Source organism: Mesorhizobium sp. M0800 (assembly GCF_040320095.1).
Lineage (GTDB): Bacteria > Pseudomonadota > Alphaproteobacteria > Rhizobiales > Rhizobiaceae > Mesorhizobium.
On the sequence record NZ_JAMYOZ010000029.1, the window covers coordinates 1 to 91,845 of the forward strand.

Annotated in this window: 91 protein-coding genes, 1 tRNA gene and 5 pseudogenes; 45 read left to right on the top strand and 52 right to left on the bottom strand. The window is 63.0% G+C overall.

Going from position 1 to position 91,845, the window contains the following annotated elements; all coding sequences use genetic code 11:
* Positions 1 to 125: 125 nt before the first annotated feature.
* The 6 genes from NKI18_RS26045 to lepA form a co-directional block, all read right to left on the bottom strand.
* Positions 126 to 2,153 (bottom strand): hydantoinase/oxoprolinase N-terminal domain-containing protein, encoded by a 2,028-nt coding sequence (locus tag NKI18_RS26045; RefSeq protein WP_352622700.1) that lies wholly within the window; start codon positions 2,151 to 2,153, stop codon positions 126 to 128.
* A gap of 192 nt (positions 2,154 to 2,345) precedes the next feature.
* Positions 2,346 to 2,720, bottom strand: a complete 375-nt coding sequence (locus tag NKI18_RS26050) for an endonuclease domain-containing protein (protein ID WP_352622702.1) — start codon at positions 2,718 to 2,720, stop codon at positions 2,346 to 2,348.
* Positions 2,721 to 2,808: 88 nt separating this feature from the next.
* Entirely contained in the window at positions 2,809 to 3,432 is a 624-nt protein-coding gene (locus tag NKI18_RS26055; RefSeq protein WP_352622704.1) for a CDGSH iron-sulfur domain-containing protein, read from the bottom strand.
* Positions 3,433 to 3,988: 556 nt separating this feature from the next.
* Positions 3,989 to 4,363, bottom strand: coding sequence for a hypothetical protein (locus NKI18_RS26060; protein WP_352622706.1), 375 nt, complete (start codon positions 4,361 to 4,363; stop codon positions 3,989 to 3,991).
* Positions 4,364 to 4,646: 283 nt separating this feature from the next.
* A complete protein-coding gene (locus tag NKI18_RS26065) occupies positions 4,647 to 5,159 on the bottom strand; it encodes a hypothetical protein (RefSeq protein ID WP_352619976.1) in 513 nt (170 codons plus the stop codon).
* A 258-nt stretch (positions 5,160 to 5,417) separates the two neighbouring features.
* A complete protein-coding gene (lepA, locus tag NKI18_RS26070) occupies positions 5,418 to 7,223 on the bottom strand; it encodes a translation elongation factor 4 (protein WP_352614219.1) in 1,806 nt (601 codons plus the stop codon).
* Positions 7,224 to 7,380: 157 nt separating this feature from the next.
* Between lepA and NKI18_RS26075 the strand changes: the two genes are divergently transcribed.
* The 4 genes from NKI18_RS26075 (at position 7,381) to msrA (ending at position 10,602) form a co-directional block, all read left to right on the top strand.
* Entirely contained in the window at positions 7,381 to 8,442 is a 1,062-nt protein-coding gene (locus NKI18_RS26075; RefSeq protein ID WP_352619975.1) for a TadE/TadG family type IV pilus assembly protein, read from the top strand.
* A 222-nt stretch (positions 8,443 to 8,664) separates the two neighbouring features.
* The gene (locus tag NKI18_RS26080; RefSeq protein ID WP_502900755.1) at positions 8,665 to 9,381 is read left to right on the top strand and encodes a DUF1223 domain-containing protein; all 717 of its coding nucleotides are present in this window, start codon (positions 8,665 to 8,667) and stop codon (positions 9,379 to 9,381) included.
* A 79-nt stretch (positions 9,382 to 9,460) separates the two neighbouring features.
* Entirely contained in the window at positions 9,461 to 9,796 is a 336-nt protein-coding gene (locus NKI18_RS26085; RefSeq protein WP_352619974.1) for a hypothetical protein, read from the top strand.
* 77 nt (positions 9,797 to 9,873) lie between these two features.
* Entirely contained in the window at positions 9,874 to 10,602 is a 729-nt protein-coding gene (gene msrA, locus NKI18_RS26090) for a peptide-methionine (S)-S-oxide reductase MsrA (RefSeq protein ID WP_352619973.1), read from the top strand.
* 199 nt (positions 10,603 to 10,801) lie between these two features.
* Here the strand turns inward: msrA and NKI18_RS26095 are convergent, their stop codons facing one another.
* The 4 genes from NKI18_RS26095 to NKI18_RS26110 all read right to left on the bottom strand — a co-directional run bounded on the left by NKI18_RS26095 (position 10,802) and on the right by NKI18_RS26110 (position 15,808).
* Positions 10,802 to 11,122: a hypothetical protein gene (locus NKI18_RS26095; protein WP_353021042.1), complete on the bottom strand. Its 321-nt coding sequence runs from the start codon at positions 11,120 to 11,122 to the stop codon at positions 10,802 to 10,804.
* Positions 11,097 to 13,331: a mechanosensitive ion channel family protein gene (locus tag NKI18_RS26100; protein WP_353021045.1), complete on the bottom strand. Its 2,235-nt coding sequence runs from the start codon at positions 13,329 to 13,331 to the stop codon at positions 11,097 to 11,099. The genes NKI18_RS26095 and NKI18_RS26100 overlap by 26 nt, the downstream gene beginning before the upstream one ends.
* Before the next feature lie 102 nt (positions 13,332 to 13,433).
* Positions 13,434 to 14,438 (bottom strand): cytochrome d ubiquinol oxidase subunit II, encoded by a 1,005-nt coding sequence (locus NKI18_RS26105; RefSeq protein ID WP_352619971.1) that lies wholly within the window; start codon positions 14,436 to 14,438, stop codon positions 13,434 to 13,436.
* On the bottom strand, positions 14,435 to 15,808 hold the full coding sequence (locus tag NKI18_RS26110) for a cytochrome ubiquinol oxidase subunit I (RefSeq protein ID WP_352619970.1): 1,374 nt from the start codon (positions 15,806 to 15,808) through the stop codon (positions 14,435 to 14,437). Before NKI18_RS26110 ends, NKI18_RS26105 begins: the two co-directional genes overlap by 4 nt.
* A gap of 262 nt (positions 15,809 to 16,070) precedes the next feature.
* Between NKI18_RS26110 and NKI18_RS26115 the strand changes: the two genes are divergently transcribed.
* The 4 genes from NKI18_RS26115 (at position 16,071) to NKI18_RS26130 (ending at position 19,103) form a co-directional block, all read left to right on the top strand.
* Positions 16,071 to 16,997: an ABC transporter ATP-binding protein gene (locus NKI18_RS26115; protein ID WP_352539812.1), complete on the top strand. Its 927-nt coding sequence runs from the start codon at positions 16,071 to 16,073 to the stop codon at positions 16,995 to 16,997.
* A gap of 14 nt (positions 16,998 to 17,011) precedes the next feature.
* Positions 17,012 to 17,773, top strand: coding sequence for an ABC transporter permease (locus tag NKI18_RS26120; protein WP_352619982.1), 762 nt, complete (start codon positions 17,012 to 17,014; stop codon positions 17,771 to 17,773).
* A gap of 161 nt (positions 17,774 to 17,934) precedes the next feature.
* Entirely contained in the window at positions 17,935 to 18,426 is a 492-nt protein-coding gene (locus tag NKI18_RS26125; RefSeq protein WP_023679020.1) for a MarR family winged helix-turn-helix transcriptional regulator, read from the top strand.
* A complete protein-coding gene (locus tag NKI18_RS26130; RefSeq protein ID WP_352619969.1) occupies positions 18,423 to 19,103 on the top strand; it encodes a GNAT family N-acetyltransferase in 681 nt (226 codons plus the stop codon). The genes NKI18_RS26125 and NKI18_RS26130 overlap by 4 nt, the downstream gene beginning before the upstream one ends.
* Positions 19,104 to 19,203: 100 nt before the next feature.
* Here the strand turns inward: NKI18_RS26130 and NKI18_RS26135 are convergent, their stop codons facing one another.
* Positions 19,204 to 21,195: a PhoX family protein gene (locus NKI18_RS26135; protein ID WP_352619968.1), complete on the bottom strand. Its 1,992-nt coding sequence runs from the start codon at positions 21,193 to 21,195 to the stop codon at positions 19,204 to 19,206.
* Between the two features lie 201 nt (positions 21,196 to 21,396).
* Here NKI18_RS26135 and NKI18_RS26140 point away from each other — a divergent pair, with 201 nt between their 5' ends.
* From NKI18_RS26140 to NKI18_RS26150, 3 genes and pseudogenes are all read left to right on the top strand, one after another.
* Entirely contained in the window at positions 21,397 to 21,735 is a 339-nt protein-coding gene (locus NKI18_RS26140) for a hypothetical protein (protein ID WP_023679017.1), read from the top strand.
* Positions 21,736 to 21,749: 14 nt separating this feature from the next.
* A complete protein-coding gene (locus NKI18_RS26145; RefSeq protein WP_352619967.1) occupies positions 21,750 to 22,451 on the top strand; it encodes a phosphatase PAP2 family protein in 702 nt (233 codons plus the stop codon).
* Positions 22,452 to 22,710: 259 nt separating this feature from the next.
* A pseudogene (locus NKI18_RS26150) lies at positions 22,711 to 22,935 on the top strand (sodium-independent anion transporter); the annotation flags it as partial.
* A gap of 36 nt (positions 22,936 to 22,971) precedes the next feature.
* Here NKI18_RS26150 and NKI18_RS26155 read toward each other — a convergent pair.
* Positions 22,972 to 23,832, bottom strand: a complete 861-nt coding sequence (locus NKI18_RS26155; RefSeq protein WP_352619966.1) for an SMP-30/gluconolactonase/LRE family protein — start codon at positions 23,830 to 23,832, stop codon at positions 22,972 to 22,974.
* A 115-nt stretch (positions 23,833 to 23,947) separates the two neighbouring features.
* On the opposite strand from NKI18_RS26155, the gene NKI18_RS26160 reads away from it, so the two are divergent.
* Positions 23,948 to 24,751, top strand: a complete 804-nt coding sequence (locus tag NKI18_RS26160) for a helix-turn-helix domain-containing protein (RefSeq protein WP_352619965.1) — start codon at positions 23,948 to 23,950, stop codon at positions 24,749 to 24,751.
* A gap of 145 nt (positions 24,752 to 24,896) precedes the next feature.
* Here the strand turns inward: NKI18_RS26160 and NKI18_RS26165 are convergent.
* The 3 genes and pseudogenes from NKI18_RS26165 to NKI18_RS26175 form a co-directional block, all read right to left on the bottom strand.
* Positions 24,897 to 25,558 (bottom strand): annotated as a pseudogene (locus tag NKI18_RS26165) (C40 family peptidase); the annotation flags it as partial.
* Between the two features lie 41 nt (positions 25,559 to 25,599).
* On the bottom strand, positions 25,600 to 26,547 hold the full coding sequence (locus NKI18_RS26170; protein WP_352619964.1) for a CHAD domain-containing protein: 948 nt from the start codon (positions 26,545 to 26,547) through the stop codon (positions 25,600 to 25,602).
* Positions 26,544 to 27,017, bottom strand: coding sequence for a CYTH domain-containing protein (locus tag NKI18_RS26175; protein ID WP_352619963.1), 474 nt, complete (start codon positions 27,015 to 27,017; stop codon positions 26,544 to 26,546). The genes NKI18_RS26170 and NKI18_RS26175 overlap by 4 nt, the downstream gene beginning before the upstream one ends.
* A gap of 88 nt (positions 27,018 to 27,105) precedes the next feature.
* Between NKI18_RS26175 and NKI18_RS26180 the strand changes: the two genes are divergently transcribed.
* Genes NKI18_RS26180 through NKI18_RS26195 form a run of 4 tightly spaced genes read left to right on the top strand, consistent with a single transcriptional unit; the run spans position 27,106 to position 30,834 of the window.
* Complete coding sequence (locus NKI18_RS26180) at positions 27,106 to 27,822, top strand: CerR family C-terminal domain-containing protein (RefSeq protein WP_352619981.1); 717 nt, start codon at positions 27,106 to 27,108, stop codon at positions 27,820 to 27,822.
* Positions 27,819 to 28,772 carry an HlyD family secretion protein gene (locus tag NKI18_RS26185; protein WP_352619962.1) on the top strand — a complete coding sequence of 318 codons (954 nt, stop codon included), beginning with the start codon at positions 27,819 to 27,821 and terminating at the stop codon, positions 28,770 to 28,772. The genes NKI18_RS26180 and NKI18_RS26185 overlap by 4 nt, the downstream gene beginning before the upstream one ends.
* Positions 28,769 to 29,689, top strand: coding sequence for an ABC transporter ATP-binding protein (locus NKI18_RS26190; protein ID WP_352619961.1), 921 nt, complete (start codon positions 28,769 to 28,771; stop codon positions 29,687 to 29,689). The genes NKI18_RS26185 and NKI18_RS26190 overlap by 4 nt, the downstream gene beginning before the upstream one ends.
* 8 nt (positions 29,690 to 29,697) lie before the next feature.
* Positions 29,698 to 30,834, top strand: a complete 1,137-nt coding sequence (locus NKI18_RS26195) for an ABC transporter permease (RefSeq protein ID WP_352619980.1) — start codon at positions 29,698 to 29,700, stop codon at positions 30,832 to 30,834.
* A gap of 17 nt (positions 30,835 to 30,851) precedes the next feature.
* Here NKI18_RS26195 and NKI18_RS26200 read toward each other — a convergent pair whose 3' ends face one another.
* From NKI18_RS26200 to NKI18_RS26210, 3 genes are all read right to left on the bottom strand, one after another.
* Complete coding sequence (locus NKI18_RS26200; RefSeq protein WP_352619960.1) at positions 30,852 to 31,505, bottom strand: glutathione S-transferase family protein; 654 nt, start codon at positions 31,503 to 31,505, stop codon at positions 30,852 to 30,854.
* A gap of 92 nt (positions 31,506 to 31,597) precedes the next feature.
* Positions 31,598 to 32,575 (bottom strand): threonine/serine dehydratase family protein, encoded by a 978-nt coding sequence (locus NKI18_RS26205; RefSeq protein ID WP_352619959.1) that lies wholly within the window; start codon positions 32,573 to 32,575, stop codon positions 31,598 to 31,600.
* 205 nt (positions 32,576 to 32,780) lie between these two features.
* Positions 32,781 to 33,098 (bottom strand): hypothetical protein, encoded by a 318-nt coding sequence (locus tag NKI18_RS26210; protein ID WP_023679003.1) that lies wholly within the window; start codon positions 33,096 to 33,098, stop codon positions 32,781 to 32,783.
* Between the two features lie 181 nt (positions 33,099 to 33,279).
* Between NKI18_RS26210 and mbfA the strand changes: the two genes are divergently transcribed.
* A complete protein-coding gene (mbfA, locus tag NKI18_RS26215) occupies positions 33,280 to 34,263 on the top strand; it encodes an iron exporter MbfA (protein ID WP_352619958.1) in 984 nt (327 codons plus the stop codon).
* Positions 34,264 to 34,269: 6 nt separating this feature from the next.
* Here the strand turns inward: mbfA and NKI18_RS26220 are convergent, their stop codons facing one another.
* From NKI18_RS26220 to NKI18_RS26230, 3 genes are all read right to left on the bottom strand, one after another.
* The gene (locus NKI18_RS26220; RefSeq protein ID WP_352619957.1) at positions 34,270 to 34,614 is read right to left on the bottom strand and encodes an antibiotic biosynthesis monooxygenase family protein; all 345 of its coding nucleotides are present in this window, start codon (positions 34,612 to 34,614) and stop codon (positions 34,270 to 34,272) included.
* Positions 34,611 to 34,943, bottom strand: coding sequence for an NIPSNAP family protein (locus NKI18_RS26225; protein ID WP_023679000.1), 333 nt, complete (start codon positions 34,941 to 34,943; stop codon positions 34,611 to 34,613). The genes NKI18_RS26220 and NKI18_RS26225 overlap by 4 nt, the downstream gene beginning before the upstream one ends.
* Before the next feature lie 96 nt (positions 34,944 to 35,039).
* Positions 35,040 to 35,255: a DUF1127 domain-containing protein gene (locus NKI18_RS26230; protein ID WP_352451859.1), complete on the bottom strand. Its 216-nt coding sequence runs from the start codon at positions 35,253 to 35,255 to the stop codon at positions 35,040 to 35,042.
* A 69-nt stretch (positions 35,256 to 35,324) separates the two neighbouring features.
* On the opposite strand from NKI18_RS26230, the gene NKI18_RS26235 reads away from it, so the two are divergent.
* Complete coding sequence (locus tag NKI18_RS26235; protein ID WP_352619956.1) at positions 35,325 to 35,999, top strand: ArsR/SmtB family transcription factor; 675 nt, start codon at positions 35,325 to 35,327, stop codon at positions 35,997 to 35,999.
* Positions 36,000 to 36,118: 119 nt separating this feature from the next.
* Here the strand turns inward: NKI18_RS26235 and ligD are convergent, their stop codons facing one another.
* From ligD to NKI18_RS26250, 3 genes are all read right to left on the bottom strand, one after another.
* Positions 36,119 to 38,620: a DNA ligase D gene (gene ligD / locus NKI18_RS26240; protein ID WP_352619955.1), complete on the bottom strand. Its 2,502-nt coding sequence runs from the start codon at positions 38,618 to 38,620 to the stop codon at positions 36,119 to 36,121.
* Between the two features lie 9 nt (positions 38,621 to 38,629).
* Entirely contained in the window at positions 38,630 to 39,481 is an 852-nt protein-coding gene (ku, locus tag NKI18_RS26245; RefSeq protein ID WP_352619954.1) for a non-homologous end joining protein Ku, read from the bottom strand.
* Positions 39,482 to 39,599: 118 nt separating this feature from the next.
* Positions 39,600 to 40,106, bottom strand: coding sequence for a YciE/YciF ferroxidase family protein (locus NKI18_RS26250; protein WP_352473615.1), 507 nt, complete (start codon positions 40,104 to 40,106; stop codon positions 39,600 to 39,602).
* Positions 40,107 to 40,513: 407 nt separating this feature from the next.
* On the opposite strand from NKI18_RS26250, the gene NKI18_RS26255 reads away from it, so the two are divergent.
* The 3 genes from NKI18_RS26255 to NKI18_RS26265 all read left to right on the top strand — a co-directional run bounded on the left by NKI18_RS26255 (position 40,514) and on the right by NKI18_RS26265 (position 43,075).
* Positions 40,514 to 40,660: a hypothetical protein gene (locus NKI18_RS26255; RefSeq protein WP_023678994.1), complete on the top strand. Its 147-nt coding sequence runs from the start codon at positions 40,514 to 40,516 to the stop codon at positions 40,658 to 40,660.
* Positions 40,661 to 40,917: 257 nt separating this feature from the next.
* Positions 40,918 to 41,298 (top strand): thiol-disulfide oxidoreductase DCC family protein, encoded by a 381-nt coding sequence (locus NKI18_RS26260; protein WP_352619979.1) that lies wholly within the window; start codon positions 40,918 to 40,920, stop codon positions 41,296 to 41,298.
* 49 nt (positions 41,299 to 41,347) lie between these two features.
* The gene (locus tag NKI18_RS26265) at positions 41,348 to 43,075 is read left to right on the top strand and encodes a saccharopine dehydrogenase family protein (protein WP_352619953.1); all 1,728 of its coding nucleotides are present in this window, start codon (positions 41,348 to 41,350) and stop codon (positions 43,073 to 43,075) included.
* Here NKI18_RS26265 and NKI18_RS26270 read toward each other — a convergent pair.
* From NKI18_RS26270 to NKI18_RS26280, 3 genes are all read right to left on the bottom strand, one after another.
* Positions 42,988 to 43,371, bottom strand: a complete 384-nt coding sequence (locus NKI18_RS26270; protein ID WP_352619952.1) for a DUF1850 domain-containing protein — start codon at positions 43,369 to 43,371, stop codon at positions 42,988 to 42,990. The two genes, NKI18_RS26265 and NKI18_RS26270, sit on opposite strands and share 88 nt — an antisense overlap.
* Positions 43,368 to 45,464, bottom strand: a complete 2,097-nt coding sequence (locus NKI18_RS26275) for a TRAP transporter permease (RefSeq protein ID WP_352619951.1) — start codon at positions 45,462 to 45,464, stop codon at positions 43,368 to 43,370. Before NKI18_RS26275 ends, NKI18_RS26270 begins: the two co-directional genes overlap by 4 nt.
* 161 nt (positions 45,465 to 45,625) lie before the next feature.
* Positions 45,626 to 46,585, bottom strand: coding sequence for a TAXI family TRAP transporter solute-binding subunit (locus NKI18_RS26280; protein WP_352575333.1), 960 nt, complete (start codon positions 46,583 to 46,585; stop codon positions 45,626 to 45,628).
* Positions 46,586 to 46,844: 259 nt separating this feature from the next.
* On the opposite strand from NKI18_RS26280, the gene NKI18_RS26285 reads away from it, so the two are divergent.
* Both NKI18_RS26285 and NKI18_RS26290 read left to right on the top strand, forming a co-directional pair.
* Positions 46,845 to 47,198: a YciI family protein gene (locus NKI18_RS26285; RefSeq protein ID WP_023718846.1), complete on the top strand. Its 354-nt coding sequence runs from the start codon at positions 46,845 to 46,847 to the stop codon at positions 47,196 to 47,198.
* Positions 47,198 to 48,454 (top strand): RNA polymerase sigma factor, encoded by a 1,257-nt coding sequence (locus NKI18_RS26290; RefSeq protein ID WP_352619950.1) that lies wholly within the window; start codon positions 47,198 to 47,200, stop codon positions 48,452 to 48,454. Before NKI18_RS26285 ends, NKI18_RS26290 begins: the two co-directional genes overlap by 1 nt.
* Before the next feature lie 15 nt (positions 48,455 to 48,469).
* Here the strand turns inward: NKI18_RS26290 and NKI18_RS26295 are convergent, their stop codons facing one another.
* The 6 genes from NKI18_RS26295 to hrcA form a co-directional block, all read right to left on the bottom strand.
* Positions 48,470 to 49,093, bottom strand: a complete 624-nt coding sequence (locus NKI18_RS26295; protein WP_352619978.1) for a glutathione S-transferase family protein — start codon at positions 49,091 to 49,093, stop codon at positions 48,470 to 48,472.
* 175 nt (positions 49,094 to 49,268) lie between these two features.
* Positions 49,269 to 50,249, bottom strand: a complete 981-nt coding sequence (gene cysK / locus NKI18_RS26300; RefSeq protein ID WP_023678986.1) for a cysteine synthase A — start codon at positions 50,247 to 50,249, stop codon at positions 49,269 to 49,271.
* 166 nt (positions 50,250 to 50,415) lie between these two features.
* Positions 50,416 to 51,033 (bottom strand): LysE family translocator, encoded by a 618-nt coding sequence (locus NKI18_RS26305; RefSeq protein WP_352619949.1) that lies wholly within the window; start codon positions 51,031 to 51,033, stop codon positions 50,416 to 50,418.
* Between the two features lie 87 nt (positions 51,034 to 51,120).
* Positions 51,121 to 52,476 carry a PQQ-dependent sugar dehydrogenase gene (locus NKI18_RS26310; RefSeq protein WP_352619948.1) on the bottom strand — a complete coding sequence of 452 codons (1,356 nt, stop codon included), beginning with the start codon at positions 52,474 to 52,476 and terminating at the stop codon, positions 51,121 to 51,123.
* 99 nt (positions 52,477 to 52,575) lie between these two features.
* On the bottom strand, positions 52,576 to 52,773 hold the full coding sequence (locus NKI18_RS26315; protein WP_023678983.1) for a hypothetical protein: 198 nt from the start codon (positions 52,771 to 52,773) through the stop codon (positions 52,576 to 52,578).
* Positions 52,774 to 52,809: 36 nt separating this feature from the next.
* On the bottom strand, positions 52,810 to 53,922 hold the full coding sequence (hrcA, locus tag NKI18_RS26320) for a heat-inducible transcriptional repressor HrcA (RefSeq protein ID WP_502900756.1): 1,113 nt from the start codon (positions 53,920 to 53,922) through the stop codon (positions 52,810 to 52,812).
* 146 nt (positions 53,923 to 54,068) lie between these two features.
* Between hrcA and rph the strand changes: the two genes are divergently transcribed.
* The 5 genes from rph to NKI18_RS26345 are packed head-to-tail and all read left to right on the top strand — an operon-like array spanning position 54,069 to position 57,378.
* Complete coding sequence (gene rph / locus NKI18_RS26325) at positions 54,069 to 54,785, top strand: ribonuclease PH (RefSeq protein WP_254818003.1); 717 nt, start codon at positions 54,069 to 54,071, stop codon at positions 54,783 to 54,785.
* Between the two features lie 32 nt (positions 54,786 to 54,817).
* Complete coding sequence (locus tag NKI18_RS26330; protein WP_023678980.1) at positions 54,818 to 55,228, top strand: VOC family protein; 411 nt, start codon at positions 54,818 to 54,820, stop codon at positions 55,226 to 55,228.
* Positions 55,228 to 55,890: an RdgB/HAM1 family non-canonical purine NTP pyrophosphatase gene (rdgB, locus tag NKI18_RS26335; protein ID WP_352619947.1), complete on the top strand. Its 663-nt coding sequence runs from the start codon at positions 55,228 to 55,230 to the stop codon at positions 55,888 to 55,890. Before NKI18_RS26330 ends, rdgB begins: the two co-directional genes overlap by 1 nt.
* Positions 55,887 to 57,050, top strand: coding sequence for a radical SAM family heme chaperone HemW (gene hemW, locus NKI18_RS26340; protein WP_352619946.1), 1,164 nt, complete (start codon positions 55,887 to 55,889; stop codon positions 57,048 to 57,050). The genes rdgB and hemW overlap by 4 nt, the downstream gene beginning before the upstream one ends.
* A 4-nt stretch (positions 57,051 to 57,054) precedes the next feature.
* Positions 57,055 to 57,378 (top strand): low molecular weight protein tyrosine phosphatase family protein, encoded by a 324-nt coding sequence (locus tag NKI18_RS26345; RefSeq protein WP_352619945.1) that lies wholly within the window; start codon positions 57,055 to 57,057, stop codon positions 57,376 to 57,378.
* 70 nt (positions 57,379 to 57,448) lie between these two features.
* Here NKI18_RS26345 and NKI18_RS26350 read toward each other — a convergent pair whose 3' ends face one another.
* Together NKI18_RS26350 and NKI18_RS26355 are read right to left on the bottom strand one after the other, a co-directional pair.
* Positions 57,449 to 57,634, bottom strand: coding sequence for a hypothetical protein (locus NKI18_RS26350; protein ID WP_352619944.1), 186 nt, complete (start codon positions 57,632 to 57,634; stop codon positions 57,449 to 57,451).
* Positions 57,635 to 57,641: 7 nt separating this feature from the next.
* A complete protein-coding gene (locus tag NKI18_RS26355) occupies positions 57,642 to 57,827 on the bottom strand; it encodes a hypothetical protein (RefSeq protein ID WP_023678975.1) in 186 nt (61 codons plus the stop codon).
* A gap of 161 nt (positions 57,828 to 57,988) precedes the next feature.
* Here NKI18_RS26355 and rsmI point away from each other — a divergent pair, with 161 nt between their 5' ends.
* From rsmI to NKI18_RS33440, 5 genes and pseudogenes are all read left to right on the top strand, one after another.
* A complete protein-coding gene (gene rsmI / locus NKI18_RS26360; protein WP_353021065.1) occupies positions 57,989 to 58,915 on the top strand; it encodes a 16S rRNA (cytidine(1402)-2'-O)-methyltransferase in 927 nt (308 codons plus the stop codon).
* Positions 58,908 to 59,285 carry a YraN family protein gene (locus NKI18_RS26365; protein ID WP_023678973.1) on the top strand — a complete coding sequence of 126 codons (378 nt, stop codon included), beginning with the start codon at positions 58,908 to 58,910 and terminating at the stop codon, positions 59,283 to 59,285. Before rsmI ends, NKI18_RS26365 begins: the two co-directional genes overlap by 8 nt.
* 192 nt (positions 59,286 to 59,477) lie before the next feature.
* Positions 59,478 to 60,446 carry a complex I NDUFA9 subunit family protein gene (locus tag NKI18_RS26370; protein WP_352619942.1) on the top strand — a complete coding sequence of 323 codons (969 nt, stop codon included), beginning with the start codon at positions 59,478 to 59,480 and terminating at the stop codon, positions 60,444 to 60,446.
* A gap of 83 nt (positions 60,447 to 60,529) precedes the next feature.
* Entirely contained in the window at positions 60,530 to 60,766 is a 237-nt protein-coding gene (locus tag NKI18_RS26375; RefSeq protein ID WP_352619941.1) for a metallothionein, read from the top strand.
* A gap of 99 nt (positions 60,767 to 60,865) precedes the next feature.
* Positions 60,866 to 60,993, top strand: a pseudogene (locus NKI18_RS33440) (YraN family protein); the annotation flags it as partial.
* Positions 60,994 to 61,073: 80 nt separating this feature from the next.
* Here the strand turns inward: NKI18_RS33440 and NKI18_RS26380 are convergent.
* Together NKI18_RS26380 and NKI18_RS26385 are read right to left on the bottom strand one after the other, a co-directional pair.
* On the bottom strand, positions 61,074 to 62,324 hold the full coding sequence (locus NKI18_RS26380; protein WP_353021069.1) for a flavin-containing monooxygenase: 1,251 nt from the start codon (positions 62,322 to 62,324) through the stop codon (positions 61,074 to 61,076).
* Between the two features lie 94 nt (positions 62,325 to 62,418).
* Positions 62,419 to 63,225: an undecaprenyl-diphosphate phosphatase gene (locus tag NKI18_RS26385; protein ID WP_352619939.1), complete on the bottom strand. Its 807-nt coding sequence runs from the start codon at positions 63,223 to 63,225 to the stop codon at positions 62,419 to 62,421.
* Positions 63,226 to 63,387: 162 nt separating this feature from the next.
* Here NKI18_RS26385 and NKI18_RS26390 point away from each other — a divergent pair, with 162 nt between their 5' ends.
* From NKI18_RS26390 to NKI18_RS26430, 9 genes are all read left to right on the top strand, one after another.
* Positions 63,388 to 64,080 (top strand): glutathione S-transferase family protein, encoded by a 693-nt coding sequence (locus NKI18_RS26390; RefSeq protein WP_023678968.1) that lies wholly within the window; start codon positions 63,388 to 63,390, stop codon positions 64,078 to 64,080.
* Positions 64,061 to 65,221: a tRNA epoxyqueuosine(34) reductase QueG gene (gene queG / locus NKI18_RS26395; RefSeq protein ID WP_353021071.1), complete on the top strand. Its 1,161-nt coding sequence runs from the start codon at positions 64,061 to 64,063 to the stop codon at positions 65,219 to 65,221. Before NKI18_RS26390 ends, queG begins: the two co-directional genes overlap by 20 nt.
* A complete protein-coding gene (locus NKI18_RS26400) occupies positions 65,218 to 66,126 on the top strand; it encodes an SDR family oxidoreductase (protein ID WP_352619937.1) in 909 nt (302 codons plus the stop codon). Before queG ends, NKI18_RS26400 begins: the two co-directional genes overlap by 4 nt.
* A 56-nt stretch (positions 66,127 to 66,182) precedes the next feature.
* The gene (gene mepA / locus NKI18_RS26405) at positions 66,183 to 67,259 is read left to right on the top strand and encodes a penicillin-insensitive murein endopeptidase (RefSeq protein WP_502900757.1); all 1,077 of its coding nucleotides are present in this window, start codon (positions 66,183 to 66,185) and stop codon (positions 67,257 to 67,259) included.
* Between the two features lie 122 nt (positions 67,260 to 67,381).
* Entirely contained in the window at positions 67,382 to 68,407 is a 1,026-nt protein-coding gene (locus NKI18_RS26410; protein ID WP_352619935.1) for a glucokinase, read from the top strand.
* A 119-nt stretch (positions 68,408 to 68,526) separates the two neighbouring features.
* Positions 68,527 to 70,386: an ABC transporter ATP-binding protein gene (locus tag NKI18_RS26415; RefSeq protein ID WP_352619934.1), complete on the top strand. Its 1,860-nt coding sequence runs from the start codon at positions 68,527 to 68,529 to the stop codon at positions 70,384 to 70,386.
* Positions 70,383 to 71,216, top strand: a complete 834-nt coding sequence (gene dapB / locus NKI18_RS26420) for a 4-hydroxy-tetrahydrodipicolinate reductase (RefSeq protein ID WP_353021076.1) — start codon at positions 70,383 to 70,385, stop codon at positions 71,214 to 71,216. Before NKI18_RS26415 ends, dapB begins: the two co-directional genes overlap by 4 nt.
* Before the next feature lie 76 nt (positions 71,217 to 71,292).
* Entirely contained in the window at positions 71,293 to 71,913 is a 621-nt protein-coding gene (locus NKI18_RS26425; RefSeq protein ID WP_352451888.1) for a 2,3-bisphosphoglycerate-dependent phosphoglycerate mutase, read from the top strand.
* A gap of 73 nt (positions 71,914 to 71,986) precedes the next feature.
* A tRNA-Leu gene (locus NKI18_RS26430) sits at positions 71,987 to 72,071 on the top strand.
* A 130-nt stretch (positions 72,072 to 72,201) separates the two neighbouring features.
* Here NKI18_RS26430 and NKI18_RS26435 read toward each other — a convergent pair.
* The 9 genes and pseudogenes from NKI18_RS26435 to NKI18_RS26475 form a co-directional block, all read right to left on the bottom strand.
* Positions 72,202 to 72,573: a DUF4087 domain-containing protein gene (locus NKI18_RS26435; protein WP_352619932.1), complete on the bottom strand. Its 372-nt coding sequence runs from the start codon at positions 72,571 to 72,573 to the stop codon at positions 72,202 to 72,204.
* 89 nt (positions 72,574 to 72,662) lie between these two features.
* Complete coding sequence (locus NKI18_RS26440) at positions 72,663 to 73,160, bottom strand: hypothetical protein (RefSeq protein WP_352619931.1); 498 nt, start codon at positions 73,158 to 73,160, stop codon at positions 72,663 to 72,665.
* Positions 73,161 to 73,277: 117 nt separating this feature from the next.
* Complete coding sequence (locus NKI18_RS26445; RefSeq protein WP_352619930.1) at positions 73,278 to 73,685, bottom strand: lysozyme inhibitor LprI family protein; 408 nt, start codon at positions 73,683 to 73,685, stop codon at positions 73,278 to 73,280.
* A gap of 105 nt (positions 73,686 to 73,790) precedes the next feature.
* Positions 73,791 to 75,782, bottom strand: coding sequence for an autotransporter-associated beta strand repeat-containing protein (locus NKI18_RS26450; RefSeq protein WP_502900758.1), 1,992 nt, complete (start codon positions 75,780 to 75,782; stop codon positions 73,791 to 73,793).
* A pseudogene (locus tag NKI18_RS33445) lies at positions 75,762 to 75,977 on the bottom strand (lysozyme inhibitor LprI family protein); the annotation flags it as partial. The gene NKI18_RS26450 and the pseudogene NKI18_RS33445, both read right to left, overlap by 21 nt.
* A 12-nt stretch (positions 75,978 to 75,989) precedes the next feature.
* The gene (locus tag NKI18_RS26455) at positions 75,990 to 76,184 is read right to left on the bottom strand and encodes a hypothetical protein (RefSeq protein ID WP_353021080.1); all 195 of its coding nucleotides are present in this window, start codon (positions 76,182 to 76,184) and stop codon (positions 75,990 to 75,992) included.
* A gap of 113 nt (positions 76,185 to 76,297) precedes the next feature.
* The gene (locus tag NKI18_RS26460; protein ID WP_031212356.1) at positions 76,298 to 76,738 is read right to left on the bottom strand and encodes a hypothetical protein; all 441 of its coding nucleotides are present in this window, start codon (positions 76,736 to 76,738) and stop codon (positions 76,298 to 76,300) included.
* Between the two features lie 37 nt (positions 76,739 to 76,775).
* Positions 76,776 to 77,165 carry a hypothetical protein gene (locus tag NKI18_RS26465; RefSeq protein ID WP_352619928.1) on the bottom strand — a complete coding sequence of 130 codons (390 nt, stop codon included), beginning with the start codon at positions 77,163 to 77,165 and terminating at the stop codon, positions 76,776 to 76,778.
* Positions 77,166 to 77,967: 802 nt separating this feature from the next.
* On the bottom strand, positions 77,968 to 80,277 hold the full coding sequence (locus NKI18_RS26475; RefSeq protein ID WP_502900759.1) for a transcriptional regulator: 2,310 nt from the start codon (positions 80,275 to 80,277) through the stop codon (positions 77,968 to 77,970).
* A 221-nt stretch (positions 80,278 to 80,498) separates the two neighbouring features.
* Here NKI18_RS26475 and cysK (NKI18_RS26480) point away from each other — a divergent pair, with 221 nt between their 5' ends.
* Positions 80,499 to 81,584 (top strand): cysteine synthase A, encoded by a 1,086-nt coding sequence (gene cysK / locus NKI18_RS26480; protein ID WP_352619926.1) that lies wholly within the window; start codon positions 80,499 to 80,501, stop codon positions 81,582 to 81,584.
* 25 nt (positions 81,585 to 81,609) lie between these two features.
* Positions 81,610 to 83,139, top strand: coding sequence for a pyridoxal phosphate-dependent decarboxylase family protein (locus NKI18_RS26485; protein ID WP_353021084.1), 1,530 nt, complete (start codon positions 81,610 to 81,612; stop codon positions 83,137 to 83,139).
* Between the two features lie 139 nt (positions 83,140 to 83,278).
* On the opposite strand, the gene NKI18_RS26490 is transcribed toward NKI18_RS26485, so the two are convergent.
* From NKI18_RS26490 to NKI18_RS26510, 5 genes are all read right to left on the bottom strand, one after another.
* The gene (locus tag NKI18_RS26490) at positions 83,279 to 84,919 is read right to left on the bottom strand and encodes an ABC transporter substrate-binding protein (protein WP_352619924.1); all 1,641 of its coding nucleotides are present in this window, start codon (positions 84,917 to 84,919) and stop codon (positions 83,279 to 83,281) included.
* Between the two features lie 319 nt (positions 84,920 to 85,238).
* Complete coding sequence (locus NKI18_RS26495) at positions 85,239 to 86,231, bottom strand: alpha/beta hydrolase (protein WP_352619923.1); 993 nt, start codon at positions 86,229 to 86,231, stop codon at positions 85,239 to 85,241.
* Positions 86,232 to 86,247: 16 nt separating this feature from the next.
* Positions 86,248 to 86,925 (bottom strand): isochorismatase family protein, encoded by a 678-nt coding sequence (locus NKI18_RS26500; protein WP_352619922.1) that lies wholly within the window; start codon positions 86,923 to 86,925, stop codon positions 86,248 to 86,250.
* Positions 86,926 to 86,945: 20 nt separating this feature from the next.
* Positions 86,946 to 88,250 carry a M24 family metallopeptidase gene (locus tag NKI18_RS26505; RefSeq protein WP_352619921.1) on the bottom strand — a complete coding sequence of 435 codons (1,305 nt, stop codon included), beginning with the start codon at positions 88,248 to 88,250 and terminating at the stop codon, positions 86,946 to 86,948.
* Positions 88,251 to 88,542: 292 nt separating this feature from the next.
* Positions 88,543 to 89,520, bottom strand: coding sequence for a GlxA family transcriptional regulator (locus NKI18_RS26510; protein WP_352619920.1), 978 nt, complete (start codon positions 89,518 to 89,520; stop codon positions 88,543 to 88,545).
* A gap of 887 nt (positions 89,521 to 90,407) precedes the next feature.
* On the opposite strand from NKI18_RS26510, the gene NKI18_RS26515 reads away from it, so the two are divergent.
* Complete coding sequence (locus tag NKI18_RS26515; protein WP_353021090.1) at positions 90,408 to 91,364, top strand: hypothetical protein; 957 nt, start codon at positions 90,408 to 90,410, stop codon at positions 91,362 to 91,364.
* Between the two features lie 379 nt (positions 91,365 to 91,743).
* Here the strand turns inward: NKI18_RS26515 and NKI18_RS26520 are convergent.
* Positions 91,744 to 91,845: pseudogene (locus NKI18_RS26520) on the bottom strand (IS5/IS1182 family transposase); the annotation flags it as partial.

The following is a 91,845-nucleotide window of genomic DNA, read 5'->3' on the forward strand; positions in this document are numbered from 1 at the left end:
GCTTCCTCCAGACCACCGGGACCAATCACCTTCTACAACGGCCTGGCCTACTTCCGTGCCTGTGCCGATGGATGGGCTCTGCGAGATGTGTATATGCCCTAGCTCGAGGGGGGGAGATTATGCGCTCACACCGCAATCCTTGGCCGTCCCGACGCCACCGCCACGACATGCGCCTCGATGAACATGCGCTGGCCCTCTACGGTGGAGACGCGGAACTCGCTGGCGATTTCGATCTCGGCGCTGTCGGTGCCGGCGTCCTTAGCCCGCCCGGCGGCAATCGCCCGCACATCTTTCTCCGCTGCGGCCATCGCCGCTGCTTCGTCGTTGAAATCGCGCACGCTTTCACCGGAGGCAACGCGGAACAGCCCTTCCTTGGGCTGGCTGACCCGCGCCTCGGCCGATACCCGGACCTGGCCGACGACGGCGCCGAGCGCGTTGGCGACGTCGGTATCCTCAGGCACCATGCAGTCATTGCCGACCAGCTCGGCCAGGCCGGCATAGTGCAGCGGCGCCGAGGCGCCGAGGCCGATGACCGGACGGTCGAGCGCGACGCTGAGGCGGGCGATGCCGGGATGCGCGTCGACGGCGCGCTGGACCAGGGCATGGGCGACGGTCGCCGCGCCATCCAGCCCGTCCTCGGCAAAGGCGGTCTCGAGGATGACTTCCGCCGACAGGCGGGTCAGCGCGGTCAGCACCCGTTCCGAGATCGCCTCCGGCGAGGCGGCGATGAACTGGCCGCGGCCGTCGCGCCTGCGCGCGAACAGCTCGGCACCCAGACGCGCCGCGGCCGCATCCCAATTGGCCTGCCTGCCCAGCACATGCGCGGCGTCCGACGGCGTGAAGCCGGCGACATGCACCAGCCCGCGCGACACCAGCCGGTTCAAGGTGGCGTTCTGGGCGTTCGAGGTCAGCAATCTGTCGAGAGCCTGCGGCACGGCACCAATCAGCTCGTAAAGCTTGGCTTCGGCACCGGTCAGTCCGGCCGCCAGCCGCTCCGGCACGCCGGTGCGCACCGCCAGCCGGCCATCCATGCGGCCGGGATTGGGCGCGCGCAGCTGGCGCTCGAGCTCTGATGTGACGGCATCGCCATGGATCATGCCGGCCAGCGCCAGCGGCACCAGGCGGCGCGGCCCGAGCAGGATTCTCGGATTGAGCGCGCCGTCCTCCAGCGCCACCTCGGAATCGCCGCCGAGCCCAAAAGTGCGCATGGCGACGGCCTCGACCATGGTGCGGAAACCGCCGACGGTGGCGCCTTCCGGATCAAGCCGCGGCCGGCCCTTGTCGAGCACGGCGACGTCGGTGGTGGTGCCGCCGATATCGGAGACCACGGCATCGTCGAGGCCGGTCATGTGGCGGGCGCCGACGAGGCTGGCGGCGGGGCCGGACAGGATGGTCTCGATCGGCCGCTGGCGGGCAAAGGCGGCCGAGACCAAAGCGCCGTCGCCGCGCACCACCATCAGCGGGGCGGCGATGTTGCGCGCGGCCAAAAAACCTTCGGTTGCCGCGACCAGCCGGTCGATCATCGAGATCAGCCTGGCGTTGAGCAATGTCGTCAGCGCCCGGCGCGGGCCGCCGAGCTTGGCCGACAGTTCGTGGCTGGCGGTGACCGGCAGGCCGGTCCTGTCGCGGATCAGGTCGCGAGCGGTAAGCTCATGCGCCGGATTGCGGGTGGCGAAATAGGCGCAGACGGCAAAGCCGGACACCGACTTTTCCAGTTCCGGCAAAGCTGCCTCCAGCCCGGAAAGATCGAGCTTTGCCGCATTGCCGTGGACATCGTGGCCGCCGGGGCAGAACACCACCGGGTCGGTGCCGAGCGCCGCCTTCAGCCCGTCGCGGGCAAGGTCGCCCTCGGCAAAGCCGATCATCACCAGCGCCACGCGGCCGCCCTGGCCCTCGACCAGCGCATTGGTGGCTAGCGTCGTCGACATCGACACCAGTTTGATCGCTGCCGGGTCGGTGCCGGCCATTTCGAGCACCGCATCGACCGCGCCGGAGATGCCGACCGCCAGATCATGGCGCGTGGTCAGCGCCTTGGCCTTGGCCAGCACTTTTCCGCCGGGGCCGCCGGCTTCCGACCACAGCACGGCATCGGTGTAAGTGCCGCCGGTGTCAATGCCGAGGAACAGGGGTGAGGGTTTGGGCTTGGCGGTCATATTTGGGTCCGGAGAATTCTCTTGCCCCGCCCCTTACCGGATATGAACGGGCCGATAAAGCCGTGATGGCTGGGCCAACAGGCGATGATCGTGGTGACGGCCAATCTCCCCCCTCGTGGGGGAGATGGCCGGTAGGCCAGAGGGGGGCGCTGTCCCGCCGGCCTTTGCCATGGTTACAGCCGCTCCGGCCGTTCATTCAGACGCACGCCCCAGGCCAGCCGCAATCACAACATGCTGGCAGACATTGTCGATGTCGCGAATGATATCGTCGTTCCAGAAGCGCAGAACGGTCCAGCCGTCCTGTTCCAGGCGCACTGTCCTTGCTTCGTCTCTGGCAACAGCATCGGCTTCGGTATGCTGGGAGCCGTCGACTTCGACGATCAGTTTCTTGTCCGGGCAAGCGAAGTCGACGATGTAACCTGCGATTGGGAATTGACGCCGGAAGCCGAGTCCCATCAGCCGGTGCGCACGAAGCTCGTTCCAGAGCTTCAATTCAGCTGGTGTCATGACCTTACGCATCGAGCGCGCATTTGCGCGGTGTTTTGGAGGCAATGGCGTATGAGGCATTGTACTGCTGACATTGGCGCTCTACGGCGCCCCCCTCTGTCCTGCCGGACATCTCCCCCACGAGGGGGGAGATTGGCAGCTTTGCCGCCTACTCCACAAACCCCACCTTCTTATGCGAGCCATCGCAGAACGGCTTGTTGGCGGAGTGGCCGCAGCGGCAGAGGAAGGTGCGTTGCGTACGGTCGACCGTGTGGCCGGTGCCGGTGACGATTTCGACATTGCCTTCGAGCTTGAGCGGGCCGTTGGTCGTCGGCGTCACGGTCAGCGGGCCATTCCGCACTTCCAGCGCCGGCGCGTCTTTCAGCGCCGGCTCGCCGGTGGCGGTGAAGCCGGCCCTGGTGTGGCTGCCGTCGCAGAACGGCTTGTTCTCCGAGGCGCCGCAGCGGCACAGCGTGGCGCGGTAAAACGTTTCGCCGCCCAACACGATCTCGGCATGGACGGCAAGCGGACCGTTTTCCCTTATGCGCACAATGTTGACCACCGGCGGCCTTTCCTGCGGCCCGCCATCCTTGCGGACATAGGTGATGGCGCCGGACGGGCAGGCTTCGGCGAGCGCCACGATCTTCTCGACGCTGGCCGCCTCGGGGTGGATCCACTGGCCGGGCGCATTGGGCACGAAGACACGAGGATCGCCCAGCACGCAGTTGCGCGAATGGATGCAACGTTTTCCCGAAAAGCCGATGTCGATGTTCTCGCCTTCGACCACTGCCATGGGTGGGTCTCCTGTCGGACTACGCTATGGCGACAGTCAGGACGACGTCAAGGCAGCATTCTCCCCTCGTGAGGGCCGACGTCGGGCGCGGCGGTAAGGGAATTCGCATTTTTTGCTCGCAGCACCACATTTTGTTCTTGCTTTGTGCCGGCAGCTATGCTAGTAATTTAGATATGGTGCCAATTGGCTCCAACGACCCGCCCGCCGAGGCGGGTTTTTTGTTTCAGCTTTGAAATTCCGGCGTTGCCGGCCTGACGTTGGCGGGACAGCGCGCGCCCCTGCCCGCTTTGCGCTGGCTTCTCCCCCACAAGGATGGAGCAATCGCCTATGAAGTCCCCCGGCCGCGGAGCCTGCCGTCGGGCTTGCGGAGGCAAGACTCGTGGGCGGCCACCTTCTTCCCGCCGGGGAGAAGAGCCTGGCGCAACGCAGGCGACCTCCTCTCCCCTCGGGGAGAGGTCGGATCGCCCCGAATTGCCCTTCGCAATTCGGTTGGCAATCCGGGTGAGGGGCACTTGCCCATACGCGATTGTCCGCCAACAAGAGGGAGACGGGCAACTCACGGAACCAGATCGATTTCCTCGGTCTCGCCGCCACTGCAGGTGTAGCAGCAATCGTCGCATTTTTCCGTGTTGCCGGGGCCGACGCCCCAATAGGTATTTTCGTCGCCATCGACCCAGGCGCCGTAGCAGATCGATTCGCCGTCACTGCAGGACAGCGGGATCGCCTTGGTCTCGCCGTCGTTGAGATAGTAATCCTGATTGTTGCCCGGCCAGACATGGTCGCGGTCCTGGCTGTAGAGCTCGACGCGCATGGCGTTGGGATGGCTGTTCCTGATCTCGAAAGTGACATCGCCGGCATACGCGACGGACGCAAACAGTGTGGCAAGGCAAAGCGCCGCGGCAGCGCGGCGCGCGAAAGCGTAGGACGACATGATGATTTCCCCCCGGAATGAAGCGGCCTGCCCGGCCGCGAGGGGGAACATGGCATGGCGGCGGGATGGGTGGAAGAGGTGATCGCGGCATTTGCGCTCTGCGTGACGCGCGAGGTTGCCAAGGAAGACCCCTCTCCGGTTTGCTTCGCAAACCACCTCTCCCCACTTCGTGGGGCGAGGAAATGCCAATCACCGAAGCCTCAAAAGACCTGGGTTCCTCGCCCCCACAAAGTGGGGGAGAGGTGGCCGCGAAGCGGCCGGAGAGGGGGCGGTCCGACTGGCCTCACCGGCTGGGCTTCAGCAGCGTCCAGATCCAGCCGATGAATGTGAGCACCAGGAAGGGATATCCGGCAGCGGGCAGCGGCGTCGAGGTCGGCAGCAAAGGCGCACCCCACAGGATCAGGCCCACTGAGACGACAAACAGCACAGCCGCCACGACAGCGGTAAGCCGCATCCATAGTGCGAAGGTTTTCGGCGCGCTGACCATGACCAGCGCCGCCGCCCAAAGCGAGATACCGCCGACATAGGAGGCTACGCTGGCCTCAAGCCCGGCCGCATTGCCGGCGAGCAGCAGGCTCTCGCCGGCGAGAAAGGTCAAAAATCCGGCGGCCACGCAGTCATTGCCCAGCCGCTGATACTTCATCGTCAGCAGCGCCGTCGCCACCACGAGCGCCACGCCGTCGATCGTCCAGAGCGTTTCGCGAAGGGGCGCGCTCTCGACGAAGGTGCCGGCGAGTCCGAAAGCGCCGCCGATGGCGAGGCCGATCGCGGCAACGAGGTCCAGAGTAGAGCGCATGTGATGTCTCCCCCGAAGCCGCAAGGATACTTCAAGGCGGGACATTCTCCAATGATGGTCCGCTGTCCTGAAGGGTCGCAATGGCCGGCGCGTATCCAGCTTGCTGACCTGTCGCACGCTTCTGCCCAATCTTCACCATGCAGCTTCAGCGCCGCGCTGGCGGGGGGCCCGCTGCCTCCGGCAGCTCCCCCGCTTTCGAAGCCTGCCATCGATTCACTGGATCGATGGCTTGGCGCGCTGTGCGCGCCAACCGGCTTCTCAATCCCCCATCTTCAGCGCCTGGATAAACGCCTCCTGCGGTATATCCACCTTGCCGAACTGCCGCATCCGCTTCTTGCCCTCTTTCTGCTTGTCGAGCAGCTTGCGTTTGCGCGAGACGTCGCCGCCGTAGCATTTGGCGGTGACGTCCTTGCGCAGCGCCGAGATGGTCTCGCGGGCGATGACCTTGCCGCCGATCGCCGCCTGGATCGGGATCTTGAACAGATGATGCGGGATCAGCTCCTTCAGCTTCTCGCACATCTGGCGGCCGCGCTTTTCCGCCGCCGTACGGTGGACCAGCATCGACAGCGCGTCGACCGGCTCCTCATTGACCAGGATCGACATCTTGACCAGGTCGCCTTCCTTGTAGTCGGTCAAATGATAGTCGAACGAGGCGTAGCCCTTGGAGATCGACTTCAGCCGGTCGTAGAAGTCGAAGACCACCTCGTTGAGCGGCAGATCGTAGATCAGCATGGCGCGCTTGCCGACATAGGACAGGTCCGCCTGGATGCCGCGCCTATCCTGGCAGAGCTTCAGGATGCCGCCGAGATAGTCGTCGGGGGTGAGGATGGTGGCGCGGATCCATGGCTCCTCGATGGCCTCGATCTTGACCACGTCGGGCATGTCGGCCGGGTTGTGCAGTTCCTTGACCGAGCCGTCGTTCAACAGCAGGCGGTAGACGACGCTGGGCGCGGTGGCGATGAGGTCGAGATTGAACTCGCGCTCCAGCCGCTCCTGGATGATTTCAAGATGCAGCAGGCCGAGGAAGCCGCAGCGATAGCCGAAGCCAAGTGCGGCACTGGTTTCCATTTCAAAGGAGAAGGAGGCGTCGTTGAGGCGCAGCTTGCCGACGGCGGCGCGCAGATCCTCGAAGTCGGCGGCGTCGACCGGGAACAGGCCGCAGAACACCACCGGCTGCGCCGGCTTGAAGCCGGGCAGGGCTTGTGCCGTCGGGCGCTTGTCCTCGGTGATGGTGTCGCCGACGCGGGTGTCGGCGACTTCCTTGATCGAGCCGGTGAAGAAACCGAACTCGCCGGGGCCGAGCTCGTCGACATTGATGCGGGCGGGCGTGAAGACGCCGGTGCGCTCGACCAGGTACCTGGCGCCAGTGCCCATCATGCGGATGGTCTGGCCCTTCTTCAGCACGCCGTCGATGATGCGGACCAGCACGATGACGCCGAGATAGGCGTCGTACCAGCTGTCGACCAGCATCGCCTTCAGCGGGGCCGTGATGTCGCCCTCGCGCGGCGGCGGCAGATCGTTGACGATCGCTTCCAGCACGTCGGGGATGCCTAGCCCGGTCTTGGCCGAGATCAGCACGGCGTTGGAGGCGTCGATGCCGATCACCTCCTCGACCTGTTCGCGGATGCGCTCGGGCTCGGCGGCGGGCAGGTCGACCTTGTTCAGCACCACGACGATCTCGTGGTTGTTGTCGATCGCCTGGTAGACATTGGCCAGCGTCTGCGCCTCGACGCCCTGCGAGGCGTCGACGACCAGCAGCGAACCTTCGCAGGCGGCGAGCGAGCGCGACACTTCATAGGCGAAGTCGACATGGCCGGGCGTGTCGATCAGGTTGAGGACATAATCCTGTCCATTGTTGGCGCGGTATTTCAGCCGCACCGTCTGCGCCTTGATGGTGATGCCGCGCTCGCGCTCGATGTCCATCGAGTCCAGCACCTGCTCCTTCATGTCGCGCAGCTCCAGCCCGCCGGTCGACTGGATCAGCCGGTCGGCAAGCGTGGATTTGCCATGGTCGATATGGGCAACGATGGAGAAGTTGCGGATGTTTTTGATCGGCGTGGTCATGCGGCGCGCTTTAGCAGGGGCACGCTACATCGGCAAGCGGCGGGGCGCGGGTGCGGCGGCGGGGCGGCAAAGTCGTTAAACTTTGATCCATGAGATTAGAGCATAGTTCGCGCCCGGCGTGATAGCCCACCGGTCTATCGCCGTTCGGGGGATCGGAATGCCGTTGTCAGCACGCAAATTTCTCAAATCGGTGAGCGGCTCGTTCGCGCCATTGCTCGCCATCTTGCTTATCCCGATGGTTGCCGCATTGGGTTTTTCCATCGACTATACCTCTGCGGTTTCAACCAGGGCATCGATGCAGAACGCCCTCGATGCAGCGTCGCTGTCGATCACGACGCTTGCGACGGACACCTCACTGGCGGACCGCCAGGTAAAACTGCAGGAGGCATACCTGGCCAATGGCGGGCAAGGCACGGCCAAGCTCGACAGCTTCGTCGTCGCCACCGACGGCGCCGCCAGCATCAAGGCTTCGGCCGGCTTTGCCATGCCGACGAATTTCATGCAGATCGCCAGGATCAACACGGTGCAGGTCGGCGTTGCGTCGGCAGTGACAAAGCGGCCGGCATTGGTGCAAGCCACGTTCAAGGTGACCAAGATCTCGGGCTGGTGGGGCAAGACAATGACGCTCTACGGCACCAAATTCGGGGACACGGTGGCCAACAAGCTGATGAAGATCACCTACACATACAACGGTTATGGCGATCCGAAAGGCTATGGCACGGCGACCGTCTCCACCATCAACGGAGCGACGATCACTATGGTCCAGCAGCAAGTGTGTACGACCACCACGGTGACCAGCTTCTATGGGTTGCCCACCACCACGATCACCCAGACGAGCGGTACCAGGAAATACGCTACGACCTGCGTCAACACCATGTATCCCGCGACCGGTGCCGGCGCGGTGATCGACGTCAGCCAGATGGACCAACTCTATCTGCAGATGGATGTCCCGTCAGGCAATCCAACCGTGCTCAAATCGAACGATCCGGCGACATCGAACCGCCTCTACGCGGACGGCGTCGAGATCGCCAGTGGCCAAACGGTCGATATCTTTACCCTCGTGCCTTGCGGCCAGACCAGCACACAAGCTTGGGAAGACGGGGGATCGGCGGTGCCGACATCTGCCGCCATCACCGATTCCAACGCGGACTTTTTCTACACAGTAACCGGCAAGTGCGCCTTCAATCAGCGGGCATCGGAAACGCTGTTGACACAATAGGGCGCCGCAGCTGAGTGCGAGGGCATATCGGCCCGCTTAGGCTGCCCGTCCATCACATCGCCGCCCCGGTCACACCGGGTGGCGTGTTGGTTGCGAGCGACCGTCTTCCCTTCGCCCCCTGTGGGAGAAGGCAGAGCTGCGAACGATCACGAAGCGGTGATGCTGTAACGAACCGTGTGTCGGCCGCGAAGTGTGGACATGGAACCGCACAGGAGAACAGCGATGCCCGGATCGACAGCGAAACGCAGCACAGCCCTGATGGGGCTCGCCGCGGCACTGTTTTCCGCGACTGTGCTGTCGGCAACCAGCGCGGCCGCCGGTCAGACGCTGACCGTCGTAGAGCTGTTCACCAGCCAGGGCTGCTCGTCCTGTCCGCCGGCCAACGCCAATCTGATCAAGGTCAAGGACCGGCCCGGCGTGCTGGCGCTGTCCTTCAACGTCACCTACTGGGACTATCTCGGCTGGAAGGACACATTCGGCAAAGAAGAATTCACGCAGCGCCAGGTCAGTTACGAGCCGTCGCTCGGCCGTTCCGGCCCGTTCACGCCGCAAGTGGTGGTCAACGGCAGGGCCGATGCGGTCGGCGCCAGGCCGGGCGAGATCGAGCAGCTGATTTCGAGCGGCGGCCACGGTGACGGACCTTCGCTGTCGCTCGCCGGCGGGACGGTCAGCATCGGCGCCGGTCCGGTGCCCGGCGGCAGGGCCGACGTCTGGCTGGTGCGTTACGGCAAGGGCGTCGTCGAGGTGCCGGTGGCGCGCGGCGAAAACACCGGCCGCACGCTGCCGCACGCCAATGTCGTGCATTCGCTGACCAGGCTGGGCAGTTGGACCGGCGACGCCACCGCGCTGCCGCTGCCGGCGGCGGCGGGCGGCCTCAGCACAGCGGTGCTGGTGCAGGTGCCGGGCGGCGGGCCGATCCTTGCTGCCGCCACGAATTAGAACCCGTTCCGAAATTTGCGCAACGCCGCAGCGGCGCCGCTGCATGCCGTCAACCCCTGCCAAACCCTAGGAGATCATCATGACCAATCGTTTGACCAATCGCCCGACCCTGGCGGCACTCGCCTTCGCACTTTGCTCGACGGCGCCGTTCGCAGGAGGCGCGGCGCGGGCCGAAGATGCGATGAAGCCGGCGATGGCGACAAATGCCATGAAGCCGGCAACGGGCGCCATGAAGCCGGCAACGGACGCCATGAAGCCGGCCGGCGCCATGGCGGCTGACGCGATGGCCCCGACCGCGATGAAGGCGGGCGATCCGATGAAGGCCGACTGCATGGCCAAGGCCGCCGCCGAGACGGACGCCATGAAGAAAGCCGAAGCGACCAAGGCCTGCGATGCCATGGCTCCGGCCAAATAGGCGATGCGCACAGCAATGTGAGAGCCCGGCGGACCTATCCGTCGTATAATCCACACCAGCATCATGGGAGATCAGACATGACCGGAGCCCTGAAACGATCGTCGATTTTCGCAAAAGCAGCGCTTGCCGCGCTCATCCTCACGGCCGCGGCGGCCGTGTTCTGGCAGACGCCGGCAGTTTCGGCCGAAGACGCGGTGGTGATCCCGCCGCCGGCAATGGACGAGAAGGCCACCGCCGGCACCGAAAAGGCGGTCTTCGCCGGCGGCTGCTTCTGGGGTGTGCAAGGCGTGTTCCAGCACGTCAACGGCGTCACCAGCGCCGTTTCCGGCTATGCCGGCGGCGACCAGGACACGGCCGTCTATGAAATGGTCGGCACCAGCCGGACGGGCCATGCCGAATCCGTCGAGATCACCTACGAGCCGTCCAAGGTGACCTACGGCCAGTTGCTGCAGGTGTATTTCTCGGTGGCGCACAACCCGACGCAACTGAACTACCAGGGCCCGGACAGCGGCACCCAGTACCGTTCGACGATCTTTGCCGAAAACGACGCACAGAAAAAGATCGCCGAAAGCTACATCGCCCAGCTCGACAAGGCCAAGGTGTTTCCCAAGCCGATCGTGACGACGCTGGAGACCGGCAAGACCTTCTATCCGGCCGAGGACTATCACCAGGACTTTCTGACGCTCAACCCGACCTATCCCTATATCGTCTACAACGATTTGCCCAAGGTCGAGAACCTGAAGCGGCTGTTCCCCAATCTTTACAGCGAAAAGCCGGTGCTGGTGCTGGCCGCCAGCAAGAGCTGAGCTTTTGGGGCGGGGCCTGCTGATCTCCCCCTTGAGGGGGAGATGGCCGGCAGGCCAGAGGGGGTCGGTTCGGTTGGCGCGACGCGGTCCGGCATATCGAGGAAGACGAAGTTGGCACTCCACGCGCGGCGACCCCCTCTGTCGCTTTCAGCGACATCTCCCCCTCAAGGGGGGAGATCAGCAGTTTCCGCGCTTTGCACTACTCCCCCTTTTTCCAGGGCAGGCTCCAGCGCACTTTCTCCAGCGTCGCCTTTGCCTCGGCCGAGTCCGGGTCGGGTTCTGTCTCACGATAATGCGCCGAGCCCTCAGGCGGGTAGGCAAGTGTGTTGTTGAGGGCGAATTTGTCGATCTGGCTGAAGTCGGGGAAAGGCAGGTTTTGCGCCTCGCGCCAATCGCTGACCCTTTTCTCCGCGGCGATGCGTTTTTCGTCGTCGACCGGAAGGTCGGTGGCTCTGTATTCCAGTGACGAAGGGAAGGCGAACTGCGCGCCGGCATCATCCATGATGTTGATCATGGACAACAGGATGTCCTCGCGGATGGCTTGAAAATCGGCCACGTCGGCGGTTATAAGTGAACACGTCGATATCGAGCGAATAGGCGCCGAAGCCGGCAAAGCGCACGCGGCACGGCTCATCGATGACGCGCGGATGGGCAATCAGCAGCTTGCGCAGCTCGGCCAGGACGTAACGTAGCTGATCGGGCGTCGTTTCGTAGCGCAGCTGCAGCGTCGTCGCGAACCGGGTGCGGTCGCGATGCGCGTAGTTCTCGATCTGCATGCCGGCGAAATCCGAGTTTGGCACCGAGATGATCGTGCGGTCGAGCGACCGGATGCGGGTGGAGCGCATGCCGATATGCTCGATCGTGCCGGACTGGTCGCCGAACTTGCAGAAGTCGCCGACGCTGACCGGCCGGTCGGCATAGAGCGTCAGGCCGGAGAGGAAGTTCTGCAGCGTCGGCTGCGCCGCCAGCGCCACCGCCAGACCGCCGATGCCGAGACCGGCAATGACGCCTTCGTAGGGGATGGCGAGCACTTCGGCCAGCAGCAGGAAGGCGACGACCAGCACGGCGACGCGCGCCACGCCGGTGGACAGCGAAATCAGCGTGTCGTGATAGCCGGGCACCTGCCACAGTCCACGGTAATGGTCGGCGACCTTGCCGATCAGGTGCCAGACCACCGGCACGGCGCCGATCACGACCAGGCTCCAGGCGATTGCCTTGACCGGGGCGGCGACCACTTGCGGCAGACCGAGCGGGCGCAGCGTCAACAGCAGGAAGAAGCCAAGCACGATCGAGCGCACCGCCCATTCGACAATGCGGAAGAAGGCCGGGCTGTCCGTCCTTCGCACAAACAAGGAAATCAGCGCATTGGCGATGAAGCCGAAGACGATGCCGGCCAGTGCGGCAAGGCCGAGCATCGACCATTGCCAGCGCTCCATCGGGCCGGCGCGGGTGAGCAGGCCGGGGCTGATCTCGCGGGCGAGGCCGCGGGCGATGAAGAACGGGTCGGTGCTGGCGAAGGCGGCGAATTCCGGCGCCACCGGCACGTCTTCGACATCGGCGTAGAGCGCGCGGATGTGGGCGAGCGTCTCGGGCGTGAACTGCCAGATCTTGCCCTTCTCAGTCTCGACCGGGCCGATGACGATGTTGCCGGCGGGATGCTCGAAATAGACGAAGGGGGTGTTGCTCTTCGGATCGTCGGGGATCTCCTGCCAATAGACGTAGCCGATGCGGTCGATGACCTTTTTGAGATAGCGCTCCAGCAGGAACGCCTCGTCGCCACGCACCGCCTGACTGTAGTTGCGCAGGTCGAGCGCCGCCTGGGCCGGGTCGCCGGCTTCGGTGAGGCCGCTCAACAGCACCTTGAACGTGTCGCGCGGCGAGGCGAGCCTGCTCGGATCATCGACCATGTCGACGGCTTCGCCGCGCGCTTCCTGGAATTCGGCGAGCTTGGCCTGGAGCTGGGCAAGTGGCGGCCCGACGATGAACCAGTCGCCATTCTTGCGACGAAAAGTGACGTCGAAGGAGATCCTGGTGCCGTATTGCGGCAGCGTCGCCGTCACCTCGTCTCCGGAAATCGCATCATGCGGCAGGCTCCACAGACGGAACGTCGCGTTGTCGATGACGGTGAACAGAAGCTTGGTGTAATCGGGCATGTTGAGGCCGCCGCGGTCGGCCTCGGTGACGTCGACGAGACCCGCTGCCAGACCGGCAAGACCCATGCCGCCACCGGTGGCGCGCGGCACATTGTCGGCGCCGCTCTCGTTCATCGTCTGCAGGAACGAGCGCATGGTGCTCATCGGGCTCGACTGGTCGACACGGACGTCCTCGACGGCGCTGACGCGCACACCTGTCCACCATTCGGCGGTGGCGGCATCGAAGCGGCCCATGAAGCTGCCGCCGTCAGGCGATTGGACGAAGGTGAAGGCGCCCTGGCGGTCGCCTTCGAACCAGTGGCCGACAAGCTTGTCGCCTTCGGCCTTGGCCTCGATACGGCCGTTATAAAGCGGGTACACGCCCTTTACGTCAGTGCCCGTCTGCTCGAACTTGATCTGGGCGCCGCCGCCGCGCCACTTCGTGTCCCACACGCCCGTCCAGTTGGCCGCGTCCTGGGCATGCGCCTGCGGCATGGCCGGCAGCAGGCCGGCAAGCGCGAGTGCGCCGATCAGCGCGACCGTCCGGATCAGCAAAAGCAGCAGCCGATCCTGTCCTGCCGCAGAAAAGGGGTTCATTCTGTTGCCCTTCTTCTTGCCGGCGATTCTGCTGGGCCGGCCAGAGAAGGTTATTCCGCTTGAAGATGAATATTCTGTTTCAGGCTGCGACGGCGATGCCGGTCAGTCATAGGTCAGGTCTGTCGCCTTGCCGGCGAACACCCGGTAGGCAAAGAACGAATAGAAGATGATGATCGGCAGCACGACGACCGTCCCGACCAGGATGACGGCCAGGCTTTCGGGTGCCGAAGCAGCCTGCCAGATGGTCAGCCGGTCGGGCACCACGAAGGGGTAGAACGACCAGGCGAGGCCGGCAAAGCCGAGCGTGAAGATCGCGGCCAATGTCAGGAACGGGAGCAGCGCGTGGCGGTCGCCGGGTTTCGGCAGATGGAAGGTCTGGCGCCACAGCCACAGGAACAGCACTGCCGACAGGATCGGGAGCGGCGACAAATAGAGCATGGCCGGCCAGACGAACCATTTGTCGAAGATGCGCGCGCTGGCAAAGGGCGTGGCCAGCGATACCGCGACCATGCCGAGCGCGGTCAGCACCAACGCCGTGCGCAGCCACCGCACCGCCTTCTTCTGCAGATCGCCTTCCGTCTTGTAGATGACCCAGGCCGCTCCCATCGCCGCGTAGGCCGCGGCAAGGCAGAGCGCCACAAGCGCGCCGAAAGCGACGCCGCCAGGGCCGACGTCGAGGCCGAGCACATAAACGCCGAGCATATAACCTTGCGCCAGCGACGCGATGACCGAGCCGAGGAAAAAGATGCGGTTCCAGCGGTGCTTCCTGCCGGCAGGCACCTTGGCGCGGAAATCAAATGCGACGCCGCGCAGGATCAAGCCGACCAGCAGCACGAAGACCGGAATGTAGAGCGCCGTCAGAATGGTGCCGTGCGCCAATGGGAAGGCGACCAGCAGCAAGCCGACCGCCAGCACCAGCCAGGTCTCGTTAGCGTCCCAGAACGGGCCGATGGCGGCGATCATCGTATCCTGCTCGGTGTCTTCGGCTGCGGCGAACAGGATGCCGATGCCGAGATCGAAGCCGTCGAGGATGACGTAGATCAGGATAGCGAGGCCCATCAGGCCGGCGAAGATCAGAGGCAGCAGGGTCGGCCAGTCGATGCTCATGATGTTTCTCCTGGTTGCGCAACCGGCTGCGACAGCGGCCTGTTCATGACGCCCGGCAGCGGCGAGGTGTCACCATCCTTCGCCGCCTTCAATGCCAGATGCACCAACACGCCGAGATAGGCGATCAAGAGCAGCACATAGAGGATGAGATAGACCGCGAGCGACAGCGCGACATGGCTGCCGGCGACCGGCCCGACAGCATCGGCGGTACGCAGCACGCCGGTGACCAGCCAGGGCTGGCGGCCGATCTCGGTGGTGTACCAGCCGGCCAGCGTCGCCAGCCAGCCGGACAGCGCCATCGGCACCATGACGAGCGCCAGCGGCTTGGGCAGGCCGTGGCGGCGCTTGAGGAAGAAGGCCGCCGACCAGGAGACGGCGAGCATCAGGAGGCCGGTGCCGACCATGATGCGAAAGCCCCAGAACACCGGAAATACCGGGGGATGGTTGCCGGCATAATCGTTCAGCCCCGGTACGATGCCGCCGGCGCTGTGCCTGAGGATGAGGCTGGCGCCATCGGGAATGGTGAGCTCGAACCTGTTCTCCTTGGCCGCTTCATCGGGAAGCGCAAACAGCACCAGCGGCACGTTGGGACCGGTGTTCCAGTTGGCCTCCATCGCGGCGATCTTCTGCGGCTGGTGTTCCAGCGTGTTGAGGCCGTGCTGGTCGCCGGCAAAGATCTGGATGGGGATCAGGATCGCGGCGGTGAAGACGCCGGTGCGCAGCGCCTTCCACATCGATTCCGAGCGATCGCCGTAGAGATAGCGCAGCGCCGACAGGCCGGCGACCAGGAACGAGACGGTCAGGCCCGAAGCAAGCAGCATATGGACGAGCCGGTAGGGCATGGACGGATTGAAGACAACGGCCCACCAGTCGGTGGCGTGCGCAACACCATCGCGCATTTCGAAGCCGGCCGGCGTCTGCATCCACGAATTGAGCGCGATGATCCAGAAGGCGGACAAGGTGGTGCCGCCGGCCACCAGCACCGTCGCCAGTGTATGGACGCGGTTCGAGACACGGCGGAAGCCGAACAGCATGATGCCGAGGAACGCCGCCTCGAGGAAGAAGGCGGTCAAGATTTCGTAGGCCAGCAGCGGGCCGGCAATGTTGCCGACCGTCTCCATATAGCCCGGCCAGTTGGTGCCGAACTGAAAACTCATGGTGACGCCGGAAACCACGCCCATGGCGAAGGAGAGCGCGAATACCTTAACCCAGGTGAAATAAGCGCGCATCCAGGCGGAATCGTTTGTCGCGTTGTAGCGGAGCTTGAAGAACAGCAGCACCCAGCCGAGCGCGATGGTGATCGCCGGGAACAGGATGTGGAACGAGATGTTCGCGCCGAACTGTATGCGCGACAGAATGAGCGGGTCCATGGCGGCTCCGGCTGCTGCTTGTTTGTTGAAGGATAGGCTTGATGCACCGGAGGGTCAAAGCGGCGTCCCGCCGCGAGGCGGAACGCCGCAGTGCGGTTAATCTGCTGTTGCGTGGAATTTGGCTGGACGACCGGGTAGGTGTTGCCTATTCCGGCGAACCTCGATGTCCAGAACTGTCAGAAGCGCCATTGACATCCGGATTTGCGAACCGACATTCAGCGGATTAAACCAACAACTCTGTTTCAAGCAGTCGTTTTCAGCCATGCAGCCGATCATCTCGATTTCCGGGGTCTCCAAGACCTACGCCACCGGCTTCAAGGCGCTGAAGGAGATCAATCTCGACATCGTGCGCGGCGAGATTTTTGCGCTGCTCGGGCCGAATGGCGCCGGCAAGACAACGCTGATCTCGATCGTCTGCGGCATCGTCAACCGCTCGTCGGGTTCCGTCACCGTCGACGGCCATGACATCAACCGCGACTACCGCGCCGCGCGCAGTCTGATCGGGCTGGTGCCGCAGGAACTGACCATCGACGCCTTCGAGAGCGTGTGGGCGACGGTTAACTACAGCCGCGGCCTGTTCGGCAAGCCGGCGGACAAGGCGTTCGTCGAAAAGGTGCTGCGCGACCTGTCGCTCTGGGACAAGAAGGACGCCAAGGCGATCACGCTGTCCGGCGGCATGAAGCGCCGGCTGATGATTGCCAAGGCGCTGTCGCACGAGCCGCGCATCCTGTTCCTCGACGAACCGACGGCAGGCGTCGATGTCGAGCTGCGCCAGGACATGTGGGCGATGGTGCGCCGGCTGCGCGAAGACGGCGTCACCATCATCCTGACCACGCATTACATCGAAGAAGCCGAGGCGATGGCCGACCGCGTCGGCGTCATCAACCGCGGCGAAATCGTGCTGGTGGAGGACAAGGCCGAGCTGATGCGCAAGCTGGGCCGCAAACGGCTTGTGCTGGAACTGCGCAGTCCCCTGGCCACCGTTCCCGATGCTTTTTCGCACTACGCGCTGGAGCTTTCGCCGGATGGCGGACAGCTGACCTATACTTATGACAACCAGAGCGAACGGCCGGGCGTCGCCTCGCTGATCCGCGAGCTCGAGGCGGCCGGCATCCAGTTCCGCGACATCGATACGGAAAACAGCTCGCTCGAGGAGATCTTCGTCAATCTGGTGAGGAAACCGGCATGAACCCGCGCGCGGCCATGAATCTTCATGCGGTATGGGCGATCTATCGGGTGGAGATGGCGCGCGCCCTTCGCACTGTGCTGCAGAGCATCGTTTCGCCGGTCATTTCGACGTCGCTCTATTTCGTCGTCTTCGGTTCGGCCATCGGCTCGCGCATCACCGAGATTGACGGCATCAGCTACGGCGCCTTCATCGTACCGGGGCTGATCATGCTGTCGCTGCTGACGCAATCGATCTCCAACGCCTCTTTCGCCATCTATTTTCCGAAATTCGTCGGCTCGATCTACGAATTGCTGTCCGCGCCGGTGTCCTATCTGGAGATCGTCATCGCCTATGTCGGGGGCGCGGCGACAAAGTCGATCGTGCTTGGCCTGGTCATCCTGGCGACGGCCTCGCTGTTCGTGCCGCTGACGATCGAGCATCCGTTCTGGATGCTCGCCTTCCTGGTGCTGACGGCGGTGACCTTCAGCCTGTTCGGCTTTATCATCGGCATCTGGGCGAAGAGCTTCGAGCAGCTGCAGCTGGTGCCGCTGCTGATCATCACGCCGCTGACCTTCCTCGGCGGCAGCTTCTATTCGATCAACATGCTGCCCGGCATCTGGCGCACGGTGACGCTGTTCAACCCGGTGGTCTACCTGGTCAGTGGGTTCCGCTGGAGCTTCTACGGCAAGTCCGACGTTTCGGTCGGCGTCAGCCTCGGCATGACGGTGGTCTTCCTGCTCATCTGCATAGCGATCGTCGCCTGGATCTTCAGGACCGGCTACCGGCTGCGCAACTGATCGAACGGGCCTCGTCCAGGCGAAGCAGCCTTATCGATCGACCTTTCCTTGCCGAAGGCGACATAGGCCTGATGCCTGGAACCCGCGCTTGAATGCCTCGATCTTGCTTTTCATGCATTGTTATATATCATGTTATCGATGTTCATGGGATGCATTGACCTATGGAAGACGTCATACGATCGCTTGGCTTCCTGTGCCTGGGCAGCAGGCTGAAGCGTATAGGCGAGCAACTGCAAGCGGAGGCGCAGCGCCTGCTCGACAGGCTGGATGTCCCGGTTCAGGCGAGCCAATACCCGCTGCTGGCCGCGCTCGACAGGCTGGGTCCGCTGTCGGTCGGGGAACTGGCGCAATCCCTTGGCATCGCGCAGCCAGGCGTAACGCGAAGCGTCTCGCTTCTGGCCGGATTGGGACTGCTCGAGGTCAGTCCGTCGACCGATGACCAGCGGCGCAGGATCGTCTCGCTTACTCGGGACGGCCGGCGGCTGGTCGATGTCGCAAAGCGCGACGTCTGGCCTTGCATCGAGAACGTGGTCGCGGATTTGTGCGCAGGTTTTTCGGGGCCGCTTCTTGAGCAGCTGGCTGCCATCGAGGACGGCCTCGCCGCTGCCCCTCTCGACCGTCGTGTAAATAAGCCTGAGGGTGCCGCGCAATGAGACATCTGCTCGACCGCCCTATCTGGAGCGGGCTTCAGACGCGACATCGGGCCTTCGCGGAGGGTGACAACCTCGCCATGCGATATCGGCCGTCGATCGTCCCTTTCGCCGCCACTGGCGCGGACGACCCGGAAAGCCTGCGGGCGCTCGAGAACCTTGTCTCCCCGGGCGAGAGTGTGATCCTGCTTCAAGCGGACGCGATTGCTCTGCCCACGGGGCTTTCCGCGACTTCGACCGCAGCCGGGGTTCAGATGATCGCCGAGCAGCCATTGCAGATCGTCTCCGACCCGCGCGTGCATCGTCTGACCCGAGACGATGCTGCTGAGATGCTCGCCCTGGCATTGCTCACCAAGCCTGGCCCATTCACGCTCGAAGCCTTGAGCCTGGGCGATTTTTGGGGTGTGAAAATCGAGGGCAGGCTTGCGGCAATGGCCGGCGAGCGCATGAAGCAACCTGGCTATACCGAACTCAGCGGGGTGTGCTCACATCCGGAATTTCGCGGCGGTGGCCTGGGAAAGCTGCTGTCCCTATTCGTGGCAAACCGGATAGTGGCGCGCGGCGAAGTTCCCTATCTCCACGCCTATGCCAGCAACGTCACGGCCATTACACTATACGAGTCCATTGGCTTCAGGTTGCGAAGCACAATGAATGTGGCCGTGGTTCAGCGCAGCGAATGATTAGTCGGCGCATGATGCGCAGCATGGATGCATCCCGTATCGGAAGGAAGGATTTCGTGTCGCCGAAATCCTTCCTCGAGATGCAAGAGCTGGCTGCGTGTCAGACCGCGATCTTGCCGCCGCCTTGCCTGGTGATGGCAACGACCGCCGGGCGCACCGGCATGTCCGGCTTGAAGTCGGGCCAGCGCGTCGACAAATCCTCATAGTAGGACGGACGGCCGAAAGCCTCCCAGTCCTCGCCGCCGTCGCCCGGATGCTGGACGGCAACGAAGGCGGTCTGGTCGTCCGGCGCAAACAGGGGACCGCACATTTCGGCGCCGATCGGCACGCGGAAGAACAGCTTTGATGTCGCCCGTGCCGGCCCTTCCGTATCGACAGCCCACAGACCGTCGGTGCGGCCGGTGGCTTTCGGGCCCTGGCCGTCGGTGGCGACCCAGAGGCGGCCGGCCGAATCTACCGTGCAATTGTCCGGCATGCCGAACCAGCCATTGGCGGTGGTTGCGGTCGAGAAGGTGGCGCCGACGTCGGCCACAGCGGGATCGCCGCATTTCAGCAGGATTTCCCACTTGCCATTTGTCGCAGTGAAATCGCCGCCGTCCTCGACGATCTCGATGATATGGCCAAAGGCGTTCTCGGCACGTGGGTTGGCGGCGTCAACCTGGTCGGTTTTTCGTTTCGAATTGTTGGTCAGCATGACATAGACCCTGCCGTTGGTGGCATTGGGCTGGATGTCTTCCGGGCGGTCCATCTTGGTGGCGCCGAGCAGGTCGGCGGCGCGGCGCGTCTCGATCAGCACGTCGGCCTGGCTGGCAAAGCCGTTCTCCGCCGTCAGCGGCCCTTGGCCGAAGACGATCGGCAGCCATTCGACCGAACCGTCCTCGGCGAACTTGGCGACATGCAAGGTGCCGTCGTCGAGCAAATTCATGTTGGCGGCGCGGTCGTCCGGGTCGAACTTGCCTGTCGTGACGAACTTATAGGCATAGTCGAAGCGCTCGTCGTCGCCGAGATAGAAGACGACACGGCCATCCTTGGCGACGATCGATTCGGCGCCCTCATGCTTGAAGCGCCCCATCGCGGTGCGCTTCCTCGGCGCCGAAGTCGGATCCTGGACGTCGACCTCGACGATCCAGCCGAAGCGGTTCGGCTCGTTCGGCTCCTTGCCGATGTCGAAACGGTCGTAATGCGCTGCCCATTCATAGGCACCTTCGGGAATGCCGAGGCGCTTGTAATTGGCGGCTTCCTTATGCCCCTGCGGCAGCTCGCCCGAGAAATAGCCGTGGATGTTCTCCTCGGCCATGACATAGGTGCCCCATGGCGTGACGCCGCCGGCGCAATTGTTGATGGTGCCGATGATCTTCGTGCCGGTCGGATCGGCGCTGGTCTTGACGCGGTCGTGGCCGGCGACCGGGCCGGAGAGCGCGATCTCGGTGTTGGAGGTGATGCGGCGGTTGAGCTTGCCGTCGCGAACGACCTGCCATTTGCCTGATACCTTGCGTATCTCGACGATAGTGCCGCCATGCGCCGTCATCTCGACCTCGACTTGTTCCTTGCTGAGGGGCGCCTGCTTGGCCTTGCCGTCGACGATGGTGACGAGGCCCGGAAACATCAGGTGCGGATTGGTGTATTCGTGGTTGACCACCAGCAGGCCGTGCTCGGCCGAGCCGTCGATCGGGATATAGCCGACATAGTCGTTGTTATAGCCGAATTGTCTGGCCTGGGCTTCCGCCGACTGTTTTGTCGGATCGAATTCCGGCGAATCGGCGAACAGCGGATCGCCCCAGCGCAGCAGTACATCGGCGTCATAGCCGGGTGCGACGTGATGCTTGTCGTCGATGCCGGCCTCGAGCTCGTCAAAAGCGAAGGCGGAGCCTTCGGCGGCGCGGGCGTTGTCGGCGGTGATCAGCGCCAGCGGGCTGACGGTAGCGGCTATGGCCGAGACGGCAAGCGAGCTCTTGAGGAAGCCGCGGCGCGAGAACCGCGCGGCGATGATCTCACCCATGGTGCGGTTGTCGGTGGGGTTGGCTCCTGGCCCATCGTTTTCCTCGAGCAGGCTGGTGCGGAAATGGGCGTCAGGGGAGCGATGTTCGGTCATTGGGCCTGCCTCTGGCTGGATGGATTGCTGGAGCGTGTTGCCTGGCCAATCCGGTATCGCCGGCAGGTCACAGTTTGATGACATGCCGGCTAATTGCCGCCTGCGATTTCGTATCCAACATCGGCCCCGCTTGACCGCGACCGGCGCTTCGGAAACAAGAGCTGCGGCAGGCGCGTAGGGACACATCGGGAGAGAACAAAAGTGAGTTTCTGGGGACTTGGGCAGCTCTGCGTTTCGACGGTCATCTTCCTGCTGGCGGCGATGGCCGCAAAACAGTGGGGGCTGGCGCCGAGCCTCGGCAAGATTGTGCTGACGTTGGCGCTCTATTCGCTGGGCAATCTGATCATGCTGAGGCTGATCCGTGAATTCGGCATGTCGGTGTCGTTCAGCCTGTCGGCGGTGATCCAGCTGGTGTCGGTGAATGTGGTGGCGCTGGTCTTCTTCGGCGAGCGCGTCAATGCCTTGCAGGCGACCGGCATCGTGCTTGCCATCGCAGCTGTGGCGCTGATCACGCTCGGGCCCTATCTGCAAAGGCTGTAACTGCGATCGGGCCGATGAAGAAGATTGCAAGCAGACTGCGCAACTGGATCGAATTTCCTGTTCTGCTGGCCGGGTTGGTCATTGCCGGCGGGCTGTGGGGGTTCGAGGAGCTGATGGAGCTGGCGCGGGCGACCACGCCGCATGCCTTCGATACCGAAATCCTGCTTGCCTTCCGCAAGGCCGGGCAGCCCGACAATCCGATCGGACCGGCGTGGCTGGAAGGGGCGATGCGCGACATCACCAGCCTCGGCAGCGCCAGCGTACTGGTGCTGATCACGGCAGCAATGATCGTCTATCTGCTCCTTATCCGCAGGCCAGGCGCGGCGCTTCTCATGTTCGTCGCGGTGGCGGGCGGCCAGCTCCTGTCAAGCGTGCTGAAATTCGACATCGACCGGCCGCGCCCTGATCTGGTCTCGCATCTCGCCGATGTGGCATCGCTTTCGTTTCCGAGCGGCCACGCCATGCTGTCGGCGGTGACATATTTGACGCTGGGCAGCATGGCGGCGCGGTTTTTGCCCGGGCGGACAACGAAGATCTATGTACTCGGGCTGGCGGTGCTGACGACGGTGGTGGTCGGCATCAGCCGCATCTATCTCGGCGTCCACTGGCCGTCCGACGTATTGGCCGGCTGGTGCGCCGGCTTTGCCTGGGCGATGCTGTGCTGGCTTGCGGCACGGTTCCTGCAGCGATGGTTTGGGCGGGCCGACGGCACCTGACTCAAATCAGCCTGTTGATCAGGCCATGACCGCAGCCTGCCAGCAGGAAAACCATCGACAGCAAGGCTGTCGAGGTCGCCAACGCTTTGAATATCTTCACCCGCTCATCCTTTTGAAGTCGTGCCTGTGAAATCGGGATCGCAGTGGATGTCCCGCCAAACGATGCCGAGGTTTGTAGCATCACAGTGCATCGGCTGGCAAAGAGTGCTGCATGTTTGGAGGCAGACCATCAATCCTTGGTGCAGGAAGACGTCGCCGACCGCGCCAGCGCAGGAACTTCATCCTCGACTGTTCGGCGGTGCCGTTCTTCGATTCAACGGCGGCCAATGTCATCGAGGGTGCGGCCCACAAGGCGAGCCGCGCCGGCGTTCGCTTCATTATATCAGGCGCTTCGCCGCAGATACGCCGCATGCTGATCAACCACGGCGTCAAGCGGCCGCTGGTGACTTATACCGCCTCGATCACGGATCGCGGGCGCAGCTGAAGAAAGCCGCGCCCGCCGCCTGAGCCGATGGCTGGCTTAGTCGAGGCCCAATGCCGCGATCTCGCCGTCGTTCATCAGCGGCACGAAGATTGTCGACTTGCCGTCGGTGCCGATGTCGGCGCTGCCCGGCTTGAACGTCGCAACCGCTTGCGGCGTGCCGCCGGCTTTGTAGCGGTAGAGCGTGCCGGTCATATACGCGGTGGCGTAGATGCTGCCGCCGATGGCAACGACGCCATCGAGGTTGGCAAATTTTTCCGCGCCGGGCAGTGGCGAAACGGCCTTGGTGGCAAGATCGACCGAGAGCAGGCCGCCCGGCTCCGCGGTGCTGAAGTCGGGCTTGATGCCCTTGCCCCAGGAAGCGACGATCAGCCGGCCGCCATCGGCGAAGATGCCATTCGGCGAAGCAAGCGCCGCATCCCTGACGAACAGTTCGGGCCGGTCGCCGTCGATGCGATAGATCGTATCGGCAAGCATATCCGTGACATAGATCTTGCCGGACGCGTCGGCGGTCACGTCGTTGAGGAAGACCGCGTTCGGCACGTCGATCGTCGATGTTAGCTTGCCGCTTGCGAGATCGACGACGCGCACATGAGTGATGTCGGCGACGTAGAGTTTGCCGCCGGCAATCGCCATGCCCTTTGGCGCGTCCATGCCGTCGGTCCAGTGTTGCGTGACCATCTTGCCGTCTATCGACAGGACCGACAAATAGCCGTTGCCGTCGGCTTCGCCGGGATTACCGACGATGTTCGAGACGATAACATGCTGGCCGGCGGCGTCGAATAGCGCCGATTCAGGCTGCTCGAGGCCGGTGGCGCGCCAGAGTTCGGCGGCCTGGACTGCCGGCACAGCCGCGATACCGACGATGGCGAGAAGTAGCGAAGTGACGAGGCTTTTCATGGCTAGTCTCCTGTGGTGGACTGGCGGAGAGCTAGGCTTTTCGATACTTTTCGGGAAGATCTATCGGGACTAGTACCGAAGTATGATACCAAATCGCACGAAAGAGGTGCATCTCATGAACGGCCTGATCTTCGAGGCGCTGAAGCGGACGCTGAAGGCCAAGGGCGTGACCTACCGCGTCCTTGCCGAGCGGATGGGCGTTTCCGAGCCGACGGTGAAGCGCATCTTCCACGAGCGCAACTGCAAGCTCGACCGGCTGATGGAGATTTGCGCTGCCGCCGGCGTGGAGCTGGAAAACGTGCTCGGCTCAATGAACAGGGGACCAGGACCTGCCAACCGGATCGCGGCGGAGATCGAGCGCAGGCTCGCCGGGCGGCCGGCACTGCTGTTCGTCTTCGTCATGCTTTCCGAGAAATTCACGCCGGAAGGCATCATGCGCTCACAAGGATTGAGCGAGGCTTCGATGTTCCTCTATTTGCGCGACCTCGAGGAACTCGGCCTTATCGCGCTCGGTCGCGGCCTGTCGGCGAGGTTGCTGGTCGAGGCGCCGATCCAGTGGAATTTCGACGGGCCATTGCGGCCGCTGTTCGAGACGGCCAACAAGAATTTCATCGGCTGGGCCATCACCCATCTTGAGCGCGAGTCGACGTTCGTCAGCTTCTCCAGGCGGATGCGGCCGGAAACGGCGGAAATGGTCAGGCGCGAGGCGGAGGAATTGGCGGAGCGCGCCAAATTGCTTGCTCATCACGACCAGCACACGACGCCCGAAGACGGACTGGTCGGCTACAAATGGACGTTTGCGTTCGGCGCAACGCCGTTCCCGGTGATCATGCCGATCGGGCCGCATCCGCGCGACGCAGGCGCACGGACGGACGATCGAGTTGCGGCTGCCGCAAACGGACGACGTCTGCCGGCCTAGGTCAAAATGCAGAACGACCGAGTCTGGGCTGTTGGCGGCAGCCAGTCTGACTGAGCTTCTTACCCCTGAGTATCGGCCGCAAACCGGTTCTCAGAGGGTCCCCTGCTCAAACACAAGATCGAGCGGCTATTCGGCGGTCTTGTTCGCGGATGTGCAGGATTTCCCTGCGCGAATAGCTCGACTGGGCCGAGGCACGGCCGGGCGCCCGGGTAATCTCCGGCAGGATCGGGTAGCGGATCAGGCCATAGGCCTCGGCGATCGGCGACGAGCAGATGGCGCGCGTCGGGTCGCCGGAACCGAAAGCCAGCATGCGGCGGCGCCAGCGCACCGGCACCGGCGGCGTCGGCAAGAAGTAGCGCAGCATGTCGAATATGTTCTTGAGATCGTATCTGAGACCGAGCCTGCCGATCATGAACGCGACGACCGCTTCGCGGTCATCCGGAGCCAGGCCACTCGCACGGCAGATGCGGGTGTTGTAGCTGCGATGGCGCGACAGCGGCACGGCGATGCAGCCATCGCCGAGCGTGACCTCGATCAGGCGCCGCCGCTCCGATCCGTCCTCCGGCTCCGGTAATGCATCGCCGACATAGAAGGCGGCATGCGACCAGGTCGACTGGGTGAGGTATTTGATCGCCGCCGAAATCTTCTGGTTACCTTCGATGAGCAGGATGTCGCCGGGCTCAAGCGTGCGGCGTAGCATTTCGGCATCCGGCGGCGTGTAAGGCTCGTAGCCGGACGATTCCTCCTGCAGCCGGCCTGCAAGCCAGCGGCCAAGTCGGTCAGAAGCGTGTCGCCGGGCTCGGTCATGCCAGACGGCGATTACCATAGGGCGGCAAATTAGACCATGATCAGCCCACGCTAGGCGCGCCGGCGTCTCCGTGCTGCGGTGCCGCTGTGAGATCTTCGCGCACCTTGCGGGCGAGCTTCCTCGTCGAGCGCTTCGGACTGTCGCCGAAAAGCTCGGCCGCCTCGGCGAGGCAGGTCTTTTTCAGGCCCTTTTCCGAGCGCTTCAGCAGCTTGGCAAGCAACCGCGTCTCCTCAGGGGGGCCGAGCGGTTGGTCCTCGGCATCTAGAAGCGCGCGCATGACGAACATATCGTGCAGCTCGCCAAGCCGCTCGCCCAATTCGTCGACGGCCTTGCGCCGCGTCTTGATCGGCGTCGGCCACAGCCTGCCGAGCAGCGACAGGTGCATGCCATGCGTCTTGGCCGCCTTGCGCAGATCGTGAAAGTCATCGGCTTCGCCGCGCGAAGCCGCCTTGTCCAGCGCTTTCCTGGCGCGGCGCAAAGTGGTGCGCGCGCCTTCGGCGAGCACGTCGGCAGCCTGCTCCGGCTGATCGGGCAGAGCGAGCTTGTCGATCCGGGCGACACCTTCCTCGCAAACGGAAATCGCCGCGCCTATCGCAGCATCGAGGCCTGCTCCGCCATGCAGTTCATGCTGGCGCGCGACGAGCCTGTCACGCACGGCACCGAGGCCATCGCCGGCACTTTGCTCGGGAAAGCTTGCCGCCAGCCGGTCGATTGTTTCCACCAGTGCGGTCGCCTCGCGCGGGCCGGCAAGCAGGGCCGCCACCTGGCGGTAGCACTGATTCTCCGTCACGCAGAATGTTTCGTCTCCGGAACGGACAAGGCGCAGCAAGGCGCGGACGTTCTTCAGCCGTTTGCGGCATTTGTGCAGCCCCTGTTCGGGCCTGTCACGCGCGGCGTCCAGATGGACAAGCGCCTTGCCGATCTCCTCGGCGAGGATGCGCCTGACCTCTCCGGTCAGCGACATGCGCGGATCGATACGAAAGCTCATGCGACGATCTCCGGAATCCCCCCAAGGGCGAGCGACGCGTTGTAAAATCTCGGCTCGCCGGTGACTTCACGGCCGAGCCAATGTGGCAGCATTTCGTCCTGTACATCATCCGGCGTCTCGAGCTCGGCGATCACCAACCCCGCAAGCGTCCCGCCGAAGACATCGACTTCGTAGCGATAGCCGCGGTGTCTAACATGGTGGCGTGTCTTCTCGATGACATGTCCGATGGCAAAGGCCTGCATCTCCTGCGCCTCCGCCAAAGGTACCGGATATTCGAATTCATCGCGCTCGCGTGCCTGGCTGCCGAACTTGAGCGTCAGCTTGACGGTCGCATCGTTGCTGATGCGCACACGCACCGTGCGGCTGGGTTCGGCGACTAGATAGAATTGACGGATATGAATGTCCGCCTCGACCATTGCCCGCCATTCCTCACCTGAGACCAGGAACTTACGCTCGATTTCCTTGCCCATGGCCAGGCACTAAAGCGCGCACGGCCAGAGTTGGCAAGCCGCTTGACCGCACTTGACTTTAATCATTCGATTGATTAAATTGTTGGCAATGATCAAATCGCCCAGTGCCAGCGGCCTTCCTCATGAGGCGCCCAAGACCGCCGCGGATATGACGCGGACGGCACTCGTGCGCGCGGCGCTGAAGCTGTTCGGACGCCAGGGTTTCGACGGCACGTCAACGCGCCAGATCGCGGCTGAGGCCAAGGCCAATATCGGCTCGATCGCCTATCATTTCGGCGGCAAGGAAGGGCTCCGCAACGCGGCGGCCGACTACATCGTCGACACCATCCAGACCGTTGCCGGCCAGGCGATCGGCAATCTGCAAGCGCCGGCCGCGGCATTGGCGGACACCGAGGCCGCGCGGGCACATTTGGCCGTCGCACTGGAGCGGACGGTCGCCTTCATCGCGGCAAGGCCGGAAGCTGGCGAGATTGTACAGTTCGTCCTGCGTGAGCTGTCGCATCCAACCGCCGCGCTCGACCGTATCTATGATGGCGTGTTCGAACCGGCGCATCACCGACTCTGCCTGATCTGGGAACAGGCGACGGGCGAGCCGGCCGAGAGCGAGCGCACTAAACTCACCGTATTCACGCTGATCGGCCAGGTCGTCTATTTCCGCATCGGCCGCGAGGCCGTTATGCGCCGGATGGGCTGGCGCGAGATCGGCGACGACGAGGCCGGCAAGATCGCGGCAACAATAACCGACAATCTCAGCGCGATTTTAGCTCGGCGCGATTTGGCTGTCCGGAAGGATCGTGGATCATGAGCCTGCTCTGTTCTTTGCCGCTTGCCACCCAGCTTTTCAGCGCCTGCGCGCCGGCAGCACCGCTCGCCGTCGGCTACGTCGAGGGCGATTATGTGCTGCTGGCGCCGATCGAGGTGGCGCAGGTCGAGACGATTGCGGTCAAGCGCGGCGACCGCGTCGCGCCCGGCACGCCGGTGGTGACGCTGGAAAACGCCGACGCCAAGATCGCCATCGCACAAGCCGAGGCGGCGCTTGCGCAGGCCCAGGCGCAACTTGCCGACCTGCAGGTCGGCAAGCGGCCGGAAGAGATTGCGGTGCTCAAGGCGCAGGTCGACATGGCCAAGGCGCAAGCCGCCGACGCCAAACGCCGTTACATCCGCGCCAGCGATCTGTTCAAACGTGGCACCGGCACACAGGCCGACTACGACACGGCTTCCGCGACGCTGGAGACGGCCAACGCGCAGGTCGGCCAGGCGGAGGCCAATCTCGCGGTCGGCGGGCTGCCGGCACGGCCCGAGACGATCAAGGCCGCCGACAATCAGGTCAGGCAGGCGCAATCGGCGCTGGAGCAAGCGCAATGGCGGCTGTCGAAGCGCGTGCTGACGGCGCCTTCGCCCGGCCGGGTCAACGACGTCATCCGCAATCCCGGCGATACGGCCGGGCCGACGGCACCGGTTATCTCGATACTGCCGGACGGCGCGGTGAAGCTCAGCGTCTATGTGCCGGAAAGCGCGTTCTCCTCGGTCGACGTCGGCACGCTGCTCAACGTCCATTGCGACGGCTGCGGGTCGGGCGTGAAGGCACGCGTCAGCTATGTGTCGCCCGATCCGGAATTCACGCCGCCGGTGATCTACTCGCTCGAGACCCGGCAAAAGCTGGTCTATCTGGTCGAAGCGCGGCCGGAGGGCGACGCCAGCGCCTTGCAGCCCGGGCAGATCGTCGACGTCGATCTGGCGGACATCGGAAAATGAACGTCATCGACGTGCACGGCCTGGTCAAACGCTTTGGCGACAAGACCGTCGTCGATCATGTGACTATGGCTGTGGCCGAGGGCGAGATCGTCGGCTTCCTCGGGCCGAACGGCTCGGGCAAGACGACGACCATCCGCATCATGTGCGGCTTGCTGACGCCGGATGAGGGCGAAGGCACGGTTCTGGGCTTCGACATCCGCACCGACAGCCTGCGGATCAAACGCGAAGTCGGCTACATGACGCAGAGATTCTCGTTCTACGAAGATCTGACGATCGGCGAGAATCTCGAATTTGTGGCACGGCTGTACCGGCTGAAGCCGCTCGACGAGCACGTGGCTAAGACGCTTGAGGAGCTCGGCCTGAAATCGCGCAGGAACCAGTTGGCCGGTACCCTGTCCGGCGGCTGGAAGCAGCGGCTGGCGCTGGCCGCCTGCATCATGCACAAGCCGAAACTGCTGCTGCTCGATGAACCGACGGCGGGCGTCGACCCGAAAGCGCGACGCGAATTCTGGGACGAGATCCACCGGCTGGCGAGCGGCGGCCTGACCGTGCTGGTCTCCACCCATTACATGGATGAGGCCGAGCGCTGCCATCGCATCAGCTACATCTCCTACGGCAAGATGCTGGCCACCGGCACTGTCGAGGACGTGGTGAGGAATGCCGGGCTGACCACCTTCGTCCTGCAAGGGCCGCGGCTCGATCAGGTCGCTGCCGCACTTCATGGCCGCCCCGGCGTCGACCAGGTGGCGCCGTTCGGCGCGACGCTGCATGTCGTCGGCTCCGACAGGACGGCACTTCAGGCAGCGCTCGCCGATGTCGAGAAAGAGCACGAGGGCGTTACGGTGACGCCCGGCGAGACCAGCCTGGAGGATGTGTTCATCCAGTTCATGTCCGGTTCGAAGGACAACATGGGATGAAAAATGGGATAAACAGCATCTTTTCGTTCGCCAGGCTAGGCGCGCTGCTGATCAAGGAGTTCATCCAGATGCGGCGCGACCGCATCACCTTCTCCATGATGCTCGGCGTGCCGTTGATGCAGCTGGTGCTGTTCGGCTATGCCATCAACAACGATCCGAAGAGCCTCCCGGCAGCGCTGGTGGCGATGAGCAGCGATCCTTACACACGAGCCATGGTTTCGGCACTGCAGACCACCGGCTACTACCGCTTCGACCATGTCGCGCAAAGTGCCGCTGAGGCGGAATTCCTGATGGCGCGCGGCGACGTCGCCTTCGTCGTCACCATTCCCGCCGATTTTGCCCGGCGGGTCGAGCGCGGCGATAGCCCGCAGATTCTGATCGAGGCGGATGCGACCGACCCGGCCGTCGCCAGCGGCGCCATCTCGACGCTCGGCACCGTTGCCAACCAGGCGCTGCTCAGGGCACGCGGCATGCAGGAGACGGCGGCCGAAGCTGCCCGGGGCCAGCTCCAGGTGGTGGTGCACCGGCGCTACAATCCGGAAGCCGTCTCACAATACAACATCGTGCCCGGCCTGCTCGGCGTCATTCTGCAGATGACGATGGTGATGATGACCTCGATCGCGCTGACGCGCGAGACCGAGCGCGGCACGATGGAGAACCTTCTGGCGATGCCGTCAAGCCCGCTCGAGATCATGCTCGGCAAGGTGCTGCCCTATCTGGCGGTCGGCGCCGTGCAGGTGCTGGTGGTGCTGGCAGCCTCGAAGCTTCTGTTTGCCATCCCCTTCACCGGGTCGATGTCGCTGCTGTTGACGGCGGTCCTGATCTTCGTCTTGGCGCTGGTGCTGCTCGGCTACACGATCTCGACGATCGCCCGCACGCAAATGCAGGCCCTGCAGCTCACCTTCTTCTTCTTCTTGCCGTCGATCATGCTGTCCGGCTTCATGTTCCCCTATCGCGGCATGCCGGACTGGGCGCAGGTTTTCGGCGAAGTGCTGCCGCTGACGCATTTCCTGCGTATTATCCGCGCGGTGATGCTGAAGGGCGCCGAGCTGCCGGCGGTGGCAACGGAGATCGGCTGGCTGGTGGTGTTCGTGGCGCTGTTCGCCGGCATTGCGCTGGTGCGGTTCCGCCGGACGCTGGATTAGAATCAAATGATCGAGATTCACACGGACTCGGCCTGGCCCGGGACCGGTGTCAATTCAGGCGCATTGAGCCCTTCGAAGGGATCGCGCCAGGCGTCGATTTCTTCGAGTTGAAGATACCAGCGACTGACAGAGGGATAGTCATCGAGCGGCAATCGGGCGACATCGTTGAAGGGCAGAAACGTCGCCATTCGAAAGTCGGCATAGGAAACCGAAGCGCCGACCAGCCATTCTCGCTGGGAAAGCTCGGCATCAAGTATGGCAGCGGCCGTCCGGAAATCGCTAAGGCCCTCCTCAACCCGCGCCTGATCTATCGGGCCGAGCCCATAGCGCTGTTTGGTCCCGCGTTCGAAATGCACGACATCGCAGGCTCTTGCGAAGTTCTCTTTCCCCCAACTCAGCCATCGGATCATCTCGGGCTCGTCGTCGCCAGCGCGCCAGAAATCCGAATGCATATCGCGCGAAAGCCGACAGGCTATGGCGTCGGCCTCCCAGAGGCTTTTTCCTGAACCTATAAGGATGGGCAATGAAAGATTTGGATTGAGCGGCCGAAATCGCTCGGCCTGGCCCGGAGCGAAGGGAGAGGCGAATTCAAACTCGACCTTGGCGTTGAGATACCGTGCCACGGCGACGGCGAGGCGAGGATTGGGATTGCGGCTGAAGAACAGTTTCATTGATCTCAGTCTTTGAAGGGTACCGGTTCGACCGGGTGCAAGGGACGCTTGAGCACCTCGAATCGGCACATGAGCTGGAACTGGTTGCTATCCTAGCCGGCAGCAATGATCTCGGCATAGGTGCTGAGATCGACATTGCCACCGGAGAGCACCACGGCAATGCATTTGCCGGCAAGGTCGATTTCGCCTGACGACAGCGCGGCCAAGCCGACGCAACCGCCAGGTTCGACCACCAGCTTCAGACAAGCCATAGCGTCGCGCATCGCCTGTGTCACCGCGCTGTCGGAAACGGCGATGGCGCCGGCGAGATTCCTGCGGTTGATCTCGAAAGTGATCGCGCCGGGCTCGGCGACGAGAAGGGCATCGCAGATCGAGGTGTGGCCGGGCGCGTTCGACACCCTGGCGCCTTTGATCAGCGAACGGCGTGTGTCGTCGAAATGCTCGGGTTCCACGGCCCAGACGGCGGTGCCCGGCGAGGCGTCCTTGACCGCGATCGAAATGCCGCTGCTCAACCCGCCGCCGCCGCAGGGAACCACTACCGCATCGAGGCTGACGCCAAGCGCTCTTGCTTGGCGCATCAATTCGAGGCCGACCGTGCCCTGGCCGGCGATGATGGCCGGATCGTCGTAGGGCGGCACCAGGACCATGCCCTTTTCCACGTAAGAACGGACGACGGCAGTGCGATCGTCGCGGACCCGGTCGAAGGTGATCACTTCGGCGCCCATCTTCCTGACATTGCCGACCTTCATCGCCGGCGCGTCGGTAGGCATGGCGATTACGGCCTTGACGCCGAACATCGCCGCTGCGGCGGCGACGCCTTGCGCGTGATTACCCGACGAGAAGGCGACGACGCCGCGGGCGCGTTCTTCCGCCGAGAGCGAGGAGAGCTTGTTGTATGCACCGCGGAACTTGAACGAGCCGGTGCGCTGCAACGTCTCCGGCTTGAACAGGATCCTGGCGCCGAAGCGATTGTTCAACTCCGGCGATTCGATCAGCGGCGTTTCGACGATCAGTCCGGACAATCGCACTGCTGCGCTGTGAATATCGGCGATGCCGGGAGGGATGGTCATGGCTAGGTCCTGCAAGAGATGAGACCGCCTATGCTGCACGGAAAGGGAGGCGGCGCACCAATGAAAAAATGTGACCGTTACAATTCGTCCTTGGAGGCAGGAGAGTGGGGCGTGACTGTCCCCACCGCCTCCTCGGCCCTCTGCCATGCATTCGTCGCTTCAGTCGACAAATCGTTGTCGATTAACCGGCATAGCCTGCCGCTCCTCACCCCAACAGCGTCTTTTGCCGTTTGGGGCCGCCCATCTTGCGCCAGGTGTTGAAGCGGTGGGTGGCGGCGGCGAAGGAGATCTTCATCTGTTGGGCGACCGAATAGCGCGACTTGCCCTCGTCGAACAGCCGATAGCAGCACTCGACGCCCTCCTCGGTCAACTTGCCGTCGGGAGCCTTGTTGTGCGGATTGGCGGGATCAAATTTTTCGACCTGCTGCTCGACCAGGCCTTTCAGGCGCTGCAGATCCGCCTCAATATTAGCGATAAGGTCGAGAACCGGTTTGGGATCAAACAGCTGCTGTTTTTCCGGCATCTGCGGCGTTCCTTTCTCTTGGTTGAGATTCGGTTATATAAGTGAACGTTTGCCGATAGCAACGGCGATGTGTTCGGGATTTTGAAGCCTGTACCTTTTGAGCATGAGTGGAGCGCACACGATTGACCGGCGACGTGCGAGGTCATAGTTTAGAACTATTCTAAACTAGGGTGAATTTCTCATGCTTTCCCGCGTTTTCGGCTTCGGCCGCCGTCCCTTTGAATCGCTCTCGGAACAGGAGATCCTGGCGCTCGCCATCTCCTCCGAGGAGGATGACGGGCGCATCTATCGCGCCTATGCCGACGGGCTGGCGGAGAGCTTTCCGCAATCGGCCAAGGTGTTCGAGGAGATGGCGGAGGAGGAGGACGGCCATCGCGATTCGCTGATCGAGCTTTACCGCAAGCGTTTCGGCGAGCGCATACCGCTGATCCGGCGCGAACATGTGAAGGGCTATTACGAACGCAAGCCGGACTGGCTGGTGAGGCCGCTCGGCATCGATCATGTGCGCAGCCAAGCCGAGGCCATGGAGCGGCAGGCCTACCTGTTCTATATCGAGGCGGCCAAACGCACAGGCGATGCGTCGACGCGAAAGCTGCTCGACGACCTGGCGATCGCAGAACAGGGCCACGAGACACTGGCGCAACGGCTGGAGCAAAAGCATGTGCCGGGCGCGGTCAAGGACGAAGAAACAGCAGCCGAGCAGCGCCAGTTCATCCTGACCTATGTCCAACCGGGGCTGGCCGGGCTGATGGATGGCTCGGTGTCGACGCTGGCGCCGATCTTTGCCGCCGCCTTTGCCACGCATGATACGTTCCAGACCTTTCTGGTCGGGCTTGCCGCCTCGATCGGCGCTGGCATCTCGATGGGTTTCACCGAGGTGGCTTCCGACGACGGCAAATTATCGGGCCGCGGCTCGCCGGCAAAACGCGGGCTGACCGTCGGCGTCATGACGACGCTGGGCGGGCTCGGCCATGCGCTGCCCTATCTACTCCCGCTTTTTTGGACGGCGACCATTGTCGCCGCCGTGGTGGTTTTCTTCGAGCTGTGGGCGATCGCCTTCGTGCAGAACCGCTACATGCAGACGCCATTCTGGCGCGCCGCCTTCCAGGTGGTGCTGGGTGGCGCGCTGGTGTTTGCGGCAGGGGTGCTGATCGGGAATGCCTAACAGTCCTTAACCATTTACCGCCTGGCTGTCCTGAGGCGCCTCGGCGCGTTCGGTCAGGCCGTAATCGCGCACGACATGGGCGATGCGCAAACGATAGTCCGCAAAGATACCGCCGCGCCCGGCCTTCTGCGCCTGCCGATGTTCCTGCGTGTTGCGCCAGGTCTTCACCGCGTCCTCGTCGCGCCAGAAGGACAGCGACAGGATGCGGTTCGGATCGGCAAGGCTCTGGAAGCGCTCGATCGACAGGAAACCGTCGATGCCGTCGAGCCGTGGGCGCAGGTCGGCGGCGATGCCGAGATAGGCATCGCGCTTGCCCGCCGCCGGCTCGACCTCGAAGATGACGGCGATCATGGCTTCACCAAAGGAGCATGCGGCCCGGAGGCCAGCTTGAGGAAGATGCGGTCCTCCTTCAGAATGAATTTTTCCCGTCGGGCGAACTCGTAGTTCGCCTTGCCGGCGGGATCGGCGGCGAGCCGGGCGCGGTAGGCTTCGTAGGCCGCAAGACTGTCGATGTTGTAGGCGGCATAAGCCGTGGTGGCCGAGCCTTCGTGCGGCGCGAAATAGCCGATCAGATCGGCGCCGCAGCGCGGGATCGCCTGCCCCCAATTGCGTGCATATTCCTCGAATGCCGCCTTGCCGAACGGATCGATCTCGTAGCGGATGAAGCAGGTGATGGTCATTTTCGCCTCCTTGGCGGTGGATGTTTTCTTGCGGTCACAGTTCGAGCCGGATCGAAACGTTCCGAAGATCGATATGCTAGGCAAATCCCTCGCTGATCATGCCTGCCAGAACGATTTCGCGCATTCGCGGCGGACGTCTTCAGGTGTCAGGCCAAGGTCACGCAGCAGATGATCGTCGATCTCGGCGAGGTCGAGACGCTGCAAATGACGGTCGTACCACTGCTTCAGGAGCCGCAGCCGCAAGCGGCGCAAGACAATGAACGGGAACGGCCGGCGAGCAGGCGCGGCGCTGAGAATGGTCCTTGCAGGCATCGTTGTCTCCTTGATTTGCATCGAGACTAATGCTTTATCTGACGAGGATGCTTCGATGAGGAACGAACTATGCGCGAAGGACCTGACATAGCCCGCATTGCCAGCCTGGTGGGCGATCCGGCGCGGGCAAACATGCTGTCCGCACTGATGGGCGGCACGGCACTGACGGCGAGCGAACTGGCACTCGAAGCCGGGGTGTCGCTTCCGACAGCGAGCTCGCATCTGTCGAAGCTGATGGAAGGCGGGCTGCTGACACTGGCGAGCCAGGGGCGGCACCGCTATTACGGCCTCGCCGGCCCGCAGGTGGCGGGAATGATCGAAGCCATCACCGGCGTTGCCGCTGCGGTCGGACCGCAGAGGGTGCGACCCGGCCCTCGCGACGCGGCCATGCGCGTGGCGCGGGTCTGCTACGATCACCTCGCCGGCGAGCAGGCGGTGGCGATGCTGGACCGTCTTGTCGCTCGACAAGTGCTCCTGCGCGACGACAAGGTGATCCAGCTTGGGCCGTCGGCCGCCTCGCATTTCGCCGCGATCGGCATCGATGTCGAGGGCAAGGCGCGGCGACCGGTGTGCCGGGCCTGCCTCGACTGGAGCGTGCGGCGTTCGCACCTCGCCGGCACGCTGGGCGCCGCCATTCTCGACAAGATCCTCGCCGAGAAATGGGCGCGGCGCGAGAAGGACAGCCGTGCCGTGATCTTTTCACCGGTAGGCAAGCAGGCCTTCGAGACGACGTTTCTCGCCTGACGGCTCGCTTCAATGCGCTAGAACGGTTCGTCGTTTCACGGAAACGCCGAACCGCTGTATCTTTTTGTTTTGAAGCATGTCGTTGTCGCAAACCGCTGCACATTTTTGCGCGACATGCATTAGCCGCGCTTGAGCGGCTTGGCCTGCTTGAAAAAATCCGCCCAGGGATCGGCTTGCCCGAGCCGCTTCAGCGTCGTCTTGTCGCCGATCGGAAAGGCGTTCGGCGGCAATCCGGCCTCGATTTCCGCCCAGGTCACTGGCATCGATATCGTGGCGCCTTTTTTGGCGCGCGACGAATAAGGCGCAACCGTGGTGGCGCCGCGGCCGTTGCGCAGATAATCGACGAAAATCTTGCCGGTGCGCGCCCTCTTCGACAGCGTCGCCGTGTAGCGGTCGGGCGCGGCCTGTTCGAGCGCTCGGGCGAACTCATGGGCGAAGCCTTTGACCTCGTCCCAATCCGCCGACGGCTTCAGCGGCACGACGACGTGATAGCCCTTGCCGCCCGAGGTCTTGACGAAATTCGGCAGGGACAGTTCGTCGAGCCGGCCGCGGATATCGAGCGCCGCGGCACGCACCGCCTTCACGTCGACGCCCTCGTCCGGATCGAGATCGAAGATGATCTGGTCGGGTTTTTCCAGCTCGTTGGTGGTCGAGCCCCAGATGTGGATCTCGACGACGCCCAGTTGCACCAGCGCCGCGACGCCGTCGAAATCGCGGACGAACAGGATTTCCTCGCCGTCCGTCGGATCCTTCATCACGGCTATTTTTTCACTCATGCCCGCTGAGGCATGCTTCTGGAAAAACCGTGGGCCGCCGACGCCGTTCGGCGCCCGCACAAGGCTGAGCGGCCGATTGATGATGAATTGCTTCATGCGCGGCCAGACCAGTGCGTAATGGTCGACTAGATCCTGCTTTGACACCTCCTCCTCAGGCCACAAAAGCTTGTCCGGGCGAGACAGCGTAACCGAGGTTTTCGCCGGCCCGGCGGGTTTGGCGGGCTTTGCCTTGGGCTGCTCTGCCGGAGCTGAGCGTGCTTTCGGTTTCTCCTGCACGACTTCCTCCGCCGGCTTGTCCTCGCGCAGTCCCTGGAACGAGGCGTGGCGTATTATACGGTCCGACGTCCAACTGCGAAACTCCACTTCGCCGACAAGTTCGGGCTTGACCCAGACCAGCCCCTTGCCCCTTGGCACCGCCCTGTCGAAGGGCGAGGTTGTCGTCTTCAGCGCATCAAGCCTCTTCTTCAACTCGTTGGTGCTTTTGGCCGTGAAGCCGGTGCCGACGCGGCCGGCATAGCGCAGCTTGCCGCCCTCGTGATAGCCGACCAGCAGCGAGCGCAGGCCCCGCCCGGTCTTGTCCGACGGCATGTAGCCGCCGATGACGAATTCCTGGCGCGCCGTACATTTCGACTTCACCCAGGACGGGACACGGCCGCTGCGGTAGGGCGCATCGGCGCGCTTGGAGACGACGCCTTCGAGCCCCAGCCGGCAAGCATGCTCCAGCATGATCTTGCCGGGCTCGGCAAAGTGGTCGCTGAAGCGCACGGCCTGATCCTCGGCCTGTCCGGCGAGCAAGGTGCGCAGCCTTTCCTTGCGCTCGACCAGCGGCTCGGAACGGATATCCTCACCGTTGAGACGCAACAGGTCGAAAACGTAGTAGATGAAACGATCCGTGCGGCCCGCCGACAGATCTTGCTGCAGCAGCGAGAATGACGAGACGCCGTTATCCGCCAGCACGACGATTTCGCCGTCGATGATCGCATCGGTGCATTTCAGGCCGCCAAGTGCCGCGACAATTGCGCCACCGAATTTGTCGGTCCAGTCGAGGCCGGCGCGTGTCAAAAGCCGCACCTCGGTGCCGGCAAGCTGCGCCTGCATGCGATAGCCGTCGAACTTCACCTCATGCAGCCAGTCCTTGCCGGGCGGCGCGTCCCGCTCCAGCGTTGCGAGCGCCGGTTCGATGAATTCGAGCCGCCTTGCCGCGACTGCCTTCTTGCCGGTAGCCGGCCTGTCGGACTGCCAGACCCTTGGCTTCTTGCCGTCGGCGGTCTTGCCTTCGCCGACCTCCTCGATGGTCAGGCCGGATTTCACCGATTGCGGCGCCTCCTGCAAAATGTCCTCGCCCGGACGCGCGGCGGCATCGTCGGATTTGATCAGCAACCAGTTGTCACGCTTTTCGCCCGGACGCGGCTTCAGCCGCACCAGATGCCATGCGCCATGCAATTTGTGGCCATGCAGTTCGAAACTGATATGGCCTTTCTTCATCGCCTTTGCCGGGTCGCCATCGGGGACCCAAGTTCCCTCATCCCAGACAATGACCGAGCCGCCGCCATATTGGTCCTTCGGGATGGTGCCTTCAAACGGCGCATAGTCGATCGGGTGGTCCTCGACATGCACGGCGAGCCGCTTTTCGTGCGGGTCGAGGCTCGGGCCTCGCGTCACCGCCCAGCTCCACAGCACGCCGCCGTGCTCGAGACGAAGGTCGTAGTGAAGCCTGGTGGCGGCATGCTTGTGGATGACGAAGATGCCACCCGGCACGGCTTTCTTGCCGCGCGAAATCTTGCCGGCTGGTTCGGCCGTCTTCTTGAAATTGCGCTTGGCGTGATACTGCTCGAGGCTGGCCATGGGCGGATCCTAAGCAGATTTGCGCCGGGCGGCTTTGGACTTGGCGCCTTTTGCCGGGCGTCCGGTCTTTGCCGGCGCACCGGCTTCCGACGAAAGGCTCTTCTTCAGCGCATCGAAGAGGTTGACGACGTTGGAGGGCCGTGGTTCCGCCTTGGTCTTCGGTGCCTTCTTGCCGGCCTTCTTGGCGCGGACCAGCTCGATCAGGGCGTTTTCGTATTTGTCCTCGAATTCGGAAGGATCGAACTTCGCCTGTTTCTCATCGACGATGTGTTCGGCCAGCCTGATCATCTCGGCGTCGGTCTTCACCGGTTTGATGTCGCCGAACACCATCTCGGGCCTGCGAACCGTATCGCCATAGCGCAGGGTCGTCAGCAGCAGACCCTTGCCCAACGGCTCAATGACCACCGGACGTTCGCGGCGATAGAGCACAATGCGGGCTAGCCCCGCCGTCTTCTTGGCGGCCATGGCGTCGCGGATGACGGCGAAGGCCTCTTCCGAGACCTCGTCCGCAGGCGTCACATAATAGGGCGCATCGAGATAGATCTGCTGGATCGAGGATTTTTCGATGAAACCATCGAGGCTCATCGTATGCGAGGATTCGATCTGCACGGCTTCGATCTCCTCCTCCTCGATTTGGACGAAGTCGCCGTCGCCGATCTCGTAGCCCTTGATCTCGTCGCCTTCATCGAGCGGCTTGCCGCTTGCCGAATCGACATAGACGCGCTTGACGGTATTGCCGGTCTTGCGGTTGAGCACGCGGAACGAGACTTTCTCGGCCTGGGTGACGACATTGGTCAGTTCGACGGCGCAAGTGACCAGCGAAAGCTTGAGATACCCTCTCCAGGCCGGGCGCGGCGCCATGACAAACTCCCTGCGCGACAATGTTCAACCGAGAACGGGCAAGTCCGTTCCGGTTCCGGCGGCGCAAAAGGCAAGTCCGGGCTTTCAACCCAGCCTTGCCTTGTTCTCGCTCACTGCCCTACTCGGCGGCTTGCAGGTTGACCTTGCTTTCCGCTATTTCGGTAAGCTTGCGGTCGGTTGCCTGCTCCTCCTTGAGGTTGTTGGCCAACACATTGGCGCAGTCGCTGCGGCCCAGTTGCTTGGCCCAAGCAATCAGGGTGCCGTAACGGGTCATCTCATAATGCTCGACCGCCTGGGCGGAGGCGATCAGCGCAGCGTCGAGGACCTCCTTGTCGGCGATGTCGCCGCTGACGTCGTCGGCTTCTTCGAGAATGCCGTCGATGGCCGGGCAGTCGACCTGCTTGGCCTTCACGCCGTGCAGTTCGAACACCTGCTCGACACGCTGGATATGACCCTTGGTCTGAGCGAGATGTTTCTCAAAGCCGGCTTTCAGCTGCGGATCACTCGCCTTGTCGATCATCTTCGGCAGCGATTTCTCGATCTGTTTTTCAGCGTAATAGATGTCGCGCAGCGTGTGCACGAAGAGGTCGTCGAGGGTTTTGATATCCTTCGAAAAGAAACCCATGGCCTTTGCCTTTCCATTGCTCTTGCAGTTTCGGATTTTTTGGCTGCGGCCCACCCGAGCACCACAGCCTGCGGAGCCGGTTCGTCCCGGCACTGGGAAATCAACGTGCGGCTGACGGGCCGGTTCCTGGTTTTCCGGCCGCGTGCACGGAAATTTCGCGGTCCGGCAAAACCTGAAACAAAACCGCGCCTCTGCGACATTCAGGCGAAACATATGTGATGCAAAAGTCACACTGGACGAAATGCCGACGGACTGCATGGAAACACCGCGAATCAGCCGCATTCCAGCCATGAACAAAGGCATTTTCGACCAGAGATTAACATCGCGTTCACCGACTATTCACGCCTGGACGCTATGATCCCCGCAATTCGGAAGGGACATCCGAAACGGGACAGGGACCGAGTAAAATGAGCTTTTGGAATCAAATCGCCGGCTATGCCGCCGCCATCCGCGAATTCGTCGCGCCGACCTATCGGCCTGAGCGCTATTATATGCGCGGCCCAGGCCCCGCCTGCGCGCGCCGTGGCAACACGCTTGGGATCAGCGTGCGCTGATGATGAGCATGGAGAGCCGTCACGACAGCCGTATCTGCCGGCCCGACGCCGACAATCGGTCAACGACCTATCGCGCCGAGCGCCCCGCGCTGACCGACAGACGGCGTGCGACAACACCAAGCCTCTAGCATTCCGGGCTTTGATCCAGCCGCCGGCAGGCCTAGTGTCGCCTGACACCAGCTGCCGGGCGTCACGTGATCGTCAAGCCGAACCATTCTCCTGAGCCGCCAGAATTCGAATCAAGTCGCCCGTTGATCGTGTTCGACGGTATTTGCGTGTTGTGCTCGGGCTTTGTGCGCATGGTGGTGAAGCTCGACCGCAAGGGCCGCTTCCATTTCGTAACGGCGCAGTCGCCCTTCGGCGAGATGCTGTTCAAGAAATACGGGCTGCGGACGGATCGCTACGAGACCAATCTCGTCATCGTCGATGGCGCGGCTTTCACCCGCCTGGACAGTTTCGTTGCCGTCATGGCCGAACTCGGCTGGCCGTGGCGGGTGGCGCGGATCCTGCTGCTGTTGCCGCGCCCGCTTCGCGACTGGCTCTACGACCGCATCGCAAAGAACCGCTACGCCCTGTTCGGCAAGAAGGACAATTGCGAAATCCCTTCCGCCGAGGTGAGGGCAAGATTGATCGGCTAGGTTCGTTGCCGTGGCCGGGAGCGGGCGGGGCATTTTGGGGGAACTGCGGATGAGGGTTCTTGTCGTCGGCGGCTATGGCACCTTTGGCGGTCGCACCGTCGAGCTTTTGGAGGGCGAGCCGCATCTGATCCTCTTTGTCGCCGGGCGCTCGCTCGCCAAGGCTGACGCGTATTGCAAGAAGCGCGCCCCGACAGCAGCCCAGCTGGTGCCGGCACTGTTCGACCGTGACGGCGATCTCGCCGCGCAACTCGCTGCATTTGAGCTTGATATTGTAGTCGACGCGAGCGGTCCGTTCCAGGCCTATGGCGAGGGACGCTATCGCCTGATCGAGGCCTGCATCGCCCGGCGCATCAACTATCTCGATCTAGCCGACGGCTCGGATTTCGTCGCCGGTGTCTCTGCGTTCGACGAGGCGGCGCGAAACGCCGGCGTCTTCGTGCTGTCCGGCGTCTCGAGCTTTCCGGTGCTGACGGCGGCGGTGGTGCGTCGCCTGTCTTCGGACCTGACGCGGGTCGACGGCATTCGCGGCGGCATCGCGCCTTCGCCCTTTGCCGGCGTCGGCGGGAACGTCATCCGGGCTATCGCCGGTTATGCCGGTCGGCCGGTGCGGCTTGTTCGCAATGGCCGTCCCGAACAAGGCCGTCCATTTACCGAGCAGCTGCGCTACACTATCGCGCCGCCGGGCCGGCTGCCGCTTCGAAACACGCTGTTTTCTCTGGTCGACGTTCCGGACCTGCGCGCCTTGGCCGCGCTTTGGCCGGAGGCGAGGACCATCTGGATGGGAGCCGGGCCGGTACCCGAGGTGCTGCACCGCGCCCTGATCGGCCTCGCCTGGCTAGTGCGCGCCGGATTGATCGGTTCGCTTTCGCCACTGGCGCCGCTGATGCATCAGGCAACGAACCGGCTGCGCTGGGGCGAGCATCGCGGCGGCATGTTCGTCGAGGTGGAGGGATCGGACCGGGCGGGCGCCATCGTCAAGCGCTCGTGGCATCTCTTGGCCGAGGGCAATGACGGGCCGCTGATCCCGTCGATGGCGGTCGAAGCACTGGCCCGCAAAGCGCTGGCCGGACATCAGCCCGCGCCGGGCGCACGGGCGGGGGTGCGCGATTTGGAGCTCCGGGATTATGAAGCCCTGTTCGCCGGGCGGACAATCTACACCGGCTTCAGGAATGGGGCGGCGGACGAGGACAAGCCGCTTTATGCCGAGCTGCTCGGTGCCGCCTGGCAAGGCCTTCCCGAGGCAATTCGGTCAATGCATGACCGTACGATCACGGCCGCAGGCCGCGCGCGCGTCGAACGCGGGCGCAATGTTCTTGGCCGGCTAATGGCCTGGACGGTCGGCTTCCCCGGGGCAAGCGAGGACATCCCGGTTCATGTCCGCTTCGACACCGACAAGGACGGCGAGACCTGGACCCGGACATTCGGCAAGCACAGTTTTTCGAGCCTACAGTCCGCAGGCCGGGGTCGATCGCAGCGCTTGCTGTGCGAACGCTTCGGCCCGCTGACCTTCGCGATGGCGCTGGTTGCCGAAGACGGCCGGCTGGCGCTGGTCTTGCGCCGCTGGAGTTTTTTTGGCCTGCCGCTTCCGATGTGGCTCGGTCCACGCTCGACTTCCTACGAAACGGTGAAGGATGGCCGCTTCCGCTTCCATGTCGAGATCTCGCATCCGCTTGCCGGTATGATCGCCTGTTACCGCGGCTGGCTGGAGCCCTCCGGCCCGCACGGCTCAAGCGAGATCGTGCCGCCTGCCAGCTTGCCAAGTTCGCGGCAGTCTTGAGCCGTGCACAGCGTCCAGCCTTGACCCGTGGCGCCCGAGGCGGCGAGCACCAGGCGTCGCTGTGGCCCGACCTGGGGCGCATAGACCCACCAACCGTCGCGCAGCACCGAGCCTTGCGGCGGCTCCATGCCGGCGCCCGAGCCCTTGATGCGGGCCTCGAGGAGCTGCAGGCCGGACGGCAGCACCTTCCAGTCTTCCTGCCACTGGGTCTTCTCCACCGAATGCACCCAGGAGAGCGTGAAGGCAGCGACCGCGAGCGTCACCGTCTTGCCGGCCGCGACGATGCAGAGGCTCATGCTGAATTAGCCAGCGAAGCCTGCCGCGCGCGCCAGCAGTGCCAGCCGATCCAGGCAAGGGACAGCGCCCAGCCCGCCTCGTCGGTGAGCGGCAGCGCCGCAACCAGCAGCACGCCGGCGGCGAAGGCGACGAGGCGTTCCCACCACGCCATGCGCCGGGCGAGAAATCCGACGGCCGCGGCGCCCCACAGGACGATACCCATGCAGGCTTTGATGACGATATAGGCGACCTCGACGGGATAGCCGAACTCGGCGGCGATCGGGCCGGGGTCCTGCAGCATCAGCGCCGGGGTATAGACTGCCATGAACGGCACAACGAAGCCGGCAATGGCAAGCTTGGTGGCCTGGATGCCGATCTTGAGGCCGCTTTCCTTGGCCATGGGCGCGGCGGCGAAGGCGGCCAGCGCCACAGGCGGGGTGAGATCGGCCATGATGCCGAAATAGAAGACGAACATATGGCTGACCACCAACGGCACGCCGAGCGACAGCAGCGCTGGCCCGGCCAGCGACGAAGTGATGATGTAGTTGGGAATGGTCGGTATGCCCATGCCGAGCACCAGGCAGGTGAGCATGGTCAAAAGCAGCGACAGGAACAGATTGTTCTCGCCGATCGAGATGATCCAGCCGATGAAGGTCGAGGCGATGCCGGTAAGCGTCAACGTGCCGATGACGATGCCGACAATGGCGCAGGCAATGCCGACCGGCAGCGCGTTCTTTGCTCCTTCGGCAAGGGAATCCACGCATATGCGCAGCGTCTCGCGCCCGCCCTTGAAGGTGAGGCAGGCGGCGACCAGCACGGCGATGACCAGGCTGAGGATGTTGACGCCGAATTTCATGAAGGAAGCCGCGGCAAGCCCGAGCGCCAGCCAGAAGACGATGCGGAAGGCGAGCGGCCCGATCGATGCTGCCAGCGGCGTGCCGAGGATAAGCACAATGGTCAACGCCAGGCCCATGGTGCCGGCGAACACCGGTGTGTAGCCGGCAAACAGCAGGTAGATCAGTGCTGCGAGAGGCAGTACCAGCGGCCAATGTTGTCTCACCGCATCCCACGGATTGGGCAGGTCAGCCTTGGCCATGCCGTGCAGGCCGGCCTTGCCGGCTTCCAGGTGTACCTGCCAGAAACAGGCGCCGAAATAGAGCAGCGCCGGAATGATCGCCGCCTTGACCACCGCGGCATAGGGGATGTTCAGGGTCTCGGCCATGATAAAGGCAACCGCTCCCATCACCGGCGGCATGATCTGGCCGCCCATCGACGAGGTCGCCTCGACGGCGCCGGCGAAAGCCGAGCGGAAACCGAAGCGCTTCATCAGCGGGATGGTGAACTGGCCGCTGGCCACCACATTGGCGACGCCGGAGCCGGAAATGGTGCCCATCAGCGCCGAGGACAGCACGCAGACTTGCGCCGGGCCGCCGCGCCATGAGCCGACCAGGCCAAGCGCAAAATCGTTGAACAGCGCGATCATGCCGGCGCGCTCAAGAAAGGCGGCGAAAACGACGAAGATGAAGATGTAGGCGGCCGAGACATAGATCGGCGTGCCGTAGATGCCTTCGGTGCCATAGGCGAAGGTGTCGACGAGCTGGGCGAAATCATAGCCGCGATGGATGAACGGCGGCGGCAGATGATTGCCGGCAAATGCGTAGGCGAGAAAGATGAAGGCAATGACGGCGAGCGGCAGCCCCATTAACCGCCGCGCCGCCTCGAAGACCAGCACGACCAGCACCGCGCCGACGATCAGGTCAGGCGTGGTGAGAAAGCCGGAGCGGCGGATGAGGTCGGCATAGAACACCCAATTGTACAGACCGGTGGCGAAACCAAGCAGGCCGAGCGTCCAGAACACTGCTTTCGCCGGGACGCTTTTGGCGCGCAGATTGGCGATTAGGGCAAAGCCGAGCAGCAGCAGGAAGCCGACATGCATGGCGCGTATGACCTGGCTCGGCAGGCTGCCATAGACGGCGATGTAGATTTGGAAGATGGAGAAGGCGATGGCGATAAAAAAAGCCGCCTTGCCGGCGATGCCTTCGCCGAAGCCAGGCGGCAATCCTTCGACAGGAGCTTCCGCTGTGGGGGAAAGAACGGTCGGGGTTACGGTCATTAGCGGGGTTCCTGGCGGGGCGGTCCCCTCCTCGAGGGGAGGGTGCCGAGCGAAGCGAGGCGGGTGGGGTCGATACGGCAGTGCGCGGCCTCAACCGACCCTACCCGTCCATTCGCCTTCGGCAGCTGTTCACCTTCTCCTCAAGGGGGAGGGATGGCTCCTTACTTCACCAATCCCTTTTCCTTGTAATACCTCTCGGCGCCTGGATGCAGCGGCACCGGCATGCCGTCGAGCGCCTTGGCCGGGTCGATCGCCTTGGCGGCGGCGTGGGCAGCGGTGAGCTGGTCGAGATGCTCGAACAGCAGTTTCGTCATCTGGTAGGCGGTCTCGTCGGAGACATCGGCGCTGGTGATCAGGAAATTGCCGACGGCGGCGGTCGCAACATCCTCGGTCTGGCCCTCGTAGGTGCCCTTGGGGATGACCACGGAAAGATAGGGCGAGCCGATCTTGGCGACGTCCTCCGCCGGCACGGCAACGACGTTTACCGGCACTGAAGTGGCGAGGTCACGGATCGACGCGACCCCAAGGCCAGCCGACTGCAGCGTGGCGTCGAGCTGGCGGTTCTTGATCAGCTCCACCGATTCGGCGAAGGGCAGATATTCGATCCGCCCGAGGTCTTCGTATTTCAGCCCGGCAGCGGCAAATATCGTGCGGGCGTTGAGCTCGGTGCCTGAGGCCGGCGCGCCGACCGAAAGGCTCTTGCCCTTGAGATCGGCGAGCGTCTTGATGCCGGATTCCTTGCTGGCGACGATCTGGATGTAATTGGGATAGATGGCGGCAATGCCGCGCAGCTTGTCGAGCTTGCCTGGGAAGCCTGCTTCGGTATTGCCTTCGGCGGCCAGCTTGACGGAATCTCCAAGCGCGAAAGCAATCTCGCCCTTGCCCTGCTGCAAGAGATTGAGGTTTTCGACCGACGCTTTCGTCGCCTGCACCTGGGTGCGCGCGCCTTCGATGCCCTTGCCGTAGATTTCCGACAGCGCGACGCCGAGCGGATAGTAGACGCCGGACGTGCCGCCGGTCAGTACGTTGATGAATTCCTGTGCCTTGACCGATACCGCGCCAAGGCCAAGCGACAGCGCCAGCACGCCGGCTGCAACAAATTTCGTCCTGAAATTGAGCATGCGATTTCCTCCCTGAAAAATTCGCCGCCGTGCCCTCCTCGGCGGCACGAAGCGAAGCGAGTTTAGACAGCGGGCGGGAAATGCCAACCCGCAATAGCAGCGATTAGACGAACGGCTAAGCAGTGCCGCAACACGTTGGCGCTTGCGCGAGGTCGCATCGCGGCAGAAAGATTTTTCCAGCGCTTGTCGAAATCCGGCAGAGCCGCGCGACATAAGTCCGGCTCGCAACGATGCGGCCTTCGAGAAACGGGAGAAGACCATGCGATACATGCTTTTGATCTATGGAAACGAAGCGGGGATGGCAGCCGCGCCAGCAGATGCGGTGACACAGATGTCGAGCGCGTACGTCGCCTACACCGAAGCGTTGAAGAAATCCGGCGCTTGGCTCGCCGGCGACCGGCTGAAGCCGACGCAATCCGCTACCTCGGTGCGGATGGCCAATGGCAAGACCAACGTGCTCGACGGCCCCTATGCCGACACCAAGGAGCAGCTTGCCGGCTTCTATATGATCGAAGCGGAGGACGTCGACGCCGCCATTGCCTGGGCGGCGCGCTGCCCGGGCGCCAGCACCGGCACGGTAGAGGTGCGGCCGATCTGGGAACTCACCATGTGATGCCGGAATTGCCCGATACTGCGCGGGCGGCGGCGGAAGCGGCCGCCCGGCAAAGCTACGGCAAGCTGGTCGCCTATCTCGCCGCACGCACGCGCGACGTGGCCGCTGCCGAGGACGCATTGGCCGATGCCTTTGCAGCGGCGCTCGAGCGTTGGCCACAGGCGGGCGTGCCCGACAAGCCGGAAGCCTGGCTGCTGGCGGTGGCACGCAAGCGCCGCGTCGACGCGGTCAGACGGCGGCTGACACGCGAGGCGGGCCGCGACCACCTCAGACTGATCGCCGAGGAGATGGAGGCGCGCATGGCCGAGGAAGACCTGCCGGACGAGCGGCTCAGGCTCATGTTTGCCTGCGCCCATCCCGCGATTGAGGCCGGCGTGCGAGCACCGCTGATCCTGCAGACGGTCCTGGGCTTCGACGCAGCGACCATCGCCTCGGCTTTTCTTGTCTCGCCAGCCACGATGAGCCAGCGCCTGGTGCGCGCCAAGACGCGAATTCGCGAGACCGGCATTCCGTTCCGCGTGCCGGAGCGGGCCGAGCTCGGCGAGCGGCTGGGCACCGTTCTGGAAGCGATCTACGCGGCGTTTGCCGAAGGTTGGTCCGACCCGGCCGGCACCGAAACGCGGCGCCGCAATCTCGCGACCGAAGGCATCTGGCTCGGCCGTCTGCTGGCCACGTTAATGCCAGACGAACCGGAAGCGCTCGGCCTGCTGGCGCTGATGCTGTTCGCCGAGGCGCGGCGTGCAGCGCGGCGCAACGCGGCGGGCGATTATGTACCGCTGGCCGAGCAGGATCTTGTACTGTGGGACGATACAATGATCGATGAAGCGGAGACGCTGCTCAGGCACGCCGCGGCCAAGAGCGTTGTCGGCCGCTACCAACTCGAGGCCGCCGTGCAGTCCGCCCATACGACACGACGGCTGACCGGTTGTACCGACTGGGTCGCGATCAAGGAGCTCTATGACGCGCTGTCGGTGATTGCCGGCTCGCCGGTGGTTTCGATCAACCGCGCGGTGGCCATTGCCGAGGCCGAAGGCGCTTCGGCAGGATTGAGTGCACTTGATGAGCTTGGCGACGACAAGCGGCTGTATGACTATCAACCTTACTGGGCCGCCCGCGCGGGCCTGCTGGCCAGGCTCGGCAAAGTTCCGCAAGCGAGCGAGGCCTATGACCGGGCTATCGGCCTCGAACGCGACCCGGCCGTGCGCCGGTTTCTGCAGGACCGACGGGCAGGTCTCGACCGCGTGGAAAGACACTGAGGCAAGGCGGACTGGTTACGCGGGCCACATGTCATGGGAGGCGTTCAGCCTCTTCATCACCCGATGTTCCCGCAAATTGGCCCACAGGCGTTCGATATTCGGCCAAGCGGTTGGAACCTTCGCGACCTCCGGATGCCAGGCCACCAACATGACGAGATAGATGTCGGCCAGCGAGAGCCGGTCGCCGGCCAGCCACTCATGGCCTGCGAGGGCGGCATCGAGAATGGCGAAGCTGCGATCCATTTCCGAGACCGCCGCCTGTTTGACAGCGTCTACGCCGCGGGGATCGGTCGTGTAGCGATGAGCGTAGAAGAACCGCAGGTCAGCCGAATAGATGACGGAGGACATGAAAAACATCCAGCGCAGGAAGTCGGCACGGTCAGCCGAACTTGCTGCGGGCGCCAGTCCTGCTTCCGGGTGGCGCTCGGCTAGCAGGATGCAGATCGCCGCCGATTCGGTCATCGAGCGTCCGTCCGGCAAGATCAGGACCGGCACCTGGTTCAAGGGGCTGATATCTAAAAAGGCCTGGTCGGGTCGGCCCTTCGGAACGTCGATCTGGTCGAAAGGCACGCCCGCCAAAGCGAGCGCCGCCTCGATGACAAAGCCGCCGGTATTGGCACGCGTATAGAGCTTGTACATGAAGTCCTCCACCTGCCGGGCAGCGACGATTTGATACGGAAGGGACCCGCCGCTCAAGCGAACGACGCCCGCCACAGGTGGTTTTTCAGCGGTCCACGCCGACGCGTGATACAGAGTATTTGATGTCGGAGGGCATCGCGAAGGATCGCTACTGACCGGTCAAAAACGCTCGTCTCTAAGCGCCCAATCCCTCGAACAGGATCGTCGAGAGATAGCGCTCGGCGAAAGAGGGGATGACGACGACGAGGTTCTTGCCCTTGTTCTCGGCCCGCGAGCCGACGACGATCGCCGCTTGCAGGGCGGCACCCGACGAGATGCCGACCGGCACACCTTCGAGCCGAGCGACAAGCCGTGCATTGGCAACCGAATCCTCGTTCGAGACCTTGACGATTTCGTCATAGATCGTCGTGTCGAGGATTTTTGGCGCGAAGCCGGCGCCAATGCCCTGGATCTTGTGCGGGCCTGGCTGGCCGCCCGACAGCACCGGCGAGGCTTCCGGTTCGACGGCGACGACATGCACCGAGGGCTTACGCTTCTTCAGCACCTGGCCGACGCCGGTGATGGTGCCGCCGGTCCCGATGCCGGCAACGAAGATATCGACTTCGCCATGGGTGTCGTTCCAGATTTCCTCGGCCGTGGTGCGGCGATGGATTTCCGGATTGGCCGGGTTTTCGAATTGCTGCGGAATGACAGCGTCGGGCAGCGTTGCCGCCAGCTCGTCCGCCTTGGCGATGGCGCCCTTCATGCCTTTCGGCCCTTCGGTCAGCACCAGTTCGGCACCGAGCAGAGCCAGCATCTTGCGGCGTTCGACGGACATGGTTTCCGGCATGGTCAGGATCAGCTTGTAGCCCTTGGCAGCGGCGGCAAAGGCGAGCGCGATGCCGGTATTGCCCGAGGTCGGCTCGATCAGGGTGGTCTTGCCGGGCGTAATCCTGCCCGAAGCCTCCAATGCCTCGATCATCGACACGCCGATGCGGTCCTTGACCGAGGCGATCGGGTTGAAGAATTCGAGCTTGGCCAGCAGATTGGCGACGACGCCCTTCTCCCTGGCGAATTTATCAAGCCGCACCAGCGGCGTGTCGCCGATCGTCTCGGTGATCGAATTGTAGATGCGGCCGCGGCCGGGCACGTGTGCGGGGGTGGCGGGCTTGTTCATTGATTTCCTCCCAGAGGTCAAGCGGCAAGAGTCGGGCGGGGCCTAGGATAGAGCCATCCGCCGCGCAAGATAGGCTGTCGATCGAAAAATATCCGAGTGAAGTTCGTGCTGAGTACCTCCGCCCTTGCAAGGCGTGGCAATCCTTGGGCGGATTGGCGAAAGAGATCTATTGGCGGGCGGCAATTGCCGCCGCCGCACCGACCATGAAGCCCGCGGCGGTGCGGTTGAGTGCCCTCAGCGCCCGCGGCGACTTCAGGAACCAGCGCGCCTTGGCCGCCAGCGCCAGATAGGGCACCAGCACCACGAGCAGGACGACGATGGTGAGCGCGACGAGGATGCCGTAATCGGCCAGCGTGATCGTCTTCAGATCGACGATGGTCGGGGTGATGGCAAGATAGAAGATCATCGTCTTCGGATTGCCGAGCGTGACGGCAAGGCCGGCTACAAAGCTGGATGCCAAGCCGCCCTTGCCTTTCTTCGCCTCCACCGCCTCCGGCGTGATGCCGCTCGTCCAGAAACGCCAGCCAAGAAAGGCGAGGTAGGCGACGCCCAGCCATTTGATGGCCAGGAAGACCATGCCGAAAGTTTGTGCGACGAAAGCCAGGCCGAGCACCACGGCAGTGAGATAGGTCAGGTCGCCGAGCATCAGCCCGAACGACATGGCCAGCGACGAGCGGAAGCCGGAACCCAGCGCACGCGCAACGAGCGCGGTGACGCCGGGGCCGGGGATGGCCGCGGCGATGCCGAGGGCGGCGCTATAGGCGAGAAACCCGGTGAGTGTCATGATTCGCGCTTGTCGCACAATGTTGAAGTTGGGTGAATTCCCTCGGCCCGGATTCGATTGCGCCAGCGCAGCAGGCGACACCGCCGTTCAGGAGCGGCCGTCTTCGTAGGTAACGCGCCAGATGGTGCCATTACCGTCCTCTGTGACGATCAGCGAGCCGTCCTTGGCCATCGCGACACCGACCGGGCGGCCCCAGACGGCGTCATTCGAGATGACGAAGCCGGTCATGAAGTCCTCATATTCGCCGGTCGGCTTGCCATCCCTGAATTTGAGCCTCACCACCTTATAGCCGGTCCTGGCGCCACGGTTCCACGAACCATGCATGGCGACGAAGGCGTCACCCTGGTAATCCGCCGGGAAGTTCTTGCCGTCGTAGAAGGCTATATTCATCGGCGCCGAATGCGCCTGCATCAATACATCGGGGACAGTGGCCTTGCCGGCGAGGTCTGGCCGCTCGCCCTGATGGCGCGGATCCTCGTTATTGCCGATGTAGTACCAAGGCCAACCATAGAATCCGCCGTCCTTGACCGCTGTTGCAAATTCGAACGGCACATTGTCGCCGAGTTCGTCGCGCTCATTGACGACGCACCACAATGCGCCGGTGGCGGGCTGCACGGTCATGCCCGTACAGTTGCGCAGGCCGGTGGCGACAGTTCGGGGATTTTTCCCATCCGGGTCAAAGGCGAGCACATCGGCACGGCCGTCCTCGGAGCCCCAGACCGCCCCGAGCGGCTTTGATTTGGCCCAGGCGTCGAGGCCGCTATCCGGCTCCTTGCCTATATCCTCGGCGACGTTCGAGGCGGAGCCAACCGACAAATAAAGCGTTTTGCCGTCCTGCGAGAAGGCGATGTCGCGGGTCGTGTGACCACCCGACGGGATTTGGGCGACAATGGTTTCTGGTTTGCCGGATGTCTTCAGGTCGCCATCGCGATAGGGGAAGCGGACGATGCTGTCGCTGTTCGCGACATAAACCCATTGCGGTTTGTCTCCTGGCGGATAGAAGGCGATGCCGTAGGGATAATTGAGCCCCTTGGCGAAGATCGCTTTCTCGATGGGCTTGGCGCTGCCCTCGGCGAGACGATAGACGCGTATTTGTTCGGCATGGCTGTTGGCAACAAACAGGTCGCCATTCGGAGCGACGCGCACGACACGTGGATTGACGATGCCTGATGCGATCATTTCAGCCGAAAAGCCCGACGGCAATTCTGGCTTGGCGCTTTCGGGCCGTTCCGCCACGCCGGCGCCGTTCGAAGCGGATTGGGCGGGGTCGGCTGCCGGCATGTCTCGCGGTCCAATCAGGCGTCGGACGCCAGGCCTGTCGGCGTGCCAATCGCCAAACGCGGCTTCGCCTTTGAGCACATTCTGGTCCGCCTGCTGGGCGGCTGCCGGTGTCGCAACAAGGAGGGCAGCGGCAACGGCCGCAAAGCCGCCAGATCGGATCATCAACGTCCTCCGGGATTCGCCTCGAACAGGGCAAACGGCATCAGGTATTGATCGTTCCAAGCGGCCGTCCAGCACACGAGGATTTGAAGCCGAACCCGTTCAGTTGCCAGAGGCGTAAAAGTCGTCGTCGAGGCGCTTTTCCAGCGCGACCAGATCGGCCGGCAGTGGCAAACCCATCGCCCGCATCTCTTGCAGCTTCTCGCGCAATTGCTCTTGCACCTCGTGCTGATCCTCTGGCTGGTTGATCATTTCTTCGAGCAGCAGACTGATCTGGGCCTTGAACGATTCCAGCGCCATTCTTTTCTCCTCCTTGCGGCAGGCCCGCGGCGGCTCCTAGCTCAGCATGCGCGAAATCAGCTGCGCGGTATAGTCGACCATCGGTACTATGCGCGCATAATTCAGCCGCGTCGGCCCGATGACGCCGAGCGCACCGACGACGCGCGCGTCCTTGTCGCGATAGGGTGCCACCACCAGCGAGGAGCCAGACAGCGAAAACAGCTTGTTTTCCGAACCGATGAATATGCGCACGCCTGGGCCTGCCTCGGCGAGGTCGAGAAGCTGGATCAGCCCATCCTGCGTCTCCAGATCCTCAAACAGATGCCGCAGCAATTCTATGTCGGCCTGGGCAGTGACGTTTTCCAGGAGATTGGCGCGGCCGCGCACGATAAGCCGCCCAGGCACGCCGCTTTCAGCGCCTGCCCAGACCGCCAGGCCCTTCTCGACCAGATCCTGCGACAGCGTGTCGAGGGCTGCCCTGGTCTCTTCCTTGATGCGGGCGATCTCGACCCGCGCCTCGGCCAGGGTGCGACCGCGGATATGGGCGTTGAGGAAGTTGGAGGCTTCGTGCAATTGCGAGATGGTGATGCCGGGGGGCAGATCGATGACGCGATTTTCGACGTCGCCGTTCTGCGAGACCAGCACGGCCAGCGCCTTGGTCGGCTCGAGCTGGATGAATTCGATGTGCTTAAGCGCCACCTCATTCTTGGCGGCGAGCACGAGGCCGGCGCCGCGCGACATGCCGGACAGCATCTGGCTGGCCTCGGTCAGCATATGCTCCAGCGTCGCGCCCGAGCCGGAGGCGCGCACCTGGGCCTCGATGGTGCGGCGCTCCTCGTCGGAGAGGTCACCAAGTTCCATGAAAGCATCGACGAAGAAGCGCAGGCCTGCCTGGGTCGGCAGCCGGCCAGCCGAAATGTGCGGCGCATAGATCAGGCCGAGATGCTCAAGGTCGCTCATCACGTTGCGGATGGTGGCCGGCGACAGCGACGACGGCAGGATGCGCGACAGGCTGCGCGAACCGACCGGCTCGCCATCCCTCAAATAGGAATCGACGATGCGCCGGAAGATGTCGCGCGAACGCATGTCGAGCGATTGAAGCGCGGGCGATTGCAGCGCGTGCGACGGGAGCACGTGCGACTGCAAACCGGGATCGACTGCCTTTGTCATTTCGAGCCAAAAACCTCCGCCCCGAAGATATAGACTTCCGCGGTGTCGGCGCAACCGGTCCATTTTCCTTTGCGCCTCACGCCCCGTGCGGCTACAAGCCGGCCAAGATTCCCCGGCCAAGATTCCGAAGAAAGAAAGAAGCCTGAATGCGCCCTTCCAAACGCCAATTCGACGAAATGCGCCCCATCTCCTTCGAGCGCGGCGTCTCCAAGCATGCGGAAGGCTCGTGCCTGGTGAAGTTCGGCGACACGCATGTGCTGTGTACGGCCAGCCTGGAGGAAAAGGTGCCGGGCTGGATGCGCAACTCCGGCAAGGGCTGGGTGACGGCGGAATACGGCATGCTGCCGCGTTCGACCGGCGAGCGCATGCGCCGCGAGGCTTCGGCCGGCAAACAAGGCGGCCGCACGCTGGAAATCCAGCGGCTGATCGGCCGCTCCCTGCGCGCCGTGGTCGATCTGCAGGCGCTCGGCGAGCAGCAGATCACCGTCGACTGCGACGTGATCCAGGCCGACGGCGGCACGCGCACCGCTTCGATCACCGGCGGCTGGGTGGCGCTCTACGACTGCCTGCGCTGGATGGAAGCCCGCCAGATGGCGAGCCTGGGCAAGGTGCTGAAGGATCACGTTGCGGCGATCTCCTGCGGCATCCATGATGGCCAGCCGGTCATCGACCTCGACTATATCGAGGATTCCTCGGCCGGCACCGACGCCAATTTCGTCATGACCGGCAAGGGCGGCATCGTCGAGATCCAAGGCACGGCCGAGGGCGAGCCGTTCTCGGAAGAGCAGTTCGCGGCGCTGATGGGGCTCGCCAAGAAAGGTATTCAGCGCCTGGTCAGCTTGCAGCAAATGGCGGTGGCTTAGCTGCGGTCAATATTGATGAGATTGGCGATCCTGTGACTCCTTCTGCAATCCTGGAATCAGCACTCTACGTGACGGACCTTGCTGCCGCGGAACGGTTCTATTCGGGCGTGCTCGGGCTCGATCTGCTCGGCAAGGTCGATGGCAGGCATCTCTTCTTCCGCTGCGGCGACAGCGTACTGCTTATGTTCAATGCCGAGGCGACCAAAGTGCCGCCGCCGGCCGACGCCAAGCTCAAAGTACCGCCGCATGGCGCGGTCGGCCAGGGCCATCTTTGCTTCGCCGCAAGCGCGGATGAAATCCCACGCTGGAAAGCGCATCTTGAGGCGAAGAAAATCGCCATCGAAAGCGAGTTCGAATGGCCGCAGGGCGGCCGCTCGATCTATATTCGCGACCCGTCGGGCAATTCGATCGAATTCGCCGAGCCAAGAATCTGGGGCATCTGATGCATTCGCCAACTGTTCATTCGCTTGACGGGCATAAGATCGTCGTCGCCAGCCATAACGCCGGTAAATTGCGGGAATTCGCCGATCTGATGGCGCCATTCGGCATAGAAGCGAAGTCCGCAAAGGAATACGGCGTGCCGGAGCCGGACGAGACCGGCACCACTTTCGAGCAGAACGCCCTCATAAAAGCCTTGGCCGCCGCCAAGGCCACTGGATTGCCGGCGCTGTCGGACGATTCCGGCCTGTGTGTCGATGCGCTCGACGGCGCACCCGGCGTCTACACCGCCAACTGGGCCGAGACGCCGGACGGCTCCCGCGACTTCGGCATGGCCATGCAGCGCACGGAAATGGCCTTGCAGGAAGTTGGCGCGATCACGCCTGCCCAGCGCAAGAGCCGCTTTGTCGCGGTCATCTGCCTGGCCTTCCCCGATGGCCAGGCGGAATATTTTCGCGGTGAGGTCGAGGGCACGCTGGTATGGCCGCCGCGCGGCGAGCTCGGCTTCGGCTACGATCCGGTGTTCTTGCCCGATGGGTTCGAAAAGACCTTCGGCGAGATGAGCGCGGAGGAAAAGCATGGCTGGAAGCCCGGCCAGCCAACCGCATTGTCGCACCGTGCCCGCGCCTTCCAGAAATTCGCGCAAGCCCGATTGGCCGGCGCATGACCATGCTGCTCGACCGCAGCCCCGGTTTCGGCGTCTATGTCCACTGGCCATTCTGCGCGGCCAAATGCCCCTATTGCGACTTCAACAGCCATGTCCGCCACCAGCCGGTCGACCAGGAGCGTTTTGCCCGCGCCTTCGAGACCGAGCTGGCGACGATGCGCGGCCGCACCGGGCCGCGCGAGGTGACCAGTATCTTTCTTGGCGGCGGCACGCCATCGCTGATGAAGCCTCAGACCGTGGCGGCGGTGCTGGATGCAGTGGCGAAGAACTGGACGGTGCCTGATGCCATCGAGGTGACGCTGGAGGCCAATCCTTCCTCGGTCGAGGCCGAGCGCTTTCGCGGCTATCGCGCGGCCGGCGTCAACCGGGTATCGCTTGGCGTGCAGGCGCTGCACGACAAGGATCTGCGCTTCCTCGGCCGTTTGCACAATGTCGATGAGGCCCTGCATGCGATCGGCCTGGCGCGCGAGATATTCCCACGGCTGTCGTTCGACCTGATCTACGCGCGGCCCGGTCAGACGCCGGAAGCGTGGCAGGCGGAGCTCGAGCAGGCGATCGGCCACGCCGCAGACCATCTGTCGCTCTATCAGCTGACCATCGAGGAAGGCACGCCGTTCCATGCACTGCATGCGGCAAGGAAATTCATCATTCCAGACAATGAGCTTGCCGCCGATCTCTACGCGTTAACGCAGGAGATCACCACCGCGCGCGGACTGCCGGCCTACGAGATTTCCAACCACGCCAGGCCCGGCGCCGAAAGCCGGCACAATCTCACCTATTGGCGTTATGGCGAATATGTCGGCGTCGGTCCCGGCGCGCATGGCCGGTTCGTCGAAAATGGCCGCCGCGTGGTGACGATCGCCGAGAAAATGCCGGAGACCTGGGCCAATCTGGTCGAGGCCAAGGGTCATGGCGTTACCGGCGGCGAGGTCCTGACGCGGTCGGAAGAGGCCGACGAGTTCCTGCTGATGGGGCTGAGGCTGGCGGAAGGCATCGACCTTTCCCGCTACGAGGCATTTTCAGGGCGCGGCCTGTCGACGGCACGGCTGTCGGTGCTGCAGGACGAAGGACTGGTGGCGCCGATCGGCAATGCCCGCCTGCGCGCCACGCCGGCCGGCATGATCGTGCTCGATGCGGTCGTGGCGGATTTGGCCAGATAGCACGTTGAAGAACGTTCTCTTCATCTGCAGCCAGAATCGCTTGCGCAGCCCGACGGCGGAGCAGGTGTTTTCCAAGCGGCGGGACATCGCGGTCGCTTCGGCCGGCACTAATCACGATGCCGACATTCCGTTGACGCATGAACTCGTCGCCTGGGCCGACATCATCTTCGTGATGGAAAAAACGCACCGCGCCAAACTGCAGCAGAAATTCAAGACAAGCCTGAAAAAGGCTCGAGTAATCTGCCTCGATATTCCCGACGACTATGCATTCATGGACCCGGCTCTGGTGGGCCTGCTGGAGGCGCGTGTCTCGAAGTATCTGGGTTGAATGATACATCGCGGAGCATTCGCAACCGCGCTTCGAGAACTGTCTCGACCGATCGCTAAAGTTTGCGGGGTCAAGCCTCGTGCTTGTGGCGGTGTTTGGCGCGATCTTTTTCGCTGGGGTCTCCGGAACGGGCCGGCTTGATCTCGCTTTTGTCGCGTGAGGCATGGTGCTGGTCGTCTGTGGAATGTGACGCTGCGCCATCGCGGGCGCTTTTTGTTTCGAGGCGGGTGATGAAAATGTCGAAGCGATTGGGCATCGTCCGGTCAGTGCTCCATCGTGCGGTCGGTTTCGTTTGCGGGCTTGCTCTCTGCCGATCGCTGGCGTGCAAGCGGCTTCTTGGCTCTGCCATCTGCGGCTTCGGCAGGCAGGCTCTTGTCGCATGGCGCGGCGAAGCGTTTGCGGCCGGCATAGTAGGGTTCGAAAACGTCCTGTATCGTCAGGCTGTTCATCCTGCTCCTCCCGAGATCAGGGGTAAAATTCGCCGGCAACGGTTTCGTTCCCTACTATGGCGAAGGCATGGCGGCTGGTTCACGTCGGCATCCCTTTTGCAACCCAGGCTTTTGCAACCAAGCGTGAGCCGTGCCAAACAGGGTCGAACGGAGTTGTGCAGGTGACCGGCGAATCGGCCAAACGCAGTTATGTGGTCGGGCAGACCGAAATCGCCGGCCGGCCGCTCGAGCCGGCGCTCTACCTGGTGGCGACGCCTATCGGCAATCTCGCCGACATCACGCTGCGCGCGCTGGAAACGCTCGCCGCCGCCGACATCGTCGCTTGCGAGGACACACGTGTCAGCCGCGTGCTGCTCGACCGCTACGGCATCCGCCGCCGCACCACCGCCTACCACGAGCACAATGCCGGCGAGGCCGGACCGAAGCTGATCGCGGCGCTGCTGGCCGGCCAAAGCGTAGCGCTGATCTCGGAGGCCGGCACGCCGCTCATCTCCGACCCCGGCTACCGGCTGGTCGGTGAGGCGCTGGAACGCGGCATTCGTGTCGTGCCGATCCCCGGCCCATCAGCAGCACTTGCCGCTTTGACGGCATCCGGCCTGCCCTCGGACGCGTTTCTGTTTGCCGGCTTCCTGCCGGTGAAGACCGGGCAGCGGCTGACGCGGCTGGAAGCGCTGAAGGCGGTGCCGGCAACGTTGATCTTCTTCGAATCGCCGCGCCGGCTGGCCGAGACGCTCAGTGCCATGGTCGAGGTGCTGGGCGGTGCCCGCAAGGCGGCCATCGGCCGCGAGCTGACCAAGACCTTCGAGGAGATGCGGACCGGCACCCTGCAATCGCTCGCCAGCCATTACGCCGCAGCTGATACGCCGAAAGGCGAAATCGTCATCTGCGTCGGCCTGGCGGATGTTGTCGCTGATGAGCCTGAAGACATCGACCGGCTGCTGCTTTCGCTCGCCGCCGAGATGCCGGCCTCCAAGGCAGCGGCGGAAGCCGCCAAGATGACGGGTGGCCAGAAGCAGACGCTCTATCGTCGGCTGCTCGACCTCAAGAATGCCGGAAGAGACGGGACCGGCGGAGACGGCGATGGCTGAACGGCCGAGCGCCAGCCGGCAAAAGGCCTACCGGCGCGGCCATCACGGCGAATGGCTGGCGGCGGCGGCGCTGATGCTGAAAGGCTACCGAATTCTTGCCCGCCGCCACCGCACCAGGTTCGGCGAGATCGACCTGATCGCGCGGCGTGGCGATCTGGTGCTGATCGTCGAGGTCAAGGCGCGCCGCACGCTGATGGAGGCAATGGAAGCCGTCGGTCGCGAATCGGAGCACCGCATCGAAGGCGCCGCCGATTTCTGGCTGTCGCGCCAATCCGACTACGGAAAATTATCGGTGCGCTTCGACATGGTGGCGGTGCTGCCGTGGCGCTGGCCGGTGCATGTCGAGAATGTGTTTTACGGGCGAAACTAGGCCATTCTCGAAGTGGGGCCGTTTTGCTGCGCCTGCGGTTCAGATCATGGTTTGCCGATCTGTCAAGCATCCGCCCAGCGCTGACTGGAACAAAAGCGTTCCTGCGTTGTTCCCCAATCGTCCTGATGTTCGACGGGCTGGTTCAAATGCCGGCCAGGGCAGTCCTCGTGGCAGCTATGCGAGGACAAAGGGATGGCGAGGCAAATGGATCCCGACGATCTCAACCCGGAACGGATCGTCACCGTGTTCGGCGGAACTGGCTTTCTCGGGCGCAGGATCGTGAAGCGGCTCCTGGAAAGAGGTTTCACGGTGCGCGCCGCATCTCGCCATCCGGCTCGCGTGGCCCTGGTCTTTTCCTCGATTACAAGGATGCCCGAAGCAGTCGAGGCGGATATATTGGATGCGTCCTCGATCGGGTCGGCCATTACCGGATCACAGGCGGTCGTGAATGCCGTCAGTCTTTACGTCGAGCAGGGCATCCAGACCTTTGAACGCGTGCATGTGAAAGCCGCGGCCGATCTCGCTGCCGCGTCGCGCGACCGCGCGATCGACCAGTTCGTCCAGATTTCAGGGATCGGCTCCGATCCTCAATCGGATTCGAATTACATAAGGGCGCGCGGGCGCGGAGAAGGTGCCGTGGAAAGCGCATTTCCCGGCGCTTTCATTGTGCGTCCCGCCGTCATGACAGGACCTGACGACGCTTTCCTCACGACCATTGTGAGGATGATACGCCTCCTGCCGGTCTATCCGCTGTTCGGCGATGGTGGCACACGGCTTCAGCCGGTCTATGTGGCAGACGTCGCAGAAGCAGTGAGCCGGCTGATCGACGGGCGAACCCAGGGTTCATCCATATTCGAATTCGGTGGCCCGCGTATCTATACCTATAAGGAACTGCTTCGGGAGATCGCCCGACAGCTCGATACGCACGTCAAGCTGATGCCGGTGCCGTTTGCGGTATGGAACGCCTTGGCTGGCGTCGCGGAACTCCTCCCGGCTGCCCCCATAACGCGCAACCAGATCGATCTTATGCGTCAGGACAATGTGGCAGCAATCGACGCGCCTGGCCTGAAGGAACTCGACATCGAGCCGCGGGATATTGACGAGGTGATCCGCGTGATCGAACAGCGCCGTCGCGTAGGCTCGCTCTCGTCTCCGCCTTAGGACGGCCCCCTGATCCTGGCGGGAACCTATCGCCGCGCGACAGGTTGGTCGAGCTTGAAGCCAGTGAAAGAAGGAAAAGAACTATGGCCAGATGCGATCAATGCGGGAATGACTACGACAAGGCTTTCAACGTGACGATGGCCGACGAGACCTACACATTCGACAGCTTCGAATGCGCGGTCCAGAAACTTGCTCCGACGTGTCCGCATTGCGGATGCCGGATCATCGGACATGGCGTCGAACAGGATGACATCATCTACTGCTGCGCACATTGCGCCGCGGAGGAAGGTGCGAACGCGCTGACCGATCGCGCGCCTTGATGCACCTCCTTTGGCGTCTCCAGGTCGACCATTCCGAACGACTGCGCCGGCTCATCCCATATGGCCAGTGCTGTCAGCACGACGACGACCAGCCAAGGTCAAGGCCGCCGCACGCTGATGGAGGCAATGGATGCAGTCGGCCGCGAATCGGAGCGCCGTATCGAAGGTGCCCGCGATTTCTGGCTGTCGCACCAATGGACTACGGAAAATTGTCGGTGCGCTTCGACAAAAGGCAGCGTGCGTCGTCTTGATCGCGCCAGAGCTGTCATGTTCTTGCACGTTCAAGAACCCGCGTTCGACGGCTCGTTTAGACGCCGTTCCGTGGCAAGTCGGCTCCCGCTTGGACAAGTCGCTCCACGACGGCGGCCGCCTCCTCTGGAATGGCCGGTATGGTGCCCGACTTCCGCGTCGATCCGAAATCGAGGCCGGCGAAAAAGAGACCTGGAATAGCGCTGACGCCGTCCTCGTGGACGGGCTGGCCGGCTGCATCGAGCGCGCCGGGGAACCGGACCCATGAGAAATCGCCGGTGAAGCCGGTGCACCAGATCACTGATCTGATGCCGCTCGCCGTCCAGTCGAGGGAGCGGATCGGAGGATCGGGCAAGCGCGGTTCAATCGTCTCGGCTGGATCATCCTCGGCCAGTGGCGCATCGAGGCCGGCGCGCTCGATGTACTCGTCAACCAGGCGCTTGGCATTCGCGGAGACTTCGTCGGCAAATCGCATATGGTCGTCGAGCTCGTCGCCGAAGACAAGGTTGCCGTTCTCCACACCCCTGAAGCGGCCGAGCAGCACCACGCCCTGCGCGCTCAGCGATTGCAGGCTGATCGTATGGGTCGCGCCGACCAGCGCGCGGGCCTGCAGCTTGCCGGAGGGGAGGACGAGTTCCTTGCGCGGAACGTCGAGAAAACCGGACAGCGTCAGCCATTTAAGTATGTTGCCCCTGCGGTAGCGCCGCACCCAACGGCCGTTGCGGCTGGTCGCCAAAAAGACCACACGTCCTGCCAACGCCAGATCCTCGGCGATCTGGCCGCCCGACTGGCCGCTGCCGACCACCAGCACCGCGCCACTCTCGAACTCGGCCGGGTTGCGATAAGCCGAGGAATCGACTTGGCCAATTGCGGTTGGCAAATCCGCCGACCCTGCTGGCCGGACCTGCCGATTCTGGTCGCCGGTGGCGATCACCACGTTGCGCGCCAGAAATGCCCCGTCCGTCGTGGTGATGCGAAAGATCCCGTCGTCTCTCGTCAGCTCTTGCACCGGAGTTTGGGTGCTTACCGGCAGGCGGTGCCGGTCGGCATAGCCTTCGAGATACGCGACAAATTCGTGGTGGGTTATCGCGCCCCACGGCTCGGGCCCCTCGTAGGAATCACCGGGTAAGATGGAGCGAATGGTCGGCGAATTCAGTCGAAACGAGTTCCACCGCTGCGTTCGCCACGTCTCGCCGATCCGGCCTCGATCGAGCACACGGTGGTCGCGGTCCTGCCGTTTCAAGAAGTAACTGACGCCGAGTCCCGCCGGACCGGCGCCAATAACGAGGGCGTCAAGAACTTCGCTCATGCATTCCCCCTGCCAACCATACGTCCACAAGATCGTATGGCTCGGCTTCGGGCAAGAATAGAGTTCCGGCTGGGATTGCGCTATCCGCGCCGGCTCACCCCCAGATTGCCAGCCCCGCCAGCCCGACGATGCCGACGACCAGCCGCCACCAGCCGAACAGCGCGTAGCCATGGCGCGAGACGTAGTCGAGCAGGAAGCGCACGACGATTAGCGCGGTGACGAAGGCGGCAACGAAGCCGACGGCGATGATGGGCAAGTCGGCGCTGCTTAGCACATTGCGGTTCTTGAACAGGTCGAAGGCGAAGGCGCCGACCATCGTCGGGATGGCAAGGAAGAAGGAGAATTCCGCCGCCGCCCGCTTGTCGACGCCGAGCAGCAGCGCGCCGACGATGGTCGAGCCCGAGCGTGACGTGCCGGGGATTAGCGACAAGCACTGAAACAGCCCGATCTGCAGATAAAGTCTGGTCGGAAACCGCTCGACATCGTGGTAATACGGCTTCGGCTTCATGCGATCGACCAGCAGCAGGATGACACCGCCGATGATCAGCATGATGCAGATCAGCCGCGGCGATTCGAACAGCACCGTCTTGATGAAATCATGCGCCAGTGCGCCGACAATGGCCGCCGGCAGGAATGCGATGAGAATGCCAAGGACGAAATGCCGCGTCAGCCGATCGTAGGGCAGCTCGAGCAGCATCTTCCAGAGACGGCGGAAATAGACGCTGAGGATCGCCAATATGGCGCCGAGCTGGATCAGGATTTCGAAGGCCTTTCCGGTCGAATGAAAACCGAGGAAATGGCCGGCGAGCAGGATATGACCGGTCGAAGACACCGGAATAAACTCGGTCAGGCCCTCGAGCAGGCCGAGCAGCAGCGCTTCGACGACGGTCTGGCTTTCCATGGCAACCTCGGCGTTGGAGTGAGGGCTTGAGAAAAGGGCTTGCTTGTCACGGCGCGGAACTCCCCCTATAGGTCGCAGCACCCTGACAGCCCGCTGAATCGGGCGGCCAAGACTTACCGGCGCAGCCGGCGATTTGCCAGTGCGCTCTATTATCGCGGGACCATGCTGACGCTTTTCCACCATCCGATGTTCGCCAGCTGCCGCTTCGTCCGCCTCGCCTTTGGTGAGTATGGCGAGGAACTGGCGCTGATCGAGGAGAAGCCGTGGACGCGGCGCAAGGAGTTCCTGGCGCTGAACCCGGCCGGCACGCTGCCCATCCTGCTTGCCGAGGGCGACGTGCCTATCGTCGGCGCAGTGGTCATTGCCGAATATCTCGACGAGACGCGCGGCGTACTCAAGCGCGACAAGCGGCTATTCGCCGAGGATCCGATGGAGCGCGCCGAAATCCGCCGGCTGACCGACTGGTACCTCAACAAGGCGGAAAGCGAAGTCACCCGGCATCTGGTGCGCGAGCGCGTTCTGAAGCCGGTCATGCCGGAAACGGCAGGCGGCGGCTCGCCCGATTCGGCGGCGATCCGCGCCGCCCGCGCCAATATCCGCCAGCACATGAAATACACCAACTGGCTGGCCGGCACCCGTCATTGGCTGGCCGGCAACAAGGTCACCTATGCCGATCTCGCGGCGGCGGCAGCACTGTCGGTGCTCGACTATCTCGGCGAGATCGACTGGCGCGAACACAGCGCCGCGCGCGAATGGTATACAAGGGTGAAATCACGGCCTTCGTTCCGGCCGCTTCTGTCCGACCGGGTGCGCGGCCTGTCGCCGGTGTCACATTATGCGGACCTCGATTTCTGATACGGCAAAGCTGCGCGCGCTGATCGACCGCGAGGCGCGGAATGCCGGCTTCGACGCCGTTGCCGTCACCACGCCCGATGCGATTCCGCAGGCGCCGGAACGGCTGGCCGAATTCGTTGCCGACGGCTTTCACGGCTCGATGGGCTGGATTGCCGAAACGCTCGAGCGGCGAGGCAAACCGACGACGCTTTGGCCAGAGGTCCGCTCGATCATCGTGCTGGCGATGAATTACGGCCCCGACCACGACCCACGCGACATCCTGGCAAAGCGCGACCGCGGCGCGATCTCGGCCTATGCGCAGAACCGCGACTATCATGACGTGATGAAGGGCCGGCTGAAGGAGATCGCCGGCAAGATCGTGGCGCGAGCCGGTGGGGACGTGAAAGTGTTTGTCGACACCGCGCCGGTGATGGAAAAGCCGCTGGCCGAGGCGGCCGGCCTCGGCTGGCAAGGCAAGCACACCAACCTGGTCAGCCGAACGCATGGCTCCTGGCTGTTCCTCGGCACCATCTTCACGACGGCCGAGCTGGTGTCGGACGCGCCTGAGAACGATCATTGCGGCTCCTGCCGGGCGTGCCTCGACGTTTGCCCGACGGACGCCTTTCCGGCGCCTTACCGGCTCGATGCGCGGCGCTGCATTTCATACCTCACCATCGAGAACAAAGGACCGATCCCGCATGAGTTCCGGGAAAAGATCGGCAATCGCATCTATGGCTGCGACGACTGCCTGGCCGCGTGCCCGTGGAACAAGTTCGCCCAAGCCGCTTCGGAGGCAAAGCTTGCCGCCCGCGCGGACTTGCGCGAACCGCCGATCGCCGAGCTGCTGCGCCTCGACGACGCTGCCTTCCGCGTGCTTTTTTCGGGCTCGCCGATCAAGCGCATCGGCCGCGCCCGTTTTATCCGCAACGTGCTGATAGCGGCCGGCAATTCCCAGGACTTGTCGCTGGCCGGCGCCGTCCGCGCGCTGCTCGACGACGCCTCGCCCCTGGTTCGCGGAGCTGCGGTATGGGCGCTGTCGCGGCTGGTGCCGGGTCGGGAGTTTGCCGAACGTGCCGCAGCCGCTTTGCAAGCAGAAGATGACGAGGCGGTGAGAGGCGAATGGCTTCTGGCCCGGCCAAAGCCGATCAAGGCGCATACATGACAAAAAAGCAGATTTTCATCTTCGGCGCCGGTTATTCGGGCAAGGCCTTCGCCCGCGCCAACAGGGATGCCGACACAACGATCTTCGGCACAACACGGACGCTGGAAAAACTCGCGGCGCTGCGGCAAGCCGGTATCGTGCCGCTGCGTTTCGATGGCACGCTGACCTCCGAAATCGGCGATGCCCTTGAGAAGACAACCCATCTCGTCGTCTCGGTCGCGCCGGACGAGGCCGGCGACCCGGTGCTGGGCGCGGCACGCGAGGAGATCGCGGCCAACATGCCGGAGCTCGAATGGATCGCCTATCTCTCGACCGTCGGCGTCTATGGCGACCATGGCGGCAACTGGGTGGACGAGGCCGCCGAATGCCGGCCGTTGTCGAAACGGTCGGTGATGCGTGTCGCAGCCGAGCAGGATTGGCTACAACTGGGCCATGACATCCACCGGCCGGTGGCGATCCTGCGGCTTTCCGGCATCTATGGGCCGGGCCGCAACGCCCTGGTCAATCTCGAAAACGGTACCGCCCGGCGACTGGTCAAGCCGGACCAGGTGTTCAACCGCGTCCATTGCGACGATATTGCCGGCGCGCTCTGGCATCTGGCCGAGGGCAATCGCGGCGGCATCTTCAATGTCACCGACGACCTGCCGGCGCCGCCGCAGGACGTCGTCGCCTATGCCGCAAAGCTGATGGGCGTCGAGCCGCCGCCCGAAATTCCGTTCGAGACCGCCCAACTTTCGCCCATGGCGCGGTCTTTCTACGGCGAGAACAAGCGTGTCGCCAACGCGGCGATCAAGGCGGCCGGTTATGGCTTTCGCTTTCCCGACTATCGCTCGGCGCTCGATGCCATGTGGGCGAGCGGCGACTGGCGCGACGGCGAGGCGCGCAGCCCGATGAAACGGTCATGATCGATGCGTTGCGCGGGCTGTGGTATGATGCGGTTCAAATCGCGGAGGGGTCCAGCTTGGGAAAGACGTTAGCGCGAGCCTTGCCGGGCAAAACGCTGCTGCTGACGGCAGCACTGGCCGTCGCCGGCTTGGCGGCGCTTGCAACGCAGACGGCGAGCGCCGAGCAACGGGCAAAAGACCTGTTTGGCGCCAAAAAGCTGCCGGCACTCGCAGCAGCGCAATCGATCGGCTTCTACTCCAAAGGCTGTTTTTCCGGCGGCGTCGCCCTGCCCATGGACGGCCGGCACTGGGAGGTGATGCGGCCGTCGCGCAACCGCCGCTGGGGTCATCCCGCAATGATCGCGCTGATCGAGAAATTGTCGCGCGACGCTGCCGCCGACGGCTGGCCGGGCCTATTGATCGGCGACATTTCGCAGCCGCGCGGCGGGCCGATGCTGACCGGCCATGCCTCCCACCAGATCGGCCTCGACGCCGACATCTGGCTGACGCCGATGCCCGACCGCAAGCTCTCGGCCGAAGAGCGCGAAAACATCAGCGCTACCTTGATGGTCGATGAAAAAACCCACTTGGTGAAGGACGGCGTGTGGACGCCGATGCATACGCGGCTGTTGAAGCGCGCCGCGAGCTATCCCGAAGTCGAGCGCATCCTGGTCAATCCAGGGATCAAGAAGAAGCTCTGCGACACGGTCAAAGGCGACCGCGGCTGGTTGCGCAAGGTCAGGCCGTTCTGGGGCCACGACTACCACTTCCACATTCGCATCGGCTGCCAGGCTGGATCACCCGACTGCAAGGCGCAGGAAGCGACGGCGCCGGGCGATGGCTGCGACCAGGCGCTGGCCTGGTGGTTCACCGAGGGGCCGTGGCGCCCCAACAAGAACCCGGACAAGCCGAAGGCACGCGACGTGATGACGATGGCGAACCTGCCCAGACAATGCCAGTTCGTGCTCGACGCGCCGGCTCCGGCCTCGGCCGAAGCAGTCACCTACTATGGCGACGGCGTACCGATCGCGGCAGAACCTTCGCCGCCGCCGACGGTCGCAGCCGGCGCGGCAGCGCTTCCGGCCTCGGCGAACGCCTTTGTGGCGACCCCCGAGATCGGCATTCCGCTGCCGCGGCCACGACCGGGGCACTGATGCGGGCAGCATGTTCGCTGTCTGCATCCGTGCATCTCCATTTCGAAACCGATTTCCCTTTTTGCGGTCATGCGCTAGTCAACGAGAGAGAACGGCGATACGCGTCGGGAACGGACGAGAGCATGCCAGGCGTAAGCGACGACGACACTTTGTTGCGATTTCCGATCCTGATCGGCGACATAGGCGGCACCAATGCGCGCTTCTCGATTGTGCTCGACGCGAATTCCGAGGCCGGCGAGCCGACGATCGTCCAGACCGCCAACTTCAATACGATAGACGAGGCGATCCAGTCGGCCGTGCTCGACCGCTCGTTGGTCCGGCCGAATTCAGCTGTGCTGGCGGTAGCCGGTCCTGTCGAAAGCGACGAGATCCCGCTTACCAATTGCCCATGGATCGTCAAGCCTAAACAGATGTTCGCCAGTCTCGGTCTCAGCGACGTCGTGGTGCTCAACGACTTCGAGGCACAGGCGCTGGCTGTCGTCGCGCTCGGCGAAGAGCATATGGAAAAGATCGGCGGCGACGAGCCGGAACCGAATTCCGGGCGGGTGGTGCTCGGCCCGGGAACCGGGCTCGGTGTCGCCGGGCTGGTTTATGCGCTGCATCACTGGATACCGGTACCCGGCGAGGGCGGCCATATGGATATCGGCCCGCGCTCGCCGCGCGATTTCCAGGTGTTTCCGCATATCGAGAAGCTCGAGGGCCGCATCTCCGGCGAACAGATCCTGTCCGGACGCGGCCTGGTCAATGCCTACCGGGCCGTGGCCAAGGCGGACGGCAAGCCGTCTCCCTTTACAACGCCTGCCGAGGTCACCGCCGCGGCGCTGGCAAAGAACGATCCGGTGGCCGAAGAGGCGCTGTCGATCTTCGTCACTTGCCTGGGACGCACCGCCGGCGATCTCGCTCTAGTGTTCATGAGCCGCGGCGGCGTGTTTCTCACCGGCGGCATCGCGCAAAAAATCCTGCCGGCACTGCGCACCGGCAATTTCCGCGCCGCCTTCGAGGACAAGGCGCCGCACAGCGCCCTGATGCGCAGCATGCCGGTCTATGTCATCACCCATCCGCTGGCGGCGCTTTTAGGGTTGGCCGCCTATGCGAGAAATCCGTCGCTGTTCGGCGTGCAGACGGCGGGGCGGCGCTGGCGGGTCTAAGACACAAGCTGCGCCGCGACGAAGTTTCGCCGTCCCCGGCCATAGGCAAGCCGCCATCGGGGCGTTAAGAGGTTGCCGAATTGCAGCCCGGCCGAACCGAAACCACAAAGCGCTCCAACTTGACACTTCCAGCACCAACCAAAGGGAAAGTCCGTCCCAGCGAGATCGTGGCGGTGATCCGCCGCATCATCGCCGAAAACAGCCGCGATTATCGCTGGTACTATGTTCTTGCCGTGCTGTGCCTGGTGACGATCGCGGCGACGACCGCCTTCACCGCCTGGATCATGAAGGATGTCATCGATCAGATCTTCTACCAACGGCGCGGCGATCTTATCGCGCTGATCAGCGTGTCGATCCTGGCCGCCTTTATGCTGCGCGGCCTGGCCAGCTACGGCCAGGCAGTGACGCTGGCCAAAATCGGCAACAATCTGGTGGCGCGCTATCAACGCCGCATCTTCGACCATCTGATGAAGCTCGGCGTCGGCTTCTTCAATGACACCCGCTCGGGCCGGCTCGCCGCGCAGATCAACGAGAACGTCAACGGCATCCGCGATCTCCTGTCGATGACGCTGACATCGCTGGCGCGCGATGCCGTATCGCTTGTCGCGCTGGTTGGCGTCATGATCTGGCAGGACCCGATGCTCTCGGCGATGTCGCTACTGATCGGGCCGCCCTTGATCTACAGTGTCACCTATCTGATGCGCCGGGTGCGTCGCATCACCCGTGAATCGGTGCAGATCAACTCGCGGCTGATCGGCGCCATGCAGGAAGCGACGCAAGGCATCGCTATCGTCAAGGCCTTCACCCTGGAAGACGAGCTGTCGCGCCGCATCGGCGGCCTCGTCGCGGGCGCCGAGCAGCGGGCAAACAAGATCGCCCGCGTCTCGGAACGGCTGACGCCGATCTCCGAAATGCTGGCCGGCTTCGCCGTCGCCGGTGTCATCGCCTATTCCGGCTACCGGGCGACCGTCGGCGGCCAGCCGCCGGGCGCGGTGTTTGCCTTCATCACCGCCCTGCTGCTTGCCTATGATCCGGCCAGGCGGCTGGCGCGCATGCAGGTCGGTATGGAAAAGTCGCTGGTCAATGCGCGCATGATCTACGAGCTTCTCGACCTCGAGCCGCAGCAGGGTGACGTGCCGGGAGCCGCCGAGGCGAAATTCACCTCTGGCGAAGTGCGCTTCAACAACGTGTCCTTCCGCTATGTCGAAGGGGCGCCGGTCCTGCAGGATCTGAGCTTTGTCGCCGCCGCCGGCAAGGTGACCGCCATCGTCGGAGCCTCGGGCGCCGGCAAGACGACGCTGGTTGCGCTGCTGCAGCGCTTCCACGATGTCGAGTCGGGCAGCATCGAAATCGACGGCCAGGACATTTCAAAGGTCACCAAGCATTCGCTGCGCGGCTCGATCGCCTATGTCTCGCAGCAGCCCTATCTGTTCGAAGGCACCATCCGCGACAACATCCGGTACGGCAGGCTGAGCGCCACCGACGCAGAGATTGAACGCGCCGCCCAACAGGCCGCGGCACACGATTTCATTCGCCAGCAGCCGCAAGGCTACGACACGCCCGTCGGCGAGAACGGCGTGACGCTGTCGGGCGGCCAGCGCCAGCGCGTATCAATTGCACGCGCTATCGTTCGGCAGGCGCCGATCCTGCTGCTCGATGAAGCGACCTCGGCGCTCGACAACGAGGCCGAGGCCCGCGTCCAGGAAGCGCTGACCCATGTCATGGAAGGGCGCACCACCATTGTCATCGCGCACCGGCTGTCGACGGTGGTCAATGCCGATCATATCATCGTGCTGGAGCAGGGCCGGCTGGTCGAACAGGGCACGCATGCCTCGCTGATGGCCGACCCGCACAGCGTCTATGCCCGGTTCCACCGGGTGCAAGGCAGGAAGGGGCTGGGGCTTGTCGACGACGGCAAGCCAATCCAGACTGCGGCGCAAAATGTCCGCGCGAAAAAGGCGACCGGGAGACTTTCATGAGTGACACGCCGACCGTCAGTGAAATGGGCCTGGTGGTGGTCGGTGCGGCCGGCCGCATGGGCCAGGCGCTGATCCGCGCCATCCACACGATACCGGGCGCCCGCGTCGCCGGCGCCATCGAGCGGGCCGGTTCGCCCCATCTCGGCAAGGATGCCGGCGAGCTGGCCGGCGTCGGCAGGCTCGAGGTGGCGATCGGCGACGATCCGCTGCCGGCCTTCGCCAAGGCCGACGGCGTGCTCGATTTCACCACGCCGGCGGCGACCGTCGAATTCGCCGGCTACGCGGCGCAGGCGCGCATCGCCCATATCATCGGCACAACCGGCTGCTCGGCTGAAGACAATGCCAGGATCGCGGCGGCGGCGCGGCACGCGACGGTGGTCAAGTCAGGCAATATGAGCCTCGGCGTCAATCTGCTGGCGGTGCTGGTTGAGCAGGCGGCGCGCGCGCTCGATGCCGACGATTTCGACATCGAGATCCTGGAAATGCACCACCGGCACAAGGTCGATGCGCCGTCGGGCACGGCGCTGCTGCTCGGCGAGGCCGCCGCTGCCGGGCGCGGCGTAGCATTTGCCGGCAACGATGTTCGCGTGCGCGACGGCCATACCGGTGTGCGCAAGGCAGGCTCGATCGGTTTCGCCAGCTTGCGTGGCGGCTCGGTGGTCGGCGACCACAGTGTGGTGCTGGCCGGTACCGGCGAGCGCATCACGCTTGCCCATCATGCCGAGGACCGGGCGATCTTTGCCCGCGGCGCGGTCAAGGCAGCCCTGTGGGCGCGCGGCCGCAAGCCGGGCCTCTATTCGATGCGGGACGTGCTCGGCCTGACAAGCTGATCCACAGATTTGGCTGATCCACAGATTTGGCTGATCCACAAGATTTGGCTGATCCACAAGATTTGAAGGAGCAAATATGTCGAGAACTCTCGTGCTCGTGCGCCACGGCCAGAGCGAATGGAACCTGAAGAACCTATTTACCGGCTGGCGCGACGTCGACCTGACCGAACTGGGCCATGCCGAAGCCAAGGCGGCTGGCGCCAAGCTCAGGGCGCGCGGCATGAAGTTCGACATCGCCTTCACGTCGTCGCTGATCCGGGCGCAGAAGACCTGCCAGCATATTCTCGACGCCGTTGGCCAGAGCGATCTCGAGACAATTCGCGACCAGGCGCTGAACGAGCGCGACTATGGCGATCTCTCCGGCCTCAACAAGGATGATGCGCGCAAGAAATGGGGCGAGGAGCAGGTGCATGTCTGGCGCCGCTCCTATGACGTGCCGCCGCCCGGCGGTGAAAGCCTGAAGGACACCGGCGCGCGCGTCTGGCCCTATTACTTGCACGATCTGCAACCGCATGTGCTGCGCGGCGGCACCGTGCTGGTGGCGGCGCACGGCAATTCGCTGCGCGCGCTGATCATGGCGCTGGACGGCAAATCGGGCGAGGAGATCGTCAAGCTCGAGCTCGGCACCGGTGTGCCGATCATCTACACGCTCAACGCCGATTCCACGGTGGCGTCGAAGGAAGTGCTGGAGCATTGAGCCGGAGAAGGAACGCGGCTTTCAAAAAAGCGCGTTGACACTCATCCCTCGCCCGCTTAATGAGCGCGCACCAGCCCAGATGGCGGAATTGGTAGACGCGCACGGTTCAGGTCCGTGTTCCGCAAGGAGTGGAGGTTCGAGTCCTCTTCTGGGCACCAAATTCCCGTTTCGAGCCGATTGATGCGGTTTCAGAGACCCAAGAAAAAGCCCGGTTTGCCGGGCTTTTTCTTGATCCAATGCTCTAGGCCGCCCTACCGTCAGCCATGGCATCCACAAGATATCTAACAATTATCCGTCGGGGTTAGGCAGCGATCTGTCGTTGCGACAGCGCAGCAGCGGAAGGATTTGGCCCGAGATCACCCTGGTGATCTTCTGTTGCTTGGCGTTGGTTACGACATTCATGCACGCACATCCGTAGCCGTGACCCGAACCAGGCACATTGGTCTCGACGAATTGCCGCTCGTCAAAGGCCGGCACATTGTCGATGCCTTTGTGATCCGGGCGTCCCTGCATCTGGATCCACCAATCCCCGTCACTGTCGGTCAGGACGAGGTTGCCGGGTGTCGGGCTGGAGTACCAGCCACAACGGCGCTCGGCATAGGCGGCGGCGGGCAAGGACATAATGGCCAGGCAAAAACAGGTAGCGAATAGTGGGCGCATGAGAATCTTTGCCTCCCTTGAGCAAAGCAGGTAATGCCGCCGATAATCTGCGTTGACCCCGGTCACGAGGCGGCATGATTTTGTTAGCCTTATGGCCTCAACTTCGTGTCCACATTTTCTTCGATCAATCCGCAATGAAGCGTCACAGGCTTCCTTTGGACATCGCTTAGTGGACCGTCGATGAAATCGCAGTTGAGCAGATTGTCCGGGCTGCTCTTGCGCGCCGACGCAACGTTGACGTTGACCTTGGCCGGCCCGGCAAGCCAGTCGAGACGCTTCGCGTCGACCTTTGCGCCGCTGACGTGGGCGTGGCCCGCTGTACCCGGTATCTCCACCTCTTCGTCCTGCGGCGTGAGATCGATCTGGCCGATTTCGTTTAGCTTCTCGGCGCTCCGCTTCGGGTCGCCGTAATAGGAGGCGAAGACAACGATCCCCTCCTTTTCAGCCGCGAGCTTGGCAGCTGCCTTTTTGGAAAGCGTGACGTTGACGTCGAAGCTCATGTCAGTCTGGGCTGTTGCCGGCACGACACATGCCAACAGTACAGATGCCGCAATCGTCATTGCGAGTGACGATTTATAGGGTTTCACGATCCACCTCCTTCAAGTCCCTCACGCAATGATGATGCCCCTCGCATCCTTTCATGTCTGGCGGCGACATCACGCTCGCCGCCGGCTTCATCGTGATCCGATCAGCTGTGGCATGTGTCAGTTCGCGGCCGGAACAGGGCAGCTCATGTCGCCTTCCTGGCATTTCAGATAGCCTTCGAAACCTTTGACACGGGATTGTGTCAGGCCGTCCATGCACTGCGCGATGAGCATTGGCATCATGCTTCCTCCGGCCGCGCCTGCGGTCTGGAAACTGCACTCCGCGTCGCGAAACTTGCCCCAATCCCGCTGTGCCTGAACAAGAAGCTTCTTGGTATCCGCATCGTCCTTCAGGCGGGCTTCGATCTGCTTGTAAAGCTCATTGAGCTTCTTGTCGGATTTCTGGAACTCGGCACCGAAGCACTGGTTCATGGTGGCCTGATCCTTGGCCTCGGCGCACTTGTCCTTGGCAAGGGCGAATGTCGGCGCAGCCAGAACCACGGCAGCAGTCAGCATCGCTATTTTCATCGATTTCCCTTTCCCGTTGCAGTCAAGCTCTTAAGTTGCTCAGCCCCGCCCTATGTTCTCTTCAGCTATCCGTCATTGCCACGGTCGGCCGTGCCCATGGCCTGATTATCTGGTTTTCATTGGATCAGCTTTGCCACCTTCGGCGACCGTGACGTTGCCGACCTTTCCTGAGCCGGTCAGCGTGCCGCCCTCCTTGACCATGACTTTGCCGGAGACCTCTCCGTCAACGACAAGCAGTCCCGAGACGGAAACGTCACCGGTCAAAGAGCCGGTCACGTGCAACTCCGCTGCCGCCGCCACTTCGGTCATGCCCGAATATTTGTTCTTTCCGCTCAGCGTCAGCTTGCCGCCGGCGACAACGAGGCCGCCACTGTCGCTGGCGTCATCATAGTTCGCGATGGTCCCATCAAACAGCCCGTCGGCTTCTGTCAGGATCAATCTGCCCGCACCCAGATAGACCTCGCCTTTACCGCCAAGGTTGCGAATGGCCGTATCGTTCAGGGAGTGCGCCACCCCCCAGGACTTCAGGTGGTTTCCTTTCTGGTCGAGGTTGAGCACACCGTCGACCATGACGCGCGATGAATGCTCGATGCTGGCCGGACCGGCCAGGGTAAGATACCCATCGGCCGCGATATGGGTTGTGCCGGTATAAGTATTGGCCCCGGTCATGCGCACGTCCGCGTCCTTCTCGATCGTGAAGTCGCCGGCGCCGGAGACGATGCCGGCCAGCCATCCGTTGCTTCCAGCATCGCTGGTCGCGCGATTCAACTGCACTTGATCCTTGGCAGCCGCGTCTGTCGTAAAGTTAGCAGCGCTGACAAAATAGGGTGAATATGCGGTCGTCCTGTTTTCCAGATCATTCATTATGGAATTGGACTCGAAGAATGGCAGACCGAGAATGAGACCGCCGACTTTCATCTCATCGCTTTGGCGGAGAATGTCGACATCATCATATTCACGGTTATTTATACCATCATCGAATCCAAAAAACTTGAAGTCGACTATCTCATCACCAAATTCAGCAATATTAAATCCTCTCGACTGAAGCTTATTCAAACTAGATTCTGTTGTAATATAAATAAAGCTTGTCGTTCCTGTATCCAATAAAACAGGTCCACTGAAATCAACCGATTGCTTCTTTCCCTTATGATCAAAGGAAATTTTATAACGGTAAGACCCTTCGTACTGACTGGATGCATTCGCGCCTGATCGCGGGAATCGTCTCTGGAGGAATTCGTAATCCAGTTCGCCCCACGGTATCAGGGCCGTAAACTGGGATCTCAGACTGGGGGACAAATTCAGCGTCAGGCAGGGAGCGCAGCCCGGTGTCGTCCTCTTTCCAAGATTTGCATTGGCGGAGACCACATAGCCGCTTTGCGTCTGACTGCCAGGAGCGGCGGTCTGGTCCCCCTTATCGATAAAATCGCCGGCTCCAAAGACGCCGTAAAACGGCGCCTCGTTACCGGGTTCGCCATTCTTCATGCTCTTGCGCGCATCAAGATCCGCATAAACCGGCGTATCGCCATGGTGGCCCACGGGCTTTTGCGTCACATTCGCATCCTCGAAGTCGCCGAAATCCTTGGTGAAGACGTAATCCACCACCCGACCTACGCTAAAGCCGCCGTCAAAGGTTACGGCAGGCTCCGAGGGATCATCTGGATCGTAATAGGACAGGCTGTCGACCCGGGCCTGTTGTACCCAACCTCCGTAGGTGCCGTTTCCATAGGGGTACATTTCGGGCTTGCTGCCGCGCACCGGCTCTACGCCAGGGACACTCGAATCGATCTCAGCGTTGAACTCATCCGACCCGGTGTCGAATTCGAACAGACGAGGCTTGGCACCATTGATGCCCATCACGATCCCGAGTTTGTGGTAGATGACTTCATCACTGCCGGTTCCGAGGTGCCCAACAACATGTTGCAATGGAATGGGTATCGGGTCGGCAGCCTGGGCAAGGCCGGTCTGGCCGTTCTCCTCGGCCACGGCAGGTACGGCATGTGATGTGTTCGCTGCCGGAACGGGGCAGCTCGCATCGCCTTTCTGGCAATTCAGGTATCCCTCGAAATCTTTGACACGGGATTGCGTCAGGCTGTCCATGCATTCCGCGATGAGCGTTGGAATTGCGCTTTCTCCGGCCGCTCCTGCGGTCTGGAAACTGCACTCTGCGTCGCGAAATTTGACCCAATCCCGCTGTGCTTGAACGAGAAGCGTCCTGATATCCGCGTCGTCGTTCAGCCGGGTTTCGATCTGCTTGTAAAGCTCGTTGAGCTTCTTGTCGGATTTCCTGGACGCGGCATCGGCGCACTAGTTCGGGTCGGCCTGGTCCTTGGCGGCGTCGTAGCATTTGTCCTGGGCAAATGCGAAAGCCGGCATGGCCAGAACATACGCAACATTGATCGTGTGCGGGACAGCTACACTCACAACAGCCGTCATTTTCACTGAAGTTGCCAATGCACGGGCGAGCTGCATTATCAGTCTGGATTTTCGAACGGTTTGCATTTTGCACATCCTGCAGCTGATGATTGGAGTCGATCTCAGAGCCCCGGCGCCCCGGAGCGCTCACCAATCATTCTCCCCCTGCACCAACGGTCAGCGGCAATTTCCAGCGATCATCACCGTCGTTCCGTAACTTCCTCGGCAAAACACTTTGCCAGGTCTTGCGGCGCTCCGAGCTTCTTCGCCCAGGACACCAGTTCAGGTTTCTCCGACGGCTCGGCATAGCCGCCCCATACGTCGCGAAACTGCTTCTTTCCGTCGACTGTCTGGAAGAACATCACGCCGTCGTCGCTCACCGGCGTGGAGACGTAGGCGGCGCTCCAGCTGCCGCTCTCCATGATCGAGAAGAACTTTGCCTGAGCGGGCTTGAACTTATTGGTCATCGCCGAGACGACGAGAGGGGCATATTCCTGCTTGCGCGCCTTCGTCACTTCGACCTTTATACCGTCACAGGCGTTATTCGCAGCGAAAGCGGACGTCAGCGCCATTCCCAACCCCGCAAGGCCGACCATGACGATTTTGACACGTCGACGGATGAGACCGTTCAATTCAGACATGAGTGGCTATCCTCTTCGTTGTTCGCTGCAGGGGCCATTAATCGGAATCGTCGTCGTCTGATGAATTGTCATCGTCCGGTGTATCGACCTCGCAGCCGATGCCGCGGCAGCCTTGGTAGTTGCCTTGCGTGTCGAAGTTCGGATTGCCTTCCTTGTCGTACTGCGGCCTGTCGTCGATGCTTTGATCCCCGTCATCAGGATCGTCGACTTTACATCCGAGCCCATGGCAGCCGATGTAACGGCCCCTGGTATCGAAGTTGGGATTGCCGTTCCTGTCGAACTGCGGCCGGTCGTCTATCTTCTGGCTCCCTTTATGGGACCGATCAACCAGGCAGCCCTTTCCGCGACAACCATGATAGTCGTCGGTGGTACAACCGACGCTCGCCATCAAAGCAGTGGCCAAGGCCGCACAGATTACGAGTTTCATGATTCATTCCTCCGACTGCCTGGCGGCGGACATCGTCCATATCGGAAGGCCATTGCAGGCGGCGATCCCCGCTTTTGCCGCGAAGGCTGGCGCCAATCGGAGGAGTGCAAAGCTTCGCCGGCCATCAAACGAGAGCCAGGTTGTGGGCGATGCATTCGACGACTTAGCCGACGGTTGCCGTAATCTCTTACGTGGGAGGGAACGCTCCCAGCGGGGGCCGCCGCATTAGCGAGTGTCAATATTCCTCTCCATGCTTAGTGCCCCGTCCGCCCAAGCATGTTTCAACGATCCGCTGACGCGGCTGTGCTTCCAAGAAATGCATCCGAGTCAGCCTATGACAAGGACAAATCCCAATATCGCAGGATTGAATTTTGCAAATGCTTAATAATTCGGAATCAGCACGGGCTATCTTAGCAGATACTGAAATGTGATCGGTAGCAAGATTCCGGAATGCTTCCTTAGTTTTGTTCTCATTAAGCCGAGTTAGTACAAGTAATATTCTATGTTGTTGTGAATTTTGCGCCAGTTCTACAAAAAAGGCGCGACGATACCCCATCTTATACGATCGCCCTAATCGCGATCTATTGTGGTATTTTTTCGAACCCAGCCAACCGTTGCGAGGGCCGAAAGAAACGCGCCCCTTTGCCCGACTTTTCAACGCTGCGGCGTGCCAAATAGGGGCGCAGCGGGGGCGCCGCGGCCGCGTTGTGAGCATCTTCCCAGTCGGATTGTCATCGGGAAGATGGGGTTGGTGTCACAAGCCGGTGCTTGCCGCGACAGATTGTTCCCGTCCCGGTTCATTTCAGCACCGAAGCGAGGGGAAGAGATGCACAACCGATTTCGGCAGTGCCTGCGGAAAGTGTCGCTGGCGGCATTGACGATGCTGGCGCTTAACATCCCGGTCCACGCGGCTGATCTCGTCATTGCAATGCCGAACTGGCCGTCGGGCCAGGCGACGGCAAATATCCTCAAGGTCAGCCTGACCATGCGCCCTGGCTGCAGACATGACGATGTTTGGGGCGGCCAGCCGCGATGAGCGGTTTGGAGAGCCTGGCAAACCGCGCGCCTGCCTCACCCCAGCCCGATCCGCTTGGCGCCTTGCCGGAACAGCGCCTCGGCGTCCGGCTCGAAGCGGAACGTGCCGATGAAATCGTCGGCGCAGTAGTTCGGCAGCATCTTGCGCAGCGCAGCGGCGAAACTTCGTGCCTCGTCCAGCCGCCCCGCCAGCGCAAGGCAATGCGCGGCAATCGCGAGGATGATGGCGTGGGCGTTGGGACGCGGCTGCTTTCAGCGCCCATTCGGCGGCTTCGTCGAACTGGCCGAGCCGGACATGCGACATCGCCCTGGCGCCCAACATACCGAACAGCAGCGGATCGAAGGGGCTCAGATGCCTGGAATGGTCGGATGAGCCGATCGCAGCCTGCGGGTCGCCGGACTGCGAATGGACGAAAGATAGCGCATAGTGGCCGAGCGCGAAATTCGGGCTGAGGTCTACGGCGCGTTCCAGCTCGATGAGGGAGCCGTCCTGCTCGCCGCGCAGCCACAGCGCCCGCCCCATGGCCCAGTGAGCGGCCGGATTGTGATCGTCGACGAGCAGGCTCTGGCCGGCTGCCTCGAAGGCCAGGGCGCTTTCGTGGTCGCGGTCGCCCCAGCGCTGGAAGGCATTTTGCCAATGGGTGAAGGAGAGGCCGGCATAGGCGCGGGCGAACGTCGGATCGAGCTTCAAGGCTATGTCGAAGAAATGCCGGGCCTGCTCGTTTTCCGCGCGGGTGAAGCGATACATGTGCCAGAGACCGCGGTGGTAGGCTTCCCAGGCGTTCAGCGAATTGGGCGCCTTCAACATGGCGCGGTTGCGCTCGACCGTCTCGATCTCGGCCGAGATCGACGAGACGATGCTGTTGCCGATGTCGTCGAGCACGGCAAAGATGTCGTTCGGCTTGCGCTCGAACGTCTCGGCCCAGACGATCCTGGCCGTGCGCACTTCGACCAGCTCGACCGCGACGGTGACGCGGCCGGACTGGCTGCGTACCGTGCCGGTGGCGACATAATCGACATTGAGCCGACGGCCGGCATCCTCCGGCCCAATGTTTTTTTCGGCGAGCGCAAACACCGAACCGCGCGCGATGACGAAGAAATCCCTGAGCTTGGCCAGGCGGGTGATGATATCGTGGGTCAGGCCATCGGCGATGCCTCCGCGTGGGCCGCCGTCAGCCGTCTCTTCGGCAAACGGCATCACCGCAAGCGAAGCCTTGTGCGATGCAGCAGTGTCGGAATTGGGAAGCACAATTGACGCGTGAGGGGCCGCGGGTACGAGTGACGGTCGCGCCCAGAGCGTAGCGGCAGGTCGTTCGTTGCGGATCGTGCGCCATGCCTCACGAACGGGTCCGAAATCCAGATCCTCCGAAGCAAACAGCTGCGCTGCGGAAGCGAGATGTTCCTCGCACGCGTCAAACTGGCCGCGCTGCGCCAGCCCTTTCAGAAGAGCCACATGCGCGCGCCCGTCGAACGGAGCGAGTTCCAGCCATTTGTCCAGATGCGAAGACATTCTGTCGGCATCCACCGGAAGCTTGTTGACGAGATGTTCCAGGATTGCGGCGTGCCAAGAGCCGAAGCGGCGGCGCTGAGCGATCAGCCAGCTGTTGAAATGCGGGCTGCGGTCGATCTCCAGCCCATCGAGAAAGTCGCCGGTGAACATTCCGGAAAGAGCCTGCAGCCGCTCTAGACCGAGCGTCTCAACGCCCTTGGCGGCGGCCGAGGCTATGTCGACAGCGTCGACGGAAGCACCTCTCAGATCAAGCGCGATCGCGTCGCCTGGTGTCTCGACCCTGCGATGATGCGGTTCATCGAGGATGCCTCTAAGCTTGCTCAGGCACCAGCGAAGCTCGCCGCGCGGGTCGTTCGGCACATCCCACAAAAGCTCGCAGAGGCGGCTGCGGCCGACCGGATGCGGCGCCAGCGCCAGATAGGCGAGCAGCGCACACAGCTTGCGCGATTTTGGGAGCTGGATGGTGATGCCGTTGCGTGCGATCGTCAGCGGTCCGAGCAGACGCACGGAAAAGCCGGCCACCTCGCCGTGGAGGCTCGATCGGGCGGATTCCACGTGCGTTTCCACGCCTGCTCCCACGCTGGCCAGTCGGCCTTTGTTTTATCACCAAACGCGACGGGGTGCATCCGGCAGCGAAGTTCCGCGCCGGATGCCGCCATTGCCGGAACCACATTACCGGCAAGTCAGGGAACCGCAGCGCGGCAAGGTCTCGAAACCTCGCCGCCCAAGCCACCGGTCTGTAACCGGCCCGTGACGACAAGGGACAACAACAAAGCGAGGAGATCGACATGTTGCATCAACAGAAAATCAGAACCACCGCCGGGCGCGGCCGCCTGTTCGACAGCGTTCTCGACACGGTCGGCGATACGCCGGTGATCCGCATCAATAATCTTGGACCGGACCATGCCACGATCTACGTGAAGGCCGAGTTCTTCAATCCCGCCGCCTCGGTGAAGGACCGGCTGGCGCTCAACATCATCGAGGAAGGCGAGCGCAGCGGCGCTCTAAAGCCTGGCCAGACCGTGGTCGAGGCGACCAGCGGCAACACCGGCATCGGCCTTGCCATGGTCTGCGCCCAGAAGGGCTATCCGCTGGTGGTGACGATGGCCGACAGCTTTTCTATCGAACGCCGCAAGCTGATGCGCATGCTGGGCGCCAAGGTGGTGCTGACGCCGCGCGCCCAGAAGGGTTTCGGCATGTACAAGAAGGCGGTGGAGCTCGCCGAAGCCAATGGCTGGTTCCTGGCCCGCCAGTTCGAAACCAAGGCCAACGCCGCCATTCACGAAGCGACGACGGCGCGCGAGATCATCAACGATTTCGCCGGCTCGCGGCTCGACTGCTTCGTCACCGGCTACGGCACGGGCGGCACCGTCGCCGGCGTCGGACGCGTGCTGCGCCGCGAGCGGCCGGAGACCCGGATCGTGCTCGCCGAACCGGCCAATGCGCAGCTTATCGGCAGCGGCAAGTCGCAGCAGCGCGGCACCGGCGGCGCGCCTGCGGCCAGCCATCCGGCGTTCGAGCCGCATCCGATCCAGGGCTGGACGCCCGACTTCATTCCGGACGTGCTGCAGGAGGCGATAGACGCAAGCCTCTATGACGAGGTGGTGCCGATTGCCGGGCCCGAGGGCATGAAATGGGCCAAGGCGCTGGCGCAGAAGGAAGGGATTTTCACCGGCATCTCCGGCGGAGCGACCTTGGCGGTGGCGCGGCAGATCGCGGAAAAGGCGGCGCCCGGCTCGGTGATCCTGTGCATGCTGCCCGATACCGGCGAACGCTACATGACGACACCGCTGTTCGACAGCATCGAGGCGGAGATGGACGCCGAGGAGACTGCGCTTTCGCAGTCGACGCCCGGCTGCCAGTTTCCGGCGTGACGGCGGCACATCGGGAGCGGCCGGCATGGACACGAAGCCTGGACTGGCCGTCACGGCCACCGAGGAAACGCTTGACCCCTCGAACTGGGCCGACGTGCAGGCCCTGTCACATCGGATCGTCGACGATGCCGTCGCTTACCTGCGCGATGTCAGAGAGCGTCCGGTGTGGCAGGAGATGCCGGTTGATGTGAGGACCTTCTTCACATCGCCGCTGCCGCGTTCGCCAGCGCCGCTAGCCGAGGTGTATGGCCAGGTAACCAGGAGTTTGATGCCCTATCCGATGGGCAACGTCCATCCGCGCTTCTGGTCCTGGTATATGGGCTCGAGCAATTTCACCGGCGCGCTCGGCGATTTCCTGGCGGCGATCCAGGGCTCCAACCTCGGCGGCGGCAACCATGCCGCCGCGCTGATGGACAACCAGGTCGTCGACTGGTGCAAGCAGATGATGGGCTTTCCGCAATCGGCCAGCGGCACGCTGGTCAGCGGCGGCTCGATGGCCAACATCATCGGGCTGACCGTGGCGCGCAACGCCAAGGCCGGCATCGACATACGCGAGCACGGCGTTGCCGGCATCGACAAGCCGCTGCGTTTCTACGGCTCCGACCAGCTTCACTCCTGTCACCGCAAGGCGATGGAAGTGCTCGGCCTCGGCAACCGGGCGCTGCGTCGCATCCCGAGCGATGCCGGGCTGCGGATCGACATCGCTGCGTTGCGGGCGGCGATCGCCAAGGACCGCGACGCCGGCTTCAAGCCGGCCTGCGTAATCGGTACGGCCGGCACGGTGAACACCGGCGCAATCGACGATCTGCAAGCGCTGGCTGACCTGGCGGCAAAAGAGGATCTGTGGTTTCACGTCGATGGCTGCATCGGCGCCTTGCTTGCGATTGCGCCGGACAATTCGCATCGCGTTGCCGGCATCGAGCACGCCCACTCGATCGCGCTCGATCCGCATAAATGGCTGCACGCGCCATTCGAGGTCGGCTGCGCGCTGATCCGGGATGCCGCCGTGCATCGCGGCACGTTCGCGGTGACGCCGGAATATCTGGAATCGACGCCGCGCGGCCTGGCCTCCGGCCAATGGCTGCACGATTACGGCCTGCAGACGACGCGCGGCTTTCGCGCTCTGAAGGTGTGGATGGCGTTGCGAGAGCACGGCATCGAAAAGTTCGGCCGGCTGATCGACCAGAACATCGCGCAAGGGCATTATCTCGGCGCGCTGATCGCGGCCGAACCGGCACTCGAACTGGTAGCGCCGGTGAGCATCAACATCGTCTGCTTTCGCTACCGCGCGGACGGACTGGGCGGGGAGCGCCTGAAAGCGCTCAATACCGAGATCATGCTGAGGCTGCAGGAAGAAGGCATCGCCGCCATTTCCGACACGACGGTGCATGGCCAGCATAGCCTCAGGGTGGCGATCAACAACCACCGCACCCGGCGCGAGGATCTGGACCTGCTGGTGCGGGAGACGGTGCGGCTCGGACTGGAGATTTCAAGGCCTGGCGTGGCTCTTCCTTCTCCCCTTGTGGGAGAAGGTGGACGCGAAGCGGCCGGATGAGGGGTGTTCCAGCTTGATACTGACGGCGCTCCGTCCGCACCCCTCAACCGTCTTGGCGCTGCGCGCCAATCCACCTTCTCCCACAAGGGGAGAAGGAAGAAGGAGCGGCGCTGGCCCCGACAATTGGTCGTCTGCAAGGCTACGCCTCGAGCCAAACCTTCTCGAAATGCTGCTCGAGCGACTGGTGCTGCTCGCAGCCATGCACGCCCTTGCGGTACGTGCGGTAGACCGAGCGCCAGTAGGGCTGGATGATGACGCCGGAATCGCGCAGATTCTGTTCGATCTTGGCCATGAGCTCCTTGCGGGCGTCGGGATCGGGCATCGCCAGCGCCTTGTCGAGCAGACTGTCGAATTCCGGATCGGCGTAGGCGCTCTCGTTCCACGCGGCGCCAGACTTATAAGCGAGCGCCAGCACCTGGACGCCGAGCGGCCGGCCGAGCCATTCCGTGCAGGAGAAAGGATATTTGCTCCAGTCGTTCCAGAAGGTCGCGGCCGGCAGCACGGTGCGCTTGATCTTCAGCCCGGCCTCGCGCATCTGCGCGGCGATGGCGTCGCCGGTGCTCTTCTGCCAGTCGACGTCGACCGAGATGAGCTCGTATTCGTGGTCGGCCTTGCCGGCCTCGGCGAGCAGGGCCTTGGCTTGATCAATGTTGCGGACGGCCGGGCCGATATCGGCATATTCGGGATGCATCGGCCCGACATGATGGTTCTCGGCAGGCTTTCCGCGGTTGTCCATGCCGATCTTCAGCACGGCGGCGTTGTCGACGGCGAGCTGGGCGGCGCGGCGCACCTTGATGTCGTCATAGGGCGGATTGCCGATATTGAACCGCGCGACGATGGTCGAGCCGGTGGCGATTTCCGAATTGCTCAGGCCCATGGAGTCGGTCTGCGCAACCGTGTCGGAGGCGGTTTCGTGGTCGGTGTCGATCTCGCCCGATTCGAAGGCCGACAGCATCGCATTGGGGTCGGAGCCGTAGTCCACCCATTTGATGCCGTCGAGGTAGAACTCGCCCTTCCACCATGGCTTGTCTTTGCGGCGGACTTCGGCGCCGACCTCGGCGTCCCATGCCACGAGTTCGCAAGGCCCGGTGGTGATCGCCAATGCCTTCAGCGGATCGCCGTCGCCTTCATAGCTGCGGTGCATGATCAGCGCCGGGTAGTCGGCCATGCCGGCGATCAGCGAAATGTCGGGCTTCGGCAAATTGAGCCGCACGGTGACGTCGTCGACGCGTTCGATGCCGCCGTCGACGGCTTTCTTGGTGTCGGCGTTGACCAGTGCGCCCATGCGCGCGGCGACCGAATTGCCGGCGACGGACGCATCGCACCAGCGCGTCAGATTGTGGATCACGTCGTCGGCGTTGAAGGTGTCGCCGTTCGACCAGGTGATGCCCTTGCGGACATGCAGCGTCAGCACGCGGGCGTCGTCGCTGGTTTCCCAGCTCTCGAGCAGCCATGGCTCGAAGGTGAAGTCGCGCTTCCAGCGCACCAAATATTCGTTGCACTGGCGGGCGACGTTGGACATCTCGACGCCGTCGAAGGTGCGCGGATCCTTCCAGCCCTTGACGTTCATGGCGACACGCAAGTTGCCGCCGCGCTTCGGCTCCTCGGCCCTGGCCGGTGACGGCACAAGCCCGCCGAGCGCCAGCGCGCCGGTAGCGCTGACGCCGAGCGCAGCCATGGTGGCGAGATATTCGCGCCGGTTCATCTGGCCTTTCTTGAAGCCATCGGCGACGGGCTCGGCCTGCGGATGCAGTTTTCGATCGGTCAGCATGAACTTCATTGTCGTCATTCCCCTGTTGTTGGGCACCTCTGCCGATCGCCAAACGCGGGGGATGGATGCGATCGCCGGAGCGCCATTGCCTCGGGATGATAGGGCGAGCTCCCGTGGGGGAGTGTTCGGACTTCCGCAGTTCTTGTGCGCTGTTCCGCAAACGGAAGGTCCCCCTCACCCGGATTGCCAACCGAATTACGAAGAGCAATTGGGGGCAATCCGACCTCTCCCCCGGGGGAGAGGAGGTCGCCAGCGTTGATGCCAGCCTCTTCTCCCCAGCGGGGAGAAGGTGGACGCGAAGCGGCCGGATGATGGGGCCTTCGCAACCTCAGTAAGGCCAGTCGCCTTTGCCGAGCGCGGCGATGGCCGCAATGATGCGCCCGAAGGCTTCGCCGGCTCGCGGCACGGTCTTGCGGGCGCGTAGAAAGCTATGCACGAGGCGCGGCTCCTCATGCCACAAGGCGCGACCGCCGGCGGCCAGGATGCGGCCGCGATAGGCCTCGCCTTCCGAGGACAGCGGGTCGCATTGCGCGGTGACGATGACCGTCGGCGGCAGCCCGGAGAAGTAGGTGTCGCTGAGCGGCGAAAAGGTCGGGTCGTCCTGCGACTGTCCCTTCGCCGACCGGATCTGGCGATAGAACTCGATGTCGCGCAACGTCAGCAGCGGCGCTTCGGCGTGCTCGACACAGGAGCCGGCGCTCTCTTTGCCAACTGGTTCCGGGCCGCCGAGCTCGGGATAGATCAGCACCTCGCCGATCGCATGGCGAGGATGGCGGCGTGTCGCCTGTGCCACCGCAGCGGCCAGATTGCCGCCGGCGCTTTCGCCGCAGAGCACTATCGGCAGGCCGGCCGTCGCCGTCGCCCATTCGAATACGGCCAGCGCATCGTCGAAGGCGGCCGGATGCAGATGCTCGGGCGCCAGCCGGTAATCGGCGGACAGCACGGCAAAGCCGGTGCCGGCGCATATCTCGGCGCAGATGTCGTCATGGCTGTCGAGCCCGCCAAGGACGAAGCCGCCGCCGTGATAATAGACAACCATCGCTTGCGGCGCCGTGCCCGCCATCTGGTAACGCCGGACCGGGATCGCACGGTCGCCGGCAGGAACCGCGCTGTCGCTGGCCTTGACGCCGGGTGGATAGGGCTCGCGAAACGCCCGGCACATGGCATCATAGACCGCCCGCTGCCTGTCGATCGGCATGTAGACGATTTCGGGCGGATACCACTCGTTGACCCGATCGATATAGGCCCACAGCTCCGGATCGAGCAGCGTTTGGTATTTTCCGCGCCCTCTCGTTCCGGGTCGCTCGGCCTCGGTGATCATCGCTGCGCGATCCCGCTCAGAGCTCGGCGTAGAGCCGGGCAGCATTTTCATAGCTGAAGCGCAGCGGCACCGAGCCCTCGACCTGCCAGGCTTCGACCGTCTCGCCTGCCAGCAGCCGGCAGGCGCCGTCGGTGGTGGTGACGGCACCGCCATAGAGCCGGTTGGCAAGGTTGAGGACGGCCGTCTGGTGCATCGCGGTGCTGCCGCTGCCGCAGGCATCCTTGACCAGCAGCACTCGAAACCCGAGCGCCACCGCATCCTTGACGGTGGCATCGATGCAGGCCTCGGTCCAGACGCCGGCAACGACCAGCCACTCGATGCCGTCGGCCTTCAGCCGCTCGGCGGCAGGCCCCGCGCGGAAGGCGCTGGCATCGGTCTTGACCAGCATCATCTCGCCTGTCGCCGGGCCCACTTCCGCGCAGATCGCAGTCAGCGGATCGTCCTTGTCGGAAAACGCCGACTTGCCGCTGGCCTCGACCGGGTGGAACGGCCGCGCCGTGGCGAGATCGACGATATAGGCCCAGTGGTAAAGGGGCACATTGTTGGCCCGCGCCGCCTCCTGCAGCCGCTGGACGTTGGCGAGGATGTCGCCATAGCCTTCGACCAGATAGCGCTTGTCCCGCCGATGCTCCTCCTGGAGATCGATGAACACCGCCGCCACCTTGCCGCGCTTGATCGAGATCGGGCTTTTCATGCAAAACTGCCTGTCAACACTCAAACATGCCTGTCAAGGAAATCATCCTCATAGGGGAAGCGCGACAGGAGCTCGGTGCCGGTCTCGGTGATCAGGATCTCGTCTTCCAGCTTGACGCCCTCGCGGCCGCCCTTCTCGCCGATATAGCTTTCGACGCTGACCACCATGCCGGGCACGATGACACCGTCGCGGCCATAGGTCTCGTAGTCCATGGCGTGCGCTATGAACGGCGTTTCGCCATGCATGCCGACGCCGTGCATGACCGAGGTATAACGCTGGTCGACGAAGCGGTCCGGTATCTTCCAGGCCCTTTCGGCAATCTCGCGAAACGCCATGCCCGGCTTGACGACCCCGATATTGTGCTGAACCTGGTCGTGCGCCATGCGGTAGAGCGACTTCTGATAATCCGTCGGCTTGCTCGGTCCGCAACGGAAGGTGCGCGAAAAGTCCGAATAATAGCCGTAGCAGCCGATCGTATCGGTATCGAGCGCCAAGAGTTCGCCCGGCCTGATCTTGCGGCCGCTCGCCTCGTTGAACCACGGATTGGTGCGCTGGCCCGAGGTCAGCAGCCGGGTCTCGATGAACTCGCCGCCTTGCCGGATCACCTCACCATACATGATGGCGAACAGCTCGTTTTCGGAAACGCCAGGCTTGATCGCCTCGCGCACCGCATAGACCGCAGCCTCGGCACCAGCCATCGACACCTGCAGGCATTTTACTTCCTCGGGCGTCTTGACCGCGCGCACCGCCAAAATCTCGCCCTGGCAATCCCGCACCTCGCAGCCGCGCTTTTCCAGCGCCAGTGCCTGCAGATGGCTGCAGCGGTCAAGGCCGAGCTTCATCGAGCCGCCGCCATGCGCCTTGAGCAATTCGGCGATCTCATCGGCGAACGGGCCGGCGGTCTCGTCGTCGCGGCCCGACACCGATGACCAGACCAGCTTGGACGGACGCGCCTCGTCGATCGTGTCGAGCACCATCGAGACATGGTAGCTCTGCGGATATTCGAACAACACGATCGGCCCTTCGGTGGGGATGAAGAAGTAGCGCGTCGAGTTGCGCAGGAAATAGCCGAACATGTTGCGCGAGCCGGTGGCGTAGCGCTGGTTGTAGGGGTCGAACAAAACGACGCCGCCATAGCCGGCCTCGCGCATCCAGGCGCGCAGCCTGGCAAGCCGGCCCTTGCGCAGCGCGTCGGCGTCGATGAAGGACGGCTCGGTGTCCGACAGCCACATGCCGCCGGCCGGATCCGCCGCCGCCGGATGGCGCATGCGATCCCTAAAGTCGACATCCTCGGTGCTGTCGGGGTCAAAAACGACGATGCTCATGGGTGCCTCCTGGAAGCGGCGAGGATGGGCCATGCGCCGCGTAGAGGCTGTGCGCGATACCGCAGATGTTGTGCGAAATACCGCTTGAAGTCGTTCCGTAGCGTTCTACGGCGCCCCCCTCTGTCCTGCCGGACATCTCCCCCTCAAGGGGGGAGATCGGCTCGTCATCGCCGCTTTCGTGAATTTCCACCGTCGCAGGAGGAGCGGAGCATCGAAGCTGCCAATCTCCCCCCTCGTGGGGGAGATGTCCGGCAGGACAGAGGGGGCGCTGTCCCGCCAACATCAGAAATACCTAATGCCTCCGCATCACCTTCGGCGCATGGCCATGCTCCTCCCGGAACGCCCGCGCAAAGCTCGACATCGAGGCGAAACCGCAGGCCAGCGCGACGTCGCGCACCATCAGCGTCGAATGCGCCAAGAGGTCGGCGGCACGCTTCAGCCGCAGGCGGCGGTAATAGCCGTTGGGCGAGATACTGAGTTCGGAGCGGAAATTGCGTTCGAGCTTATCGGAGGAGACACCAAGTCGCCCCGCCAGTTCCGCCATGCCGAGCCGCTCCTCCACCGCATCCTCCATGATGGCGATGGCCGACAGCACCAGTTCGTTCTGCACGCCGGTCCGCAGCCTGAGCGGCATCAGCTTGCGGTCGACGCTGGAGCGTAGCGGGCTGTGCACAAACCATTCGGCGACGCCGGCGGCCAGTTCGGCGCCATAATCGCTGGTGATGATCTCCAGCATCATGTCGAGGCTGCCGACGCCACCGGCCGAAGTGAAGCGCTTGCGGTCGATGACATAGAGATCGCGCCTCAGTTCGATATCCGGAAACGCTTCGGTGAAGGCAGCCTGGCTGGTCCAGTGCAAGGTGCAGGCATAACCGTCGAGCAGGCCGGCCCGAGCCAGGAAGAAGGCGGCATCCGCCACCGCACCGATATGGGCGCCGTCGCGCAGGCTCCTGCGGATCCAGCTCACCGCATCGTGCGCGACGAGATGATCGGCATCGCCGCCCGAGCAGACGACGACGCGATCGACCTTCGGCGCGTCATGGGCGGCAAAGCCGGGCTGGATGACGACGCCGTTCGAGGCCTCCACCGGGCCTTCGGCGGCGCCGACGATGATCCAGCGATAGCAGTCCCGCTTGGCCAGCACGTTCGCCGCGCGCAGCGGCTCGATCACCGAGCTGAACGCCATCATCGGAAAGCCTGGGAAGACCAGGATGGCGAAGGTGAGCGGGGTGTCGGTGGGTTTCGATGACTCGGGCGTGGGGGTGGTCATGGGTGGTGCTCGTCGGCAACTGGGTGGAGCGCACAATTCTGCCGAATACGGTCGGGGTCAACCGGAACCGCCAGCCGTCCACCAATCAGGCGATCGTTCACGCCAAAAGCGTAGGCGGCGGGGCTATTGGAGGTGCAGCTTGAGCATTTGTGCACAATGTAGTTTGTTCCCCCGAGGGAAGCGGGGGAAGCAGATGGAAATTGCGAAACTTGTTATATCGGCGCTTACGCCGATCGTCGTTGCTATTCTAGGTTGGAGAATTAGCCGGACACTCAAGGAAATCGAACAAAAGCAATGGGCTAGCAGAAAGCTAGTGGAGAAAAGGATAGAAATCTATGATAGGATTTCACCGCAAATAAATAAGTTATTTTGCTATTATCGCTGGATTGGGGATTGGAAAAATTCTCTCCACATGAGATAATTGATACAAAAAGAAACTTGGATCAACTATATATCTACTCGCTATCTTCTTGATGACAAATTTTTGAATCGTATTCCAGTTTCATGGACGCTTTGTTTCTGACCTACAACGGCGCTGGTGAGGATGCGCGTTTACGCAGTCATATTCGGAATGAGGAGGGGGATCGCGCCAAGTCGACATTTTATCAATGGGGAGGTGCGGCATGGGAGGATTGTTTCGACGATAGCCAAGTTTTGCCCCTGAACGAGATTTCAAGGCGCTATGGGGCCGTAATGCAGGCTCAAAAGGCTGGTATATTTTCGCAGTAGGATGAGCGGGGAATGAGGTGCACGCTTCTAATTGCAATTTCGTAGCATCGGCACTTTTCAGGCGACCAGACACGCACGACATCGAGACTATGAGCAAACCTCCAATAGACAAAGTCTTGATACGCCCAATCGACCGGAAGCGTGAGTCAGCCTTTTCGATGACCATTGGTCACGACGGCGACGGAAAACTCACTGATATGGTCGTGACCACGGATTCGATGTTTCTTATCAAGGAACATTCCGTGCATTCGATCAAACTAGCGGATCAACTTGATCCCGATCGCACGAATATTGACCTCCCCAACACCCACCAATTGTTTGCTGATGCCGGTTCCGAGTCCGATATCGTGGCCCGAACCCTACTCTCGGCTAGTCGGCTTTTTTCAAAAACCCATTTTCCGGACCCTAAGACAAGAGACTTCAGCATTTCGACCTCCGCCGACATCATGACCCAGCTCTTAGCGGCACAGAAAATCCTCTCCCTGCTCGAAACTGATGAGGCGAGGCAAATCGCAGAGGTGAACTCCTCCAAGGATTCCACACGATTGCCCGCGGTGACGGAGGTCGAAACTCGAGCGAACACTTTCATTCAAAAAGCGGAGCACGCCCTCCAAGCGATTTATCGCCTCGCGGAGGTTTTTTACGGTCCGCAAATGAAAGCTGCGGGAAAATGGCCGGATAGTTTGACTTCAGTCCTAGCTAAGGAATTTGGCGAGAATGACGTCACGACGGTCTTTGCCAGGGAGTTGGCGAAATTTGCGCATCAAGTTCGCAACACCCGCCATTGTGTCGAACACCGCAAAGATGATCAGCGGGTTATAGCAAAGGATTTTTGCCTCAATTTAAATGGGACGGTTACGCGGCCGTCGATCACGGTGGTGCACCCCAAGACTCCGATAAATGAGACCGATCTGACCGCCTTTATGTCGGCATGGGTCGCCAGCTTGACGGATGTCACGGAAACGATGCTCCTGCATCTTGCAGGCAAAAACCACGCTCCGTTTGGAAATCTTCCGATCGGAGTTGGCATAGTTCCGGAAAATCAGAGAGCCATCCAAAAGGTTCGCGTCGGGTACCTAATAAATGTTGCGGGCCAATGGAACCGCCTAGGCTAGTCCTGAGAAGGAAAACAATGCGAACCCGCGTCTCGGCGCTTCTAGGGAGCGATTAGCCGATGCCACGGTTGCGCGATGTGCTCTCAAATTTCCAGATGCATATCTATTTGTTGGAAAGGTTGGATATAAACAGCCCGCGACCGACAATTCAGTTGAGCCTTGTAAGCCGGGTGTTAGATCGAGGAGACGTTCGCTTCCAACGAGGTCTATATCGGATATATCCAGCAAAATCTTTGTGGGCCTATCTGGCGACTTTGAAATCTGAGGGCAAGGATTGGTTCCTCGAAGACGGCTCGCCGTTCAGTGCCGAATTCAACAGGGATCCTGAAACGGTAGCGCCTCACCCATTTTTCAAACTGTGGGAGAGGAGGGGCACTTACTAGGCCGTAGACTCATTAGCGCGAAGCCATAGCCTGATCGAAGCGAGCTGGATCATGGCGAGGAAGTTGGCAGCCAGCTTGTCGTAGCGGGTGGCGACGCG

Excerpts from the sequence above, each read along its gene's own strand:
- NKI18_RS26045 (WP_352622700.1), bottom strand. The coding sequence starts at position 2,153 with ATGACCGCCAAGCCCAAACCCTCACCCCTGTTCCTCGGCATTGACACC.
- NKI18_RS26050 (WP_352622702.1), bottom strand. The coding sequence starts at position 2,720 with ATGCCTCATACGCCATTGCCTCCAAAACACCGCGCAAATGCGCGCTCG.
- NKI18_RS26055 (WP_352622704.1), bottom strand. The coding sequence starts at position 3,432 with ATGGCAGTGGTCGAAGGCGAGAACATCGACATCGGCTTTTCGGGAAAA.
- NKI18_RS26060 (WP_352622706.1), bottom strand. The coding sequence starts at position 4,363 with ATGTCGTCCTACGCTTTCGCGCGCCGCGCTGCCGCGGCGCTTTGCCTT.
- NKI18_RS26065 (WP_352619976.1), bottom strand. The coding sequence starts at position 5,159 with ATGCGCTCTACTCTGGACCTCGTTGCCGCGATCGGCCTCGCCATCGGC.
- lepA (WP_352614219.1), bottom strand. The coding sequence starts at position 7,223 with ATGACCACGCCGATCAAAAACATCCGCAACTTCTCCATCGTTGCCCAT.
- NKI18_RS26075 (WP_352619975.1), top strand. The coding sequence starts at position 7,381 with ATGCCGTTGTCAGCACGCAAATTTCTCAAATCGGTGAGCGGCTCGTTC.
- NKI18_RS26080 (WP_502900755.1), top strand. The coding sequence starts at position 8,665 with ATGCCCGGATCGACAGCGAAACGCAGCACAGCCCTGATGGGGCTCGCC.
- NKI18_RS26085 (WP_352619974.1), top strand. The coding sequence starts at position 9,461 with ATGACCAATCGTTTGACCAATCGCCCGACCCTGGCGGCACTCGCCTTC.
- msrA (WP_352619973.1), top strand. The coding sequence starts at position 9,874 with ATGACCGGAGCCCTGAAACGATCGTCGATTTTCGCAAAAGCAGCGCTT.
- NKI18_RS26100 (WP_353021045.1), bottom strand. The coding sequence starts at position 13,331 with ATGAACCCCTTTTCTGCGGCAGGACAGGATCGGCTGCTGCTTTTGCTG.
- NKI18_RS26105 (WP_352619971.1), bottom strand. The coding sequence starts at position 14,438 with ATGAGCATCGACTGGCCGACCCTGCTGCCTCTGATCTTCGCCGGCCTG.
- NKI18_RS26110 (WP_352619970.1), bottom strand. The coding sequence starts at position 15,808 with ATGGACCCGCTCATTCTGTCGCGCATACAGTTCGGCGCGAACATCTCG.
- NKI18_RS26115 (WP_352539812.1), top strand. The coding sequence starts at position 16,071 with ATGCAGCCGATCATCTCGATTTCCGGGGTCTCCAAGACCTACGCCACC.
- NKI18_RS26120 (WP_352619982.1), top strand. The coding sequence starts at position 17,012 with ATGAATCTTCATGCGGTATGGGCGATCTATCGGGTGGAGATGGCGCGC.
- NKI18_RS26125 (WP_023679020.1), top strand. The coding sequence starts at position 17,935 with ATGGAAGACGTCATACGATCGCTTGGCTTCCTGTGCCTGGGCAGCAGG.
- NKI18_RS26130 (WP_352619969.1), top strand. The coding sequence starts at position 18,423 with ATGAGACATCTGCTCGACCGCCCTATCTGGAGCGGGCTTCAGACGCGA.
- NKI18_RS26135 (WP_352619968.1), bottom strand. The coding sequence starts at position 21,195 with ATGACCGAACATCGCTCCCCTGACGCCCATTTCCGCACCAGCCTGCTC.
- NKI18_RS26145 (WP_352619967.1), top strand. The coding sequence starts at position 21,750 with ATGAAGAAGATTGCAAGCAGACTGCGCAACTGGATCGAATTTCCTGTT.
- NKI18_RS26155 (WP_352619966.1), bottom strand. The coding sequence starts at position 23,832 with ATGAAAAGCCTCGTCACTTCGCTACTTCTCGCCATCGTCGGTATCGCG.
- NKI18_RS26160 (WP_352619965.1), top strand. The coding sequence starts at position 23,948 with ATGAACGGCCTGATCTTCGAGGCGCTGAAGCGGACGCTGAAGGCCAAG.
- NKI18_RS26170 (WP_352619964.1), bottom strand. The coding sequence starts at position 26,547 with ATGAGCTTTCGTATCGATCCGCGCATGTCGCTGACCGGAGAGGTCAGG.
- NKI18_RS26175 (WP_352619963.1), bottom strand. The coding sequence starts at position 27,017 with ATGGGCAAGGAAATCGAGCGTAAGTTCCTGGTCTCAGGTGAGGAATGG.
- NKI18_RS26180 (WP_352619981.1), top strand. The coding sequence starts at position 27,106 with ATGATCAAATCGCCCAGTGCCAGCGGCCTTCCTCATGAGGCGCCCAAG.
- NKI18_RS26185 (WP_352619962.1), top strand. The coding sequence starts at position 27,819 with ATGAGCCTGCTCTGTTCTTTGCCGCTTGCCACCCAGCTTTTCAGCGCC.
- NKI18_RS26190 (WP_352619961.1), top strand. The coding sequence starts at position 28,769 with ATGAACGTCATCGACGTGCACGGCCTGGTCAAACGCTTTGGCGACAAG.
- NKI18_RS26200 (WP_352619960.1), bottom strand. The coding sequence starts at position 31,505 with ATGAAACTGTTCTTCAGCCGCAATCCCAATCCTCGCCTCGCCGTCGCC.
- NKI18_RS26205 (WP_352619959.1), bottom strand. The coding sequence starts at position 32,575 with ATGACCATCCCTCCCGGCATCGCCGATATTCACAGCGCAGCAGTGCGA.
- NKI18_RS26210 (WP_023679003.1), bottom strand. The coding sequence starts at position 33,098 with ATGCCGGAAAAACAGCAGCTGTTTGATCCCAAACCGGTTCTCGACCTT.
- mbfA (WP_352619958.1), top strand. The coding sequence starts at position 33,280 with ATGCTTTCCCGCGTTTTCGGCTTCGGCCGCCGTCCCTTTGAATCGCTC.
- NKI18_RS26220 (WP_352619957.1), bottom strand. The coding sequence starts at position 34,614 with ATGATCGCCGTCATCTTCGAGGTCGAGCCGGCGGCGGGCAAGCGCGAT.
- NKI18_RS26225 (WP_023679000.1), bottom strand. The coding sequence starts at position 34,943 with ATGACCATCACCTGCTTCATCCGCTACGAGATCGATCCGTTCGGCAAG.
- NKI18_RS26230 (WP_352451859.1), bottom strand. The coding sequence starts at position 35,255 with ATGCCTGCAAGGACCATTCTCAGCGCCGCGCCTGCTCGCCGGCCGTTC.
- NKI18_RS26235 (WP_352619956.1), top strand. The coding sequence starts at position 35,325 with ATGCGCGAAGGACCTGACATAGCCCGCATTGCCAGCCTGGTGGGCGAT.
- ligD (WP_352619955.1), bottom strand. The coding sequence starts at position 38,620 with ATGGCCAGCCTCGAGCAGTATCACGCCAAGCGCAATTTCAAGAAGACG.
- ku (WP_352619954.1), bottom strand. The coding sequence starts at position 39,481 with ATGGCGCCGCGCCCGGCCTGGAGAGGGTATCTCAAGCTTTCGCTGGTC.
- NKI18_RS26250 (WP_352473615.1), bottom strand. The coding sequence starts at position 40,106 with ATGGGTTTCTTTTCGAAGGATATCAAAACCCTCGACGACCTCTTCGTG.
- NKI18_RS26255 (WP_023678994.1), top strand. The coding sequence starts at position 40,514 with ATGAGCTTTTGGAATCAAATCGCCGGCTATGCCGCCGCCATCCGCGAA.
- NKI18_RS26265 (WP_352619953.1), top strand. The coding sequence starts at position 41,348 with ATGAGGGTTCTTGTCGTCGGCGGCTATGGCACCTTTGGCGGTCGCACC.
- NKI18_RS26270 (WP_352619952.1), bottom strand. The coding sequence starts at position 43,371 with ATGAGCCTCTGCATCGTCGCGGCCGGCAAGACGGTGACGCTCGCGGTC.
- NKI18_RS26275 (WP_352619951.1), bottom strand. The coding sequence starts at position 45,464 with ATGACCGTAACCCCGACCGTTCTTTCCCCCACAGCGGAAGCTCCTGTC.
- NKI18_RS26280 (WP_352575333.1), bottom strand. The coding sequence starts at position 46,585 with ATGCTCAATTTCAGGACGAAATTTGTTGCAGCCGGCGTGCTGGCGCTG.
- NKI18_RS26285 (WP_023718846.1), top strand. The coding sequence starts at position 46,845 with ATGCGATACATGCTTTTGATCTATGGAAACGAAGCGGGGATGGCAGCC.
- NKI18_RS26290 (WP_352619950.1), top strand. The coding sequence starts at position 47,198 with ATGCCGGAATTGCCCGATACTGCGCGGGCGGCGGCGGAAGCGGCCGCC.
- NKI18_RS26295 (WP_352619978.1), bottom strand. The coding sequence starts at position 49,093 with ATGTACAAGCTCTATACGCGTGCCAATACCGGCGGCTTTGTCATCGAG.
- cysK (WP_023678986.1), bottom strand. The coding sequence starts at position 50,249 with ATGAACAAGCCCGCCACCCCCGCACACGTGCCCGGCCGCGGCCGCATC.
- NKI18_RS26305 (WP_352619949.1), bottom strand. The coding sequence starts at position 51,033 with ATGACACTCACCGGGTTTCTCGCCTATAGCGCCGCCCTCGGCATCGCC.
- NKI18_RS26310 (WP_352619948.1), bottom strand. The coding sequence starts at position 52,476 with ATGATCCGATCTGGCGGCTTTGCGGCCGTTGCCGCTGCCCTCCTTGTT.
- NKI18_RS26315 (WP_023678983.1), bottom strand. The coding sequence starts at position 52,773 with ATGGCGCTGGAATCGTTCAAGGCCCAGATCAGTCTGCTGCTCGAAGAA.
- hrcA (WP_502900756.1), bottom strand. The coding sequence starts at position 53,922 with ATGACAAAGGCAGTCGATCCCGGTTTGCAGTCGCACGTGCTCCCGTCG.
- rph (WP_254818003.1), top strand. The coding sequence starts at position 54,069 with ATGCGCCCTTCCAAACGCCAATTCGACGAAATGCGCCCCATCTCCTTC.
- rdgB (WP_352619947.1), top strand. The coding sequence starts at position 55,228 with ATGCATTCGCCAACTGTTCATTCGCTTGACGGGCATAAGATCGTCGTC.
- hemW (WP_352619946.1), top strand. The coding sequence starts at position 55,887 with ATGACCATGCTGCTCGACCGCAGCCCCGGTTTCGGCGTCTATGTCCAC.
- NKI18_RS26350 (WP_352619944.1), bottom strand. The coding sequence starts at position 57,634 with ATGCCCAATCGCTTCGACATTTTCATCACCCGCCTCGAAACAAAAAGC.
- NKI18_RS26355 (WP_023678975.1), bottom strand. The coding sequence starts at position 57,827 with ATGAACAGCCTGACGATACAGGACGTTTTCGAACCCTACTATGCCGGC.
- NKI18_RS26365 (WP_023678973.1), top strand. The coding sequence starts at position 58,908 with ATGGCTGAACGGCCGAGCGCCAGCCGGCAAAAGGCCTACCGGCGCGGC.
- NKI18_RS26370 (WP_352619942.1), top strand. The coding sequence starts at position 59,478 with ATGGCGAGGCAAATGGATCCCGACGATCTCAACCCGGAACGGATCGTC.
- NKI18_RS26375 (WP_352619941.1), top strand. The coding sequence starts at position 60,530 with ATGGCCAGATGCGATCAATGCGGGAATGACTACGACAAGGCTTTCAAC.
- NKI18_RS26380 (WP_353021069.1), bottom strand. The coding sequence starts at position 62,324 with ATGAGCGAAGTTCTTGACGCCCTCGTTATTGGCGCCGGTCCGGCGGGA.
- NKI18_RS26385 (WP_352619939.1), bottom strand. The coding sequence starts at position 63,225 with ATGGAAAGCCAGACCGTCGTCGAAGCGCTGCTGCTCGGCCTGCTCGAG.
- NKI18_RS26390 (WP_023678968.1), top strand. The coding sequence starts at position 63,388 with ATGCTGACGCTTTTCCACCATCCGATGTTCGCCAGCTGCCGCTTCGTC.
- queG (WP_353021071.1), top strand. The coding sequence starts at position 64,061 with ATGCGGACCTCGATTTCTGATACGGCAAAGCTGCGCGCGCTGATCGAC.
- NKI18_RS26400 (WP_352619937.1), top strand. The coding sequence starts at position 65,218 with ATGACAAAAAAGCAGATTTTCATCTTCGGCGCCGGTTATTCGGGCAAG.
- NKI18_RS26410 (WP_352619935.1), top strand. The coding sequence starts at position 67,382 with ATGCCAGGCGTAAGCGACGACGACACTTTGTTGCGATTTCCGATCCTG.
- dapB (WP_353021076.1), top strand. The coding sequence starts at position 70,383 with ATGAGTGACACGCCGACCGTCAGTGAAATGGGCCTGGTGGTGGTCGGT.
- NKI18_RS26425 (WP_352451888.1), top strand. The coding sequence starts at position 71,293 with ATGTCGAGAACTCTCGTGCTCGTGCGCCACGGCCAGAGCGAATGGAAC.
- NKI18_RS26435 (WP_352619932.1), bottom strand. The coding sequence starts at position 72,573 with ATGCGCCCACTATTCGCTACCTGTTTTTGCCTGGCCATTATGTCCTTG.
- NKI18_RS26445 (WP_352619930.1), bottom strand. The coding sequence starts at position 73,685 with ATGAAAATAGCGATGCTGACTGCTGCCGTGGTTCTGGCTGCGCCGACA.
- NKI18_RS26450 (WP_502900758.1), bottom strand. The coding sequence starts at position 75,782 with ATGGACAGCCTGACGCAATCCCGTGTCAAAGATTTCGAGGGATACCTG.
- NKI18_RS26455 (WP_353021080.1), bottom strand. The coding sequence starts at position 76,184 with ATGCAAACCGTTCGAAAATCCAGACTGATAATGCAGCTCGCCCGTGCA.
- NKI18_RS26460 (WP_031212356.1), bottom strand. The coding sequence starts at position 76,738 with ATGTCTGAATTGAACGGTCTCATCCGTCGACGTGTCAAAATCGTCATG.
- NKI18_RS26465 (WP_352619928.1), bottom strand. The coding sequence starts at position 77,165 with ATGAAACTCGTAATCTGTGCGGCCTTGGCCACTGCTTTGATGGCGAGC.
- cysK (WP_352619926.1), top strand. The coding sequence starts at position 80,499 with ATGTTGCATCAACAGAAAATCAGAACCACCGCCGGGCGCGGCCGCCTG.
- NKI18_RS26485 (WP_353021084.1), top strand. The coding sequence starts at position 81,610 with ATGGACACGAAGCCTGGACTGGCCGTCACGGCCACCGAGGAAACGCTT.
- NKI18_RS26490 (WP_352619924.1), bottom strand. The coding sequence starts at position 84,919 with ATGAAGTTCATGCTGACCGATCGAAAACTGCATCCGCAGGCCGAGCCC.
- NKI18_RS26495 (WP_352619923.1), bottom strand. The coding sequence starts at position 86,231 with ATGATCACCGAGGCCGAGCGACCCGGAACGAGAGGGCGCGGAAAATAC.
- NKI18_RS26500 (WP_352619922.1), bottom strand. The coding sequence starts at position 86,925 with ATGAAAAGCCCGATCTCGATCAAGCGCGGCAAGGTGGCGGCGGTGTTC.
- NKI18_RS26505 (WP_352619921.1), bottom strand. The coding sequence starts at position 88,250 with ATGAGCATCGTCGTTTTTGACCCCGACAGCACCGAGGATGTCGACTTT.
- NKI18_RS26510 (WP_352619920.1), bottom strand. The coding sequence starts at position 89,520 with ATGACCACCCCCACGCCCGAGTCATCGAAACCCACCGACACCCCGCTC.
- NKI18_RS26515 (WP_353021090.1), top strand. The coding sequence starts at position 90,408 with ATGACCATTGGTCACGACGGCGACGGAAAACTCACTGATATGGTCGTG.